The organism is Staphylococcus caeli (assembly GCF_900097965.1).
In the GTDB taxonomy this organism is placed as follows: Bacteria; Bacillota; Bacilli; order Staphylococcales; family Staphylococcaceae; genus Staphylococcus; species Staphylococcus caeli.
Genome location: NZ_FMPG01000004.1, coordinates 115,343 through 230,685 on the forward strand (window position 1 = coordinate 115,343; position 115,343 = coordinate 230,685).

Here is a 115,343-nt window from a genome sequence, read left to right on the forward strand (position 1 = left end):
TTTGTGAAATTTGATTGTGAGCCATTGTCAAAAATAAGAATAAAAATATATTTATTGATAGCGCCTTGAAGGCATAAAAATCAATATTGCAGGTTACTTATTTCTTTGCCTTATTTTTTGTTGTAAAGTTAAATTGTAGTATTTGAATATGCTATGGTGTACGAGTTTCAACGATAATAAAAAATTAGAATAAATATATAAATTTATTTTATGATAAAAAGATTAGGGGTGGCTGAATGGAACGAACTCATGAAAAAGTAAAAAAGATATTAGAGAAATATAATGTTAACGCTAAACATTTGGTATTAAACCAAACATGTCATTCTGTGAAAGAAGCAGCTGAAGTAACAAATGCACAGGTAACAGATTTTGTAAAAAATATTTGCATGATGGATTCAAACGATAATTTAATAGTTGCAATTGTGAAAGGAGAGCACAGGGATAGTACTTCACGTGTAGGTAAAGGCTTAGATATTAATAGACCAAGATTGGCTGATGAAGAAGAGGTGTTTGAGCAAACTGGATTCCCTCCTGGTGGGGTTCCTTCTTTTGGTTTCAAAGGGAAATTTTTGATTGATCTTAAAGTGATGGAAATGGATTTTATTTATACAGTTGGAGGTTCTGAGAAATCTTTAGTAAAAATAAATACTCAAGACCTAGTTAAGTTAAATCAAGGGGAGATAATAAGAGTGAGGAAGTAAGGTTTTGACCTTTAGAAATGAGTAACTTTTAGCGAGTTTCTTCTAGTATTGATACTTAATTTTATACTGCCATATTATTGAAATGAGAAATTGTCTCCGTTTCCGTAATTTAATTAATTACCATTAGGTTAGCGTAAGTAAGGCGTTAATTTAGCGGTTTTTTATTTTATAAAGGGTAACGGCGGTATTTAAATACTAATTTTCTACTATGTTATTGCTAGATAGACTAAATCTTTAATGTTTCAAATGTGGAAAATGCACGAATACACTTAAATGACAGTATTAAAATAAGGACTACACCAGAACGTGATCTGGAGTAGCCCTTTTTAAGTCTGTTGTCCACTTACTTAGGCACTGCAGCGATGATTGCTTTAATGATAGTGATAATTGTATTCACAATATCTGTAATCATAATAGTCACCCCTTTGGTTTTCTTAATGTTATTATACTGCAAAATAATTATTTTATTTGATTTTTTCCTAATTGATTATTATTCAAATGTAATTGTCATATAATTGGATGTTATAAGACACTAAGGCATTCCAAAGTGTTGATTGGTAGATAGACTTAAATAGAATTACGATTTTAGCTGTGTAATACAGTATTTTATTATCTAGCGGTTTAGACTGTAATACGAAATAATACGATATTAAAACTATAGTTTATTTTTTTTGTATTTTTTAAAATAGATGGTATCGTTGTTATTGAATAAAGTTTAATTTAATAATTAAAGAATACATTGAAAATAGGAGTGAATCATATGGTCAAACCTTTATACGAAACAACTGTCATTAGTAATGGTGGAAGAGATGGTAAAGTTTTCAGTGAAGATAATACTTTTTATCAAGACTTAGCTGTACCCAAAGAAATGGGAGGTAACGGCGTAACAGAGTCAAATCCTGAGCAATTATTTGCAGCGGGTTATAGCTCATGTTTTAATAATGCACTTATGCATATTTTAAAACAAAGCGGTAAAGGTGAAATTGAACCTGAAGTGAAAGTGACAGCGTATTTACTGCCGGATAAAAGCGATGGTGGTGTAAAATTATCAGCAAGTTTAGCTGTAACTTTAACAGATTTGAGTAAAGAAGAAGCTTAAGCATTGGCAGAATAAGCGCACAATTATTGCCCATATTCAAAGGATTTAAAACAAAAAATTGATATAGAAATTGAAGTTAATGTAGATTAATATAGAGCCATAATAAAAGCTGATAATTACCTCTAAAACAGGTGACTATCAGCTTTATTTATATATTATTGTGATTTTTTACTAATTAAATTTCTAATCGCCTTAACGATATAACCAACTGCTAATGCTCTAAATACACGCTTAATTATATTTTTCACTTTAATCCTCCTATATTATCAGTTAAATACTGAAATTTGTATTATAGGTTATTTACCCAATTTTGATAAAAGTTAAGTGTTAAATCGGAAAATAATGAAAAATGAAGCGTCGTTTATTTTGTGAAGCTTATTAAACCGTCCTCATCTGCTGGTTTGAAGAAAATTGTGATAATACCACTAATAATAGCAAGAATATAAGGTATACCAGTCCAAAAGAAAATGAGATGAATCACTCCTTGTAGAAGCTGGTTAGAATAAAACTTGTGTATACCACACCAACCTAAAATAAATGCGAGCACAACATAGATTACTTTGTTTACTTTCATACATTCATGTCCTTTCTTAATAGATCTTAATACATTAATTATCGCTTAAATTATAAAATACAACAATCGAAAACTACAAAAAACAAATGACTTCTTTTCATAGAATAGTCATTACTTCGAAATTTTAATTTAATCATTTATAATAAAGTTAAAGAATTAATTGAAAAGGGAGACTAACATGATTAGAAAAGCGAAACCTGCTGATATTCCTAAAATTGCAGAATTATGCTATATCATTTGGAAAGAATTAGATATAGATGTGGTAAGAGATATTGAACAATCGAGACTATTAAAAATAATAGAACAAAGTATGATTGATGTACCTTATAGAGGGCACTACAGTAACACGTGGGTATATGAATTAGAAGGGGAAGTAGCTGGATGTCTGATTGCATACCCAGGTGATAAAGAAGTTGCATTAGAACAGGCTTGGCTCGATATGGATTTAGATGATGATATACGTGCATATGGTTCGCCGATGCCGATGAAAGAAGCAAATGATGATGAATGGTATATCGAAACAGTGGCAACATTTCCTGAATTTCGTGGGCGTGGCATTGCAACGAAACTTGTTCAGTATGTATTAGATTCAAATAAAGATGAGAAGTGGAGCTTAAATTGCGATATTAATAATGATGGCGCACTTCGTGTTTATAAAAAGTTAGGCTTCAGTGTTGCTAGTGAGTTTGATCTTTACGGACATAATCATTATCACATGATTCATAATAAATAAAGAAGGCGTGGAACAGAAATACAATTTTCTAATAAAGATTTCGTAGTCCCACTCACTGACAAGGATGACTAGAGTTGAAAAGTTTACCTAAGTTGAAGCTCATGCATAAACTTCAATAATATAATAAATTAAGCTATGAGACTTTATTTTTTCAATTTAGTTAGTTATTACCTAATTAAAAAAGGATCTGAAACATTTTTATATGTCCCAGACCCTTAAGTTGATTATTGGTTTTGCATTTTAAATGCCGCCTAGTAAGGCACTGATATAAATACCTAATGCGTATAGAAAACCGAAAAACGTATTTGTTTTTCCAGTTGCTGCCATTGCAGGCATCATTGTTTGTGGTGTGTCATTTTTCTTAAATCTTCGAACAGCTTTGATAGGCATTGGGAAAGATAATAATGCTAATAAGAAAAAGAGTGATCCACCTGGAATAAAGAACGTAATAAATATAACTAACACATAGGCTACGATATACATGAGTGCTAAGAAACGTATTGAATTATTTTTACCTAATAAGATAGGAAGCGTCATGCGACCACTTTCCTTATCTTTTACATGGTCACGAATGTTATTCGCCATATTTATCATACCGATAGTGATTACGATTGGAATACTAATCCAAACAATAAGTACTTGTAAGTTGCCTGTTTGTATAAAGAAGGCAATTAAAATAATAATCATGCCCATAAATACACCTGAAAATAATTCTCCAAAAGGTGTCCATGAAATTGGGAATGGGCCACCAGTATAAAGATAGCCTACAGCCATACAAACCAAGCCAACAGGTAAAAGCCAAAATGAACTTTGTATTGCGATAAATAAACCTAGCAAACCAGCTATAATGTAAAAGGCGATTGCGATATTCATAACTAATTTTGGACTCATACCATTACGAACGATTGCGCCTCCGATACCTACAGAAGTGTGATCATCTAACCCTTTTTTGAAATCGTAATATTCATTAAACATGTTTGTAGCAGCTTGGATTAACAAGCAAGCAAGTAGCATTGCTAAGAATAAACTTAATTTTAAATGATCTTCACTTCCAAGCAGGAAAATTTTAGCAGAAGCAGTACCTACAAGTACAGGTACGACAGCAGCAGTCAATGTATGTGGTCTCATCAGGTGCCAGTATTTTCTGACAGTTGAATATTGTTGATATTGAGATGCCATAATAATTTACCTCGTATTCTTTTAATTTATAATATTTTTTATCAAATTTATTTTAATAGAAGAAGTTGTACAGGTCAAATAACGTAAAAATTGTATTAATGAAATAAGCTCGAAACCATACACACATTGTGAAAAGTGGTACAATATTATAATGAGTGCAAACTGATAAATGAAAGAAGTGAAATAGATGACTATAGACGTCAGAGAACGTGAAATTGTCGAAGCGGTATATGAAAATAATCATACTTGGGTTTCTGTTGAAGCAAAAATAGATGATGCGTTAGACCCTGCATTATTATTCCATTTAACAGAAGATTTTGCAGGAGACCGTTTTTATTATAAGAAAAATGACAACGAAACATCATTCTTTGGCTATCATGCTATTACGAGATTCAAAAATGATTTTGAAAGTAAACAGTCCATTTTTCGTGAATGGGAAAAATATCAAAGTGATATAACGTTAATTCATCCAAGTTCGGATAAACATCACTTGAAAATTTGTGGTGGCTTCCAATTCTCAACACATAAGTCCGGTGATGAGTGGCGTGAATTTGGTATTAATCATTTTATATTACCAGAAGTATTAGTGACGATGGAAAAGAATACAACTTATATTACGTATACGGTAAAAGCCAAAGAATTTAAAATAGATAATTTTAAAACAATCATAGATAATTTAACGCAAACAAATATATTACCAGATATAGAAATGGGAAATATTAAACGCATTGACGATATATACAAAGATGAGTGGCGTGATTTAGTTCAAGAAACGATTGATAAGTTAGATGAACATAAAAAAATTGTCCTCGCTCGTAAACGTTTGGTGATGTTTGATAAAGATATTAATCTGCCTTATATTTTGAAAAAGGCATTGCAAGGTGAGCATAATAGTTATTTATTTGTATTAGAATCACAAGATAGTGTCTTCTTTTCACAAACGCCAGAACAATTGATGGAAGTCAATAATGGTGTACTGTCAACGAAAGCTGTTGCGGGTACAATTAAACGTACACATCAAGATGGGATTGACAATGCAAATATTAAAGCTTTTTTAAATGATGATAAAAATTTAAATGAGCATCGCTTTGTTGTAGAAAGCATATTGAACGATATCGAAATCTATGTTGACGATATAACGTATAATGAAACGCCACAAATCTTAACTAATGACCATTTATATCATTTGATTACTAAAATCAATGCTGATTTGAAAAAAGATTCGTATATTGGTTTGCTTGATAATTTACATCCTACACCTGCTTTGGGTGGTTATCCTAAAGATGAGGCTATTAGTTATATTGAAGAGAAAGAATTTGGTACACGTGGACTTTATGGTGCGCCTGTGGGTTATATTGATATGTATGATAATTGTGAATTTATTGTGGCGATAAGATCGATGTTGATAAAACACAATCAAGCAACATTATTTGCTGGATGTGGAATCGTTAGCGATTCTGATGCAGATAGTGAAGTTGAAGAAACTGCAGTAAAATTTAACCCTATGATGAAAGCTTTAGGAGTCGAGGAATATGAATAATCATACAGATGCTTTAACGAAACAAGTCTTTATATTTGTTTCGGAATTATATGCCTATGGGATTAGAGAAGTCGTTATTAGTCCAGGATCACGGTCTACACCAATGGCCATAGCAATAGAAGCGCATCCTAAAATGAAATCTTGGATTCATCCAGATGAGCGAAGTGCAGCATTTTTTGCGATGGGCTTAATGAAAGGTAGCGAGAGACCTGTTGCTATCCTTTGTACATCAGGGAGTGCAGCGGCAAACTATACACCGGCAGTATCGGAAAGCAGCTTAAGCCACTTACCATTAGTTATAATGACTAGTGATCGCCCACATGAATTAAGAGGGATTGGTGCGCCACAAGCTATAAATCAAGCTAATATGTTTAATAACTATGTGAAGTATCAATTTGATTTTCCAATTGCCGATGAAAATGATACGCAAGACTTTATGGAGAGTACAGTTAAATTCCAATTACAGAAAGCAAGTCAATTTTTATATGGACCTCATCGGGGACCAATTCATTTCAACTTGCCGTTTAGAGAGCCATTAACACCAAATATTGAAAAAGTAGAATGGTTAACATCAGATAGAAAAGTATTGCCACATTACCAAAAAACAACAAGTCTTAATGAAATGAGTACCGTTGTCAAAAAACGTAAAGGCTTGATTATTGTAGGGGATATGCAACATCAAGACGTTGATCAAATTCTGACATGTGCTACGATACATGATTTGCCTATTCTGGCAGATCCACTTAGTCAATTACGACGAGAACATCATCCAAATGTGATTACAACTTATGATTTGCTATTTAGAGCAGGTTTAGATTTAGAAATAGATTTTGTTATTCGGGTCGGTAAACCGGTAATTTCTAAAAAATTAAATCAATGGTTAAAATCAACGCATGCCATTCAAATCCTAGTGCAAAATAGTGATCAACCCGATGCTTTTCCTGTGTGGCCGCATGTGTCATTTGAAATGTCAGCTAATGATTTCTTTAGACAATTGTCAGAAACACCAACTGTTGAACGTAAACAATGGTTAGAAAAATGGCAAACATTAGAAAAACAGGCGGTTGTAGAAATCAAAGATTATTTGAGAACTGCAACTGATGAGTCTGCATATGTTGCCAATGTATTGGACAAATTAACGTCCAAAGATACTTTGTTTGTTAGTAATAGTATGCCAATCAGAGATGTTGATAATTTGTTTATCGATTGCGATGCGGAGATTTATGCTAATCGTGGTGCTAACGGGATTGATGGCGTGGTTTCAACTGCATTAGGCATGGCAGTACACAAACGTGTAACATTATTAATTGGTGATTTAGCATTTTATCATGATATGAATGGTTTATTGATGTCTAAATTGAACGATATTCATCTCAATATTGTTTTACTCAATAATGATGGTGGTGGTATTTTCTCTTATTTACCACAAAAAGAAGCGGCTGATGCATACTTCGAAAGACTATTTGGTACACCTACGGGCTTGAATTTTGAACATACGGCATTACTATATGATTTTGCTTTTGAAAGATATGATACAATAGAGGCATTCAAATACGCTGATTTATCAAAGTTTGGGGCACATATTTATGAAATTTTAACGCATCGAGAAGAGAATAAACAACAACATCTAATACTCTATAAAAAGTTGAGTGATATTATCAATGTTACACTATAAATTTCATCAATCAAATGAACATAATCAGCAACTTCTAATTATGCTACATGGTTTTATCAGTGACCAACATAGCTTTGATCAACATGTTCAACAATTTACAAGCGATATGAACGTGTTGACAGTTGATTTACCAGGTCACGGTAAAGATCAGTCGAATGTTGAACAATTGTGGGATTTTGATTTTATTTGCAAACAATTAGGTTTTACATTAGAAAACTTTTCAGATTATCAACTTTTTTTACATGGTTACTCGATGGGTGGCAGAATTGCATTGTACTATGCGATGCATGGTCAAGTTAACTTAGCAGGTCTCATTCTTGAAAGTACCTCTCCAGGCATAGAAGAAGAGGAAGATAGAAATGAAAGACAACTTGTGGATCATGCCAGAGCCAAAGTGTTGGATATTGCAGGTTTAGAAATCTTTGTGAATGATTGGGAAAAATTACCGCTTTTTTATACTCAATACGATTTAGATAAGGTAAGTAAAAAAGAAATTCGAGAAATGCGATTACGTCAAAATCCAACGCGTTTAGCCAAAGCATTACGTGAATATGGTACAGGACAAATGCCTAACCTATGGCCATTTTTATCACAAATTCAAATACCTACTTGTATTATTGTAGGTCAATTAGATGGTAAATTTTGTAAAATAGCACAACGTATGATTGAAGCAATACCACACGTAGTTTTACATCAGGTTGAAAATAGTGGCCATACGGTTCATGTGGAAGAAATGACAGAATTTGATAGAATAGTATTAGGTTTTATTCATAAGGAGGAGCAAAATGACTAGACAATGGGAAACAATTAGAGAATATAAAGAAATTAAATATGAATTTTATGATGGAATAGCTAAAATAACAATTAATCGTCCAGAGGTGCGTAATGCATTTACACCAAACACCGTGCAAGAAATGATTGATGCATTTTCAAGAGCACGTGATGATCAGCGTATTTCAGTAATTATTTTAACAGGAGAAGGCGATAAAGCGTTCTGTTCTGGTGGAGACCAAAAAGTACGTGGTCATGGTGGCTATGTCGGTGACGACCAAATACCACGTCTAAATGTGTTAGATTTACAAAGACTAATTCGTGTAATACCAAAACCAGTAGTGGCTATGGTCAGAGGATATGCTGTCGGAGGTGGCAATGTATTAAACGTGGTATGTGACTTAACAATTGCTGCAGATAATGCAATCTTCGGACAAACTGGACCTAAAGTTGGTTCATTTGATGCTGGTTACGGTTCTGGCTATTTAGCTCGAATCGTTGGTCATAAGAAAGCACGTGAAATTTGGTACTTATGCCGTCAATATAATGCACAAGAAGCTTTAGACATGGGCTTAGTTAATACAGTTGTACCATTAGATCAAGTTGAAGATGAAACGGTACAATGGTGTCAAGAAATGAAACAACATTCACCAACTGCATTAAGATTCTTGAAAGCTGCGATGAATGCAGACACAGACGGTTTGGCAGGCTTGCAACAAATGGCAGGAGATGCTACTTTACTTTACTATACAACAGATGAAGCAAAAGAAGGCAGAGATGCGTTTAAAGAAAAACGTGATCCAGACTTTGATCAATTTCCAAAATTCCCATAAATCAACGATAATATACAATTGTATTTCACTACATTGAACAAAGAGTTAAATTAAACGTACAACGTTTGATTTGGCTCTTTTTATTATATGTTTAAATATATTGGTTTAGTAAGAAATATTGAATGCAATTATAAAAATTGATTTTAGTAGAGATTGATGTATTTAAATTAAAAAAATAAAAATAAAAATATTTTACATTAATTTCTATTGTTCAAACATTATTCAATTAATGGTAAAATACATTTTTTTATGAACGTTTTATTACATTTATTTATTTAATTTGACTATAATTAAAATATATACTAATATAATATGTAAGGACTAGGGGTGAGAATTATGACTTCAAACGATTTAAATCAAATGAGAAAAGAAATGTGTTACCTTTTTTATATAACTAGTAAAGAAGTGGTTAATATATTTAATAAGCATTTAAAAGAATTAGATATTAGTTTTCCAAACTACATTGTATTGCTATATATAGAAAATGAACGTCCAATTTTTATTAAAACACTATGTGACGAATTGTATTTGGATTCTGGCACGATTAGCCCAATCATTAAGCGTCTCGAGAAAAAAGAACTAATAGAGCGTATTAGAACGGCTGATGACGAACGTAGGGTTAAAGTAAGATTAACTGATAAAGGATTAGAATTAAAGAAAAAATTCGCACGTGTTTCCGAAGAGGTAATTCAGCAATTTAATATGAAAACCGAAGATTCAATAGAATATTTACAAATTTTAAGAACATTTGCTGAAAAAAATATTTATTCAAAGAATGATGAAGTGAAATCGTAGTATCAAAGATAATGTATTAAAAAATGAGTGAAAATCAAAACCACCCGTTCACACGGGTGGTTTTGATTTATAATAATTTGAAAGGTACTGTTCAAGTCTTCGCATTGCTTCTTTTAGGGCATCAAGCTCATAAGCATATGATATGCGGACATGTCCTTTACCGAAATCTGTAAAAGCAGATCCTGGCACAATAGCTACATGTGCATTTTCCAAGACATCTATACAAAATTGAAAATCATCGTCGGTAAAATGTTTAATACTTGGGAAAATATAAAATGCACCTTCTGGTTTAGCATCTAAATCAAAGCCAAGTGCTTCCAATCGTTCGATCAAGAAGTCACGTCGTTCAATATAGGCTTCATTCATATGTTGTGGTGCCTCGAGACCTTCGTTTAAAGCTGCAATACATGCAATTTGTGCAGGGACATTAGCGCAAATGCAATTGTAAGCGTGCATGAAGGTTAATTTTTCTATAAGATATTCTGGACCAATAAGAAAACCAATTCGAATACCTGTAGCTGAATGTGACTTGCTGAGTCCACCGATGAGCAATAGCTGATCACGAATAGCACTAAATTCTGCGAATGATGTATGAGACCCTGTAAACGTATTTTCTGCATAAATTTCATCGCTAATAATGAATAAAGAGTGATCCTTTAATTTATTTGCCAGTGCTTGTACTTCATCATAAGATAATATCACGCCTGTTGGATTAGTTGGATAGTTAAGTAAAATTGCCTTCGTATGTGAGGTAATGTGCGCCTCAATAGCCTCAGGCGTTACTTTATAATCAGACTTAGATGTATCTATATAAACGGGGGTTCCACCGAGTGTCTTAATTAATGGAATATACCCGGAATATACAGGGCCAGGTATTAATATTTCATCACCTGGATCAATGATACTTCTTAACGCTGTGTCTAAGGCTTCACTTGCGCCATTGGTTATAATAATTTCTTCCGAACTATATTTAAAATTGTAACGTTGTTCAAAATATTGACTTACTGCATTTCTAGTTTCAACTAAGCCCTTATTATGAGAGTAACTTGTTTGATCTTCGCGAATTGCATTTATGTAAGCCTCTTTAACGACTTGAGGCATGGGAAAATCAGGCTGTCCTATTGTTAAATTGATACAGTCTTGAATACCACTAATACGACTAGAAAATTGTCGTATACTTGGTGCACTTAAATGTTTAGAATTATTGTTTAATGAAAGTTTCATAGTTTATAGTTCACCTCAAAATAATATACCGAATCGTATTGATAATATGTATGATTTAATAAAAACACTGCTATTTTGAATAAATTCAGTGTATGTTGGTTTCATAGATTCATCATAACATATTTGAATGTAATACAATTCGGTTAGTAGTTCGTCTATTCTTTAAATTTAGAAGGAGACTGTAAGTTAATAATTGGATTTGTCCATTTTGATATAAAACGTGTAGATAATACATATACGATAAGCAGGGCAAATAATAGTAAATACAAGTATGTGAAGACTGATATAGTATCTTTGAATGGATAAATACCAAACCCACGTATAATGCCTATAACGAGGCCGTGAAGTAAATACACATGCATTGTTTTACGCCCTATATATGTAAAGTAATAGGATTTTTCAGATATTAAATTTAAGAATGAAAATAGAGTGAGTAAGATTATAAAATACAACAATAGTCTTTTTAATGGACTGTATAAATCTTGTTTACCCTCTAATGACATATATGGTGAATTCCCCAATAGCCAATCCGCATTAATCGGATGGAACGAATAAATGATATAAAAAGATACTAGTATTATGATAGCAACTGGGACAAATTTTTTGTTTTTCAAAATTTGAATATGCTTACTTGTAAATAAATATCCTAAGTAAAATATAGGAAAGAACATAATCGTTCTTGAAAAACTTAAGTAATTATCAATATTATTAGAATAGCCAGCAAGGAGAGAGACAATAATTGCAATTGGTAAAACAAAATAAGGTTTATAATCTTTCACAATGACTAAAATCACATGGAATAAAAATAAAGTAAGTAAAAACCATAATGCAAAAACTGGGTCGAATGGATCGATTTTCACACTATCTTCTTTGCCAGTAAAATAATAATATAAAGAGAAAAATCCAAAGAAAATCACATATGGAATTAATAATTTTTTAGAGACTTTTTCTAAATATCCGGCTTGGCCTGCTTTTTTGGCAAAATAACCTGAAATAAATAAAAATCCTGGCATATGGAAACTATATATTGTTAAATACAAAGCTGATAAATGCTGACTCGCTTCAGTATAGGGCTGTAATAAATGACCAAATACAACGAGAAAGATTAACATAGCTCTTGCATTATCAAAAAAGTAATCTCGCTCTTTTAATTGTGACATAGGGGAGCTCCTTTAATAAATTACGATAAACTTTAAATACACTACGTCTAATTTATTATAAATCGCATGAGAAATGCAACAATCTAGTACAATTTGTAGTTTAATATTGTATATTTTCATGAATACTATTATAATATTAGAAAATAAAATAGTGTATATAAATTATTGTGAAACTAATTTTAATGTAGTGGAGATGAAACAGCATGTATAAACAACTAGAGCAATTAATTACACTGACAAGTAATGACCTAAATTTAGTAAGTAGAAGATTTGGACAACGTACGGATTTAACTTCAGACCAACTTGAAATGTTGAGAATTTTATACAATTACAAGGTATTATCTCAATATGATTTGACTATGAAAATAAATAAAGAACAATCAATTGTTTCTCGATGGATTAAAAAGTTAAGTCAAATGGGTTATATTACTAGCAAACAATCAACTAAAGATATGAGATGTAAGGATTTGATGGTGACTGATAAAGCCAAAGCGTTAGTTGAACAAATCAATGAGATGAGAGTAGCCTTAATTGAAGCGCGTTGTCAACATCTTACTGCCAATGATATCGAAAGTTTGAATCATTTATTACATAAATTGAATGCGCATCATGCATATATTTAGTAGCACACAAAAAGCGTACATGGCTACAATCACATTTTGAGAGTGATTGTACCATGTACGCTTTTTTAGTATTTCTAATTACTATAAATATATTTTTTAAGAATTAAAGCAATACTATTTATAAGTATCAACGTCGAAGTATTTACCAATTTTGTTCATTGAATCATAGAAACCTTTAATGCGTGTTGCATTATGTGATGCCCAAGCCACATCTGTAGCATATTGGTGAACACCAGGATTTTCAGGGTTCCAACGCATTTTATAAAGTGTGTTTTGACCTTGGTGTATATATGATCCAGCGATAAATTTAGCGCCACCGACAATTGCTTTTTTAACAGTATTCCAACCATTATTTTTAGCAGTTGTAAAACCTTGTCTTACTGCATCGTTATCGACTGCACCAATACCGAACATATTATAGTATTTATTTTTACCATTTGTTACAACTTTGCCGTTTACAACATCGCCACCATTTGCAAGTTTTGAAGTACCATTGCCAGTTTCAAGTAGGGCATGTGAAATTAAGTAAACTTCATTGATGTTATAAGCTTTAGCTGCTTCACTAAATGCTTCACCTTGTCCTTCTAATATACCTTTACCAATAAGTAATTTATTTAAATCAGCAGTAGCGATATTCTGTGATTTGTCTAAACGTAAGAATTGGTATTTTTGAGTTGGGTCTTTCTCTAATTTGCTAGTATCCATAGCATTTTTAATTTCTGCTGAAGTAGCATTTTCCCATTTACCCGGTGTATGTTGAATTTGTGGTTTAAATGATAAACCTTTTTGAATCGCTACAGCTTGGTTTAAAGTAAGTCCAGTTTTATAATGTTTAACTAACTCTTTGCGTAAGTCGTTTTCTTTTACCCAAACAACTTTACCATTCGTTAATTTACCATGGTACCAAGTAACACCATTAATGACTTGTTTTTCATATACAGTGAAAATACCTTCATAAAAATCTTTTAAAGAACCTGATGCTTTACCAGATGTAGGATCAAGATAATAACTGCCATCTTTATTATAAATAATGTAGTCATATTTAATAGGTGACACGGCTGATTTAGTAATAGGTGTCTTCGTAGTACTACTTTGAGTTGCTTTTTGAACTTTGTTTAAATCTTTTGCCGCAATCCAACCAGTTTTATTATTTACGATACCGTAAAGATATTCATCTTTATCAACAAAGACTGATTTGGATGCATTAAATTGGCTGTTTTTAAGATTTTTAAGTGAATCTAATTGTTGAGATTTAGTACCCCAAGGCACTGCATATAAACCATTGTTCGTAGCTTTAACAGTATATTGACCTTTTTTAGCAGCTGTTTTACTTAAGCTACGTGTATTAATATCTTTAGTATTAACCCAGCCAATTGGCGTATTTTGTTTCGCATTTTGTATTAATACATAAGTATTATTACCTTGTGTACGTTGTTTCGTAACTGTATAAGTTTTACCAGCTAATTTAGAAGCATCTTTACCTTTTTCATCATAAACAGTTGATTTAACGCCTGAATTTTTCGTATTAAGTTGACCAATTTTACTTACAGTTTGAGTTTGGTTTGTAGTTGCTTTTTTAGCAGCTTCTTTAACTGTAATGTCACCAGTTAACATCCAACCCAAATTGACATTCGTTTTGTTATCTGTAATTAAGTAAAATGATTTACTACCTAATGTCGCTTTCTTACTCAGTTTGTATGTTTTGCCATTAACGTATGCTTTTTGAACGCCTGCTTTATCATATACAGATGTATATACACCATGATTTGATTTAGCAACTGTACCTTGTTGATTTGTAAGGTTTGAAACTACTAATTTAGATGTTGATGTTGATGGTTTGCTAGGTGTTGTACTTGTAGTTGAAAGCTTACTTAAGCTTACCCAACCGGAAATGTTGTTAACAGTACCATATAGATAATTTGCTTTACCAATTTGTTGCTGTTTAGTAGCTTTAAATGTTTGGTCAGATTTTCCTGTAACTGTACCAGCTTTTTGTGAACTAGTTCCCCAAGGTACTGTATAAATAACTTCACCAGGCTTAATCTTATATGATTTATTAATTGATGTTGCAGCTTTAGCAGCATTATAACTTACATCATTTTGATGAACCCAACCAAGTAAAGTACCTTTATTAAAGTCAGAGACTAAATAGAAGTTTTCTTTACCAATAGTTGCAGATTTAGTGACTTTCAACGTTTGATTTACGCGGTTTGTCTTTTTACCATTTTGATCGTAAACGGTAGTGTATAAGCCGTCGTTTTTGCTGTTAATGCGTCCAACACCGTTATTTGCAGTAACTTTAACTGTGCCAGTCTTAGGTGGGGTAGTTGTACCCGTACTTCCTAAACCTGTACTACCAGATGAAGTAGTTCCCCATGCAGCTGCTTTCCCAACTTTGATTAAATATTTTTCATAAATTAAATCATAAAGCTCATCATAGCTATAATTATGTGTTGCTAAGTAACCATGAGGGTCACTGTGATCAGAACCACCTAAGAAGTTACTTACTGCTCTGTGAGTCCAAACTGTACCATTACCATCATATTCTGCACTATCAGGTGCTAAAGCATAATATTGTAGGTTTGTTGCAGCATAATCAGCGTAGTTATTAATTGAGCGCGCAAATGAATCATAGTCATGTGTATGAACTAATTCTACATGAATGAAACGGTCGTTAGCTTGAGGACCAGCTCCCCAAGCAAGGTAATCTGTGTTCGCAGTTTCAATAATACGATTACCATCAACATATGCATGAACGAAAGCACTATTATAATTATTCTTCATATAGTTTACTTCACCATCAATTGTTGAATTGTCATTTGCTGTTTCGTGTAAAACTATACCTTCTGGTTTACCGTAACGGTAGCTATATTTTGGTAAATAACTTGCGATATCTTGTTCATAGTTAGGTACTTTGTAGTTTTTCTTACGAATATAGTCGTTAATAGAAGATTTCACTTTTGGTGAATATTTCGGTAATACGACTTTTGCTGTTGCAGCTCTTTCTGATACAGCACGAGTTGCCGTTGTTGTATTTGCTGTTGCAGATCTAAGTTCAGGTGTAGCTTCTGCACTAAATGTTGAAAATTGCGTTTTTGAAGCACTCTCTGTTGTTTGTGCTTTTTTAGCAACTAACGTAGAAGGTGTTACTTCTTTATCAGAAGTTGTTTCTTTTTTAGCTTTAGAAGCAACTGTATCTTGAGCCTTCACGTCAGAAGCGTCATTAGAAGTTTTATCTTCAGATTTAGCTGTATCTTGCTTTTGCTCAGCATTAGCAGCTGTTTTTCCAGAAGCTGAATCAGATTTTTCAACATCAGAAGCAACCGCATCTTGAGCTTTCACGTCAGAAGCGTTGTTAGAAGTTTTATCTTCAGATTTAGCTGTATCTTGTTTTTGTTCAGCGTTAGTAGCTGTTTTTTCAGAAATTGAATCAGATTTTTCAACGTCAGAAGCAACTGTATCTTGAGCCTTCACGTCAGAAGCGTCATTAGAAGTTTTATCTTCAGATTTAGCTGTATCTTGCTTTTGCTTAGCATTAATAGCTGTTTTTTCAGAAATTGAATCAGATTTTTCAACGTCAGAAGCAACTGCATCTTGAACCTTCACGTCAGAAGCATTGTTAGAATTTTTATCTTCAGACTGAGCAACATCTTGTGAATTGTCAGAAGCAGTAGCTGCTTGTTCAGAAGATGAATCAGATTTTTCAACATCAGAAGCAACTGCATCTTGAACCTTCACGTCAGAAGTGTCGTTAGAATTTTTATCTTCAGATTGAGCAACATCTTGTGAATTGTCAGAAACAGTAGTTGCTTGTTCAGAAGTTGCATCAGATTTTTCAACGTCAGAAGCAAATGTATCTTGAGCCTTCACGTCAGTTGAATTATTAGAACCACTATCGTCAACGTCATTTGCTACAGCTTCAGAAGTAGTGTCTTCATTAAATGTATTTTGTGCTTGTTTAGCACTGTCTGTTGTTTCTTGATTTTCTACTGTGCTATTTTCTTCAGTTGTTGGTGTAGTTTCTTCCTGAACGTGTTCTTCTTGATTATATGTATCTTGGTTTGTTGATTGTTCAGAAGTTTGTTCAGAAGTTTGTTCATTTAAACCATCCAAGTGAGCATCATAATTTGTATTATCGTCACTAGATACTTCTTTAACTTGTGTAGGGTCTTGGTATGTTTGTGTTCCTGAAATATTTGTAGTTGGATTACTTATTTCAGATTTAATCTCTTCACTTTGATTAAGTGCTTTCTCATCATTTAAAACATTCTTGTTTGACGTTTGGTCTTGAGTATTACTTGCTGCTTGAGCATGATGAGTAGTCAAAGCTGTACCTGCTAACGTAAGTGCTACAATTGAAGGTACCTTATAAGTGTTCTTTTTCTTAGCCATTAAACTGCCCCTTTACCTTTATATATTTAAATACATTATAATACGACTAAAGAATGAGTTAACTACTTTTTACTGATTTGTAATCTAATATTAATCTAAAATTCGTGTTAAATTTGACAAAAAATCCATTTTAAAGCGTTGTGACGCTTATTTAAAAAAATGATTAAATTTAATATATTTCGAAATGTTACAGAAAATAAATGAAGAATGACTGTAATAATTTAGATATTTGTTTTAAATGTTTTTTATCATCACAATATGCTCAATATTTTCTTCCATAAACACATCGCCTTCAGTAGTATAACCAAGACTTGCATAGAAAGCTTGTGCTTGACATTGTGCATTAAGTTTTAAATTTGTGTGTCCATGTGATTTTGCGACTTCTTCCAAATAATTCATGAGTAACTTGCCATACCCTAATTTTCTATGTGAAGCGATTATTGCAATACGTTCAATTTTAATGCCTTTATCAAGAGGGCGAAATCTCCCCGTTGCAAAAGGTGTATTGCTTTGATCATAGCCAATTACATGAGTAGCTATAGATTCAAATTGGTCTATTTCATTTTCTAAAGGCACTCCTTGTTCCTGAACAAATACGCTTTTACGAATTTGATATGCATCTTCTAGCATCGTCGGAGTAGTCACAATTTTAAACATAAAATTCCTCATTTCTGTTAATAGATATTAAAAATACCCTATCACAAATTATAGAGATAGGGCAGTCAATTATTTAAAATTATTGTGCTTCTTTTCTAACTATAGCCGTATATTGCCAAAAAATCCGCATTTGTGCAATATTCCAATTGTTCATACCCATTGTGTAACCAGAAGGCTTAAACAGATTGACATCTGTAACTTCTAAAGCTGCAGCAATGAGGTATTGAATTGGTACACTGATTTGTTTCATGGTGTCAGTGATACCGTTTTGATCATACACCCAAGTAAATGGCAATTCGGATTCAAAAACATCGACTTTTTCAAATATTTCTGGAAGTGCAACAATATAACATGCACCATCGACAACAGGGTTTATATCACTGTCTTTATAATAAATTCGTAATGCCTCATAGTTTTCACGATGTTCATGATTAACATAGAAAAATTCATTTCTGAATAGAGCCATATCTTTACTGTGTATTAATTGTTGTTCTAAAACATTAAACATGCTATTTACGTGAGCAAGTTTTTCGTATGTTTTACGTGACATATCATGCAGTCCTTTCAAATTTAATATAAATTAGTAGGTGCTTCTTGAGTGTTTTGTTGCTGAGTAGCATCATATTGATCATTTGGATAAGCATTTGAATTTTGTTGTTGATTATCATCATAATTTGCTGAGTCATTAGTTTGGTTGTCATTGTTATTATCTTCAGATGACGGTGTTTTATCAGATTTATTAGATGAGCTATCTTTTTGTTGTTTTCTCAGTAGACTGCTATCTAATTCAGTTTGTGGTACGAGTGTACCATAAAAATCAATCACACGTTGATTTAGGAAATCATCTTTATTTTTTATTTTAGGTAAATCTAAATCGCTTCTCAATAAATTTGAGGTTGCTTTAATATTTTTAATATCTGGATTGTAATAGTAGATACCATTTAAATAATCATCATCACCCTCAAGTTGTGATGTTTTAATTTCAATACCATTCTTTAAATACGAAGTAGCGAGTGATTTAACTTCTTTATAGCTTAAATTATGTTTAGCATTTTTACCAACAATTTCTATAACATCATCTAACTTACTAAATGAATCAGCGCTTTGTGCTTTAGTGAACAATTTCTTAATCAAATCCATTTGTCTTTGACCACGTTTTAAATCAGAATCGTGATGGCGGGTTCGTGCAACTGCTAATGCTTCGTCTCCGTTTAGTTTTTGATATCCTTTTTTAACTTTTATTTTACCAGTGTCATTAGTGTTCGGCTCACTAATATCATATGGAACATCATATTCAATACCACCAAGTTCATTGACGGCATCAACAAATGCTTCCATATTTATACGTACATAGTAATCTACTGGAACATTTAAAGTAGCTTCTACAGAATCCATGGAAGCAGTAGGCCCACCAAATGCATGAGCATGTGTGATTTTATCATAGTAACCAACTTTAGGTACGTAACTGATTGTATCACGAGGAATACTTAGCATTCTAATTTGTGATTTATCAGCGTTAAAAGTAGAAAGAATCATTGCATCTGATCTAGAGTGTTCAGCAGTTTGTCCGTTTTTTTCACGTCCACTATTGTCGTCAATTCCCAAAAACAATATAGAAATAGGATCTTTAGAAGGATCTACTTTTGATTCACGAATGTTAGATTTTCTTGATGAATCATTATTATTAAATGAATGTTCAAAAGCACCTTGAGACGATTTTAGTAAGATAACAGCAAAAATGACTGGAACAACGACTAGAACTAAAGAAAGCAATATTAAAAAATATTTTAAAAATTTATTCATAAGTGAAGCTCCCAATATATCAAATTTTGTACATGTGCCTATATTTTTAGTTATTTTTAACTTTGTAAATTTTTTGTAAAGGAGAAAATGTACTATAACTAATTATTTTATTACTATCAGTAAAAAATATCAACTGTGAATAAATAATTTTAAAACACAAACTTAAAAAACATATTTTAGTTAATATGTTATTTAATGTCTGTACCATTACTTAATAAATGTAGTGACTCTTCTAATTACTATATTGACTTAAGAATTGTTAAAGAAAAACTATCCTATGTATTACAATAATGTCATTTGGTAACAAATGATTTATCGATGGACATAGGATATAATAAGCAATGTAAATATCATGTTGCAGAGCGTTAATGTTATCCAATGTGTGAATTAAAATTGATTTTGGTGAAAGATGTTAAATAATAGGTAGCTATTGAAAGCTATAGATGCTATTCATCTTAGTTTTAATGATAGAAGGAGGATTTATTAGGTATGAAAACAGCATGGTTAGATAAGATAGATGAAAGTTTAGTGAAATCGTTTTATGAGCAACAAACAGAAGTAGAACAGAATGAAGGGTTTAAAAGTGATTTATCTTTTGGTACTGCAGGTATCAGAAGTACATTTGGATTAGGTCCAGGGAGATTGAATGCTTTTACAGTACGTAAAGTTGCGCTCGGATTAGCACAGCATTTGAATAATAAATATAATGAAGCCAAAGTTGTCATACATTTTGATACTAGATTTTTATCAAAAGCATTTTCTAAGGAAATGGCTAGTGTATTGGCAAATAATGGTGTAACAGCAATTCTGTCAAATGATTATAAATCAACACCGGAATTATCTTTTGCTGTCAGACATTTAAATGCACAAGCAGGAGTCATGATTACTGCAAGTCATAATCCGAAAAATTATAATGGTATCAAAATTTATAATCAAGAGGGTGGACAACTATTACCAGAGGCTTCTGATACATTAAGCAATTATATAAATACGATTGAGTCTCCTGTGAATATTGAAAATGGAGATTTTGAAACATTGGTAAAAGAGCAAAAAATACAATATATCTCAGACGAAGTTACTGAAAGTTATAAAAATGAAATTAAATCACTTGTAGGTTCTATTGAGGAGAAAGATGCTAAAGTTGTACTTACAAGCTTACATGGCACAAGTTTACCCTTGTTGTCACAAATACTTACAGAAATGCATTACCATAATTTCGTGATTGAAGAAGAACAATCTACTCCAGATGGAAACTTTCCAACTGTGGCAGTTGCTAATCCAGAAGATGAAGCAGTATTCCACCTTGGTAAAAAATTAGCAGATGAAACAGATGCGCAATTAATCATTGCTACTGATCCAGACGCTGATAGACTAGGATTTGTTGAACGTTATGACAATCAAACATTCAGATATTTTAATGGAAATGAAATTGGTCTATTATTAATGAAATTAAGATTTCAAGAATTAGCTGAAGATACGAAACATAAATATATCGTCAAATCTATAGTTACTAGTGAATTAGCAGAAAGATTAGCAGAATCTTTAAATGTAGAAGTAAATAATGTTCTAACTGGATTTAAATATATTTCCGATTTATTAGAGCAAAAACAACACCAGTCACAAGAACAGCTTTTACTAGCATTTGAGGAGAGTCATGGTTATTTAGCCAAACCTATCTCTAGAGATAAAGATGCGATTCAGATGGTACCGTTATTAATAAAATATAAAAATTTGTTAAATAAAAATGGTTTAACATTTAAAGATACGATCGAAGATATATATGAAAATATTGGTAATTTCAAAGACAAAACACTTGCACCTACATTCGAAGGGGCACAAGGCATACAGAAAATAGCAAAAATTATGTCACAATTTAGAAATCAAGAAATATTTTCTATTTGTGGTATGGATGTTTTAAGCATAGAAGACTACGAAACAGGTGAAGTCAGAAATATCAAAGATGGTACAACTAGTTCGTTGATATTACCAAAAGCAAATTTAATTAGATTTATCTTTGAAGAAGGCTTTATTGCGTTACGACCATCAGGAACGGAACCTAAAATCAAGTTATATTTTTCACTAAATGTAGAAAACATTGAAGCTATAACAACACAATTTGAAAAAAATTATATCCAGAATATAAATTAAATTATCTAGAGGCACCAAGATGACAAAACATACACATAAAAAAATATTAATTATTTTAAGTATTTGCTTTATTTTGCTCACACTTGTGATTATTTACAAACATTATCGACCATTTGAGCAAGATATAGCTACTTCACAAAATCATGAAACAAAACATAAAAATGACAATCATAGTAAACATTTGAAAACAATTGTTGATCAAAGTGACCCTAAAATGGAAGAGATTAACAATTATTTAAAGCAAGTTGAATTTAATGGTACCGCTGCTGTATATGTAAATGGAAAACTAAAATTGAATAAAGGCTATGGAATTCAAAATTTTGAAGAGAATAAAGAAAATCGTGCGGATACTTTATATTTAATTGGCTCTGCACAAAAATTTATGACTGGATTAATGTTAAAGCAATTAGTTAATGAGAACAAAATCAACATGGATGACCCAGTTGATAAGTATCTACCGTGGTTTAAAACGAAAAAACCAATTACACTAAATCAACTAATGTTGCATAAAAGTGGTCTATACAAATATAAGGCTTCACCCAGTTATAAGAATTTGACTGAAGCGGTACATGCAATACAACATAAAGGTATTGAAAATAAGTTTTATAATAAGAATAGATATAACGATGCGAACTATTTAGTATTATCATCTGTAATTGAAGCTGTAACACACCAATCATATGTTGAAAACTTTAAGAAGAGAATTGCACAACCACAACATCTCGACTTCACTGCATTTTTTGATAATGAAAATTTACAAAGCTACATGGCAAATGGATATAAAAAAGATAATGTGTTGGGTAACCCAGTTAAACAAATACCAAATGTTTTAGAACAGTATTATGGTGCAGGAAACCTTTATATGTCTCCAAGTGATATGGGGAAACTGATATTGAGTTTACAGCAGAATAAAATATTTAGTTCTCAAATCACTAATCCGCTGATACATGAAAGTTTAACTTCACAATACCCGCAACCATATCGATATGGATTCTATTCATTTGGAGATAAGAATAGAATAAATGGTGGTTTTTTTGGACAAGTATTCACATCATATTTTAAAGAAAATAAAACATATATATTATCAAATACTAAAGCAGGGCGGTTTATATAATAATGTAGGTCAAAAATATTAATATGTAACAATAAAAAACACGACTACTCCTATAATTATAAAAATACTTATGATGAACAGGATATAGTCGTGTTTTTTTATGAAAATAGATATTGGGCATGCATGCTTTAATCACAATACTGTAATGCATTTATAAACATTGTCTTGAATTCATTAGGATCTACTGACATGACAACAGTACAATTAGGATAACGCGTGTTAAAGTCTGTGACTGTAGCGCCTTTTGTTAACGTACCAGTTGTTTCAATCTGTACATCTGCTTCTTGTACATTGAATTTTTCTGGATGTAGTAAGTAAATGATTGTATAAGCATCATAAACGTTAATCCCTTTTTCAAAGTCATCACCCTTATAATGTTTGAAAATTTGATGTAACATGTCACCAGTTTTGTTTAAGGACTGTAGCGCATCAATTGAGTCATGACTAAGAGTGGAGCTTCTTGCAACATCTAGTCCAACCATAGTAATAGGTAAACCTGAATTGAAAACAATTTGAGCTGCTTCGGGATCACAATAGATATTGAATTCTGCTAAAGGCGTCACGTTACCACGACTAGCAGAACCACCCATTAATACAATTTCTTTTATATAGTCTTTAACTTCAGGATAAGTGGATAGTAATAGGGCGATATTAGTTAGAGGACCTATAGGGACAAGTGTAATAGGTTCATCACTAGTTTCTAATGCTTTACGCATAGCTTCAACTGCATGTGTAGACGCTAAGTCGCTTGTTTTCACATCTGGAAATGGATAACCATCCATACCTGATTCACCGTGTACAGCACTAGCATCTCGAATAGCATCAACAAGAGGCTGAGCAGCTCCTCTATGGACAGGTACATCACTATTGAAAAAACGCTTGAGTTTTAATGCATTTGCAGTTGTTTTCTCAATACCAACATTGCCATTTACAGTAGTAATCATACGTAAATCAAAATTAGGATGATAGAGCGCAATACTTATGGCAGCTGCATCATCTATACCAGGATCCGTATCTATAATAATAGGTTGTTTCATAAACTAAATAACCTCCTAGGAACTGATTTATTTATATTTATAGTGTAACTTTTTTTGTGGAAAAAATGTTGTATAAACAATAGGGGATATATTTTGAAAAAAAAAGACCTCTCCGAAGAGAAGTCTTTTTATAAGTTATAAGTGATGAGAATGTCCACCTTGCATTACCCAATAAGTACCGATAACAGTAATTAAAGTAATGATAATCGCAAATATAACTTTAAACCCTTGTACATTTCCGTCTTTACCTTCAGTTAAATGCATGAACATTAATAATTGAACTGCCGCTTGAATAAAAGCAAAACCGAAGATGATGGTAATCTTAGCATTAAGTGCCATTGATGTGTATAAGGTTACGAATACTGCTAATATTGTCAGAACGATTGAGGCAATAAAACCTACAGTATGTTTTACAATTGTATTCATCCGCTAAACACCATCCCTATCATATATACGGCAGTGAAGATGAAGATCCATACAACATCTAAAAAGTGCCAGTATAAACTTACTATAAATAATTTAGGAGCGTTATCTTTATTTAATCCACGCATTGCAATTTGAATTAATAAACAGATAATCCAAACAATACCAAGTGACACGTGGGCACCATGTGTTCCTAAAAGAATGAAGAAACTAGACCAATAAGAACCGATAGTAAGATTAACACCTTCGTGTACATAGTGTGTAAACTCATAAATTTCAAAGCCTACGAACACCATACCAAGTAATACAGTGATAATCATCCAAATCATCATTAATTTTTCTTTTTCTTTTCTCATGTAGTAAATTGCAATCCCACATGTGTAAGAACTAATTAATAATGCAAATGTCATAATTAAAATAAGTGGTAATTCAAATAATTCAGTAGTCATTTTACCAGCATAATCGCCACCGTGTTGTAGCGTTAATAGGGTAGCAAATAACGTACCAAATAATGAGAATTCTGCTGTAAGGAATATCCAAAAGCCAAGCTTATTTAACTCACCTTCATGCGAACGTTGATCAATTGTGTTTGCATCATGACTCATGACTTACAGCCTCCCTTTCTTTTATACGTGCATCACGTAAACGTTTTTCAGTTTCAGCAACTTCAGACGCTGGTATATGATAACCGTGGTCAACTTGGAAACTGCGATAAATCATTGTGATAAAGATACCAACTAAACATAATACAGCAGGTATAATTGATTCGAAGATGATGAAGAATCCACCGATAGTGAATAGAATTCCCATCCAGAATCCGACTGGTGTATTGTTTGGCATATGAATATCACTATAATTATGATTATCTAAATAGTGACGACCATGTTCTTTCATGTTGACGAATGTATCATAGTCGTTCCAGTCTGGTGTAATTGCAAAGTTGTACTTAGGTGGCATTGCTGAAGCAGTTGCCCATTCTAAAGTACGTCCTAAGCCATCCCAGTTGTCTCCAGTAGCTTCGCGTGGTGCTTTGAAGAAACTGTAAACGATACTAGCCACTAAGAACATGAAACCTAATGCCATCATTAAAGCACCGATAGTAGAGATTACATTTAGTAACCACCAACCATCTTCTGGCATATAAGTGTATAAACGACGAGGCATACCATCTAAACCAAGTACGAATTGTGGTAAGAAACAAACGTTAAATCCGATCATGAAGAACCAGAAACACCATTTGTTTAATGTCTCATTTAATTTGAAGCCAGTCATCTTAGGCCACCAGTAAATTAAACCTCCAAGACAGGCAAACACAACACCAGTTACTAATGTGTAGTGGAAATGTGCCACTAAGAAGTAAGTGTTATGGTACTGATAATCTGCTGCTGCCATTGCAAGCATTACACCAGTAACCCCACCTAATAAGAAGTTAGGAATAAAGGCTAATGAAAATAGCATTGGCGATTCAAAAGAAATTCTACCTTGGTATAAAGTGAATAACCAGTTGAATAATTTAACACCGGTTGGAATACCAATCAGCATTGTTGTAATTGAGAAGAATGAGTTAATTAATGCACCATTACCCATTGTGAAGAAATGGTGAACCCAAACTAAGAAACTTAAGAATGCGATACCTGCAGTTGCCCAGACCATACTTTGATGACCGAATAGGCGTTTACGTGCAAATGTCGGAATAATTTCAGAATAAATACCAAATGCTGGCAAGATAACGATATACACTTCAGGGTGCCCCCATACCCAGAAGAAGTTAGCCCAAAGCATTGGCATACCACCATTTGCAACTGTGAAGAATGCAGTGTCAAAGATTCTGTCAGTTGTAAATAGTGCTAATGCAACTGTTAGTACTGGGAAAGCCAAGATAACGATTAACGTAGTAATAAATGTCGTAACCGTAAACATTGGCATTTCCATAAATTTCATTGTAGGTGTTTTACATCTAAGTATAGTTACAAAGAAGTTAATACCAGTCATTAATGTACCAATACCGGAAATCTGTATGGCAATTAAGTAGTAGTTTACACCTGGTCCTGGACTGAATTCACCTGCAAGTGGCGCATAGTTTGTCCAACCAGCAGCTGGTGAACCTCCGACGATAAATGACAGGTTGAATAAAATCATACCTGCAAAGAATAACCAGAAACTCACGTTATTTAATACAGGGAATGCAACGTCACGCGCACCAATTTGTAATGGTACAACGATGTTCCACAGACCAAATATAAATGGCATTGCCATAAAGATGATCATGATAACACCATGCGTACTAAATACTTCATTGTAGTGATTTGATTCTAAGAATGTATTATCTGGAATCGTCAATTGTGTACGAATCATTAATGCATCTATACCACCACGAACGAACATTAATACAGCACAGATAAGGTACATTGCACCGATTTTTTTATGGTCAATAGATGTGAACCATTCTCTGTATAGATATTTCCACAATTTAAAGTAGCTAATTACTGCAATTACACCGATAACTAAGAATGGGGCACCAATTTGTGCCATTGTAATCATCCAGTTACCTTGTACGAGTAATTGATCCCATGGAAAATTCATTAATGTCCACCTCCATTTTCATGGTCTTTTTTCTCGATTTTAGATGCTTTTTCGTCTTTCGCACCTTCAGAGATTTTTTCCATTTCATCCATATTATGTGATTCATCTTTCTTGAATTCATTATCATATGGCTTGTCATTACCTAGTATCATGGCTTTCATACCATGACGTTTATAGTTAGCATTTGTGATTTGTGGCTTACGAGCAGGTTTATCCGGTTTATCTAACACGTCTTTAGTAAGTTCTTCTTTCGAGTTAAAGTTTGGATCTTTTTGCACGTAATTGAAGCGATCATAAGCATAGAAGATATACTCAGGATCTGCTGCAGGATCAACAAATGCTAAATGCGTACCACTGAAAGTTAAGTTTTTATTTTCAGTAGTTGGTAAAAGTTGCTTGTCAAAAGTATCTTGATCTAATACTTTTTTACTTTTCGCATCTTTCACCCAATCTTCAAATTTACTTTGGCTTACAGAATTTACATCAAATGTTTGACGATAGAAGCCTTCACCATTGAAGTTAGAGTTACGTCCTCTAAATGTTCCTTCTTCATTAGCTGTTAATGTCCAGTCCATTGTCATACCTGTCATCGCATATTTCTGACCACCTAATTGTGGAATCCAGAAACTTGTCATCATATCCATAGATTGGAGTTTGAAGACGACTGGGCGATCTTTCGGAATAGTTAAATGATTAACTGTTTCGATTTTTTCTTCAGGATAACTAAAGAACCACTTATAACCAGCGCTTGTAGCATAAACTACAAGTGGATCGTCTTCTTTCTGTGGTTTTTCCTCATAATGGTAAAGTGAATTAACCGTTGGAATGGCTAATGCAATTACGATTATTACAGGAATAATAAACCAAATTGTTTCCATTAAAGAATTGTGATGCATCTTACCTGATTCTTCAGTATTTTTTATTCTATATTTAAATAGGAAAACAGAGAATAAGATAAGCACAACGGCAATAATAACAAGCATGAAGATGATTGAATAAATAATCAAAAACTTCGAATCACTTGCCATCGGCCCTTTTGGGTTTAAAACTTCTACATTAGAACAACCACTAAGCAAAATTAGTGAGCCAAAGAGTAGAAGCAAAGACTTAAATTTTGACACTTTTTTGACCTCCTAATACTACAAATGTAGGGCTTATCATTAATTTTAAGATATTACGCAATATTTACAAGTGTTTGTGCGAAAAAAATTATTACAAAAATAAAAGAAACCCAACAAACTCAAGGTCTGGTGGGCATTCAAAGATTTGTTAAAATTATGTGTACATTTTGTGAAAAGTGTCATATTTAAGGCAAAAGCGTAAATTTGACTATTTTAATAGCTAGAATGCTTATCAATTAAAGTCATTTTCAACATATGTATTAATTGATGGTGTTACTTTACTTCTATATAGCGAATCGATTTATTGGACGCACCATCTGAATCTTCAACAGTATACTCAATTTTATATTTTCCTGCTGTTTGAGTATCGATTTTGCCATCAACAGTGATTTTATGTGTTAAATCACCATCTTCTTTATCATATGCGCGCACGCCATTTAAAAGATTATAATCATTGCCTTTTTTAATCACAGTATCATTAATACCTTTTAGTTCTGGAATTGAATTATCAGTTGCTTCTGCACTTAGGTTAGGTGAAACGAGCGTTGCAGAAACACCAATTGCTGATAATGATTGGATTAATTTGTTCATTAATGTAACCTCCGCATAGAGACTTAAATTTATTTAATTTTACTATACTTTATTCTAGTCAAGATTTCATCATACTATAGTCTTAATATAACGTATTACTTTAAACTTAATTGTAAATTTCAGTTAAAATTTAGTAAAATGAACATTTTGTGAAATGTATCACAAAACACTTTTGCAATACATTAAATTGTAATAAACTGAAATCAGAGAAAGCATTTGATTTATAAATGGGAGTGTATACTATGTTGAATGAACAAGAAAAGGCAATTATTAAAGAAACTGTACCTGTACTACAGGAAAGAGGTATAGAAATTACATCATTTTTCTATAATAGAATGTTTACACAGCATCCAGAATTAAGAAATATGTTTAATCAAACGAATCAGAAAAAAGGATTACAATCAACGGCTCTTGCACAAAGTGTACTGGCAGCAGCAATGAATATTGAAGATTTGACTAAAATATTACCGGTAGTTAAAGAAATAGCGTATAAACACTGTGCATTACAAGTACCAGCATCTGGATATGATATTGTTGGTGAGAATTTATTAGCGGCAATCCAAAGTGTTTTAGGATTAGAAGAAGACGATGTCATTGTACAAACATGGGGAAAAGCATACGGCGAAATTGCATCAGTATTTATTAATATTGAAAAAGAGATTTACAGTGAAATGGCATGGGATGGTTTTAAATCATTTGAAATTATCAATATAGAGAACATTGCCGATGATATCAAAGCATATACAGTTAAATCGGATGTATGTGATTTAAGCAAATTTAAATCAGGACAATATATAACTGTAGATATAGAGAGTGAACGACTACCTTATCGCGCGAAAAGACACTATTCTATTGTAGAAGGTGACAAAGATACGCTCACATTTGCTGTTAAAAGAGATGTTACAACAACTCATGAAGGTGAAGTTTCAACAATTATGCACGATGAACTTCAAATAGGGGATCACATTGATTTGTCTGCACCTGTAGGAGAATTTACAGTTACTAATGTGTCATCACCACAATTATTTATTGGATCGGGTATTGGTGTGACGCCACTTATACCAATGTTTAATGAGGTTGCAATGGCAGGTTCAGAAGCGCATTTCATTCAAAATATCAATGATAACTCAGGAATACCTTTTAAAGAGAAATTAGCTACAATAGACAATGCGCATTCAAATGTTAAATATGTTCTTCATAATAAAGATACAGAAGGGTATATTACAAGTGACTATCTAAAACAATATATTACTCCTGATACTGAAGTATATGTATGTGGTGGCGTTAATTTCTTGAAATCTATTATGACTTTATTTAAAGAAATGGAAATCGATGCTAGTCAAATTCATTTTGAATCATTTATTCCTAAGTTAAGTGTTGGTGTTTAAATGAGACTATAAAAGTAAACAGGCTGGGACATAAATCCCAATCTCAAAAAAGAGGGCTAATCCTTATATGGATTGGTCCTCTTTATATTTAAAATCTTACGATTTTGTCCGTGCATGCTTGCTTGGGGTATGGCTCGAGCCAGTAGTCTCTTACTCATACTATTCCCCTAGGCGCCAGCACGTTACAAAATCGGTATAATATATATTTTGCTATTCAAAAAAATAAGGCCCTTTCGTATAATTTAATAAACACTACTAAACTAAATTAACGAGATGCCTTATGTATAAAAATTATAACATGACTCAACTTACACTACCAATGGAAACTTCAATTCTTATTCCCGCAAATGACATGTCACAATATGTAAATGAAATCGGTGAAACAATCCCTGAAAGTGAATTCGATGAATTCAAACATCATCGAGGTGCTACGTCATATCATCCTAAAATGATGTTAAAAGTTATTCTATATGCCTATACGCAATCCGTATTTTCTGGGCGTAAAATAGAAAAAATGCTCAATGATAGTATTAGAATGATGTGGTTATCACAAAATCAAACACCGTCATATAAAACACAAAAAGAGATACTCCAAGATAGAAATAGTTATTCTAAGACAGACTATGATGCGACTTTCATGAGAATGAAAGATGATCATATGAAAAATTGACAGCTTAAACCAGGGTATAACTTACAAATAGCGACAAATTCTCAATTTGTTTTACCATATAATGTGTATCAAAATCCAACAGATACAATAACAATAATCCCTTTTTTAACTATGATTAAAGAAACCTACGGTCGTTTACCTGAATATATTGTAGCTGACGCTGGTTATGGTAGTGAATCCAATTATATGGCTATTATAGATGATTTTAACAGAACACCACTTATTACCTATGGCATGTTTATTAAAGATAAGACTAAAAAATTTAAAAGTGACATTTTTAATACTCAGAATTGGAAATGCGATGAAACCAACGATGAATTTATTTGTCCAAATCATAAACGATTGGGTTTTAATAGATATGCTTACCGACATGACAAATATGGATTCAAACAAGATTTTAAATTATATGAATGTTATGATTGTTCAGGTTGTCCACTGAAAAATCAATATATAAAGTCAAATTCAAAATCAAATAAGAAAATAATGAAGAATTATAACTGGGAATACTTTAAATATCAAATTAATCAAATGCTTTCTGAACCAAAAACGAAAAGAATCTACAATCAAAGAAAAATTGATGTAGAGCCAGTTTTCGGATTTATGAAGGCTATTTTGGGTTTCACTCGAATGTCAGTTCGAGGGATAGACAAAGTCAAAAGAGAATTAGGATTTCTCCTAATGGCATTGAATGTAAGGAAAATAGTAGCTCAACGAGCTACACTATTTGATAAAAATAAAGAAAACGATAACTTCTATATTATTTCAATAGAAATTATCGTTTTCTGTTTAGTCAGAGACATTTATGTCCCAGCCTGTTTTATATTAAAAGCTATAAGTTATATGACGAACAATAACTACAATTCAGTGTGTACTATTCGATACCTCTACGCATTTTTTCAGCTAATAATGTATTGTTTAATACCATTGTGATTGTCATTGGGCCAACGCCGCCAGGAACAGGTGTTATGGCACCAGCTATTTCTTTAACTTCATCATATGCAATATCACCTTTTAACTTGCCGTTCTCATCTGGTGTATTACCAACATCTATAACCACTGCGCCTTCTTTAACATCGTCTTTTGTGACAAGTCCAGGACGACCAACAGCACTTACAATGACGTCAGCATTTTTCAAATGACTGTGCATGTCTTTCGTTTTTGAGTGAAGAATTGTTACAGATGCATTTTTTTGAAGTAATAATTTTGAAACAGGCTGTCCTACAATGTGACTACGTCCGATTACAACTGCATCTTTACCTTCTAAATCTATATCAGCATGATTAAGAATTTCCATAATGCCAAGTGGTGTACATGGTACAAAAGTTTGCTTATCGATATAAAGTTTACCGATGTTTTCAGGGTGGAATCCATCGACATCCTTTTCTGGGTTGATGGATTCTAATACTTTCTGTTCGCTCACTTGTTTAGGTAATGGTACTTGAACTAAGATACCACTCACACTATCATCTTCGTTTAAGCGTTGAAGTTCATTGAGTACTTCTTCTTCAGAAGTTGACTCGTCTAAGTGTACTATTTCTGAAATCATTCCAATTTTTTCAGCAGCTTTCTTTTTAGAATTCACATAGCTCTGGCTGGCACCATCATTACCTACTAATATAACTGATAATTTAGGCGTATACCCCTTAGATTGTAAAGCTTCGACCTGATCCTTAAGACCTTGTCTGTAGTCCTTAGCAATTTGTTTTCCATCTAAAATCTTTGCAACCATGAAAAATCCTCCTTAAATGTTTGTACTTTACTTAACATTAGCACAAATAATAGGGTGATTAACAATCAAAAGACGTAGATTATAACGGTAAATTATAATAAAGTTCGATTTTTGATTGAAAAAGACCTGTTTAGTTGTTATGCTATACCTGTAATATACATTGAAAAGTAGTAACATTTCAAATTTTTGAAAGGGTGTTCATTTTGAAAGTAGTAGTCATCATGGGTAGTTCCTCTGATTGGGAAACAATGAAGGAAAGTTGTGTTATGTTAGAACAATTTGAAATTCCATATGATAAAAAAGTAGTTTCTGCACATCGTACGCCTCAATTAATGTTTGAATTTTCAAAGCAAGCTATCACAGATGGTTATGACGTTATTATTGCAGGTGCAGGTGGTGCAGCACATTTACCTGGTATGGTAGCATCGATGACCACATTACCTGTTATAGGTGTACCTATTGAATCCAAAAGTTTAAAAGGACTAGATTCACTTTTATCTATTGTTCAAATGCCTGGAGGTATACCAGTTGCTACAACTGCAATTGGCAAAGCTGGTGCTAAAAATGCAGGGGTGTTAGCTGCTAGAATATTAGGTATCAGCCATTCATCAGTAAGAAAAAATTTGGAGAATTATGAAAAATCATTAGTGGAGAAAGTGAGTGAAATGCAACATGAGCTTCAATAAGTTAAAATTCGGCTCGACAATTGGCATTATTGGTGGCGGTCAACTAGGTAAAATGATGGCGCAATCAGCACAAAGCATGGGCTATAAAGTAATTGTACTAGATCCTGATGAAGCATGCCCTTGTCAATATGTTGCACATGAGTTTATTCATGCAAATTATGATGATCAAGCAGCTTTAAATCAACTTGCTTCACTATCAGATGTAATCACATATGAATTTGAAAATATTTCTGCGAGTCAATTAGAATACCTTGTCTCGCATTATAATGTCCCTCAAGGTTATCAAGCTATTCAAATACTCCAAGATCGCTTATCTGAAAAGCAAATCTTAAAAGAATCCAACTGTAACATTGCACCATTCGTACAGCTCACAAATACCGAAGACTTAAATGATGCGATATCATCAATCGGTTATCCATTTATCGTTAAAACAAGATTTGGTGGATACGACGGTAAAGGACAAGTGCTTGTTGAAAAAGCCGCAGATTTAAAAGATGCGAAAGCACTCATCGAAGTTGAAGAATGCGTAGCAGAACAATATCTCAAACTAAATAAAGAAGTTTCCTTAACGGTGACCATTGGTGCAAATAACCAAATAACTTACTTTCCATTACAAGAAAATGAACATAGACAACAGGTGCTATTTAAGACTGTAGTACCAGCACGTACTGACGAAAGTATTGAGCATTCTGCTCGGAATGAAGTTCAAAAGTTAATAAATAATGTCCATTTTGTAGGTACATTTACGGTGGAATTCTTTATAGATAAGTCAAATGCTTTATACGTTAATGAGATTGCACCAAGACCACATAATTCCGGACATTATTCTATAGAAGCATGTGATTATTCACAATTTGATACTCACATTTTAGCGATAACGGGACAACAATTACCACAAGAAATTGAACTTTTAAAACCGGCAATTATGATGAATTTATTAGGCAAAGACCTTGATTTATTGGAAAATCAATTTTCAGAAAATCCAGAATGGCATGTTCACATTTATGGTAAAGAAATGCGCAAAGCAAATCGTAAAATGGGGCACTTAACAGTTCTCACTGAAGATATTAATCAAACGGAACAAGCATTACTAAAGGCATTCGAAGGGAGAGCAATCTAATGACATTGTTGTATGAAGGAAAAGCGAAACGAATTTTTTCAACAGAAGTTGAAGATGTACTTCGAGTTGAATATAAGGACGAAGTGACTGCAGGCAATGGTGCTAAGAAAGACTATATAGAAGGCAAAGGTCGCTTAAATAACCAAATCACTTCACATATATTCAATTATTTAAAAGAAAATGGTGTGAAAAGTCATTTTATCGAGCAAATTTCTGAAACTGAGCAATTGGTTGAATCGGTAAAAATCATTCCATTAGAGGTAGTCGTTAGAAATATTGCTGCGGGTTCGATTACAAAACGACTAGGCTTCGATAAAGGACACGTATTTGATGAGCCACTCGTTGAATTTTTCTATAAAAATGATGATTTAAATGATCCGTTGATTACAGATGATCATATTAAATTATTGCATTTAGCAAGTGAAACGGAGATACAAGAACTTAAAGCGTCGGCGTTGGCAGTGAATCAACAATTATTAAATCTTATGACAGACATGGAACTAAGGTTAGTAGATTTCAAGATTGAATTTGGCCTTACGAAAGATGGACAAATCTTATTAGCAGATGAAATTTCACCTGACACATGTCGGATTTGGGACGCGCATAGTGATACGAATTTTGACAAAGACGTATATAGAGAAGACACAGGATCAATTATTGAAGTATATCAAACATTTTTAAATAAATTGGAGGCACATAAATAATGAAAACAATTGAATTGCACATCACATTACAACCACAGGTATTAGATACACAAGGTCAAGCATTAAATCGCGCCGTACACGATTTGGGCTATACGCAAGTGAATGATATTAGAGTAGGTAAATTATTATATATGACCGTAGAAGAAGCAACAGATGAAGCAGTTCATAATGTTATTACAACATTGAGTGAAAAACTATTTGCAAATACTGTAATTGAAACTTATAGCTATAAAGTCTTGGAAGAAGGAGAGAAAGCAGAATGAAATTTGCAGTGCTAAAATTTCCAGGATCAAATTGTGACAGAGATATGTATAATGCAGCGGTAAAATCAGGTGTGGAAGCAGAATATGTTGATTATAGGAATACAACATTAGATGGGTATGATGGCGTGTTGATTCCTGGTGGCTTCTCATTTGGCGATTATTTACGTTCTGGTGCGATGGCCAGTGTTGCACCTATAACTCATGCCGTGAAACAGTTCGCAGAAGAAGGTAAACCAGTCCTTGGTGTATGTAATGGGTTCCAAATATTAACGGAAATCGGCTTGTTGCCGGGTGCATTACTACATAATGATTCACATTTATTTGTAAGTCGAAATGAATCATTACAGGTAGTTAATAATCAAACAGCTTTTACAAATTTATATTCTGAAAATGAGCGTGTAGTGTTTCCTGTGGCACATGGTGAAGGTCATTATTACTGTACACCAGAAATGTATCAAACTTTGGAACAAAACAACCAAATTATTTTAAAGTATGTTGATAATCCTAATGGTTCGTTTAACGACATTGCTGGAATCGTCAATGAACAAGGTAATGTATGTGGTATGATGCCACACCCTGAACGTGCAATTGAAACAATACTCGGTACGGATAGCGGCGTAAAATTATTTCAAGCAATGGTAAATAGTTGGAGGGAACAAAATGTCTAAATTTATTGAGCCAAGTAATGAAGATATTAAAATCGAAAAACTCTATAAAGATATGGGATTAAGCGATAAAGAATATGAAAAGGTATGTGAAATTTTGGGTAGAGAACCTAATTTCACTGAAATTGGTATTTTTTCAGTAATGTGGAGTGAGCATTGTTCTTATAAACACTCTAAACCATTTTTAACGCAATTCCCTACCTCTGGAGAACATGTATTAATGGGGCCAGGTGAAGGCGCTGGCGTAGTTGATATTGGTGATAATCAAGCAGTGGTATTCAAAGTTGAATCTCATAATCACCCTTCAGCTGTAGAACCTTATCAAGGTGCCGCAACAGGTGTTGGCGGTATTATAAGAGATATTGTTTCAATAGGGGCACGCCCAATTAATTTATTAAATAGCTTACGCTTCGGTGAACTAACTGAAAAACAAAATCGTCGTCTACTACGCGGTGTTGTTGCAGGTATTGGCGGTTATGGTAACTGTATAGGTATTCCTACAACAGCTGGTGAAATAGAATTTGATGATAGATATGATGGTAATCCGCTTGTGAATGCAATGTGCGTTGGTATTATTGACCATGACATGGTTCAAAAAGGTACTGCAAAAGGTGTAGGTAATTCTGTAATTTACGTTGGCTTGAAAACTGGTCGTGACGGGATTCATGGTGCCACATTTGCTTCTGAAGAATTAAGTGAAGATAGTGAAAGTAAACGTCCATCTGTACAAATTGGTGATCCATTTGTTGGTAAAAAATTGATGGAGGCTACTCTTGAAGCAATCACTTTTGATGAACTTGTAGGTATACAAGACATGGGTGCTGCGGGATTAACATCTTCATCATCAGAAATGGCGGCTAAAGGTGGAAGTGGTCTACATTTACGTTTAGAACAGGTTCCGACGAGAGAAGAAGGCATCTCGCCATATGAAATGATGTTGTCTGAAACACAAGAACGTATGTTACTCGTTGTTGAAAAAGGTACAGAACAAAAATTCTTAGATTTATTTGATAAACATGAATTAGACAGTGCGATTATCGGTGAGGTTACAGATACGGATCGCTTTGTATTAACTTATGAAGACGAAGTCTTTGCTGACATTCCCGTACAACCATTATCTGACGAAGCGCCAGTCTATGTGCTAGAAGGTGAGTCACCAAAATATAACGAAACCAAAAATGATTACAGTGATATTGATGTAGAATCAGTATTTGATCAATTATTACAACATCCTACCATTGCATCTAAACGCTATTTATATGAGCAATATGATCAACAAGTAGGTGCAAATACTATTGTGAAACCAGGCTTGCAAGCATCTGTAGTACGTGTAGAAGGTACAAATAAAGCAATTGCTTCAACAATTGATGGTGAAGCGCGCTATGTATTTAACAATCCTTACGAAGGTGGAAAAATGGTAGTTGCAGAAGCATATAGAAACCTGATTGCAATAGGAGCAACCCCATTAGCGATGACAGACTGCTTAAATTATGGTTCACCAGAGAAAAAAGAAATTTATCAACAATTAGCAGACTCAACGAAAGGTATGGCAGAAGCTTGTGAAGTATTGAATACGCCAGTCGTATCAGGCAATGTTTCGCTGTACAATGAAATAAGAGAGACATCGATATTCCCTACCCCAGTTGTTGGAATGGTGGGCTTAATTGAAGATATTTCATATTTGAATGATTTCCATTTAACTAGTGGTGATAAATTATACCTTGTTGGTGCAACAAAAGATGATTTTGGTGGCAGTCAAATTGAAAAATTACTTTATAGCCAAGTTAATCATGAATTTGAAGCGATTGACTTGTCAGATGAAGTAAGCAAGGGTGAAGCAATTAAACAAGCTATTCGTAGTGGCGTAGCATCACATGTACAAACTGTTGGTAAAGGTGGTTTATTATTGGCTTTAGCACGAATTAGTGCACATTACCAACTTGGATTGCATGCAGAAATTGATGTGACAAATGCTCAATTATTTAGCGAAACTCAAGGACGTTATATCGTCTCAGTCAAAGCCGGACAAGCTTTACACATAGATGATGCAGTCGAAATCGGTGAGATGACAAACGATGGTCAATTTAAAGTGTTTAACCAAGATACGACAATTGCACGAAATGTTAAGACATTAACTGATTTATGGGAAGGAGCAATACCTAAATGTATGACAGCAACGGATTAAATGAAGAATGTGGTGTATTTGGTATTTGGAATCATCCAGAATCAGCACAATTAACATATATGGGATTGCACAGTCTGCAACATCGAGGTCAAGAAGGTGCGGGAATTGTATGTTCGAATGGTGACGCGCTAATTGGTGAGCGTGGATTAGGTTTATTAACAGAAGCTATTTCAGATATTCAAATGGAAACATTCAAATCATATCAACATGCAATCGGTCACGTACGTTATGCCACTTCAGGTAATAAAGGTATTGAGAACATTCAGCCGTTTCTTTATCACTTCTACGATATGAGTGTAGCAATTTGTCATAACGGCAATCTAATTAACGCACAAAGTTTAAGAAAATCATTAGAGCAACAAGGCTCTATTTTCCATTCTTCTTCAGATACAGAAGTCATCATGCATCTTATTCGCAGGAGTAAAGCACCAACATTCGAAGATGCTTTTCAAGAAAGTTTAAGAAAAATCAAAGGTGGATTTACATTTGCAGTATTAACAAAAGATGCACTCTATGGAGCAGTAGACCCAAATGCTATCCGACCATTAGTTGTTGGTAAAATGAAAAATGGTTCCTATATTATTGCAAGTGAAACATGTGCAATCGATGTACTGGGTGCAGAATTTGTACGTGATATACATGCTGGAGAATATGTCGTTATTAATGATGAAGGTATCAGAGTAGAATCTTATACACGACAAACGACGACAGCCATTTCAGCTATGGAATATATTTACTTTGCGAGACCAGATTCTACAATAGCTGGAAAAAATGTACATGCTGTAAGAAAACAATCAGGAAAACTATTAGCAAAAGAAAGTCCTACGGAAAATGCTGACATGGTCATCGGTGTACCTAACTCATCATTATCAGCAGCAACTGGTTATGCGGAAGAAAGTGGGTTGCCTTATGAAATGGGACTTGTTAAAAACCAATATGTCGCAAGAACATTTATTCAACCTACTCAAGAATTAAGAGAACAAGGTGTTCGTGTGAAATTATCAGCAGTGAAAGATATTGTTTATGGAAAAAACATTGTTCTCGTGGATGATTCTATCGTCAGAGGGACAACAAGTAAACGTATTGTTCAAATGTTAAAAGACTCTGGCGCGAATGAAGTACACGTGCGTATTGCGTCACCAGAATTTATGTTTCCAAGTTTTTACGGTATAGACGTTTCAACTACAGCAGAACTGATATCATCCAGTAAATCACCAGAAGAAATTAGTGATTATATTGGTGCAGATTCATTGTCATATTTAACAGTAGACGGACTAATTGAAGCTATTGGACTTGATATGGATGCACCATATAGTGGACTATGTGTAGAAAGTTTTACTGGTGATTATCCTGCAGGTTTATTTGATTATGAAGCAGATTATGTAGCACATCTAAGTGAACGTCAAAAAGCATATCTTAAGCAACACAAACAATACTTTGATAGAGAGGGTAATTTAAATGTCTAAAGCATACCAACAAGCAGGGGTAGATATTAATGCGGGCTATGAAGCCGTTGAACGTATGTCCAGCCATGTTCAAAGAACAATGCGCAAAGAAGTTTTAGGTGGATTAGGTGGATTTGGCGCTACATTCGATTTATCACAGCTCAATATGAAAGCTCCATTACTTGTTTCTGGAACAGATGGCGTAGGCACAAAATTAAAATTAGCGATTGATCATCAAAAACATGACACGATTGGTGTAGATGCAGTAGCAATGTGTGTAAATGATATTTTAACTACGGGTGCAGAACCGCTTTACTTTTTAGATTATATTGCAACTAACAAGGTTGTACCAGAAGTCATCGAACAAATCGTTAAAGGGGTAAGTGATGGCTGTGAAGCGACAAATACTGCATTAATCGGTGGAGAGACTGCAGAAATGGGTGAAATGTATCATGAAGGTGAATATGATCTAGCTGGGTTTGCAGTTGGTGCCGTGGAAAAAAGTGAATATATAGATGGTTCAACGGTTAAACCGGGACAAGTTATTATCGGACTTGAATCTAGTGGTATCCATTCAAATGGGTATAGCCTAGTGAGGAAATTAATTGAGCAATCAGGTATTGATTTAGACGATAAATTTAATCAAGAACAAAGCTATCTTGAAGCATTTTTAGAACCTACGCGTCTATATGTAAAACCTGTCTTAGCCGTAAAATCAGCACTAAAGATACATGCAATGACTCATATAACTGGTGGCGGTTTTTATGAAAATATTCCAAGAGCTTTGCCAGAAGGTGTGACTGCTAAAATTGATGTGACTCAATTCCCAACGCCAGCAATATTTGATTGGTTACAAACTCAAGGTAATATTACAACGAATGAAATGTACAATGTCTTTAACATGGGTATTGGCTTCACATTAGTTGTTGATCGTGACCAAGTTGAAACAGCAATAAACGTGCTTAAATCTCACGAGGTTAATGCATATGAAATTGGTGAAATAGTTGAAGGCGAAACGCCAATTGAATTGTTGGGGGTATAACAATGACTAAAGTAGCAATTTTTGCATCTGGTTCAGGAAGTAATTTTGACAGTATTATGTCGAAAATCGAACAAGGATTATTACCTCAAATTGAAGTAACTGCTTTATACACGGATCAAGTGAATGCCTATTGTATTGAACGTGCTAGAAAATACAACTTAGATGTACATATTAATGAATTGAAGAATTTTGATTCAAAGGCAGATTATGAACGCAAAATTATAGAATGGTTAACTGCTGAAAAGGTAGAGTGGATTATTTTAGCAGGATATATGAAACTCATTGGTGAAAATATCCTTAATGCATATCAAAGACGTATATTAAATATTCACCCTTCATTATTACCAAAGTACAAAGGGAAAGATGCCATTGGTCAAGCATTAGCCAGTGGTGATACTCAAACAGGCACAACTGTACACTATGTAGATAGTGGGATGGATACGGGAGAAATTATTGAACAAAGAACTTGTGATATATATCCGGACGACAGCAAAGCATTGCTTGAAGCACGTATCAAAGCAATCGAACATGAATTTTACCCAGAAGTTATTTCAAAAATCATTCAATAAGAGGTGCTAATAGATAATGAAGAAAGCAATATTAAGTGTATCTAATAAAACAGGAATTGTTGCATTTGCGCAATCATTAATTGAACTGGATTATGAGTTATATTCAACTGGAGGAACAATGCGTGAATTAACGAACGCAGGTGTTCCAGTTAAATCAATATCAGAATTGACACAGTTTGAAGAAATAATGGATGGTAGAGTCAAAACATTACATCCATCTGTGCATGGTGGTATCTTAGCAGATAGAGATAAACCAGAACATTTAGCACAATTAAAAGCGCAACATATTGATTTAATTGATATGGTCATAGTCAATTTATATCCATTTAAAGAAACGGTAGCTAAACCGGATGTAACGGAAATAGATGCTATTGAAAATATCGATATTGGTGGACCAACGATGCTTCGCGCAGCAGCTAAAAATTTCAAACATGTTATTACAGTCGTACATCCAGCTGATTATAATGAAGTTATTCGCAGATTAAAGCAAGGCGTATTGGATGAATCATACCGTAAATCATTGATGGTCAAAGTATTCGAGCATACCAATCAATATGATGCAGCTATTGTTGATTTCTTTAAAGGCAATAAAGAAAGCTTACGCTACGGTGAAAACCCACAACAAGCAGCGTATTTTATTCGAACATCTGATGCGAAGCATACACTTGCAGGTGCAAAACAATTACATGGTAAACAATTAAGCTACAATAATATTAAAGACGCAGATGCAGCTTTGTCATTAGTTAAACAATTTGAAGAACCAGCGGCAGTTGCTGTCAAACATATGAATCCTTGCGGTGTAGGTATTGGCGAAACTATTGAAATAGCATATAAACATGCTTTTGAAGCGGATAGTCAGTCAATTTTTGGTGGTATCGTAGCATTAAATAGAACAGTGGATCAATCGTTGGCTGAAACGCTACACAGTATTTTTCTTGAGGTAGTCATTGCACCGAAATTTACGGATGAAGCTTTGGAAGTGCTAAGTCAAAAGAAAAACATTCGACTTTTAGAAATTGATATGACAATTGATAATAGCGAACAAGAATTTGTATCAGTATCAGGTGGTTACCTAGTACAAGATAAGGACAATGTGAAATTATCACGTGAAGATATGACGGTTGTAACCGAAGTTGAACCAACTGATGAACAATGGGAAGCAATGTTACTTGGTTGGAAAGTCGTTGCTTCAGTGAAAAGTAATGCAGTCATTTTAAGTAATGAGAAGCAAACAGTTGGTATCGGTGCTGGTCAAATGAATCGTGTGGGTTCGGCACAAATAGCAATAGATAGAGCGATTGAAATTACTGACAATGTAGCTATGATTTCTGACGGCTTCTTCCCAATGGATGATACTGTTGAATTAGCTGCAAAATCTGGTATTAAAGCTATTATTCAACCAGGTGGTTCAATCAAAGACCAAGATTCAATTGATATGGCCAATAAGCATGGTATTGCAATGGTAACTACAGGTGTAAGGCATTTTAAACATTAATAAATCTTGGAGGTAGTACATTTATGAAAGTACTTGTTATAGGCGCTGGTGGTAGAGAACACGCGTTGGCACATAAGCTGGTACAATCACCATTAGTTAATGAAATACATGTAATTCCTGGAAATGATGCAATGGAAAGTATAGCTACAATTCATACTGATATAGCTGAAGCTGATCATGAATCAATCGTAGATTTTGCACAAAAACATCAAATTGCATGGGTAGTTATTGGACCAGAGCAACCACTTACGGAAGGTTTGGCTGACAAATTACAGGCAGCACAAATCAAAGTATTTGGCCCTAACCAAGCAGCAGCCCAAATTGAAGGTTCAAAGCGCTTCGCAAAAGAATTAATGGCAAAATATGATATTCCAACTGCTACATATCGAGAATTCAATCGGAAACAACAGGCGATTGAATATGTACAATCATGCGAATATCCAGTCGTATTAAAGAAAGATGGTTTAGCTGCAGGCAAAGGTGTTATCATTGCCAATAACTTGAATGAAGCATATGAAGCCATCGATACACTATTTACAAATGATGGAGAAACAGTGATTTTCGAACAATTTTTAGAGGGTGAAGAATTTTCACTTATGACATTTGTAAATGGTGAGTATGCCGTGCCATTTGATTGTATTGCACAAGATCATAAGCGCGCTTTTGATAATGACAAAGGTCCAAATACTGGCGGCATGGGGGCGTACTGTCCAGTACCACATATTAAAGATGAAATACTAGAACGTACCAATAAAGAAATTGCACAGCCAATAGCTCAAGCGTTGACGAAAGAAGGTTATACATTTTTCGGAGTGCTCTATATTGGGGCAATCATTACTAAAGAAGGACCAAAAGTGATTGAGTTTAATGCACGATTTGGCGATCCAGAAGCGCAAGTATTATTAACTCGAATGGAAAGCGATTTGATGCAGCATATACTTGATTTAGAGTCGAAACAACCGATACATTTTGAATGGAAAGAAGATGCGGTTGTGGGTGTAATGTTAGCTTCTAAAGGTTATCCAAGTACCTACGAAAAAGGTGGCAACGTCTCAGGATTCGAGTTGAATGGTGATTATTTTGTAAGTGGATTGAAAAAAATAAATCAACATTATGTTACTTCAGGTGGACGTGTGATACTAGCTATAGGTAAAGGTAATGATATACGTAGTGCTAAGGTAAAAGCATATGAAGCAGTTGAACGTATCGAAAGTGACGCTTTGTTTTACCGTAATGATATCAGCGATAAAGCAATTCATAACAATTTATAAAACAATTACAAATACTAAAATAAGAAAAGCGCGCAAACAAAGTGGTTTAAGTTTTGTTTGCGCGCTTTTTGGATTGGTTAAAATGATTTTTTGAATTTCTAATATATACGGTTTATACGAACGTCTTCGATGCCGGTAATTGGTAAGTGTTGTGATAAGAAATAAGCACTTATTAAAATAATTACAACTAGGGCAACGAATAGAATGTCTTTGTACGAGAAAGGTGCATGATAATAATAAGTTCTAGGGCCATCTTTAAACCCTTTTTTCTCCATTGCAACTGAAAGTTGATGTGCTTTTCTGATATTTTGACTTAGCAATGGGATGATTAAATGTTTAATTCTATTAAAGCCACGATAATTCTGTGCGCTAATTAATTGATAACGGATTTTTAATGATTTTCTTAATTGAAGTAAAGAAATGAACATTAAAGGCACCATACGAATGGCAGCCATAAACGCATACGCTACTTTGGGCTTCACCTTAAGATGTTGCATTAAGCTGTAAAATACTAATACGATTTGAGATGTAAATGCAATCAGGATACCAAAAAAGGATACTGTTGTTGTACGCATTGCCAAATGTAGCCCTCGGTATAGACTTTCCATAGTAATATGGATAAATCCCAATTGAAACAAGGTATGTGTGCCATCGCCATAAAAAATCATAAATAGGGCTGATATTAGACTGAAAATAACTGTGAAGATAATAAAAGCGCCTGTGATTTTAAACTGTAAGCCATTAAAGATCAATAAGCATATAAGTATGAGCAAAGTAATATATAGCATATAGTCAAATTGATGCACAAAGATTACAAAGAAAAACAGTACAATCGCAAGCGCGAGTTTGGTAATTATATTTACATCATCAACAAAGGTGTGATGCTTTTTCCAAATATCAAACATTCGAATCACCTACCAATGCTTCTAAGTGGTGATCAACTAAACGTAATTTACGCGTAGGGTAACGTGAGATGATTTCTGGATCATGTGTCACCATAATAATCGTTTGCCCATTTTGTACACGCTGTTGGAATAATTTAATAAGGTTAAAAGTATTATGACTATCGAGTCCAAAAGTAGGCTCATCCAACAAGATAAAATTTGCCGTTGAGCTTAATGCAATTGCCACACTCAAACGTCTTTTTTGTCCTACTGATAATTCATAAGGATGTTGTGATTGTACAGATTCTAAATTTAAAGTTTTAAGCATATTTTGAGTTTGCGCTTCAGCTTCTTGAGATGAACGCAATTGGTATTTGTATTGTATATGAATTTCTTCATATACTGAGTGAGTAATGAATTGTAATTCTGGATTTTGATAGACCAAATACATGTATTTAGCAGCATGCTTAATCTTTGTAAGTGTTTGTCCAGCTATAAACATTTGACCATCATATTTAATGAGCTGCATCATTGATTCAAGTAATGATGTCTTCCCAGAGCCATTTGGACCTGTTATTGTTATCCATTCACCTTGGCCAATTTTTAGACTAGGAATATCAGCAAGTGCTTGCTTACCACGTTTAATTAAAAGATTTCGTCCATTAAAAGCATCACTTTCATCAACGTCTGTCGCAGTGTAGCTCATTGGTGTAGGTGCTGATTGCCAAGCATTAGGATGCCATACACCATATTCAGTCAGTAAATGTTCATATTCATTTAAAATAGTAGTCGGTGCAGCATCAGCAATAATGGCACCATCATAATTCATTAGTATGACACGATCAACATGTTCCCAAATATGCTCAACTTTATGTTCTACAATAAGGACAGTTTGATCTTGCCATAGGGCTTTGATTTTGTACCATAAATCGGCGGTAGATTCAACATCAAGCATAGCGGTTGGTTCATCTAGAAACAGCGTGTTTGCCTGTTGCAAAATCGTTTCAGCGATGGCTAATTTTTGTTTCATACCACCACTGAGTTGATTGATGTATTGATGCTCATCCACATCTAAATCAACGGCTGCAAGTGCTTCAACGATTCGGGTATGCATTGCTTCTTTTGGAACTTGTAGGTTTTCTAATACAAAAGCAAGTTCTTCATAAACTTTAGGCATACAAAATTGACTATCGGGATCTTGGAAAATGACGCCACATGAAGTATCAATTTCCAACTGATCATACTTGATTGGAAGGTCAATGAGGTTTGGAACAATACCACTAAGCACATTTAATAATGTACTTTTTCCAGATCCTGAAGGTCCTAATAGTAAAACTTTTTCTTTATCTTCTATTTGAAGAGAAAGGTCATTAAATATTTTTTTCTGACCATTAGGATATTTTAAGCGTAAATTTTTTGTAGCTATCAAAGTGATTGCTCCTTATAAATTGTCATAATCATTTTGTGTTGCTGGGCGGAACAATTTAGTTACACCAGTTTGATCAAGCGCCTTAACAATATAATAAGAGAGCAATCCAGCGACGATAATGCCACTAATTAATCTGAAACCAATGTATAATGCTAAGTTCCAACCAGCGATTTCTCCTAAATAGCCATACGCAAAATCTAGTGGCAATGTAGCCACAGCTGCTAAAAATCCAGCCATCATTGCGAGCATGGCAGAACGAGATTTATATCTAAAGATTGCGAATATAATTTCACAAGCTAGACCTTGTAATAGTGCATAGACCATTGTTGCAATATCGAATCTTCCCATGACAATTGTTTCACCAGCCCCTGCAGCAAATTCTGCTAAAATAGCAATACCTGCTTTAGGTATGATTAGGTATGCAACTACTGCAGCCATAAACCATGCGCCATACGTTAGTTCCTCAAAATGCAACCCAGTCACTTGTACGGCTTTATACACGAAATTCCAAATATTATAAATGACTGCGAATACCACGGCAATAAGTACCGTTACTAAAATCTCAGAAAGCTTTAAACCTTTTGACATAATTTTCCCTCCTAAAAATAAAAAACGCACAACCTTCTAGTTAAGGTGCGCGTAAATAGGCATACGGATACCTATGACATAGGTATCGCAGTACACTTTCCTACGCTAGTTTCATCTAGATCAGGTTCAAAGGGTTTGAGGGTATACCTCATCTCAGTTTCAAAACACCCCTAGTGCGAATGATTTATTTAAATTTAACTATAATGTATGATTTTTAAATGATAATGTCAAGGACCTCTATAGAAATTCTCACTAAATATAACTATATATTGCGAAAAGTTTTAAGTACATAAAAAGTTGATGGCTAGAGCCATCAACTTTAATTATTCTTAATAAAAAAGCATGGAATTAATCTAAAGTATCTTGAATATTTTTCTTCGTTTCTTCAGTGCTTTCTTCTGCAGATTCTTTTTGATCTTTTAATTTATCTTCAGCTTCTTTTGCTTTTTCAGCTGCTTGTTTGTTTAATTCTTCTTTATTCATAATAAAGCGCTCCTTTATCAATAAATTGATTTGTAATTTAAACATACCACGTTTTTCAAAAAATCAAACATTGTAATTCAATATAATGAGTTAGTACCCAATCAGCAATCCTGGTTGGGACCGCAATTATTTTTTAGAGATTCGGAAAAGATTATCGATTGATAAATGCAAAAAAGTGTTTGAGTATGACTTGTAAGTGGAAAGTTGACTATACAACATTTTGTATCATACTATGGACTTATTTCTTAGATAAATAAAGACAAGAACTAAATGTTAATATATAATAACTTTTGAGGTGAATGGTATGTCTTTTATAAAGAAACACGCTGAAATATTATATAGTTATATTATAGGCATCGTTTCGCTTTTTACAGGTCTCATTATATTGATTAATTTACCTTTAATAAACAAATTAAACGGTAAAGGTAAAATTGAATTACATATTCATAATGTATGGGATTTTATTAATGCATTCTTTAGCGAAATTATAAGAGTAATGAGTAATTACATAGGAAACTTTCCAATAATCAGTGCTATTATTATCATTTTATTTGGTATTGGTGTAATTATGCTCGGACTCACATTGTTTAGAACAACAAGATATGACTATGATATTTCAGTATTCTTTCTAGTTATAGGTATTCTGTTCTTTATCATCACACTGATATTAATGACTCAAGTATATAGCTTTTTTGCTATTATTTTCGTAATACCATTTGCAATTCATATTGGTTATATCGTTTATAAAGACGAGTTAAATACAGATCATAGAAAAAATCATTATTTATGGATTATTTTCAGTTATGGCATTAGCTATCTAATAACGCAAATCGTGTTGTTTGGTAGAATTGACAGTGACGAAATTATTCCAATCGACATTCTAAGTGTAAACACATTCTTCATTATTATGTGGTTGCTAGGTCAAATGTCAATTTGGAATTTCTTATTCTTAAGAAGAGCACTGCCTTTAACGAAGCAAGAGTTGGGTGAGGAAGAACCAGAATTATCAAGAACAAGTAAAGGAACAGTAACGAATCAAACAAAAGAAAGATGGAAACATCTGCAAGACAAAACGACTGAATTTACAAGAAAAACACGAAGAAGTGTAGATCTCCAAAAAATGAGAGATAAAAAAGATAAGTTCATAGCAAAATGGAAAGAAATTATTGATATTCAAGAAGATGACGTTCCAAATTGGATGAAAAAGCCAAAATGGATTAAGCCGGCGTATGTAGAGTTATTCTGCGGAGCAGTGTTATTATTCTTTACGTTAATAGAATTTAATAATAGAAATGCGTTATTTGTTTCAGGTAATTGGGAAATATCACAAACGCAATATGTAATTGAATGGGTTACATTATTCTTCTTGATGATTATTATCATTATTTATATTTTAACGACGTTAACGAATTTCTTGAAAGATAGATTTTATTATTTACAATTGTTTATGGTAAGTTTATTATTTTTCAAGTTGATTACAGAATTTATGAATATCATGGTTCATGGCTTATTGTTATCTATTTTTATCACGCCAATATTATTAATTATGATAGTTGCCGTAATAGTTGCATTTGTTATGAAGTTGCGTGAACCATCTAAATACTAGATTTAAGAAAACCTATTTTCCTGAAAAATGGAAGATAGGTTTTTAAGTTGTAGTTAATTGTAGTTATTTCAACAAATTTAATGTTTCATTGTAGTTGAGATGATAAAATGAATAAGAAAATAATAATAATAAATTTTAAAAATAGAAAGGCTGACATAATTTTATGAAAATCGCCACTTTAAATAAAGGTAAAGAAACAAAGTATTTAAATGAATATCCATTAATCGACGAAGAAGATTTATATTCACACGATCATTTGAAAGAGGGAGATTTATTCAATTTAGTAAATGATAGTGAACAGTACATTGCGACAGCATATGTAGGAAAACAACATAAAGGTGTAGGTTGGGTATTAAGTTACGATAAAGATGAAGTGATAAACACTCAATTTTTTGAAAAGTTATTTGAAAAAGCTAAGGAAGAACGTCAATATTTTTATAATATAGATGGTACAAATGCATTTAGAGTATTTAATGGTGAAGGTGACGGGGTAGGCGGACTTACAATTGATAACTATGATGGTCATTTCTTGATTCAATGGTATTCTAAGGGGATTTATAAATTCCGCTACAATGTCTTATCTGCGTTAAAGCAAGTATTTAATTACACATCAGTTTTTGAAAAAATGCGTTTTAAAGATGCTGAAATCAAAGGTGGCTTTGTCGATGGCGAAGCACCAGAATTTCCAATTGTCATTGAAGAAAACTTTACTTTCTATAATGTAGATTTAAATGATGGTCCAATGACGGGTATCTTCTTAGACCAAAAGGAGGTACGTAAAAAATTAAAAGAGCGTTATGCAGAAAATAAAGAAATATTAAATGTCTTTAGTTATACGGGTGCATTTTCAGTGGTTGCAGCTGAACCAGCAACGATGACAACGAGTGTTGACTTAGCAAATCGTTCTCGAGCACTTACAGAAGAGAATTTTGGTTTGAATGGTATTGATCCTAAATCACAATATATTTATGTTATGGACACATTTGATTACTTTAATTATGCGCGTCGCCATGACTTATTTTATGACACTATTGTTATTGATCCGCCAAGTTTTGCTAGAAATAAGAAAAAAACATTTACGGTTCAAAAAGATTACGACAAATTAATCAAAGGTGCCTTAGAGATATTAGGGCCAAACGGTACACTCCTTTTATGTACGAATAATAGTTCATTTTCTTTAAAAGCGTTTAAAAACGTAATCAATAATACACTTCAAGAAGCAAATGTTGAGTATGAAATACAAGATGTTATGGGATTACCTAAAGATTTTAAAACACATGCACATTACAAGCCATCTAAATATTTAAAAGCAATTTTTGTAAATATACAGTAAAATTTTGAAAAAAGGGTATTTAACTTAATATGTATTTAATATTTAAGGAGTGAAATTATGGGTTTTAAAAATAAATTAACAAATAATGTTACACAAAAAGTTGGTAATAAAGTATTAAACATCGAAGATATTAAGCAAAAAAGTAACCTTCCAACTTCAAATATTGAAATTGAAGAACGCCGTAAACGTGCAGAAGCACTTGTAAGAAAAAAATCAGTATTATCATCAAGTATAAGTATAGTGCCTATTCCAGGTTTAGACTTTGGTGTTGATATCAAACTTATGCGCGATATCATAGAGGATGTCAATAAGATCTATGGTTTAGACCATAAGCAAGTAAATAAAATGGGCGACGATGTTAAAGAACGTGTTTTCGCAGCTGCAGCGATTCAAGGTAGTCAGTTCATCGGTAAAAAAATATCTAACGCGATTTTAAAAGTTGTTGTTCGAGATGTTGCTAAACGTGTTGCAGCTAAGCAGACGAAATGGTTTCCAATTGTTGGACAAGCGATATCAGCTTCAATTAGTTATTACTTTATGAAAAAAATTGGTGATGACCACATTCAAAAATGTGAAAAAGTAGTTAAATCATTAGTCTAAAACTATAGCGTTTTCACAAAATAGTTAAATTTCGCTGAATATTGTCATATCATGGGTGCAACGAATTGAATTTAAATAAATAATTTGGTAATGTTATTATATAAAACTATGCTAGGTTTTATAATAAACTAACGATTCTAACTATACGAAGGAGAAATCTATTATGGAACAAAAATCATATGTAATTATCGACGAAACAGGTATTCACGCTCGTCCAGCAACAATGCTTGTTCAAACTGCCTCAAAATTTGATTCAGATATTCAATTAGAATATAACGGTAAAAAAGTTAACTTGAAATCAATCATGGGTGTTATGAGTTTAGGTGTAGGTAAAGATGCAGAAATCACTATCTATGCAGATGGTAGCGATGAAGCGGATGCAATTCAAGCAATCACTGATATTTTATCAAAAGAAGGTTTAACTAAATAATTATGTCAAACTATATTAACGGAATAGCTGCATCTGATGGTGTAGCTATTGCAAAAGCATATTTATTAGTCGAACCAGATCTATCATTTGATAGTGAGAAAATCACAGACGTTGATGCTGAAATTGCTAAGTTCAATCACGCTATCGAAACATCTAAAGTTGAATTAACTAAAATTAGAAACAATGCTGAAAAGAACTTAGGTGCTGACAAAGCAGCTATTTTTGATGCGCATTTACTTGTTTTAGATGACCCTGAATTAATTCAACCGATTGAAGAAAAAATTAAAAATGAACAAGTTAACGCACCAACTGCATTATCTGATGTTACTGGACAATTCATTACTATTTTCGAATCAATGGATAATGAATATATGAAAGAACGTGCTGCTGATATTCGCGACGTTTCGAAACGTGTGTTAGCACACATTTTAGGTGTTGATTTACCAAATCCTAGTATGATCGATGAAAGCGTTGTTATAATCGGAAACGATTTAACACCTTCAGACACTGCTCAGTTGAATAAAGAATTTGTACAAGGATTTGTAACTAACATTGGTGGTAGAACATCACATTCAGCAATCATGAGTCGTTCATTAGAAATTGCTGCAGTAGTTGGTACGAAATCAATTACACAAGAAGTTAAACAAGGTGATATGATTATTGTTGATGGATTAACTGGAGAAGTAATCATTGACCCTACAGAAGATGAAGTTATCGCTTACCAAAATAAGCGCGAGCGCTTCTTTGAAGATAAACAAGAGCTACAAAAATTACGCGATGAAGAAACAACAACAGTAGACGGTAGACATGCTGAGCTTGCTGCAAACATTGGTACACCTAATGACTTAAAAGGTGTTATTGAAAATGGTGCGGAAGGTATCGGATTATACCGTACAGAGTTTTTATATATGGGTAGAGATGAAATGCCTACTGAAGATGAGCAATTCGAAGCCTACAAAAAAGTATTAGAAACGATGGAAGACAAACGCGTTGTCGTACGTACTTTAGATATCGGTGGGGATAAAGAATTACCTTATCTCAACTTACCTGAAGAAATGAACCCTTTCTTAGGTTATCGTGCGATTCGTTTATGCTTAGATCAACCTGATATTTTCAGACCACAATTACGTGCATTACTACGTGCATCAGCTTATGGTAAATTAAATATCATGTTCCCAATGGTTGCAACCATTCAAGAGTTTAGAGATGCTAAAGCATTACTACTTGAAGAAAAAGAAAACTTGAAAAATGATGGAGTTGAGGTTTCAGATGATATCGAGTTAGGTATCATGGTAGAAATTCCTTCTACTGCTGCTTTAGCAGATGTATTTGCTAAAGAAGTTGACTTTTTCAGTATTGGAACGAACGATTTGATTCAATACACAATGGCTGCTGACCGTATGTCTGAACGTGTTTCATACTTGTATCAACCATACAATCCTTCAATTTTACGATTAGTAAAACAAGTTATTGAAGCTTCACACAAAGAAGGTAAATGGACTGGTATGTGTGGCGAAATGGCTGGAGATGAAATTGCTATTCCATTATTATTAGGTTTAGGTCTAGATGAATTCTCTATGAGTGCGACTTCAGTGCTAAAAGCACGTCGCCAAATTAAGGACCTTAGTCAGAATGAAATGGAAGAGTTAGCACAAAGAGCAATCGATTGTGCAACATCTGAGGAAGTACAAGAATTAGTAAATCAATATGCTAAGTAATTTGTTGGCATCGTAATAGAACAATAAGAGAGCTACACACAAATTTGATTACTTTGTGTGTAGCTCATTTTTGTTTGTCTTGTTTAATTGATTAGAAAGATTTGATATTTGAATGGTCTACTTTTGTAATGTGGCGTTAAATAAGTTACGTTAAAGGTAGATTATCGATTTTATGGTTAATATCGAAATTACAAGCTATCTTTCTTCAAAAAGGGTTATTTAATGTTTAAGGTATCATTGAGCTTATCCATATCAATTTGATACATAGGTTCATCATTTAATAATATAAATGGTGTTGCAAAGGCATCGTAGTCAATCATTTCATTTCTATATTGCGTATGGCTAATGTTTTTTTCAGTAAATGCAATGCCTTTATCTTTTAGATAATTTTTTATAAACGTGCAAGGAGGGCAATCATTTTGAGTATAAATAATAATTTGATTCATATTTAGGAGTCCTTTCTGTATTCAATATACTTAAATATAAGAGACATTTGCATATTTTTCAAGTGTGTAAATTGCATGAAATTGGTCATTAATTTGTCACTTTATTTTAAGCGAAATTAATTTCAAATTTATGTAAAGCAGTTTATAATAAATGGACGTTGTGATTTTTGTCACAAATAAATAAAAAAGGTGATATTATGGATTCGGTTGAATTAGCTCGTTTTTTAACTGCGATGACACTCGCAGTACATATAATTTTTGCAACAATCGGTGTGGGCATGCCGGTCATGTTTGCTATTGCTGAATTTATAGGGATTAAAAAGAATAATCCAATCTATACAACATTAGCGAAAAGATGGTCTAAAGGATATACAATTACGGTTGCAGTTGGTGTTGTAACAGGTACGATTATAGGTCTACAACTTTCATTACTATGGCCGACATTTATGCAAATGGGTGGACATGTAATAGCATTACCATTATTTATGGAAACTTTTGCATTCTTTTTCGAAGCAATATTCTTGAGTATTTATTTATATACTTGGGATAGATTTAAAGGTAAATGGACACATTTCTTAATTAGTATACCTGTAATAATTGGTGGTTCGTTTTCTGCATTTTTCATTACAGCAGTTAACTCATTTATGAATACACCTGCAGGGTTTGAAATGAAACATGGCAAAATGGTTAACGTAGAACCTTTAGCGGCAATGTTCAACGATTCGTTCTTAATACGTTCATTTCATGTAGTTGCAACAGCATTTATGACAATGGCCTTTGTATTAGCAGCGATTGCGGCATTTAAGCTATTAAAAAATAAATTTAAAAAAGACACTGAGTATCATATGAAAGCATTAAAACTAACAATGATCTTAGGTGTTATATTTACATTAGGTTCTATGCTTGCCGGGGATTTATCAGCAAAATTTTTACATCAAGAACAACCAGAAAAATTGGCAGCATACGAATGGCATTTTGAAAGTGAATCAAACGCAGATTTAGTATTATTTGGGTCGCTTGATGAAAAAACACAAGAAGTATCCGGAGCAATTAAAATTCCAGGATTACTTAGTTTCTTAGCTGATAATAGTACTAAGACTGAGGTAAAAGGTTTAAATGAATTCCCTAAAGAATTACATCCACCAATGATCGTACATTATTATTTTGATCTTATGGTATCGATGGGTGTGTTCTGTTTAGTTATTTCTGGTCTATTTATATTAACACTTATTTTCAAAAAATTACGCAAGCTCACATTTTCAAAACCAATGCTCTATGGTGCATTATTAACAGGACCTGCAGCTATGCTAGCAATTGAATTTGGTTGGTTCCTCACTGAACAAGGCCGTCAACCATGGATGGTACGTGGATACCTGAAAGTTGCGGATGCAGCTACACAGGCTGGCGGTTTAACATTAGTAACAATATTGTTTGGTTTATTATACTTTGTACTGTTATTTACTTCTGCATACGTGCTGATACGTATGTTTAAAGAAAAACCAGCATATAAAGATGTAGAGTCAATTGCCAAAGAAAGAGGTGATACTTAATGTTATTTGCTTATATTGGCATTTCAGTACTTTGGATTTTCTTATTTTGTTATATCATTATTGCATCAATTGACTTTGGTGCAGGCTTCTTTACATTACATGCTAAAATAACGAAACAAGATAAAAAAATTAATCACCTTATAGCACGTTATTTAAATCCAGTATGGGAAGTTACTAATGTATTCTTTGTGTTTTTCTTTGTAGGAATGGTAGGTTTTTTTCCAGATACAGCAATGTATTTTGGTACAGTATTACTCTTACCAGCTTCAATCGCATTGATATTATTGACAATTAGAGGGGCATTTTATGCATTTGAAAACTATGGTCCAGATACGAAATTACCTTGGTTAGCAATGTATGGGATTGCCGGATTATTAATTCCAGCTTCTCTTGCAACTACGTTAACAATTTCAGAAGGTGGTTATATTACCGGTACTGAAAATAATTTAGATTTAAATTGGACAGAATTATTATTGAGTCCATATTCATGGTCAGTTGTTTTCTTAGCAATTATTTCAGTATTGTATATATCTTCAGGCTTCTTAACGTATTATGCTTCAAAAGCAAAAGATAAGCCTGCGTATAACTTATTGAGATATTGGTTCTTAATTTGGGGACCGCCAATGATAGCTATTTCATTATTTGTATTTTTATCATTACGTTTACAGAATGAAGCGCATTTCATAAATGCAGTTTCAAATTATTGGTGGATGTTCTTATTAAGCTTTGTATGTTTTGTAGGTGCAATGGTCTTAACGCTTATGAAAAAAGGGCATGGTTATGCTTTTATTCTAGTCATATTGCAAATGGGCTTTGCCTTTTTCGGATACGGTGCAAGTAAATTACCGTATTTACTGTATCCATTTATTCGAATTGATGAGCATGTTGTAAATAGTAGTATGGCAATTGCGTTAATAATTGTCTTTATTTTAGGTTTACTTTTACTCATTCCATCGTTAATATTATTATTGAGATTATTCGTTTTCGATAAAAAATATGTTGAAGGCAAAAAATAATACAAATTTTCAAATGTGGTTATGGTTATATATTGATGCTGTAAGGTATTGATATGGTAGCCATGCCACGATTTTTAAATTGGAGGACACACATGGATAAAGAATATGTGGTAATTGGTTTAGGTCGATTTGGCGGTAGTATTGTCAGAGAATTAAACGCATTAGATATGGATGTTATGGCGATTGATATGAATGAGGCGCGTGTTAATGAATATAGTGACATTGCGACACATGCCGTCGTTGCTGATACGACTGATGAGGCAGTGATGAAAAGTTTAGGTATTAGAAATTTTGATCATGTCATCGTTGCTATTGGAGAAAATATCCAGTCTAGTACATTGACAACATTAATTTTAAAAGAATTAGGTGTAAAAAAAGTAACAGCTAAAGCGCAAAATGATTATCATGCAAAAATTTTGAATAAAATTGGTGCAGATACTGTCGTACATCCAGAAAGAGATATGGGTAGAAGGATAGCTCATAATGTTGCTAGTGCGAGTGTCTTAGACTATTTAGAACTTGCTGATGAACACTCTATTGTTGAAATTAAAGCAAGTGAGAAGATGGCAGGACAAACTATTATTCAATTAGATATTCGTGCGCAATTCGGAATAAGTATTATCGCTATTAAGCGCGGTAGAGAGATACTTGTGTCTCCAGATCCTAATATCAGCATTGAAATAGGCGATATATTGATTATGATTGGTCATGACAATGACTTGAATCGCTTTGAGAAAAAGGTAGTGCGTTAATAGGCATTACTTATTGAAGTGAAATAAATTGCCAAAGAACACGGTTAGAAAGCAAATTTTCTAATAAAAATTTCGTAAACAGACCCAACATGGATGACTTGGGTTGATAAAACTTCAAATGAAGATACGCAAAAATAAAAAGCTATGAAGTAACATTCTATTTAAACATAGAATGTAAGCGTCATAGCTTTTTTGTATATATTAAGATTCAGATTGATCTGTACTTTTTTGATTCGTTTGTTGATTTTGCGAATCGTTTGCAGATTTTTAATTTGATTGCTGTTTGTTTGATGGTTTTGAGTGATTTTTACCAGGCTTACTATTTGGCTTTTTCGTAGGTGATGGATTACTATCTTCATTAACTTTCATAATGACAGGAAGAATCATCGGTTTACGGGCTGTTTTTTCATATAAATATGGTTGTAATGTTTCAATAATTGATGATTTTATTTGATGCCATTGGATATCTTGATTTTGATTTAATTTACCAATGACGTCTGTTTTAATTCTGCGTTGTGCATCATAAATTAATTGACCTGATTCACGCATATAAACAAAGCCTCTAGAAATAATATCAGGGCCCGATAATAATTTGTTCGTCTTGAAGTCGATACTTACAACAACGATAACTAAGCCTTCTTCAGAAAGTAATTTTCTATCGCGAATAACGACATTACCAATATCACCGATACCGCTACCATCAACTAGGACATTACCAGATGGAATTCTGCCTGCTTTACGGGCGGAATCATGTGTTAGAGCTAATACATCACCAATATCAAAGATGAAGACATTATCAGGATCAACCCCACATTCAACACCGGATTGACCGTGTGCTTTTAACATACGGTACTCACCATGAATAGGTAAGAAGAATTTTGGACGTAAGAGACGTAACATTAATTGTTGATCGCCTTTAGAACCATGTCCTGACGTATGGATATTTGACACTTTATTATGAATAACTTCAGCACCCGCACGATAAAGTGCATTGATTGTGCGGTTAATACTTTTCGTGTTACCCGGAATTGGTGATGAACTAAATACTACTGTGTCTTCAGGTATTATCTTGATTTGTTTGTGAGTACCATTTGCAATTCTTGAAAGAGCTGCCATTGGTTCACCTTGAGAACCCGTACAGAGAATTAATAATTCATGTTTAGGTACTGTATTAATCTTGTTAGGTTCTACAAAAGTTTCCGGTGGTGCTTTGATATAACCTAATTCCATGCCAATTTTAATATTGTTTTCCATCGAACGTCCGAAAGTAACAATTTTACGATTGTGCTTAATTGCAGCTTCTACTGCTTGTTGTACACGGTAAATATTTGATGCAAATGTTGCGAAAATGATACGTCCGCTACAATTACGGAATATTTTTTCAACATTTTGACCCACTTCACGTTCACTTAAAGTGAAATCAGGTACAAGTGAGTTCGTAGAGTCAGAAAGCAAACATAATACGCCTTCTTCACCTAACTTAGCCATTTTCGCCATATTTGCAGGTTCACCGACAGGGGTAAAATCGAATTTGAAGTCCCCAGTATGAACAATATTACCTTCTGGTGTATTTACAATTACGCCATACGCTTCCGGAATACTATGTGTTGTTAAATAGAAAGAAACTTCAAAGTGTTTTGATTTAATTACGCTACTCTCATCAATTTCTATCATTTCAGTCGTTCTCAATAAGTGATGTTCTTCTAATTTATTTCTAATTAATCCCAAAGCTAATGGTCCGCCATAAATAGGTACATTAATTTGTTTTAATAGGTAGGGCACACCACCTATATGGTCTTCGTGTCCATGTGTGATAAATAATCCGACGATTTTATCTTGATTTTGTACGAGATAAGTAATATCAGGAATAACATAATCAATACCTAATAAGTTATCGTCTGGAAATTTAATACCGGCGTCGATAATTACAATTTCATCTTGATACTCAACAGCATATGTGTTTTTACCTATTTCGCCTAGGCCACCAAGAGCATAAACTGCAACTTCGTTTTTATGAATTTGTTTCATTATTCAGCCTGCTCCACGTTAAAGTGATCAGATTGTTTTTCATATTCTAAATGTGCGCCCTCTAATTTAGTAATAAATTCAATGTTGAAATTACGATCTTTTAAATATCTTCTTACTTGTTCTTCTGTTTGAGCTTCAACATAAATTGTTTGTGTATTTTCACGTACAATTACTTCTTCTTTATTATGTTGATAAAATACTTTAAATACTGCCATTTATTTATTTCCTCCTAAAAATCATGTGTTGATTTTTTTTATTTATTTTTATTGTTTGTCCCTAGATTTTAAATTGACGGTAAGTTGAAAAGTAAATAATTCAAACATTAGTATTTCGAAATACCATGTGAAGTCAATATATAAAATAGAACATACTAGCTTGCCCAGTATGTTTCTAGAGAATTTTCGTGCTTAGTTCGTTCGATTAGAAAAACACAAATAACATCATTTGCATGTTTTCAGTTATTTCTTATTTTACATGATGTACTAGAATAAATAAAGCAGTTTTATCTTGTCTATGCGATTAACCTGCATAACGACTTATTCTTTAAAATGAAAATTATGGATTAACTACTTGAAACAAAGAAAATCAATAAAAAGAGAAGATATAACTTGAGTAGCTTGCTAAATTTATTTAAGATGAAGAGACAAACAGTTTAATAGAATTTGTAATAGTTTGGAAAGTATCGTTGAGGGTGATAATTATGGACCGAGTCAAAAAAATTATTGAAGATGTAAGGCAAGAGAAGAAACGTACGGATAAAATCTTTCAAGATATTACATTTGAAGTACGTGCTGAGCAAGTATTAATGTTTTTTAATTATAACGAAATTATCGATAACGTGAATGGTGATCAAAATTATGTTAAACATAATCATGACCCTGAATTTATCGATATACAGCAACTGAACCAACTTAAGTCTGAGCTAAAAGAACTCGATGTACCATTTCACGAACGTAGAGATGACTTCATGTAAAAAATACCGTTAGCAAAAGAGTATATTGCTAACGGTATTTTCATATTACTGATTAAACTTCCACTGCGTCGGCATGAGGCTGGAGTGGGTTGTCACTATCTATATGATCATAAAACATAATACCATTAATATGATCAATTTCATGTTGTACAACAATCGCAGGATAGCCTGACAAGCGTAATTTCACTTCTTTGCCATCAACATCAGTAGCTTTTACAGTAATTCTGTTTTTACGATGCACTAAGCCAGGGATGTTCTCATCAACACTTAAGCATCCTTCACCAGTTGGTAAATAAGCTTCTTGAATACTATGACTCATAATTTTAGGATTAACTAACATGAGATCATACGATTTGCCATTACCATCATCTGGTAAATAAACAGCAATCATTTTTTTTGAAACATTGATTTGTGGTGCTGCAAGTCCTACACCGGAACGTAAACCATATTTGTTAGCAGTTTCTTCGTCTTGACTATTAATCAAGAATTCGCGCATTGCTAATAATGTCATACGATCTTCTTCTGAAAGTGGCAAAGTTACGTCTTGTGCTTTTTCACGAAGTGTAGGATGACCATCTCTTATAATATCTTTCATTGTTAACATTTGTTCATACACCTTCCTTATTATAAAATATACCAAAGTTAGATAGGAAAAATACAGTAATAGATTTGATTTATTATAAAATATTATATAACATAACACACACATTTAAAGGAGGATTTCTAAAAAATGAAATTAAAATATGGCATTGGTGCAGTCATCGCTTCTACTTTACTGGTTGCAGGTTGTACAACAGATAAAGGTGAAATCAAAGATTATAACGCACAAGTACAAAAAGCATTTGATGAAGAAAAAACAGTATCTTCTGTTGGAAAAAAATTAAATAAACTTGAACAAGATAAGCAAAAATTAGTTAAGAAAATAAATGGTAAAAATCAACAAAAGGTTAAAGAAACATCGGGAAAAGTTGTTGATAATGTTGAAGAGAGAGAAAAAGAATTTAAAAAAGAAGAAAAAGCAATAGATGAATCTGAAAAGCAGTTCAAAAAAGCAGGGAAACATCTAGATAACATTAACAACAAGCAGAAGAAAAAAGAAGTCAAAGATTTGGATGACGCTTTAAAAGCGAAATATAAAGCACATGATGAATACGCTAAAGCATACAAAAATATTATGAGTAAAGAAAAAGCAATGTTTGAATATACAGCTGGTGATCAAGTTGAACAGGCACAAATTGATAAAAAATCAGAAGCTGTTTCAAAAGCGTATAAAGATATGAATAAAGCATTCAAAAAATATTCCAAAGCTATGAATAAAGTTAATAAAGAAAAAGAAGAAGTAGATAGCATATCTTAATTAGATAAGCGTGCTGTTTGAATTTTGCAAAATTTAAATATAATATGTTAGTTGAGTACGCTTTCATTTTTAGGGAAAAGAAAAATTAGAGCTAGTACATTTTGAGTAGTACAGTATTCGGAAAAACAGTAGTACAGTCTCGAAACTGTACTGGTTTTATGTATTACAGAACTTTTTTAAATTGTTTAACAGTGTAACAGTTTTGTGGTACAATGTGAAAGGATAAAATGAATTTCTATTATACGGGAAAGGTTTGGTGAATTGAATGGCTCAGAAATTGAAAGCCCAATTCGATGCAGAGAAAGTATTGAAAGATACTGAATCGCAATTTGAAATGATTCAAATTTTGAATGAAGATGGCAATGTTGTTAATGAAGATTTATTACCAGATTTGTCAGATGAGCAGTTAGTTGAATTAATGGAGAGAATGGTTTGGACACGTATTCTTGACCAACGTTCTATTTCATTAAATAGACAAGGAAGATTAGGTTTCTACGCGCCAACTGCTGGACAAGAAGCTTCACAATTGGCATCACAATATGCTTTAGAACAAGAAGACTTTATTTTACCGGGTTATCGTGATGTACCACAATTAATCTGGCAAGGTTTACCGTTGACTGAAGCTTTCTTATTCTCAAGAGGACACTTCAAAGGTAACAGAATGCCTGAAGGCGTAAACGCATTAAGCCCACAAATTATTATTGGTGCACAGTATGTTCAAACAGCTGGTGTTGCACTTGGTATTAAAAAACGTGGTAAGCAAGCTGTAGCAATCACATACACTGGTGATGGTGGTTCGTCACAAGGTGATTTCTATGAAGGTATCAACTTTGCTTCAGCTTACAAAGCGCCGGCAATTTTCGTAATTCAAAACAACAACTATGCAATTTCTACACCACGTAGTAAACAAACTGCTGCAACAACTTTAGCGCAAAAAGCTATCGCTTGTGGTATCCCAGGTCTACAAGTAGACGGTATGGATGCATTAGCAGTATATCAAGCTACTAAAGAAGCGCGTGATCGTGCTGTAAATGGTGAAGGCCCAACATTAATTGAAACTATTACTTACCGTTATGGTCCACATACAATGGCTGGTGACGATCCAACGAAATACAGAACTTCTGATGAAGATTCTGAGTGGGAGAAAAAGGATCCATTAGTTCGTTATAGAAAATTCCTTGAAGCAAAAGGTTTATGGACTGAAGAAAAAGAAAATGAAGTTATTGAGCGTGCAAAAGCTGATATTAAAGCTGCTATCAAAGAAGCAGACAATACAGAAAAACAAACTGTTATTGATTTAATGGATAATATGTACGAAGATATGCCTCAAAACTTAGCAGAACAATATGAAATCTATAAAGAGAAGGAGTCGAAGTAACCGATGGCACAAATGACAATGGTACAAGCGATTAACAACGCGCTTAAAACCGAATTACAAAACGACGAAAATGTTTTACTTTTCGGTGAAGACGTCGGTGTTAACGGTGGTGTTTTCCGTGTAACTGAAGGTTTACAAAAAGAATTCGGAGAAGATCGTGTATTTGATACACCATTAGCTGAATCTGGTATTGGTGGTTTAGCATTAGGTTTAACTACACAAGGATACCGTCCAGTAATGGAAATACAATTCTTAGGATTCGTATTTGAAGTATTCGACTCTGTAGCAGGACAAATCGCACGTACACGTTTCCGTTCAGGTAACTCTAAACAAGCACCTGTTACAATCCGTGCTCCATTTGGTGGTGGCGTTCATACACCAGAATTACACGCCGACAACTTAGAAGGTATTTTAGCTCAATCACCAGGTTTACATGTTGTAATTCCATCTAATCCATATGACGCTAAAGGTTTATTAATTTCTGCAATCAGAAGTAATGACCCAGTCGTATATTTAGAACATATGAAATTATATCGTTCATTCCGTGATGAAGTACCTGAAGAAGAGTACACAATTGAAATTGGTAAAGCGAATGTAAAACAAGAAGGTAACGACATTACACTTATTGCTTACGGTGCAATGGTTCAAGAATCAATGAAAGCAGCAGAAGAATTAGAAAAAGAAGGTTATTCAGTTGAAGTTATTGACTTACGTACTGTTCAACCAATCGATATCGAAACACTTGTTGCTTCAGTAGAAAAAACAGGCCGTGCTGTTGTTGTTCAAGAAGCACAACGTCAAGCTGGTGTAGGTGCTGCAGTTGCATCTGAATTAGCAGAGCGTGCAATTCTTTCATTAGAAGCACCAATCGCACGTGTTGCAGCAGCTGATACGGTTTATCCGTTTACACAAGCTGAAAACATTTGGTTACCAAACAAAAACGATATTATTGAAAAAGCAAAAGCAACTTTAGAATTTTAATATTTCCTTAAATGAGGTAGCATAAAACGATTCTTCGTTGATAGCTACTTCATTCAAGTTTATATATATAATATGAAGACTCGAGTAGACTTGCTCTGTCGTATTTCTAATTTTGACTTAATATGAATTTTTAGGAGGATAATAACGTGGCATTTGAATTTAAATTACCCGATATTGGTGAAGGTATCCACGAAGGTGAAATTGTAAAGTGGTTTGTTAAAGCTGGAGATACAATTGAAGAAGATGATGTATTAGCAGAAGTACAAAATGATAAATCTGTTGTTGAAATTCCATCACCTGTTTCTGGTACAGTTGAAGAAGTATTAGTAGAAGAAGGTACTGTCGCAGTTGTTGGTGACACTATCGTTAAAATTGATGCACCAGATGCAGAAGATATGCAATTCAAAGGTAGTGAAAGTGATGACTCTGCAAGTGAGTCAACAGAAGCGCCTGCAGAAGAAAGTGCTAAAGAAGAAGCAGCCCCAGCACAATCATCAAATGAAGAAGTTGATGAAAGTAAACGTGTTAAAGCTATGCCTTCAGTGCGTAAATATGCACGTGAAAAAGGTGTTAACATTAAAGCTGTTTCAGGTTCAGGTAAAAATGGACGTACAACAAAAGAAGATGTTGATGCATACTTAAATGGTGGACAAGCAACACCTTCAAACGAAAGTGCAGCAGTAGCTAGCGAAGAAACTTCAGCACCTGCACAACCAGCAGCTGTTTCTACAGAAGGCGAATTCCCAGAAACAACTGAAAAAATTCCTGCAATGCGTAAAGCAATTGCTAAAGCAATGGTTAACTCAAAACACACTGCACCTCACGTAACATTAATGGATGAAATTGATGTTCAAGAATTATGGGATCACCGTAAAAAATTCAAAGAAGTTGCAGCTGAGCAAGGTACTAAACTTACGTTTTTACCTTACGTTGTTAAAGCACTTGTTTCTGCACTTAAGAAATACCCAGCGCTTAACACTTCATTTAATGAAGAAGCAGGCGAAATTGTGCATAAACATTACTGGAACATTGGTATCGCAGCAGACACTGACAGAGGTTTATTAGTACCAGTTGTGAAAAATGCTGATCGTAAATCTATGTTTGCAATTTCAGATGAAATTAATGAACTTGCTGTTAAAGCACGTGATGGTAAATTAGCAGCAGATGAAATGAAAGGTGCTACTTGTACAATTAGTAACATCGGTTCAGCTGGTGGACAATGGTTCACACCAGTTATCAACCACCCAGAAGTAGCTATCTTAGGTATAGGCCGTATTGCACAAAAACCTATCGTTAAAGATGGGGAAATCGTAGCTGCGCCAGTCTTATCATTATCATTAAGCTTTGACCACAGACAAATTGATGGTGCTACTGGACAAAATGCTATGAATCATATTAAACGTTTATTAAATAATCCAGAATTATTATTAATGGAGGGGTAAAACATGGTAGTTGGAGATTTCCCAATTGAAACAGATACTATTGTAATCGGAGCAGGACCTGGTGGTTATGTTGCAGCAATTCGTGCAGCACAATTAGGTCAAAAAGTAACAATCGTAGAAAAAGGCGAACTTGGTGGTGTATGTCTGAACGTTGGATGTATTCCTTCAAAAGCGTTATTACACGCTTCGCATCGTTATGATGAAACTAAAAACTCTGAGAATTTAGGTGTAATTGCTGAAAGTGTTTCACTTAAATTTGATAAAGTTCAAGAATTCAAACAATCAGTTGTTAAAAAATTAACTGGCGGTGTTGAAGGACTATTAAAAGGTAACAAAGTTGAAATCGTAAAAGGTGAAGCTTACTTTGTAGATAATAATAGCCTACGTGTTATGGATGAGAAAAGTGCACAAACTTATAACTTCAAACACGCGATTATTGCAACTGGTTCTAGACCAATTGAAATCCCTAACTTCAAGTTTGGTAATCGTGTAATTGATTCAACTGGCGCTTTAAATTTACAAGAAGTTCCTGGTAAATTAGTAGTCGTTGGTGGCGGTTATATCGGTTCTGAATTAGGAACTGCTTTTGCTAACTTCGGTTCAGAAGTTACTATCTTAGAAGGGGCTAAAGATATCTTAGGCGGTTTCGAAAAACAAATGACGCAACCTGTTAAAAAAGGTATGAAAGAAAAAGGCGTTGAAATTGTAACTGAAGCAATGGCAAAATCTGCTGAAGAAACAGACAATGGTGTGAAAGTAACATACGAAGTAAAAGGTGAAGAACAAACAATCGACGCTGACTACGTATTAGTTACTGTAGGACGTCGTCCAAACACTGATGAATTAGGTTTAGAAGAATTAGGACTTAAATTTGCTGATCGTGGATTATTAGAAGTAGATAAACAAAGCCGTACTTCTGCTGATAATATCTATGCAATTGGTGATATCGTTCCTGGTTTACCACTTGCTCATAAAGCAAGCTATGAAGCTAAAGTTGCTGCAGAAGCAATTGCTGGTGAAGCATCTGAAGTTGACTACATTGGTATGCCTGCAGTATGTTTCACAGAACCAGAATTAGCTACAGTAGGTTACACAGAAGCACAAGCTAAAGAAGAAGGTTTAGCAGTAACAGCTTCTAAATTCCCATACGCAGCTAATGGTCGTGCATTATCATTAGATGATACAACTGGTTTTGTTAAATTGTTAACACTTAAAGAAGATAATACTTTAGTAGGTGCACAAGTTGTAGGAACTGGCGCTTCTGATATTATTTCTGAATTAGGTTTAGCAATTGAGTCAGGTATGAATGCTGAAGACTTAGCGTTAACAATTCATGCTCACCCAACATTAGGTGAAATGTCTATGGAAGCAGCTGAAAAAGCATTAGGATTACCTATCCACACAATGTAATAGAAACCTAAACTTATAAAATCTAGGTTACGTTTATGAAGATACGTATAAGCACAATAAAACAGTATATTTCGTCTGAATTTGTGTCCTAGTATAAAGTTTCTTTTGAGAGCGAGAAAATGAAATCAAAATGATGTTTTGATTTCTATCTCGCTCTTTTTTATTTGCTTTTGATAAAAATTACGGTTATTTTCATATAAAATAGAGAAATTAATATTACAATCTAGAAAGGTGGCAGCAATATATGGAGTATCAATATCCAATTGATTTGGACTGGTCTAATGAAGAAATGATGCAAGTAGTCTCATTTTTTAATGTAATTGAAGCATATTATGAATCAAGTACTGAAGGAGAGCAATTGTTAAAGCGCTATAAGCAATTTAAACAAATTGTTCCTGGTAAAGCTGAAGAAAAGCAAATTTTCAATGAATTTGAAAAAAGTAGTGGTTATAGTAGTTACCATGCAGTTAAAGCTGTGCAAAAATCACCAGATCAAAAATATTTTTCTGCAAAAAGCAAATAACTATTGTCTTTATAGCTATATTCTGATATTTTTATTAAGCATTAAACTTAATGTTTGATAATTGTAAACAGGATATAGCTATTTATTTTGAGCGTATTTGAATAATTAGTGATTACCCATATCTGTCAAACTTTGAGTTCAAATTATTTCATAAAAGGTGAATACATGGAGATTGGTAAGAAATTAAAAAATTTAAGGAATATTAAAAATTTAACGCAAGAAGAACTTGCTGAGCGTACAGATTTATCTAAGGGTTATATTTCACAGATTGAAAGTCAACATGCTTCGCCAAGCATGGAAACATTTTTAAATATATTAGAGGTATTGGGTACAACACCTAGTGATTTTTTTAAAGCACCAACTGAAGAAAAAGTATTATATAAGAAAGCTTCTCAAATAGAATATGATGAGTATGATAAAGGCTATGTATTGAATTGGCCAGTAACACAATCAAATGAATTTGAGATGGAGCCACTATTGTTAACATTACGTCCTAATGCTTCTTATAAAAATTTTGAACCTTCTGCATCTGATACGTTCATTTACTGTTTAAAGGGAAGTGTGACATTAGAATTAGGAGAGAATACATATAATGCAGACTCAGGCGATGCGTTGTATTTTAAGGCGGATCAAATACATCGATTAGTGAATCGCACAAATAAAGAAGCACGTGTGATGATTGTTGTGACTGCATCATATTTATAGGAGGATTTATATGAAACCATTATTATCGTTCAAATCTGTGAGTAAGCACTATGACGACCTACAGATATTAGATCAAATAGACATAGACATTGAATCAGGTCACTTTTATACATTACTAGGTCCATCTGGGTGTGGTAAGACGACGATTTTAAAATTAATTGCAGGATTTGAAGCAGTTGATGGTGGAGAAATTATTTATCAAGGAAAGGCAATTAATCACATGCCTGCAAATAAACGCAAGGTTAATACGGTTTTCCAAGATTATGCATTGTTTCCACATCTAAACGTCTATGATAATATAGCATTCGGTTTAAAATTAAAAAAATTGACTAAGAATGAAATCGATAAAAAAGTAAAAGAAGCACTAACACTCGTAAAATTAAATGGATATGAGTCGCGAACGATAGATGGCATGAGTGGTGGACAAAAGCAACGTATTGCAATTGCACGTGCGATAGTTAATGAACCGGAAATTTTATTATTAGACGAATCGTTATCTGCATTGGATTTAAAACTGAGAACAGAAATGCAATATGAATTAAGAGAAATCCAAGCGCGACTAGGTATCACTTTTATTTTTGTTACCCATGATCAAGAAGAAGCACTAGCACTTAGTGACTACATCTTTGTAATGAAAGATGGCAAAATTCAACAGTTTGGCACGCCAACTGATATTTACGATGAACCTGTCAATCGATTCGTTGCTGATTTTATTGGTGAATCGAATATCGTTGAAGGGAAAATGATTGAAGACTACGTTGTTAATATATATGGCCAGAATTTTGAATGCGTAGATATGGGTATTCCGTCACAGAAAAAAGTTGAAATTGTCATTCGACCAGAGGATATTTCATTGGTAGATGCACAGAATGGATTGTTTGAAGTTACAGTAGATTCTATGCTATTTAGAGGTGTACATTATGAAATCAATTGCATTGATCGTAAAGGATATGAATGGATGATTCATTCAACGAAAAAAGCGGAAGTAGGCAGCAAAGTAGGTTTATATTTTGATCCTGAAGCGATTCACATTATGGTGCCGGGAGAGACAGAAGCAGAGTTTGATAAGCGTATTGAAAGTTATGAGGAGCAAGAAAATGCGAAAAATTAATAACTTTTTATTTATACCTTATGTATTATGGATGATTTTATTTATTATTGTCCCTGTACTGTTACTAGTCTATTTTTCTTTATTCGATATAAATGGACATTTTAGTTTTGCAAATTATAAGCAAATACTGTCATGGAAATACTTTTTTATGATTTGGGACTCTGTACTATTTGCTGCAATTATTACAATCATAACGTTGGTAATAAGTTACCCAGCAGCTTATTTCATACGTTCATCTAAGCATCAAGGATTGTGGTTAATGATCCTTATAATCCCGACATGGATTAATTTACTACTGAAGACCTATGCATTTATTGGGTTATTAAGTCATGATGGTATTATCAATCAAATATTGAGTTTGCTACATTTACCAAAAATGGATTTACTTTTTACTGTACCTGCATTTTTACTTGTTGCGAGCTATATTTATATTCCATTTATGATTTTACCTATTTTCAATAGTATGAAAGATATTCCCAATAATATTTTGCAAGCATCTAGTGACTTAGGGGCAAGCCCATTTACAACATTTAGAAAAGTCATTCTACCTCTAACTAAGCAAGGTGTGTTAACAGGCATTCAAGTGACATTTATTCCTGCTTTATCTCTATTTATGGTTACGCGACTTATAGCAGGTAATAAGGTGATTAATATTGGGACAGCTATTGAAGAGCAATTTTTAGTTATCCAAAATTATGGCATGGGTTCAACCATAGCATTATGCTTAATCGTCTTTATGGCGTTTGTCTTAATTATTACTAATACAAAATCTACAAATGGAAGAGGGTGATTGGGATGAAGTGGTACGGTAAATTATATATTGGCATATTAATTGCAGTTCTATACATCCCAATTCTCTTTTTAATGATTTATTCATTTAATTCTGCAGGTAATATGGTTCACTTTGAAGGGTTTACACTTGAGCATTACCAATCATTATTTAATAATGAACGACTGATGTCTGTCATTTTTAATACGATAGCTGTTGCGCTTTTAGCCGCAGCGTTTGCGACAGTGATTGGAACAATGGGTGCTATCGGTTTGTATCATTTAAGAAATAAAAAACTTAAGGTGTCATTACTAACATTAAATAATGTATTGATGGTGTCTTCGGATGTCGTTATCGGTGCATCATTTTTAATTATGTTCACAGCAATTGGACATATTACTGGGTTAGGATTAGGCTTCTTTACAGTTTTGATTTCACATATCGCGTTTTGTATTCCTATTGTTGTCATCATTGTATTACCTAAATTGTATGAAATGAATGATCATACATTGAATGCTGCACGTGATTTAGGTGCAACGGAACTACAAGTTTTAAATAAAGTCATGTTGCCTCATTTAATGCCGGCAGTGATCGGTGGCTTTTTTATGGCCCTTACATATTCACTTGATGACTTTACAGTAAGTTTCTTTGTTACTGGTAATGGATTTAGCGTGTTATCTGTTGAAGTATATGCAATGGCGAGAAAAGGAATAAGTATGGAAATCAATGCTATTTCTACAATATTATTTGTTGTTATTATGCTAGGCATACTCGGATATTACTTGATTCAGTACTTGATAAAACAGAATAAACAAAGTAGACGAGGGGTGCGACAATAATGAAGCGATTTTTACAACTAATAATAATTTCAATTGTTGTTGGTATCATTTGTTTACTAATTAGCCAAAAATTTGTTTCGAAAGATCATTCTGCAAATGGTGAAAAGATATATGTTTATAATTGGGGAGAATATATTGATCCGAGTCTTATCAAAAAATTTCAAAAAGAAACCGGCATTGAGGTAGTTTATGAAACTTTTGATTCAAACGAGGCGATGGAAGCAAAGATTCGTAATGGTGGTACTAACTACGATGTTGCTTTTCCAAGTGAATATACGGTACAAAAATTAAAACGTGAACAGTTGTTATTGCCATTGAATCATGAGAAAATTCCGAATATGAAAAATTTAGATCAAGATTATATGAATATGTCTTATGATCGTGATAACAAGTATTCAATACCCTACTTTTTTGGCACTGTCGGCATTTTATATAATAAAAAGGCATATCCAAACGATAAATTTGATTCTTGGCAACAACTCTTTAGTAAAAAGTATGAAAATGACGTATTACTGGTTGATGGTGCAAGAGAAATTATAGGTTTAGCATTGAATAAATTAGGTTACAGTTTAAATGATGTAAACAAACAACATTTAGATAAAGCAGAAAAAGACTTAAATCAATTAAGCCCAAATGTAAAAGGTGTTGTTGGTGATGAAATCACTATGATGCTAGAACAACATGAGGCAAATATTGCTGTTGTTTGGAGCGGCGTTGCAGCGCCACTCGTACAAGAGAATGATGATTTTGATTATGTTGTACCCAAAGAGGGATCAAATTTATGGTTCGACAATATGGTTATTCCAAAAACTGCGCAAAATAAAGATGGCGCCTATAAATTTATAAATTTCTTATTAGATGAACAAAATAGTAAGCAAAATACTGAATGGGTAGGGTATGCAACACCAAATAAAGCAGCACGTGAGAAACTGCCTGATGAAGTGAAAAATGACAAACGTTTTTACCCATCTCAAAAAGAACAAGAACGATTAGAAGTATATAAAGATTTAGGAAAAGAAACTTTAGGCGAATATAATGAAAGATTTTTAAACTTTAAAATGTCCTTGAAATAAGACAGAGTTAGTAGTTATTTTGACATTTATTCGATATAATAGTTTGACAAGCAATATAAGGAGTTGTAAAGACATGTCAGGAGAGCAATATACTCAAGTTAGGCGTCCAGTGAGTCGACTAGCAGAAAAAGTATTAGGTTGGTTAAGTTGGGTATTTTTATTATTACTAACCGTTATTACGATGTTTATTGCACTAGTATCATTTAGTAGTGAGACATCTATACAAAATTTAGAAACGACTTTGAACGGTAATGACTTCGTTCAACAAATATTAGCAAGCAACAGTTTAAATACGACACAATTCGTGATTTGGTTACAGAATGGGGTATGGGCAGTTATTGTATACTTCATCGTATGCTTACTGTTATCATTCTTAGCATTGATTTCAATGAATATTAGAATTTTATCTGGCTTTTTATTTTTAATTGCGACAGTCGTTACATTGCCGTTGGTATTATTATTTGTTCCATTAATCATTCCAATTCTATTCTTCATCGTAGCAATCATGATGTTTGCACGTAAAGATAAAATTGAAACGGTACCTATGTACTATAACGAGGGGTATCAAGGGCGTTATGCTGATTATGAACAACCATCACAACCATCACCTCAATATTATGAAAGAGAACAATCTTCTGGCACTGAACAACAAGTTTCTCATGATAATCAACTTAGAAGAGGTGGATATACTTCAGAGGTTGCTGAAAAAGTAAATGGAGATAATCATGCTTCGGAGGAAGAACCTCAAGTACTCTCCAGACAAGCAAAATATAATTATAAACAAAAGCAACAAGATGAATCACAAAGTACCAATGATGAGTTTGGTAACGTGAGTAATGTTTATGATGAGCAGGGTTATTCTGAAGCGGATTACAATCAACAACAACAAGATGCTGAAGATAAGAAACGACGTCAACAAGCTGAAGCTGAAGAAGCAGCCAGATTAAAACAAGAAAAAGCTGAAGAAAAAGCACGTATTAAACAAGAGAAAAAAGAACGAAGACAACGTGAAAAAGAAAGACGTAAACAACAACCAAGTGCAGTAAATCAACGTAGACAAAATTTTGAAGAACGAAAAAAAATGACTTCTCATGAAGCACAATCAGAAGAAACCAAAGCACAATCAAAAGAGACTGAACAGCAAAATAGTGATAAATCTTAATATGAAGAAAACCGATTGCTACACCGCATATAGTGAGTAGCAATCGGTTTTTATTTTTATAATTCTTGGAATGTTTGTACGATTAAGTAGATATTTAAAATACTCAAAATTATAATTAGGAACCATGAAATGATGTTGACCCATGTTCTATTTTTAAACTGCCCCATAAGATCTTTATCATTTGTAGATAATTGCAATGGTATCAATGAAAACGGTAAGGCTAAACTTAAAAATACTTGTGAGAAAACTAATAATTGTTCCATTTTTGCTTCATTACCGTTAAAAATTATCAAGCAAATAATAATTGGTAATATTGCAATTAAACGTGTAATTAATCGACGTAACCAGTTGGGTATTTTTAAATTTATAAATCCTTCCATTACGATTTGACCTGCCATAGTACCAGTAATAGTTGAATTCTGACCTGATGCAAGTAATGCAATCGCAAATAATGTACTCATAATCGCACCCATAGAAGCACCGAGCAGTGGTTGTGATTTTAATGCTTGATATAAATCATAGAATCCACCGAGTTGCTCTGTATTTACACCAAAAAAGAGTGCTGCACCTAAAACCAATAATAAACAGTTTACGACAAAAGCGATAGATAATTGAATATTGGAATCCATCGTTGCATATTTGATTGCATGAGCTTTAGATGACGTGCTGTTACGATCGTACATACGTGATTGAACGATAGAAGAATGTAAGTATAAATTATGTGGCATTATCGTTGCACCAATAATGCCTAATGCTATAAATAGTGCACCGTTATCTGTAATTATAGTCTTGCTTGGAACAAATCCATTTAACACATCAGTAACATGAGGCGAAGCAACAAACACTTCGAATATAAAAATTACAAGTACAGTGAAGATCAAAGTACCTACAATAGCTTCAATTTTTCTAAAACCAAAACGCATGATAAATAACAGTAAGAATACGTCAAATACTGTAATAAGCGCACCTATGAGTAATGGAATCCCAAATAATAAATCTAGTGCAATTGCACTACCTATAACTTCAGCAATATCTGTTGCAATAATTGCAAGTTCGGCAATAATCCAAAAAATAAATGCGATTGGTTTACTTAAATAATGCCTTGTGGCTTGTGCTAAATCCATACCTGTTGCTATTCCTAACCTCACTGTCATACTTTGTAATAACATTGCTGACAGACTTGAAAGTAAAATTACGAATAGCAAAATGTATCCAAATTGGGCACCGCCTTGCATTGAAGTGATCCAATTTCCAGGATCCATGTAGCCAACTGCGACTAATAAACCAGGTCCCAGATAGGAAAATAATTTTTGGCTAAATTTACCTTGTGTATTAATTGAAACCGTATTATTGATTTCATCTAAACTTTTATTATGGGTTTGAATTTGTTTAGACAATACCCCCACCTCCATATTGATTTATTAACATTCTATAGATTACCCCAAAACTTTTGTTAGGTCAACCTAAAAATTAATATTGGAACACTAAATATATATCTAAATTAAATTTACATTTTAAAATTATCGTTTCAGAATATTATGGATTGTATTTTTGAGAGTGAATAAATGTGTTTGATTGTTGTTTTAATTTGTATGATTGGATATAAATTGAAAAATGGAACAGCAATCTTTATTGAATAAAGAAATACTGCCCCATAAGTCACGACTATTTATAGAATTTTATTAAGTACTCAAAAGTATCTTCCAAATAATTTAAAAATGCTTTATCGGTTTTAAGTTGATCAGCGCCGGGCGTTAAGGTACGTGCTACAAAAAATTCGCCTTTTTTGACTTCTTTTACGCGTTTAAATGCTTTGGCTAAGTCATCGTCTGTCATGTCATGAATATATGTTTTAACTTGGCTCATGTGGTCTTGACTGATGCTGAAATCATTTGGTAATTGTTTTAATGTTTCAACATTTTCTTCGAATACTTTAACTTGCTGTGCTTTATTTTTATCTTCGTGCATCACACCATACATGACAAATAATTGATCTTCGAATAGTCCGATTTGGAAGTGGGGTTGCATTTTATAGCCACGATTGTTGGTAGCAAATGCCACCCAAGTATCTTTTGGTGGATTAACGCTTCTGCGTGCGTGTTTCGCAACGTGAGGATAGAATACCTCACCAGTAGCAGTTTCTAAGTATTGGGCAAAATAATCGCCTAAAGCATTGAGTTGTGGTCGCACACGTTCATTTAACGCTTCCATTCTGGCATCTAATCCATCAACAGTGAATGCTTTGAAATCTTTAGGTTTGAATGTATATTTTGTCATTGAATCCTCCTATGTCAGTCCTTTTTAAATATTGTAGCATAATCTAATACGTTAAACATTTGCTTTGTTTGGATAATTCAAGGAATGCTGGTAAGTGTTTATTGTCATTTTGTTTGGTGTGAAAATGATAAGTTAATTAAGGTGAGAATTTTAAGTAATTTTAAAAAATGATAAATGTTGTGGTAAATAAATGTTGACGAATATCTTTTTGTGTATCAATTCATGTATAATGAACATTGAATAAGGAGCTGATACAATGACTGTTTACGAATTTGCCAAAGGACTTATATTAGAAGCGGGAATCAATGTAAAAAAAATAATGAAACAAGATATAGAAATTGAAACAAAATCAAATCCTAATGATCTAGTGACAAATGTTGATAAATCTACTGAAAAATATTTATTTGATAACATAAAAAAAACTTATCCAAATCATTTTGTAATTGGTGAGGAGGGGCACGGCCATGATTTAAAAGATGAACATGGTGTAGTATGGGTGATTGATCCGATTGATGGGACATTAAACTTTGTGCATCAACAAGAGAATTTTGCGATTTCTATCGGCATTTATCATAATGGAGAACCATATGCGGGCTTTGTATACGATGTAATGAATGATGTATTGTATCATGCTAAAGTAGGAGAAGGTGCATTTGAAAACGGTACTCGGTTACCAGAAATTAAAGATACACCTTTAAAAACAAGCATTATTGGTATTAATCCAAACTGGTTAACCAAACCTCGTTTAGGCGACATGTTTAAACCAATTGTAGATGAAGCGAGGAGTGCGCGTGCATATGGCTCAGCAGCGTTAGAAATTGTACATGTAGCGACAGGTAAACTGGGTGGATATATTACGCCAAGGTTGCAACCATGGGATTTTGCCGGCGGGTTGATTATTTTGAGTGAAGTTGGTGGAAGAGGTACAAATTTATTAGGTGAGTCGCTTTCTATTTATGAACCTAGTCCTATAGTAATGGCAAATCAGAAATTACATGCTGAACTAATAGAAAATCATTTTGAAAAACATATTGAAACAGTACGGTTATTACAAAATCGGCTGAAAAAATAACTTATTTCTGGCAGAACTACTTATTTTAACTGCAAGAAAAACAGCATCATCATCCTAATTATTAGGACAATGATGCTGTTTGTATTATATATTAAAATTCATTTTATTATAGCCAGTCATTTTCACGATATTTCTTTTTTAACGTGAAACCGCAACCAAATGTTGCAATGAATAATATAAATGTTAAAATCATGAATGGAACATTTGTAGCAGCTAAACTGAAGCTAAATAATAGTAAAAATACTATTGCAACAACAGCGAGTACCCAGAATATTGCTTTTGATTTTTTTTGTTGCATGCCTACCACACCTTTATAGTTTTTTTAACCAATTATATGATATAATAAAAAAGTTGCAAAGAAAAGTGGGAATTTACTCGAGAAAGGAAATTATATAAAATGACTAAATTTAGAGAAGATGTTCGTAATATAGCTATCATCGCTCACGTTGACCATGGTAAAACAACACTTGTAGATGAGCTATTGAAACAATCAGGAATTTTCCGTGAGAATGAGCATGTAGATGAAAGAGCTATGGATTCAAATGATATTGAAAGAGAACGTGGTATCACAATCCTTGCGAAAAATACTGCAGTTAATTACAAAGATAATCGTATTAATATATTAGATACACCAGGACACGCCGACTTCGGTGGAGAAGTTGAACGTATCATGAAAATGGTTGATGGTGTTGTATTAGTTGTAGATGCTTATGAAGGTACAATGCCTCAAACACGTTTTGTATTGAAAAAAGCATTGGAACAAAACTTAAAACCAGTTGTTGTAGTAAATAAAATTGACAAACCAGAAGCGAGACCAGAAGGTGTAGTTGACGAAGTATTAGACTTATTCATCGAGTTAGAAGCTAATGATGAACAACTAGATTTCCCAGTTGTATACGCATCTGCAGTTAATGGTACTGCTAGTTTAGACCCAGAAAAACAAGATGAAAATATGCAATCACTATATGAAACAATTATAGATTACGTTCCTGCTCCAGTAGATAATAGAGACGAGCCATTACAATTTCAAACAGCATTATTAGATTATAGTGACTATTTAGGACGTATAGGTGTAGGTCGTGTGTTTAGAGGAACAATGCGTGTAGGCGATAACGTATCACTCATTAAATTAGATGGTACTATTAAAAACTTCCGCGTAACAAAAATCTTTGGTTTCTTTGGTTTAAAACGTGAAGAAGTTAATGAAGCATACGCTGGTGATCTAATTGCTGTATCAGGAATGGAAGACATTAACGTTGGTGAAACAGTAACGCCAACAGATAACCAAGAAGCGTTACCAGTATTAAGAATTGATGAACCAACATTAGAAATGACTTTCAGAGTGAATAATTCACCATTTGCAGGCCGCGAAGGTGATTATGTTACTTCTCGTCAAATTCAAGAACGTCTTGATCAACAATTAGAAACAGATGTGTCATTAAAAGTTACACAAACTGAATCTCCAGATAAATGGATTGTTGCAGGTCGTGGTGAACTACATTTATCAATTCTAATTGAAAACATGAGACGTGAAGGCTTCGAATTACAAGTTTCTAAACCTCAGGTTATTTTAAGAGAAATTGATGGCGTAAAATGTGAACCATTTGAACGTGTACAATGTGAGGTGCCTCAAGAGTATACGGGTGCTGTTATTGAATCACTAGGCCAACGTAAAGGTGAAATGGTTGATATGGTTACTACAGATAATGGTTTAACACGTATTATCTTCATGGTACCAGCACGTGGTTTAATTGGTTACACTACTGAATTTATGTCACAAACACGTGGTTATGGTATTATCAACCATACATTCGAAGAGTTTAGACCTCGTGTTAAAGGACGCATCGGTGGTAGAAGAAATGGTGCATTAGTATCGTTAGACCAAGGTAAAGCAAGTTCATATGCAATCATGGGCTTAGAGGACCGTGGTACAAACTTCATGGAACCAGGTACAGAAGTATATGAAGGTATGGTTGTTGGTGAACATAACCGTGAAAATGACTTAACAGTCAACGTTACAAAAGAGAAAAACCAAACAAACGTACGTTCAGCTAATAAAGACCAAACAGTAACGATGAAACGTCCTAGAGTGATGACGTTAGAAGAAGCTTTACAATTTATCAATGATGATGAGCTTGTAGAAGCAACGCCTGAAAATATCCGTATTAGAAAAACAGTATTAGAGAAAAATGCGCGTGAAAAAGAAGCGAAACGTATTAAACAACTAATGCAAGAAGAAGAATAAATAGTAATTGTATGAATTAAAAGCGCTCATCCACAACAAAATGGATGAGCGCTTTTTTAAGTTTGAAGTACGAGACGATTAAATAAAATTGTGTTTTGGCTTCACATCAACGGTGATTATATGTTGTATCTTGATGACGCTGTTTTGGCGTATCTAGTCTACTCTTACATTCATCACACATGAACGTATGCATAGGATCATTTCTTAATCGTTTTGCTATTACTGTGTTTTCATCTATAAAGACTTCTGTATCACAAATGATACATTGCACTTTTTTCATATTAAATCACCTCGATACCAGTGATATATTCAAATTGATATGAATAACCTTCTTCTGGAATATAAACGAAACTATCAACAGCATAGTCGTCATAAAGTTTTTTACCGTCTCTAGCGAATTGGAAAAAGAGATAAGGCAGCAAATCAATTGGAACTTCAATAGATGCTTTATCATTATATAAGCGAATTGTAGTTGCATCATCCTGTGGTTCTGCATTTTTGAAAAATGGAGATACATTGATCACAAATGATTGTTCTAAAACAGCTCTTTTTTTATATTTAATTTCGGAATTTAATGTAGGGGGATTTGTTTGCCCTTCTAAAATAGCTCTATTCCATTCACGATTATCATCAAAATTGATTGGTTTTGTACCGTCAAAAACACCTTGTTCTAAATCTTCAATTTGAACTTTTCTATCATCAAAAATCCAAGTTGTACTGTCTAACGTTATTGGAAATTTAACTGCGCCTTTAATTTGAATCATATTCCCACTCCTATTGGTTTCTTACTTATATTAATAATTGCTATGAATCATAACCATTTTCAAAAAGTTAAAAATGACTTTTTTGTGAATAAAATACATTTTTATTTATATCATCTAATTTAAAACTATAGATAAATATTGGTATAAAATAATGAAAACCCTTTATTCAATGGCTTGATTAACATATTTTCATTATAAATCGTAGTAATATAAGTTGTCGTTATTATAATTTTATCACAAATAAAGGCTGTACGTATATTCTTGAATTCGCTTGCTTTTTGCGATTTAGTAAGATACACTCTTGATATAAAGTTACAATTGATAGGGGGAGTATGTCTTGGTAAAATCTCAGAATATTAATAATGCGGCATATGACCAGTTGAATAAAGATGCTGATAGGATTCTCCAACTTATTAAAGTTCAAATGGATAATCTTACATTACCTCAATGCCCATTGTATGAAGAAGTTCTTGATACGCAAATGTTTGGATTACAAAAAGAAGTAGACTTTGCAGTTCAACTAGGTTTAGTTGAGAGTGAAGTGGGCAAAGACTTAATGTTACGCTTAGAAAAAGAACTTTCTAAATTACATGAAGCATTTGTAAATGTTTAATTGGTTGCAATTGATTTACTTTACTGTTTAAATGATAAATACCAATATTAACAATAGATACGACTTATATGGTGATTAATCAAACTACATAAGTATTTTAAAAGTGGCTAAGAAGTCAATCGATTATGGATTGAATCTTAGCCGCTTTTGTTGTGTCATCTAGCATCTAAAACATTAGAAATCAAAATAATAAATAATAGTGTTATATTTGCTCGAGAAATTGTTACAATGTTTGATATAATGTTTAAAGCGCAAATCATTTTATAAATCAATGTGTTATTCCGAAATGATAAAAAATTGAGGATCAAAATATTGAACATATTTATAAATAGAATATTAAAAATTAGAATTGGATGATATGTCAAATGAATAACATAAAACAATTTTTTCGATATATTAGTAAGAATGCAAAGTATATCGATTATCCGTTAGTAGTTACATATTTATTATTATGTCTAATTGGATTGGTTATGGTATATAGTGCGAGTATGGTTGCTGCTACAAAGGGTACATTGACAGGTGGCATATCAGTTGCTGGTACATATTTTTATACGAGACAATTAATGTACGTCATAATGAGTCTATGTATCGTCTTTTTTATGGCGTTTTTCATGAATGTGAAATTTTTAGAAACAACACGTTTTCAAAAATGGATGATGATGGGGATTGTCATACTACTAGTAGCGACATTAGCAATTGGTAGTAATATTAATGGATCTAAGAGTTGGATTAATCTCGGATTTATGAATCTGCAAGCATCAGAATTATTGAAAATTGGTATAATCCTATATCTACCATATATGATTGAGAAGAAAAGACCAAAAGTGTTTAAACAACCTAAGTTACTTACTTCACCAATTATATTGGCAGGGTTCTGTATTGGGCTTGTATTATTACAGCGAGATGTAGGACAAACGCTATTAATCATGATTATCTTCTTTTCAATTATTTTCTATGCCGGTATAGGTGTGGAAAAATCAATTAAATTTGGTGCAATCATAGTTGTTGCAGTGATTATTATTGCTTCATTATTCTTGCTTTTAGGGTTGGTACCGGATTATTTAACGGCTAGATTTAGTACGTTGACGAACCCTTTTAGTCAAGAATCTGGCACAGGTTACCATATTTCAAACTCACTAATTGCAATAGGTAATGGTGGATTATTTGGTAGAGGATTAGGTAACAGTATTATGAAATTGGGTTACCTACCTGAACCACATACAGATTTTATTTTTTCAATTATCTGTGAAGAACTTGGTTTACTCGGTGGCCTTGTAGTTATTTGCTTGCTCTTCTTCATCGTCTTTAGAGCATTTGAATTAGCTAATAAAACTAATTCATATTTCTATAAATTAGTTTGTGTTGGTGTAGCAAGTTATATAGGTAGTCAAACATTTGTAAACCTAGGTGGTATTTCAGGTACAATTCCATTAACGGGGGTACCATTACCATTTATTAGTTTTGGTGGTTCTTCGATGATAAGTTTGAGTATTGCATTAGGTTTATTATTAATAACTGGTAAGCAAATTAGAATTGAAGCTTATAGAAAAAAACAAGCGGAAAAACAAAATTCAAAAGTTAGAATTGCGAAAAGATAGTAATCATTCTACGATAAACGAAAAGGCAAACGTTTCAACATTAATGTGTTGAAAACGTTTGCTTATTTTTATATGGTCTCATTTAAATTTTGAAAAAGTTTTAATAAATCACTGTAGTGATAATAAAAAATTATCGATTATAATAACTTTTTATTATGAATGAAACATGATATAATTTCATTCTAACCTGATGATATAAGGCTTTTATTAGGTTTCTATTATAAATTGATTTTATTTGTAAGTTGAATTGCAATTGATTTTAGATGAACATTTAACTTTCATCATAATTATTTATTGCTGTATAGATTGTTCGTATTTTGCTATAATAAAGTTTATATTCAATTTTTTAGAAAATTCAAAAATTTAAGGGGGACCATGATGTGAAACAAATAAACAAGCTTTTGGTAGCCAATCGTGGTGAAATTGCAATTAGAATTTTTAGAGCAGCCACAGAATTAGATGTTAAAACAGTTGCTATATACTCAAACGAAGATAAAGGCTCTTTACATAGATATAAAGCAGATGAATCCTATTTAGTTGGAGAGGATCTTGGTCCAGCAGAATCTTATTTAGATATTGAAAGCATAATTGATGTCGCAAAGCGTGCTGGTGCAGATGCGATACATCCAGGGTATGGGTTTTTAAGTGAAAATGAAACATTTGCTCGAAGATGTCATGAAGAAGGTATAAAATTTATCGGACCGCGTGTAGAACATTTAGATATGTTTGGTGATAAAGTAAAAGCGAGAACAACTGCGATTAATGCTAATTTGACAGTTATCCCTGGTACAGATGGTCCGATTGACAATCAGCAAGATGCTGTTGCATTTGCTAATGAAGCAGGATATCCATTGATGATAAAAGCGACAAGTGGTGGCGGAGGCAAAGGCATGCGTATTGTACGCTCAGAAGAAGAACTTGAAGATGCCTTCCATCGTGCTAAATCAGAAGCAGAGAAATCATTTGGTAACAGTGAAGTTTATATTGAAAAGTACATTGATAATCCAAAGCATATAGAAGTACAAGTAATGGGTGATGAGCATGGTAATATTGTGCATCTATATGAGCGTGATTGTTCTGTACAAAGACGTCACCAAAAAGTCGTAGAAGTTGCACCATCAGTTGCATTATCTGATGACTTAAGAGAACGTATTTGTGATGCTGCGATACAATTGATGGAGAATATTCAATATGTTAATGCCGGTACAGTTGAATTTTTAGTTTCAGGGGAAGAATTTTACTTTATTGAAGTTAACCCTCGTGTACAAGTAGAACATACCATAACGGAAATGGTGACAGGCGTTGACATAGTGAAGACACAAATACTTGTTGCTGATGGTGAACGTTTATTCGATGATGAAATAAGTATGCCTCAACAACAAGATATCCAAACATTAGGATATGCGATTCAATGTAGAATTACGACCGAAGATCCAACGAATGATTTCATGCCTGATACAGGTCGTATTATTGCCTATCGCTCTAGTGGTGGATTTGGTGTCAGATTAGATGCTGGTGATGGATTCCAAGGTGCTGAAATCTCACCATATTACGATTCGTTATTGGTTAAGTTATCTACACATGCATTATCATTTAAACAAGCAAATGAAAAAATGGATCGTTCATTACAAGAAATGAGAATCCGTGGTGTTAAAACCAATATTCCATTTTTAATTAACGTGATGAGACATCCACAATTTAAAACTGGAGATTACACAACTAAATTTATTGAAAAAACACCTGAATTATTTGATATTGCACCAACTCTAGATAGAGGTACAAAAACATTAGAATATATTGGGAACGTGACAATAAATGGTTTTCCTAATGTAGAAAAGCGCCCTAAACCAATTTATGAAACTTCGCCGATACCACAAGTTTCAAACAAAGAAATTGCACAGTTACAAGGTACGAAACAATTATTAGATGCTAAAGGGCCCAAAGCTGTTGCTGAATGGTTAAAACAACAAGATGACGTGTTAATCACTGACACAACATTCAGAGACGCACATCAATCTTTACTTGCTACGCGTGTAAGAACGAAGGATATGATGAATATTGCTTCTAAGACTGCACAAGTGATGAAAGATAGTTTCTCCCTCGAAATGTGGGGTGGCGCAACATTTGATGTTGCATATAACTTCTTGAAAGAAAATCCTTGGCAACGTTTAGAACGTCTAAGAAAAGCAATTCCAAATATCTTATTCCAAATGTTGTTACGTGCGTCAAATGCAGTAGGTTATAAAAATTATCCTGATAATGTAATCCAAAAATTTGTTCAAGAAAGTGCGGATGCTGGAATTGATGTGTTTAGAATCTTTGACTCATTAAATTGGATAGATCAAATGAAAATTGCAAATGAAGCAGTACAAAAAGCTGGTAAAATATCTGAAGGTACAATTTGTTATACTGGTGATATTTTAAATCCAAATCGTTCAGAAATATATACATTAGAATATTATGTGAAAATGGCTAAAACATTAGAACGTGAAGGGTTCCATATCCTAGCTATAAAAGATATGGCTGGTTTATTAAAACCGAAAGCTGCTAATGAATTGATTGGTGAATTGAAATCAGCAGTAGATTTACCTATTCATTTACACACACATGACACGAGTGGTAATGGCTTACTTGTATACAAACAGGCAATAGATGCGGGCGTGGATGTAATAGATACGGCTGTGGCTTCTATGAGTGGGTTAACGAGTCAACCGAGTGGTAATTCACTGTACTATGCTTTAAATGGTTTTGATAGAAATATGCGTGCAGACGTGGATGGTATGGAAGAATTATCTCATTATTGGGGAACAGTGAGACAATATTATAGTGATTTTGAAAGTGATATTAAGTCTCCGAATACAGAGATATATAAACATGAAATGCCAGGTGGACAATATTCTAATTTAAGCCAACAAGCCAAAAGTTTAGGATTGGGTAATAGATTTAATGAAGTGAAAGAAATGTATAAACGCGTGAATTTCCTGTTTGGTGATATTGTAAAAGTAACACCGTCTTCAAAAGTTGTTGGAGATATGGCACTTTATATGGTTCAAAATGACCTAGATGAAGAAACGGTTATGAATGATGGCTATAAATTAGATTTTCCAGAATCTGTTGTGTCGTTCTTTAAAGGTGACATCGGACAACCAGTTAATGGCTTTAATAAAGCATTACAAAAAGTAATTCTTAAAGGACAAAAGGCAATATCAGATCGTCCAGGTGAACATTTAGAACCTGTTGATTTTGAAGCGGTACGACAAGAATTAGAAGATAAACAAAAAAGTGTTGTCACAGAACAGGATATTATTAGTTACGTGCTATATCCTAAAGTTTATGAGCAATTTATTGTCACACAAGAACAATTTGGCAATGTATCATTGCTAGATACACCGACGTTCTTCTTTGGTATGCGTCCAAATGAAACTGTAGAAATTGAAATTGATACAGGAAAACGTCTGATTATCACACTTAAAACGATTACCGAACCGGATGAAAAAGGTGTTCGCACAATTTTCTATGATATGAATGGTCAAGCAAGACGTATTTATATTCAAGATGAAAATGTTAAAGCGAACGAAAGCGTGAAACCAAAAGCAGATAAGTTAAATCCAAATCATATTGGTGCGCAGATGCCAGGCTCCGTAACTGAGGTGAAAATATCAGAAGGTGAGACAGTGGTAAGTGGTCAAGCATTATTGATTACTGAAGCTATGAAGATGGAAACGACGATCCAAGCACCGTTTGATGGTGTGGTTAAGAAAGTAACAGTTCAAAATGGTGAAGCCATTGAAACGGGAGATTTATTGATTGAAATTGAAAAAGAACCCGTAGATTAATGATAATGAAGTGCACCCCAAAAGTTGGACTAAAAATCTAACTTTTAGGGGTGTATTTTTTATGGGTAAACATTATAAATTTGAATTTAAATTAAAGGTAGTCCAAGAATATTTAGAAGGTAGCTTAGGGTACAAACGCTTAACAGAAAAATATAAAATACCAAATAAGTCTATCGTTCAAAGATGGGTCAATCAATATTTAGAGTTTGGACGAGAAGGATTAGATAAAAAATCACAATATCAATCGTATACTAGAGTTTTTAAAGTATCTGTTTTAAAATTTAGGTATGAGAATAGATTATCTTATCGAGAAACAGCGAATCATTTCAACATTTCAAACCCTTCGATGATAGCTAATTGGCAGCGTACATTTGATGAAGAAGGCGTTCTCGGTTTAGATAATAAACAGAGAGGACGTCCTTCTAAAATGAAAAGAAAACAATCAAAACAAAAATCTAATAATCAATCATTAAATGATAGTGAACGCGAGGAGTTAGAAAGACTAAGAACTGAAAATGAAATGTTGAAAGCAGGTATTGCTTATCAAAAAAAGTTACAAGCCTTGACTCAACGCTACGAAACAAAACATCCGAGAAAGTAAAAATTATACAAGAATTACATGAAACATTAAAATTTGAGCTAAATCACCTATTTAAAATATCAGAAATAGCGAAATCTGTTTATTACTATTGGCTCGATCGTTTTAAGCGACCTAATAAAGATGATGAAGTGATAGAAGCTATTAAAACTATATGCGAAAAATGTAAATATACTTATGGTTATCGAAGAGTTACTCAAGCCTTGTTAAATGAAGGGTATAAAGTAAATCATAAAAAAGTAAGGAAATTAATGAAGTCACTAAAACTTACATGTACAAAATTTACACATAGAGGACGTAAATATAAGTCTTTCAAAGGAAAAGTAGGTAAGGTCGCAAATAATTTATTAAAACGTCGTTTTAATACGAATCGTCCTTATCAAAAAGTAGTTACTGATATCACAGAATTTAAGTTGAACAATGGTCAAAAATTATATTTATCCGTATTCATGGATTTATATAGTTCAGAAATACTAAGCTATGGTATTTCAAGCCGTCCCACACTAGATATAGTACTTAATCCATTAAAAGACTTTTTAAATATGCGTCCCAATGTCAATTATCGACTAACTATACATTCAGACCAAGGTTGGCATTATCAAAACAAAAAATACGTTAGTATTTTAAAAGAAAATAATGTTTTTCAAAGTATGTCAAGAAAAGGTAATTGTCTTGATAATTCAGTTATGGAAAACTTTTTTGGACTATTGAAACAAGAAATGTTTTATGGAGAAAGTTTTGATAATATTCAACAACTAGTAGAAGCTATTCAAGAACATATAACTTTTTATAATAATGAAAGAATTAAAACAAAATTAAAAGGCTTGTCTCCTAAGGAATTCAGGAAACAAACCTTTGAAATAATATACTAAACCAAAGTACAACTTTTGGGGTTCAGTACATAAAGTGTAAATAAAAGGGCGCATGCAGTTTAAAAACTGTGTGCGCCCTTTACGTTCAAAATAAAAATGCGTTGACTTTAATCAAGATAAACAAAGCACAATGGCTTTACATCTTAATTGTGACAACACATTTATAAATGAGTAAAATATGAAATTTAATTATCCACCACTTCGTATTGTACGTAACATCAAAATGATAAAGTAGGCGATTAAACCGAAGAGCAGTGTGATAAATAAAGCGTGTAATAACGCTATAAATAAATTTACTTCTGTAATAATAGATAATGCTCCAGTAGTTACTTGCAATATAACTAAAATAAATGCGGCAGTATAGCCATAACGAATGGTACGATTATCTTGATAATTATTAATAGCGTGAATAAATGTGATCATAATCCAAATAAAGGCAATAAATGCCATCCCTCTATGCGTAAAGTTTACCCAGTCTTGTACGTTATGAGGAACAAGGTCATGGAATGGTAATGGCCATTGACCATATGCCAAACTTGCTTCTTTATGTCTAACTAATGCGCCAGTATAAATTGTTAGATAGACTATTATAGCCATTATCCAAGTATAAACTCTTAATGGTTTTCTAATAAATAATTCGTCAGCTTCATATTTACGGTCAACATCAAAAATGATTAAAGTAAGTACAAAAACTGAGGAGAATGAAATTAGAGAAATTCCAAAATGTAATGCTAAAACATATGCATTTTGTTGCCACATAACGGCTGCAGCACCAACTAATGCCTGAATTAATAAGAAACCAACACTAATACAGCACAATGGTTTCACTTCTTTAATATAACCAATGTGTTTCCAAGCAACGATGACTAACCATAGAACTACGATTAATGATAAACCAGAAACTGCTCTATGACTTAGCTCAATAATAGTTTGTATCGGTAGATTCTGAGGTAAGAATGCACCGTGACAAAGTGGCCAATCTGAACCACAACCGTCCTCTGAGCCAGTCTTTGTTACCAAAGCACCGCCCAATTGAACAAATGTCATAATTATCGTCGCTAATACGGATAACCATTTCAGGTTCTTTTTGCTAAACAAGAATTAACCCCCCATTTAAAAATAAAACTATTGAGACATTAAAACAAAATTGTTATATATATAGCAGTTGCCATACTCATCTATCTCACTAATATATTTTCTGATAATAAAGCTTAAATACAATTATAACAAGAAATATACTATTAATTGTGTCACAAAGATGACTTTTTGTGAATGTCGTTAAAGTGTCACAAATAATGCTACAATAATGTAGTCAATGACACAAATTTAATATATCATTGTATTATATGAAAAAAATAGGAGGGAAATTATGAACAAAGAACATACTTTGTCGCATAATTCTAGTCGTGTGACTTTTAAAGAGTTACAGCAGATTATAAAGATGGGATTAGTACAAGGCAATTTAATCCCAGCATTTGCTGGATCATGGTTAGCAATTGTGTTGGCAAATCATTCCTTCCTCTCGTCAATACCACAAATCTTAATGATGTTGGTGGGCTCTACGTTAATTATGGGGGGCGCATGTGCTTTAAATAATTACTATGATCAAGATATTGACAGTATCATGCCAAGTAAACAACAGAGACCAACAGTTAATGACAGAATTTCAAATAGAAATTTATTAATGCTTAGTTTTGGGATGATGCTAATAGGAGAAGCGTTACTTTTCGCATTGAATATACCATCAGGTGTAATTGGTTTATTAGGTATTGTTGGATATGTATCGTTTTATTCTATTTGGTCAAAACGCCATACAGTTTGGAATACTGTTATTGGAAGCTTTCCAGGAGCAGTACCGCCACTTATTGGATGGACAGCAATTGAAGGCAATTTAAGTCTAGTGGCAGTTGCATTGTTCTTAGTAGTATTCTGTTGGCAGCCTGTTCATTTCTATGCGTTAGCAATCAAACGTAAAGATGAATATGCGTTAGCACATATTCCAATGCTACCATCAGTCAAAGGATTCAGTCGTACGAGAGTAAGCATGTTTATTTGGTTAGTATTCTTACTACCGTTACCATTCTTATTAAGTAGTTTAGGTACAACATTTATAGTGTTAGCTACGCTATTAAATTTAGGATGGATTTATTTAGGTTTAACTAGTTTCAAAAAGGATTCAGACCAAACAAAATGGGCAACAAAAATGTTTGTATATTCATTAAACTATTTAGTAGTATTTTTTGTACTCGTTGTTGTCGTTTCGTTAATTCAAATGTTCTAATAATTAAGAATGAGGATGTTATTATATGAATTTACCAATTTTACCTACAATTAGTACGAGCTTTATTGTTATTAGTGCTATTCTAGTTGCAATAGGTTGGCGCCAAATATGGAAAAAGAATATAGAAAGTCATAAAAAAGTAATGTTATGTGCGGCATTTTTTGCTCTTGCGTTCTTTATCATTTATGCTTCAAGAACGATTTTTATTGGTAATACTGCTTTTGGTGGTCCAGACTCAATTAAAATTTATTATACAATTTTCTTAGTATTCCATATTAATTTAGCAACAATCGGTGGCGTTTTAGGCATTTTACAAATAATAACTGCTTTTAAAAACAAATTTAAAGTACACAGATTTGTTGGACCAATTGCTTCAATCATTTGGTTCTTTACCGCAATTACTGGTGTAGCTGTCTATGTGTTATTGTATGTGCTTTATCCCGGTGGAGAGACGACTTCACTTATTAAAGCAACTTTCGGATTATAATACGATACTTTAAATAAATGTGAGTAGTTAGCTTTTATGGCATATATGTAGGGGATAATTCGTGTGTTAACTAGTTTAATAAAATAGTTTACCCCAACATAATAAATTAATAATAAGCAATGTAATTAAAAAGAGGGATGACTGTCATTACGACGGTTATCCCTCTTTTTATAGTTAATCTTGCACTTAGTCACTCATAAAAAAACAATCATTTATTTAGATAGTTTCTTAAATGCTTTGCGGTTACAGATCGTTCTACATCTAAGAGGCCATGTGCTTCGCCTTGATAAAGCAATTGTCCACCTTGTTCTCCAGCATATGGACCGATATCGATAAACCAATCAGCATGAGTCATCATAGTTAAATTGTGTTCTATAATAATGACTGTATTTGAAGCTTTGATTAATTGATCAAAACATTCCAATAGTATTGGGATATCATCTTCATGTAATCCAGTTGTTGGTTCATCGAATATGAATATATGTTGATGTACCGTTTTAGTTAAATATTTACTTAATTTCACACGTTGTATTTCGCCACCAGATAAGGTATCAAGCGACTGTCCTAAAGTCATATAGTTGAGGCCGGTTGATTTTAAAGCTTCTAAAGGCTGTGAAATTTCAGGTTTTTTGTTGAAAAATGAAATCGCTTCGTCGACTGTAAGTGCTAGAATATCTGCAATATTATAATCATTAACTTTTGCATTTAATACTTCAGGTTTATATCGTTTGCCATGACAAACATCACAAATCTGCGTGAAATCAGGCATAAAAGCGAGTTCAGTTTTGATTATACCTTTACCATGACATTCAACACATGCACCTTCAGAATTATAACTGAACATAGATTTTTTAATTCCAGTTTCTTCACTAAAATATGAACGTACATCGTCAAAAATATTAAGATAAGTCAATAAATTAGAACGGTTAGAAGCATGTGCTGGTTTTTGGTCTATAAAAATTGTATCAGGCATTTTTTCCAAACCAGCATGGATTAAGGAACTTTTTCCAGAGCCTGCGACGCCAGTAATAACAGTCATCGCTTCTTTAGGTATTTTTACGGATACATTTTTTAAATTGTTACGTGAGATATTTGAAATAGATAAGAAATCATTATTGCTTAGTTGTGACGGTTTTAATCGATGTTGTCGGCGTAATGCTTGACCAGTATGCGTTTGAGAATGAAGTAAATTGTGATAACTACCTGTAAACGTAATTTCACCACCATTTTTACCTGCTAATGGTCCTAAATCTACAATATGATCAGCAATTTTAATGACATCAGGATCATGTTCAACGACTAATACAGTATTCCCTTTATCTTTGAGAGATTGAATGATTTCATTAATGCGCTGTATGTCTTCAGGATGTAGACCGATACTCGGCTCATCGATGATATATACAAGATCACTTAACGCACTATTTAGATGGCGGATTAGTTTTATACGTTGAGATTCGCCACCAGAAAGTGTTGTGGTTTCTCTAGATAAAGTAAGGTAGTTTAGACCAATATAACTTAATGATTCTAATTGTTGTTGCAGTGGGTCGATGATGACACTCGCTTTGGCAGAATCAATTGTTTTAATAAATTTTAATGCTTCATCAATAGATAAATTTGTAAAATCAGCTATATCGTAATCGTTAATTTTACATTCCAAGACTTTGGGACTCAAACGTTTTCCGTTACAAGTGGGACATTCTTTGGATGTCACAACACGTTCTATATCATTTTTAAATTTTTGCTTTTCGAAATTATCATTTAATAAGAATGAGCGTCTGAATCTATGTATAAGACCTTCGAATTTTGCAGTTCGTGGCCAATTTGATGGTGGATTTTTCAGCTTCGTTGGTTTTGTATATAAAAATATATCTAATTCTTCCTTTGAATAATCTTTTAATTTTTTATCATTATCAAACAAACCTGTATATAAATAGCGTTTGCCTCTCCAACTATCCGGTCTAAACGAAGGGAAGCGAATGGCATCTTCATTTAAAGATTTATCAAAATCTAATAATTCGTTTAAATCGATATCCTCAACGTAACCTAAACCGGAACAAGTTTCGCACATTCCTTTTGGATTGTTGAAAGAAAAAATATCTGAATATCCAACAAAGGGTTCACCTATTCGCGACCATAATAATCTGACTGATGCATAAATATCTGAAATTGTACCTACAGTTGACCGAGAATTACCGCCTAATCGGTTTTGATTGATTATCATTGCAACAGGTAGGTGTTCAATTAAATCTACATTCGGTTTGGAAAATTGACTCAATTGGTGTTGAATATAGGTAGAGTAAGTTTCATTTAAAAGGCGTTCTGATTCAGCGGCTATTGTATTAAAGACTAAAGAAGATTTGCCAGAACCAGAGCGACCTGTGAATACAGTGATTTGATGCTTAGGAATATCTACAGAAATGTTTTTTAAATTGTTTTGTTTTGCGCCATGTATACGTATCATTGACATAAAATTTCACCTCTATTGCATACTATACCCAAAATCATATGGTGTATGACGACAATATGCAATGAATTGAAATATGATTGCACATAGGCAATATATTAAACGAAAAGGAAATTTCAGATAACATGCCTTGCTTGTGATATATTGAAACATGTACAATAAATGAAAGAGAACTATAGGTGGGTGAGCGATGAGGAAGCTAATAATTAAAGTTATTGGTGTGTTATTATTGATTTGTTTTTTAATTTATTTATTTTACTCGCCACGTTTAAAATTTGATGTTTTGGAAAATCCTAACAAAAATACAACTAAAACAACGCAAAACAAAGATTTTAAAACTACTGATAAATCTGTAGAAAACCCTATGCCTAAAGATGGTGTTGGTACATGGATAGGTAAAAATTTTAATAAACTAACCGATACATACGGTCAAGCGGACAGAGTATACGCGTATAAAGGCAATTTTAAAAATTATGTATTTAAAACACGTAATCAATATTATTTAGTTACAACTAAACATAATATCATTAAATCAGTATATGCAACCGGAAAAGACGCAAATGTTAACCCAGTAAAAATTTCAGATAGTGCATCTGAAGTTTATGAAAAATACAGTATAAACCCAGAACCGACAATTAAAGTAAAGGGTAAACAGTATGATTTAGAATTATCAGACTCAGACATTAAGACACAAACACTTATAAAATTCAAAAATATCTATGCACAAATATATATTGATCAACAATCGAATAAAATTGTAGCAGTGAGATATTTAGATAGTGAAGCGTTGGCAGCTTTTAAACCTTATCAAATGCTTAGTGCTGAAAAGGATGAAGAAGTTAAGAGCCAATACAATGATGTACCGTATGAACAAAATGCCAATCAATTGATGACCTTATATGAAATTACTAATGAAATGAGAAAATTAAAAGATGCGAAGCCGTTAAAAATAAACAACGACATTGCACATATTGCAGCATTTAACTTGTATGAAGCAACAGGTACAGATAGTGTAGAATTTACAGAAGATGCATTAACACAACAACTTAATGAACAAAAAATACCATTCGTAGCGACAAGTCAAAATGTTGGTTATGATTTTAATGAAGTACCTACCTTAATTCATAGTTGGTTGAATTCGGATATTCATAGGTCTAGAATGTTAAACTCAAAATATGACGAAATGGGTGGAGAAGTAACGAATGGTTATTATACACTCATATTTGTAGAGAACTAGTAGAAGGGAGGAGCAACATGATTACTGAAGAAACGCTGTCCGTTCTTGATGATATTGAACTGTTAAGCGATAAAATCCTAAATTCACGCTTATATCATGATTACAAGCAAGCTGAACTTGCACTTGAACAAAATGACGAAGCCCACTTGTTATATCAAGCATTTTTAAAAGCTAAAGCACAATATGATGATATTATGCGATTTGGTAAATACCATCCTGATTATCAAAAAGTAATGTTAGATACACGCAAACGCAAACGTGCTTACGAAATGTTACCAGTTGTGATGGATTTTAAACAAAAGGAAGTTGCGCTCCAAGGACTTATTGACCAGGTTATAGTTAAAATTGCATATTCAGTATCTGAAAATGTGAAAATTGAAGCGGGTAATCCATTTTTCCAAAAAGACACAGGTGGTTGTGCTACTGGTGGCTCTTGTAGTTGTTCGTTATAGCACTATATCACTTTGAATCTAGAGTATAATAAATTTAAAAAGCTCCTTTAAAAGTACGCAAACTAACATGCTAACTTTCGAAGGAGCTTTTTAGTTAAACAATATACTAATTTAAAGATGTATAAATGCAATTGGCATTGAATATTTTTAAAATGATGTATTGTGATAAGTGTTTTTGAAACGTTCGGCTAAATCGGGTCTGTCTGTAACAATTGTATGCACCCCGTAGGATGTTAAATCGTGCATTAAATCTAAGTTGTTAACACCGTAATAACCTGGAACGATGTTTCGAGTAATCAACCATTGTATAAATTTGGGTGACGTTAATCGGATACCTTTATATACTACGGGCATTTGAAACGTATGTGCACGTGGCTGGAACGTATTGCCGAGGCCGGTGTGAAATTTCAATACACCTTCAGCGACTTCTTTCTGACTTGCACCAATGGCGACGGTACCATTGCTAATATTGTTAAATCGTTCAATTTGTTGATTGTGGAAACTTGTAACTAATACACGCTTTTGTGCATGGTGTTTGACGATGATTTCGTAGATGATTTCTGGTGCCAATTGTCCTTCGACTGTATCGGGATCATCTTTTAAATCTACATTGATGAGTTGATTTGGGTATTGAGATAATAACTCGTCAAAAGTTAAAATACATGCGTCTGTATGACCTCTGTATGGTGTTGCGCCATTGATGTCTGTAAATCGGTAGCCTGCATCTAATGTTTTAAGTTCGGATAAAGTATGATCAGCCACTTTACCGGATCCATTTGTAGTACGATCGACAGATGCATCATGAAAAACGATGAGCTGATGATCTTTTGATAGTCTAACATCTGTTTCAAAGCCATCTACATTGTGTAAAATTGCATTATCGAATGCTAATTTAGTTTGTTCAGGTCTAACCGCCATACCACCTCTATGAGCGAATATATATGGTGCAGCTTTTGAGAAAAATGGCGGAATAGTTTGATTATGAGGTTGGGTTTTGTATTTTGTAATAAAAAATAAACTTCCCACTAAGCCAACAGTACCTAAAAAGCTGGTTTTCATAATTTTATTAAATTTTGACATGAGCAATCCTCCTCAAATTTGATGTATATATTGTAATATAGCAAAAGTTTAGGTTACTTCAAAATAATTATTATTTATAAAAAGTAAGAGTCATGATATTATAAAGTGGCTAATAAATGGAGTGATTATACAATGAATATTGTTGCAAGAACAAGTTTAATTATATATTTAAAACATATGAAACACGAAAGGCAAGTCCGTAAGTTTGGACATATAGTCAGTGTTAATAGACAAGAACGATATGTTGTCATGTACATCAATGAAGATGAGGCTGACCAAATTGTAGACAAACTAATGAGATTGAAATACGTGAAACAAGTGGAGGGCTCTCCGTATAAATATTTGAAGAAGACCTATGAAAAAGAACAACACGAAATGTTATAGCACGCTTATTTCAAACTTATTTGAAATCGGAACAAGCCACATTAGTACATGTTAGGACTACGGTGGCTTGTTTGATTATTGTAATGGTGGAATCCATCTTTGTAATCTTAGGACACTAATCAAGTAATTGAAGTAGAGTTCATTATCGTGAAAAGTATGAGGTGGCTGTACATCTACTTCTTTTACGTCAACGTGAAATTGTGCTGCTTGATTTTGAATTAGGTCGAATTTTTTATTTGTTGTAGGATAAGGGTATTGAATCGCATTGACCATGATATACATGGCTTGAAAATGTTGTTCGCTTGTTGGTTGCATGATAATTGCAACGGATGAACGTTGATTTTCAAATTTTGGAGAATGAAAAAATACTATATGTTGTATACGCTGGTGATTGTATTCTATGAGTGTATTGAATTCGAATAAGTCGGTGAGTCCTTCACCTAGTTTAATAAATGATTGTTTCATGAATAATTTGCCTCCTTGTCATGCAGTTTGCATTATATATAATTTATTTTGAGAATGGAAGTGTTAATCTGATGAGAGTGATTTCAGGAATACATAAAAGTAAGGCCCTTGAAAGTATGGATGGACGAACAACGAGACCAACCATGGATAAGGTCAAAGAAGGTATCTTTAATAGTTTACATGAAGTTTCAGGTATTGGTTTGGACTTATTTGCAGGAAGCGGAGCATTAGGTATTGAGGCATTATCGCGTGGAATGGATAAGGCGATTTTTGTTGATCAAAATTTTAAGGCAGTGAAAGTCATTAAATCAAATTTGTCCAATCTTGATATAGAAGAACAAGCAGAAGTGTATAAAAATAATGCGAGTCGTGCATTAAAAGCATTGTCAAAAAGAGAAATTCAATTCGACGTTATTTTTTTAGATCCACCATATGAAAAAGGATTAATTGATGAAGCACTCGAAGGAATTGCAAAGTTTAATTTATTAAAAGAAAGTGGTATTATCGTTTGTGAGTTCAAACAACATGAAAAAATTAATACTGAGCCATTCCAAGTGATAAAACGTTATCATTATGGAATAACAGATACTTTGTTATTAGAAAAAGGAGATTAACATGTCTACAACTAAAGCAGTCATTCCAGGGAGTTTCGATCCAATTACATATGGACATATCGACATTATTGATAGAAGTGCGGACCGTTTTGATGAATTACACATTTGCGTGTTGAGAAACAGTAGCAAATCTGGAACATTTTCAATAGAAGAACGCATTGCATTAATTGAAGAATCAGTAAAGCATTTAAATAATGTAACTGTACACCATTTCAATGGACTACTTGTAGATTTCTGCGATGAAATTGGTGCCGAAACAATTATTCGAGGGTTACGTGCCGTCAGCGACTTTGAATATGAGTTAAGACTTACTTCTATGAACAAAAAATTAAACAGTAATGTTGAAACGATGTATATGATGACAAGTACAAATTATTCGTTTATAAGTTCAAGTGTTGTCAAAGAAGTGGCGGCCTACAAAGCGAACGTGTCTGATTTTGTACCAGTGCATGTTGAAAAAGCATTAAATGAAAAATTTAAAAAATGATAAAAGTGTGAGTCAAAGTGCAATTTTAACAACACTTAAGTCGTACAAGTGTGTTATTTTGTAACGAAGACAGGAGAGAACAAAATTTTTGTTCTCTCCTGTCTTCGTTTTATTATTATCAGATTTCAATAAACAAAGTAGGTAACATTGTGGTTAAATTAAATGATGGCAGATAATTTTAATCCATTAGACAAAATTTGAGCCAATCATCACCTTATTTAAGGATGCAGTGATTATTGATTTTGACTTAGTGTGCCTATAATTCTTTAAACACGTATGACGGGAGTATTGAAATCTGTTGCCGTTTGTTTAGAAATAAAATTATAAATTTTAGTTGCGTGAATTTCATCTTTAAATAAGTGAGCATTTTGTTTATTCACTTGAGTGATATATGATCTGTTAGGATAAGTTTTTTTTATTTGCTTTAAGTATTGTTGGCCGTTGCTTGTCATTCCCAAAATACGAACACCTTGGATATCGTTAATGATGTCTTGTTGTTTAAAATTCAATAAGATGTTCATTAATATTCTTTGAATATGTGTATAGGTATAGCGCTTTGTTTTCAATAATGTCATCAATTGACTAAAGTTAGTTGCTTGCTCAATTTTTTGTAGTATACGATGTTCTAAACCTTCGTTCATTGTATAAATGTTAGCTAATGACTTTGCATCATTACTTAAAATTGCATACTTGAGAAAGTTGAATGTATCTTCAAGTGAGATGTGTGGTTGCCCATAATGCTTGAGTATGGATTGTGGTACAACATTTTGCCATGCATTGTTTCCATGTTCTAATGATTTTCTAATTGAAGAACCACTTGCAAATGCGTCATGTGAAATTTCAGCATCGTGATGCTTGCTATTTTTACGTGATATTGTCCAAGGTTGGATGGTCGGTGCATGTTGCTTTATTGCACGTACGTAGGATAACCCTAGTGTATTATTGGGTGATGCTAATAAATCATTATCAGGTATCAGCTCACTTAAAATTCTTGGGTAACTTTTACCTTCTTTACTTTTTTCAAGGAAAGTAGGTGAATTTTCTAAACTTTGAAGCTTATCTGCAAGATTTAAGAATTCATTTATCTCACCCGACTCACTTCCAAAACAAAGATGAGATACACCTAAATAATTCGCGACTTTCACGGCTGTTTCAGCAAAATATGGCCCAGCAGATAGGGATGTTAGGGCTGGTAATTCAACAACAAGGTCTACAGCACTCAAGGCCATGTGCGTACGTGTAAATTTATTATAAATTGCGGGTTGTCCTCTCATTACGAAGTTTCCGCTCATAATTGCGATAGAAACATCAGCATCAGTTATTGACTTTGATTGCTGGGCATGGTATAAGTGACCATTGTGGAAGGGATTATATTCTGTGACTAGTGCAACACTTTTCATTTGCAATTCTTCCTTTCAGAATTCATTATAGATATTGTAACAGATGTAATAGTGTTAAGAAAAAATCTTGACAACTTATGTCTATAAAGTTAAAATAAATTTTGTGCTTGTTAGAGGTGAAGCCATATGAAATGGTCAATAACACAATTAAGAAAATTCCAAGATAAACCATTTGAATTTCATCAAACGGTTAATTTTGATCATTTAGTAAAATCATTAGATTTAATAGATCTATCTGATATTGATGTTGACGGTGAACTCACTGTTAGATCAAATGAAGTCATTGCAGATATGCATTTGACTGGAACTTATACAATGGCGTGTGCACGCACATTGATTCCGGTTGAAGTCCCAATAAATATCAAGTCTCAAGAGATTTTTGATCTAGAGGGATATGAGCAATATAGCAATGAGGTAGAAGACGATGAGCATTATCATGATGCTACAGATGGTATGATAAATCTTAAAGATATTGCTGAAGAACTTGTTATTATTGAAAAGCCAATGCGCGTTTTTTCAAATGAAAGCGATCAGATGTTACGAGAAGGTAATGGTTGGGAAGTTATTGACGAGGAACAAGCGATTGAGCTTGCTAAAGAGAAGGAAACACCTGAATCTAAGCAAATCGATCCAAGGCTTCAAAAACTACAACAATTATATGACGAAGAGCAATAGCGGATTCACATAATCTGTAGTATAATGGATTATTGAATTTGAAAATATCTATTTAGTGTTTGAATATAAGGAGGATTATCATGGCAGTACCAAAAAGAAGAACGTCTAAAACAAGAAAAAATAAACGTCGTACGCATTTTAAAATTTCAGTACCTGGTATGACTGAATGCCCAAACTGTGGAGAATACAAATTATCTCACCGTGTATGTAAGAACTGTGGTTCATACAAAGGCGAAGACGTAGTATCAAAATAATTTATTTAATGAGAGGCTGAGACATATACAATGTTTCAGCCTCTATCTTTTTATAGGTGCCATCTTTACCTTGAGTTTGTTGGTTGAACAACAAAATTTTTAGGAAATAATTAAAATTCTGATACATAGCTAAATTATAAAGTTGATAAAAACTTAGCAAAATGAAATAATAACGAATAATTTATCTAAATAACTAAATCATTAGAATTATGTTCAATAATAATTCACTTGATAATTGGTAAATGATTTTTTATTTTAGAAGTAGCGATTATATACTTCCAACTGATAGGTTGTGTGAAAAATGGAATCAATAAATGCCCAAAAAATTATTGATAAAATAGAACAAGGGGATGCAACATGGATTTATGAGCACTTTAGTGAAGCATTTCAAGAGATAACTTCTTTTGAACAGCTTGAGTACTTGTTAGAGAATTATAATGCTATTCGAGGCGTAAATGATTTGTATCGACATCTTCATATTAACCGCCATGACGAGTACATTTGGTTTGATCGTCAAATGTTTACAGGTGCAAGTATAACTTTAAATAAATATCAAGAGATTGTAGGTATGGCATTATTACCTATTAAATATAGTAAAAATCCCAAAGTTTCAAAACAGTCGTATACGATACCTATTAAAACCAGTTGCCTTGTGTACGGTGGTGGAGATAATGAATTGATTAATTATCATTATCGTTATAAACAACAACGTCATGCGATAGACTTAGTACAAGTCAAAGAGGGATGTACTTACTCAGGAGATCCAAACCATTGTGAAAATTATTATAGTTATAATAAAGAAATTGTGGCACCAGCTAATGGCGTTGTTGAGGAAATTGTTGATGGTATCCCGGACTGTGTGCCAGGTGAACTAGATACCGTTCATCCGGAAGGAAATTATATTATAATTAAACATGGGCGTCATGAATATAGTATGATTGCACATATAAAGCCTGCTTCATTTAAAATAGAGCAGGGAGATACAGTATTTCGTGGCCAACATATTGCAAATGTGGGTAATTCAGGTAATACGCCAGAACCACATATACATTTTCAGGTGATGAATGATAAATATTCACAATCCACACAGACGCTTAAGATTAAGTTTCAAAATAAAATTGCACCAGTTAAAGGTGATATTGTAAATTATACCGGTGATCAAATTTTCATAAAGGAACATGCAATCGCTAGTTTCATAAAAAGTTTGCGTTCAGATTTTACTCACTTATTTAAAGGGTGAGAATAAATAGATAAAGAGGATAAGCTATGGAATCAATAACTTCGGCACAAAACAATAAAATTAAAATTGCTAATAAATTAAAGAAAAAACGTGAAAGAGATAAAACTGGACTTGCATTAATTGAAGGTTATCATCTTATAGAAGAAGCATTTAAAAGTCAGTTAAAAATCAAACAATTATATATTGTGGATGTTGAAAGAATTGACGCGACTTTAATAGATTATGCAGAAGAAGCATTTGAAATTAATTTGAAAGTTGCAGAAGTATTGTCGGGTACAGTTACACCCCAAGGTTTTTTTGCAGTTATAGAAAAGCCAACCTATGAATCAAAGCATGCACAACAAGTATTATTAATTGATCGAATACAAGATCCAGGTAATTTAGGTACGTTAATCCGTACTGCTGATGCAGCTGGTCTAGATTTAATCGTACTTGAAAAAGGGACTGCTGATCCTTACCAAGATAAAGTTATGCGTGCAAGTCAGGGAAGTGTGTTCCATATACCAATTATAACTACAGAATTGAGCGATTTTATTAATACGTTTGAAGGCAATGTATACGGTACAGCATTAGATAACGCTGTTGTATATCATCAAGTGCCGAGTCAAACTTCATTTGCATTATTATTGGGCAACGAAGGTGAGGGCGTTAATTCAGACTTATTAAGTCAAACGACTCAGAATTTGACTATACCGATTTATGGTAAGGCTGAAAGTCTTAATGTAGCAATTGCGGGTAGTATAGTAATCTATCATTTGAAAGGTTGACCCTTTTGTAAAAAATCGTATATAATAAAGTTAATTACATGATAAATATTAACCTATAAAAAGACGTAAACTAAAGCGCTATAGTTGTAAAAGGGAGATTGTCCTTGACTGAAAGATAATCCACTATATTTAGTTTTTTTCACCTTTTTGGTTACTTAAAGCAATTTAAGTCGGAAATCATTACCGTTATCAATGACAACAAGTGTATGCGATAGCATAAATTTGGGTGGTACCACGGAAGGCTTTCGTCCCAGTTTCAAGGGATGAAAGTCTTTTTTGTTTGTTTATTAAGCATTTTAATCATTAGTTTTATAAAATAGAAATGGATATGAGGAGGACTAAGAATGTCACAAACAGAAGCGATGGCAGAGATAAAGCAGCAAGCATTAGTCGATATTAATGAAGCACAAGATGAAAAATCATTACAAGAAGTAAAAGTTAAATACTTAGGTAAAAAAGGTTCTGTAACTGGTTTGATGAAACACATGAAAGATTTACCAAATGAAGAAAAACCAGCCTATGGTCAACAAGTAAACGAAGTGAGACAAACAATCGAAAAAGAAATCGATGCACGTCGTGAATTGTTAGCAAATGTACAATTAGAGCAACAATTGAAAGAAGAACAAATTGATGTTACCTTACCGAGTCGTAAAATAGCTATTGGAGCAAAACATCCATTAACGCGAACAATCGAAGAAATTGAAGATTTATTTTTAGGACTAGGTTACGAGATTGTAGATGGTTTTGAAGTTGAACAAGATTATTATAATTTTGAAGCTTTAAATCTTCCTAAATCGCATCCAGCTCGAGATATGCAAGACAGCTTTTACATTACTGATGAAATTTTAATGCGTACACATACGTCACCTGTTCAAGCAAGAACGATGGAGCAACGTAATGGTGAAGGTCCTGTCAAAATTTTATGTCCAGGTAAAGTGTATCGTCGTGATTCTGATGATGCAACACACAGCCACCAATTTACTCAAATAGAAGGCTTAGTGGTTGATGAAAATATCAAAATGAGTGACCTCAAAGGTACGTTAGAGCTATTAGCAAAACAATTATTTGGTGAAGATAGAGAAATCCGTTTGCGTCCTAGTTATTTTCCATTTACAGAACCATCTGTAGAGGTAGATGTGTCATGCTTTAAATGTAAAGGAGAAGGATGTAATGTTTGTAAACATACAGGATGGATTGAAATTTTAGGTGCTGGAATGGTACATCCTAATGTACTAGAAATGGCAGGTTTCGATTCGAACAAATACACTGGTTTTGCATTTGGTATGGGACCAGATAGAATTGCAATGCTGAAATATGGCATTGAAGATATCCGTCATTTCTATACAAATGATGTGCGTTTCTTAAATCAATTTAAAGCTGTAGAAGATAGAGGTGAAAAATAATGTTTATATCTAAAGAATGGTTAGAATCATATGTAGAAATCAATCAACCAGTAAATGTACTAGCAGAACGTATTACACGTACGGGTATTGAAGTTGATGATATTATTGATTATACGAAGGATATTAAGAACTTAGTTGTAGGTCATGTTGAATCTATAGCTTCACATCCTGATGCAGATAAACTTAATATTTGTAAAGTGAATATTGGTGAATCTGAGCCAGTCCAAATTGTTTGTGGTGCGCCAAATGTTGATGCAGGACAAACCGTTATTGTAGCAACAGTAGGTGGAAGATTACCTGGTGGAGTTAAGATTAAACGTGCTAAGTTACGTGGAGAAGTTTCAGAAGGTATGATTTGTTCACTTCAAGAGATTGGTATTCCAAGTACGTTAGTACCAAAGCAATTTGAAGAGGGTATCTATGTATTCTCAACAGAAGTTACACCTGGTACTGATGCATTACAAGCACTGTATTTAAATGACCAAGTCATGGAATTCGATTTAACACCTAATAGAGCAGATGCTTTAAGTATGATTGGTACTGCCTATGAAACTGCTGCATTATATAATGTACCAATGAATAAGCCAGATACACAAAGTAAGGAATTGGCTAGCAGTGCCAGCGATGAAATTTCTGTAGATATTGAAAATGAAGATAAAGTCCCTTATTATAGCGCACGTGTCGTGAAGGATGTCACGATTGCACCATCTCCTGAATGGATGCAAATGCGTTTGATTAAAGCAGGTATACGACCAATTAATAATGTAGTGGATATTTCAAATTATGTATTAATTGAGTATGGTCAACCGTTACATATGTTTGATCAGGACCAAATCGGTTCGAAACATATTGCAGTTAGACATGCGAAAACTGATGAAATCATGACGACATTGGATGATCAAGAACGTAAATTAGTTGATTCTGATATTGTCATTACCAATGGCACAACACCTATTGCTATTGCAGGCGTCATGGGTGGAGATTTTTCTGAAGTAACAGAAGATACGAAGAATGTTGTCATTGAGGGTGCAATTTTTGATCCTGTATCAATCCGCCATACGTCACGCCGTTTAAACTTGAGAAGTGAAGCTTCTAGTCGATTTGAAAAAGGCATTGCAACTGAATTTGTAGATGAAGCGGTAGATAGAGCATGTTATTTATTACAAATGTATGCAGGTGGTTCCGTAACACAAGGTCGTGTTTCACAAGGGCACTTAGGAGACTTTGTAACACCTATCGATATTTCTGTTGAAAAAGTAAATCAAACAGTAGGGTTTGAACTTTCAGCAGATGATATAGAAGCAATCTTTGTACAACTAGGCTTCGAAACAACGAATCAAGATAATATATTAACGGTAATGGTGCCTTCACGCCGTAAAGATATTACAATTAAAGAAGATTTGATAGAAGAAATTGCACGCATTTATGGTTACGACGAAATTCCATCCACATTACCAGTTTTTGATAATGTGACTCATGGCGCATTGACAGATCGACAATCCAAGTCAAGAATCATTAAGGCGACATTAGAGGGCGCAGGCTTGAACCAAGCTATCAACTATTCACTTGTAGATAAAGCACGTGCGCGTGATTTCGCATTACAAGATCGTTCAACAATTGATTTATTGATGCCAATGAGTGAGGCGCATTCGACGTTGCGTCAAAGTTTAATACCTCATTTAATCGATGCGGTAGCTTATAACGTTGCTCGTAGAAACAATGATGTACGCCTATATGAACTAGGTCGCGTATTCTTTGGTAATGGTCAAGGTGAATTGCCAGATGAAGTAGAATATTTAAGTGGTATTCTAACAGGTGACTATACTGTGAATACATGGCAAGGTAAAAAAGAAGAAATAGATTTCTTTGTTGCCAAAGGTATTGTAGATAGAATTGCTGAAAAATTAGATATTCAGTTTGAATATGAAGCTGGAGAGATTAGTGGTTTACATCCAGGCAGAACGGCACTTGTTAAATTGAATGATGTAGTGGTAGGATTCGTTGGAGAATTACATCCACAACTTGAAAAAGATAATGATTTGAAACGTACTTATGTATTTGAATTAAATTATGATCAATTAATGTCTGTATCTGTTGGATATATTAACTATCAACCAATTCCTCGATTCCCTGGTGTTTCAAGAGATATCGCGTTGGTTGTTAATCGCGATATGCCATCAGCAAAACTAGTAGATGTGATACATCAACATGGTGGTCATATATTACAAGAAGCGGAAGTGTTCGATGTATATGAAGGTGAACACATGGCGGAAGATGAAAAATCAATCGCAATCCGCTTAGCTTACTTGGATACAGAACAAACGTTGACTGACGATAAAGTTAATGCAGTACATGAGGCGATTTTGACTGCATTGCAATCTGAAGGTGCAACGATTCGTTAGATTGTTTGTCTCGTTATTGATAAAGATGAATATGATAAAAAGCCAGTTATTTTGCATCGTAGTGATGTGAAATAGCTGGCTTTACTTGTTACTGATATTTTTTCTTAACTAATTTTTCTGCTTTCGCACGATTTGCAAAATGTTTTTTCGAAATGGAATCAAGAAAATCTATGCCACGACGCTCGATAATTTTAGCTGCTACTAGATCCACTTTATTACTTGCGCCTTTAGGAATTTGCATTTTTGCAGAATGAGATAAATGATCCATATGTTTTACAAAAGCGTATCGAGAAATGATGCTTGCTGCCGCAATAGCGATAGATTTAGATTCACCTTTTGTTTCAAATTTAGTTTTGTTGCTAAAAGGGAGCTCACTTAAAGCGTAACGTTTATAGACCCCAGCTACTGCAAACTGATCAATGACGATATAATCTAATTCAGCAGTATCAATTTTTTGAGTGACATTTTTGATTGCCTCGTTATGTAAGACAGCTTTCATTTTGACTTGTGACCATCCAGCTTTTTGTTTTTCATTATATTTCACATTATCCATAGTTAATAATGAGTGAGGAATAAATGTGACAAGCTGTTCAGCGAGCTCAATAATTTTTGCATCAGTTAATTTTTTGGAATCATCGACACCGAGTGCCTTTAGCACTTGAACATTTTTTTTGGATACATAAGCAGCACATACTGTTAAAGGTCCAAAGTAATCACCACTACCAGCTTCATCACTACCTATACATTGAAATTGATTATAAAAAATCGTCTGAGGTGTTGAAATTGACTTTGATGCTGGCTTAGTTTGAGCCGTTATATTAGGTAATAGTTGAGCAGCGATATTTTCAGCATCTTTGCCTTGGAACATTACTTTATTTGAATTATAGATTGAGATGGATATCCCTTTATATTTTGTTTTAGCTTTCATTCCTTGCGATAAACCAGTCGTACTAAAGGGGATGCTAGACATCAACTGTTGAATTTCTTGATTGGTTAATTTGTGAACCACATTTGCCATGTGAATGACCTCGCTTTATATAGATTACAATTTTTCGACATTCAACATCATATCACATGTGGAAAATAAGGTGCTAGAAGTTAGATGGCTTAGATGAAATATTGCACTGCAAATTTTAGGAATATAAATAAAAATATATGAATTCATAATTATTTCTAACATAACATTCCTGACCACTTACATAATAATATTATGTCGTGTATAATGGTTCGTGATAAATATTCTAAAAACCTAAAATGCATACTTAATTGAAATAATGAGTATATAAGTTCGGAAATATAGATTAAAGGTCAGGAGTTATGAATATGGGTGAATTTAAAAATCGAATAAATGTAACGATTAATGATCAGCATTATACAATTGTTGGAGAGGATAATCCTGAGCACATCCGATATGTAGCACATTTGGTAGATGAGAGACTCAGAATGCTAGCGAGTAAAAGTGCAGGCTTAGATACAACTAGAAAGGCAATTTTGACTGCAGTTAATATTATGCATGAAAAAGTCCAACTAGAAGAAGAAAATGACCGTTTAAAAGCAGAACTACAACAATTGAAACATAGTGAAGATATATGATTCTAGATTTACTTATCGTCATCATGTTTTTGTATATAGGCATGATTGGATTTAGAAGGGGCGCATGGTTGAGTACATTGCATCTATCTGCAACGCTTTTCTCTATATGGGTAGCGTTTAAACTTTATTTGGAAATATCACAACGATTAATGTTGTTTGTACCGTTTCCTAAAACGCATGCATACGATTTGAACTACGCGATTCATTTTGATAATATACAGCAACGCTTTGATCATATTATTGCATTTTTAATCATTGCTATAATTACTAAGCTTATTTGTTACGGTGTTATAGTGATTTTTGATAATATAATAAAAGCTAATGGACCTAAAACGATAAGCCGACTAAGTGGTGTAATTATGAGTGTGGTATCATCAACGATTATTTGTGCTACTTTATTGTATGCTGTTGCATTATATCCTCATGAAATCGTGCAACAGCAATTGGCAGATGGACGCATTGCAGCAAATTTATTGCTACATGTTCCTTATATATCAACATTTATTTTGCAATTATAGTGATTTTATAAAATATTGGAGGTCAGGACATCATTCATTTACTGATATTTTTTAACAGTAATCTGTCTTGACCTCTTTTTATGGAGTGTAAACAATGACTAAAAAAGATATTATCCAATTATTAGAAAAAATAGCGATATACATGGAATTAAAAGGTGAAAATACTTTTAAAGTTTCTGCATATAGAAAGGCAGCACAAAGTCTAGAAACTGATGAACGCCCTATAGAAGACATAGCAGATGTTACAGAGTTAAAAGGTATTGGTAAGGGCGTTGGAGAGGTTATTGATGAATATCGTCAAACAGGACAATCATCAACTTTAGAGTCATTACAACAAGAAGTGCCTGAAGGGTTAATTCCATTACTGAAGATTCAAGGGTTAGGCAGCAAAAAAATCGCAAAATTATATAAAGAACTCAATATAGATAGTAAAGAAGCATTACAAAGCGCTTGTGAGCAAGGCAGAGTAAGTGAATTAAGCGGGTTTGCTAAAAAGACAGAACAGAATATTCTTGAAGCTGTTAAAGCCTTAGGTGCCAAAAAAGAAAAATATCCAATCGACCAAATGCGTGGACTTAGCAAAGATATAGATGCTTATTTAGAAACAATAGGGCACATCGATAAATTTGAAGTTGCAGGTAGTTTTAGAAGATTTAAAGAAATGAGTAAAGATTTGGACTATATTATTAGTACGGATGAACCAGATCATGTGCAACGAGCGCTTTTAGATATGCCTCATAAAGTTAAAGAAGTAGCAGTTGGTCATACGAAGGTCTCACTAGAGCTAGCATATGATGATGAAACGATAGGTGTTGATTTTAGATTAATTGCACCTGCTGCGTTTTATCATACATTGCAGCACTTTACAGGTTCTAAAGATCATAATATTAGAATTCGTCAGCTTGCCAAAGCGAAAGGTGAGAAGGTAAGTGAATATGGCATTGAACAATCAAATGGGGAGTTATTACAATATCAGAGTGAAGCTGAAATTTATGAACATTTTGGTGTGAATTGGATCGCACCACCATTTAGAGAAGATGGCATAGAATTTGATAAAGATTTATCGAATATTATCCAACTAGATGATATTCAAGGTGATATTCATATGCATACAACATACAGTGATGGTGCCTTTAGTATAGAAGAAATGGTAAAGGCAAATATTGCTAAAGGATATCAATTTATGGTTATAACTGATCATTCACAAAGCTTGAAAGTAGCAAATGGTTTATCTGTTGATCAGTTGTTACGTCAAAATGAAGAAATTAAAAAATTAAATGAAAAATATACCGAAATAGATATTTATTCTGGTATTGAAATGGACATATTACCAGACGGTCAGCTAGATTATGATAATAAAATCCTTGCACAATTAGACTATGTGATTGCTGCGATTCACCAAAGTTTTAATCAATCGCAAGAGACGATTATGCAACGATTGGAAAATGCATGTCGTAATCCATATGTGCGTCACATTGCGCATCCAACAGGAAGAATTATTGGTAAACGTCCTGGTTATGAACCTGATATTGAAAAATTATGTCAACTTGCAGAAGAAACGAATACAATTTTAGAAATAAATGCAAATCCTAAACGTTTAGATTTAAATGCTGAAACGGTTAAAAAATATCCGAACGTAAAACTAACAATCAATACAGATGCACATCATGTAGATCATTTAGAATTTATGAAATATGGCGTTGCAACCGCGCAAAAAGGCTTTGTTTCCAAAGATAGAGTCATTAATACTATGTCTCGAGATGAATTCAAAGAACTCATAGAAAATAATATCAAATTGAAGAAATAGAGGGGTTATATGAGACAGAAATCATTAAATGTCTTAGAATTCGATAAAATAAAATCATTAATAGAACAAGAAACGATTAGTGATTTAGGTAAAGAAAAAGTTGTGGAAATGACACCGGCAACAGATTTAAATACTGTTGAATTTCAAATGAATGAAACGGATGAAATTTCACAAATATATAATAAACACCGTATGCCAAGTTTAAGTGGACTTGCCAAAATAGCAACATATGTTCATAGAGCAACGATTGGTGGCGTACTGAGTGTTAATGAATTGAATGTCATTAAACGATTGATTCAAATTCAAAATCAGTATAAAACTTTTTATAGTAATCTTATTAATGAAGAAGAGGCTATTAATTATCCAATTCTAAACGATAGAATGGAACAATTACCAATTTTGACTGAATTGTATCAAAGTATTCATCAAAAATGTGATGCATTTGATTTGTACGACAATGCAAGTTATGAATTACAAGGCATTAGAAGTAAAATTTCTAGCACTAACCAAAGAATCAAACAAAATTTAGACAAAATTGTGAAAAGTCAAGGTAACCAAAAAAAATTATCAGATGCGATTGTTACAGTCCGAAATGAACGTAATGTAATTCCAGTTAAAGCTGAGTATCGTCAAGATTTTAATGGAATTGTTCATGATCAGTCAGCTTCGGGCCAGACATTATATATTGAGCCGTCATCCATAGTCGAAATGAGTAACCAAATTAGTCGTTTACGTAACGATGAAGCAATTGAAAAGGAACGTATTTTATCCGAATTAACTGGTTATGTAGCCGAAGAAGCGGAGTCATGTTTACTTTCAGAAACGATTATGGGACAAATTGATTTTTTAACAGCAAAAGCACGCTATGCAAGAACGATTAAAGGGACGAAACCTGAATTTACAACGGATAGAACGGTGTATTTGCCTAAAGCGTTTCACCCATTATTAGATAAGAATACCGTCGTTGCGAATACAATCGAATTTGCTGATGATATCGAAACAGTTATTATTACTGGACCAAATACAGGTGGTAAAACTGTGACACTTAAAACATTAGGACTAATCATTGTGATGGCACAATCAGGTATTCTAATACCAACACTAGATGGTAGTAAACTAAGCATTTTTGAAAATGTATATTGTGATATTGGAGACGAACAATCCATCGAACAATCACTGTCTACATTTTCATCACATATGAAAAATATAGTTGAAATTTTACATCATACGACTAAAAATAGTTTGATACTCTTTGATGAACTAGGTGCTGGTACTGATCCGAGTGAAGGTGCGGCACTAGCTATGAGTATCTTGGATCATGTTCATGAAATCGGATCATTGGTCATGGCAACAACGCATTATCCAGAGTTAAAAGCATATAGTTATAATCGTGAGGGTGTCATGAATGCCAGTGTTGAATTTGATGTGAATACGCTAAGTCCTACTTATAAATTATTGATGGGTGTACCTGGTCGTTCTAATGCATTTGACATTTCAAAAAAACTTGGTTTGAATTTAAAAGTTATTCAAAAAGCGAAATCAATGATCGGTCAAGATGAACAAGAAATTAATGAAATGATTGCTTCATTAGAGACGAATTCAAAACGAGTTGATGAACAACGAATAGAACTAGATCGTTTATTGAAAGAGGCACAGGAAACACATGATGCATTGGCAAAACAATACGCACAGTATCAACACCATGAGAAGCAATTGCTTGATGAGGCGAAAGAAAAGGCAAATCAACGCGTGAAATCAGCTACTAAAGAAGCTGACGATATTTTAAAAGAGTTACGAGAATTAAGAGACAAAAAAGGTGCAGATGTTAAAGAACATGAATTGATTGATAAGAAAAAACAACTGGACGACCAATATGAAGCGAAGTCACTTAAACAAAATGTTCAAAAGAAAAAATGGGATGAAATCAAAGCTGGCGATGAAGTGAAAGTGCTTACCTATGGTCAAAAAGGTGAGGTTTTAGAGTTAATTGATAACAACGAAGCAGTCGTACAAATGGGTATTATCAAGATGAAATTACCTTTAGAAGATTTAGAGAAAACTAAAAAGACTAAATCTGAACCAACAAAAATGATTAAACGCGAGAATCGTCAGAGCATAAAAATGGAGTTAGATTTACGTGGTTATCGTTATGATGAAGCGATGGTGGCGGTTGATCAATATTTAGACCAAGCCGTGCTCAGTAATTATGAGCAAGTTTATATTATTCACGGCAAGGGCACAGGTGCTTTACAAAAAGGTGTGCAAAATCATTTGAAAAGACATAAAAGTGTGGCATCATATAGAAACGGAATGCCAAGTGAAGGTGGATTTGGTGTTACCGTTGTAGAATTAAAATAAACGTGAGCAAGAGGTATGCAGATTTATATAAAGTCTGTTATAATTTCTTCATCATTTGAAAATTAAGGAGGATTGGCAGTTATGGCAATCGTAAAAGTAACAGATTCAAACTTTGATGAAAATATTCAATCAGGGGTAAATTTAGTAGATTTTTGGGCAACTTGGTGTGGTCCTTGTAAGATGATTGCTCCAGTATTAGAAGAATTAGCTGGCGATTTTGAAGGTAAAGCTAATATTTTAAAACTTGATGTAGATGAAAATCCATCAACAGCTGCTAAATTTGAAGTTATGAGTATCCCAACTTTAATCGTATTTAAAGATGGCGAACCAGTTGACAAAGTTGTAGGTTTCCAACCTAAAGAAAACTTAGCTGAAGTAATCGAAAAGCACTTATAATAAATTTGTAATACCGAGGCTGGGACATCAATGTATGTCTCAGCCTCAAATATTTTTACGAAATGACTAAAAAATGATAATTGATTTTGCCAATTTCTCATAAACATTATAAATTAAAATAAATAGTAGTTAGCACTGCTAAAAAATATAGAATCCAATAGCATTATGAAATGAGATACATAACTTTATGCAAAAGACCAAGGAGGGAGGTAATAGATTATGGAAGATTATCAATTACAAATTAAACAAAAACTTACCGTGGCACCGATGGAGCCTGGTTGTTATTTAATGAAAGATCGTAATGATCAAATCATATACGTTGGAAAAGCAAAAAAACTAAGAAATAGATTGAGATCGTATTTTACTGGAGCGCATGATGCAAAAACGACACGTTTAGTAAGCGAAATTAGAAATTTTGAGTTTATCGTGACATCGAGCGAAACGGAATCACTATTACTTGAATTGAATTTAATTAAACAATATCAACCAAGATATAATATTCTCTTAAAAGATGACAAAAGCTATCCGTTTATCAAAATTACAAAAGAGAAATATCCTAGACTTATTGTGACACGTACAGTAAAAAAAGGTAGTGGCAAATATTTTGGACCATATCCTAATGCTTATTCTGCGCAAGAAACTAAGAAATTATTAGATCGAATTTATCCATTTAGAAAATGTGATAAAATGCCGGACAAACTGTGTCTTTATTATCATATCGGTCAATGCTTAGGTCCCTGTGTCTATCCAGTTGATTTAAATAAGTATGCTGAAATGACAAAAGAAATCACGGACTTCTTAAATGGCGAAGATAAAACAATTTTGCACAATTTAGAGCAGAAGATGCAACAAGCGAGCGAAACCTTAGATTTTGAACGTGCGAAAGAGTATAGAGATTTAATCCAGCACATCCATAACCTTAATAAAAAACAAAAAATTACGTCTTCAGATAATACAATTAGAGACGTATTTGGTTATAGTGTTTCTAAAGGATGGATGTGTATTCAAGTATTCTTCATCAGGCAAGGAAATATGATTAAGCGAGACGCTACAATGATTCCGTTACAACAAACTGAAGAAGAAGAGTTTTATACATTTATCGGTCAGTTTTATGATTTAAATCAACACATTTTACCAAAAGAAGTACATGTGCCTAAGCATTTAGATAAAGCAATTATCCAATCTGTAGTTGATACCAAAATCGTTCAACCACTCAAAGGTAAAAAGAAAGATATGATTGATTTAGCTAACCACAATGCTGAAGTCACACTTGAAAATAAATTTGAATTAATAGCTAAAGACGAATCACGAACTGTCAAAGCAATTGAAGAACTTGGTGCTGTCATGGGCATTCAAACACCCATTCGTATTGAAGCATTTGATAATTCTAATATTCAAGGTGTTAATCCTGTTTCAGCGATGGTTTCATTTATTGATGGTAAACCCAATAAAAAAGGGTACCGTAAATACAAAATTAAGACCGTTGATGGCCCAGATGACTACAAATCTATGAGAGAAGTGGTTCGAAGACGTTATACACGTGTATTAAATGAAGGTAGCCCATTGCCAGATCTAATCATAGTGGATGGTGGTAAAGGTCATATGAGTGGTGTCATTGATGTTCTGGAAAATGAGCTCGGACTGGATATTCCTGTTGCAGGATTAAGAAAAAATGACAAACACCAAACTTCTGAAATTTTATATGGAGAGCAAGCAGAGATAGTGCCGATGAAAAAGAATAGTCAACCTTTCTATTTATTGCAAAGAATTCAAGACGAAGTGCATAGATTTGCAATAATTTTCCATAGACAAACACGCCAGAAAACAGGTCTGCAATCTGTATTGGATACAGTAGATGGTATTGGTGCAAAACGTAAGACCAAATTGCTACGGACTTTTGGTTCGATTAAAAGGATGAAAGAGGCAAGTGTTGATGAATTAAAAGACTCAGGACTACCTCAAAATGTTGCTGAGAATCTCCATCAAGCCTTATACAGTAAAAAGGAATAAAAGTTTGGCGCATGAGAATCATTCTCATGCCCAATTTTTATTTAATTAGTGTTACAATAGCAAATAACAGGAATTCTTTTTTTATGCATATGTGGAAGCGTTTTCTAAATGAGAATATTCTCATTCACTGATTTTTAAACTGAATGCATAGTTACAGCGTGGATGAACTGCGATGTTTAAAAATGATGCAATGCTTTTATGTTGTATTAAACATACACCACAAAAAGACATATTATGAATTAGTGTAGAAAAAGGCAAATCATATGCAGAAGAGATTGGATTCTAAAAAAATTAACTGTTTCACAGGGGGGACTTCCTTTTGGCATATTCGAAAAATCAATTTTATTTAAGACGCTTACATTCTTTGCTAGGCGTAATCCCAATAGGTGGATTCTTATTAGTTCATTTACTTGTTAACCATCAAGCGACGCAAGGTGAGGCCGCGTTTAACAAGGCAGCTGGATTTATGGAATCTATACCTTTTTTAATTGCAGTGGAATTTATCGTGATTTATATTCCGATTTTATACCATGCAGTTTATGGTGTACATATTGCTTTCACAGCAAAAGAGAATGTAGGACACTATTCAGCATTTAGAAACTGGATGTTCTTGTTACAACGTGTTACTGGCGTATTAACGTTTATCTTTGTAGCAGTACATTTATGGCAGACACGTATTCAACGTGCACTAGGACATGAAGTGAATTTTGATATGGTTCATGACATTGTATCAAATCCAGCAAACCTAATTTTTTACATTGTCTGTTTATTAGCTGTAACATTCCACTTTGCGAATGGTCTTTGGTCATTCTTAGTAACATGGGGTGTTTTACAATCTAGAAAATCTCAACAAGTTTTCACATGGGTTTCACTTATTGTATTCTTAGTTGTTTCTTATATCGGTATTAGTGCAATATTAGCGTTTTTATAAAAATTTAAAAATAAGTTTCAGATATATTTGAGGGAGTGACAATATATGGCAGAGAAGAAAATTATTGTTGTCGGTGGAGGACTTGCCGGTCTGATGTCAACAATTAAAGCGGCAGAACAAGGTGCACACGTAGACTTGTTCTCACTTGTTCCTGTTAAAAGATCACACTCTGTTTGTGCACAAGGCGGCATTAACGGAGCAGTAAATACAAAAGGGGAAGGAGACTCACCCGCAGTGCATTTAGATGACACTGTATACGGAGGTGACTTTCTAGCAAATCAACCACCAGTGCAAGCAATGACAGAAGCTGCACCAAAAATCATACATTTACTTGACCGTATGGGCGTTATGTTTAATAGAACTAAAGAAGGTTTATTAGACTTCAGACGTTTCGGTGGAACAATGTATCATAGAACAGCTTATGCAGGTGCAACAACTGGTCAACAATTACTATACGCTTTAGATGAGCAAGTACGTAGCTATGAAGTTGATGGTCTAGTAACGAAATATGAAGGTTGGGAATTCCTAGGTATAGTTAAAGATGATGACAATATGGCTAGAGGTATTGTCGCTCAAAATATGACAACTTCTGAAATTGAATCGTTTGGTTCAGACGCAGTTATCATGGCAACAGGTGGCCCAGGTATTATCTTTGGTAAGACTACCAACTCAATGATCAATACAGGTTCAGCTGCATCAATCGTTTATCAACAAGGTGCAATGTATGCAAATGGTGAATTTATCCAAATCCATCCAACTGCAATTCCTGGTGATGATAAATTAAGATTAATGAGTGAGTCAGCACGTGGTGAAGGTGGTCGTATCTGGACATATAAAGATGGTAAGCCTTGGTATTTTTTAGAAGAAAAATATCCTGACTACGGTAATCTAGTACCTCGTGATATTGCGACACGTGAAATCTTTGACGTCTGTGTGAATCAAAAGTTAGGTATCAATGGTGAAAACATGGTTTACCTTGATTTATCTCATAAAGATCCACATGAATTGGATATTAAATTAGGTGGTATCATCGAAATTTATGAAAAATTCACAGGTGATGATCCACGTAAAGTCCCAATGAAAATCTTCCCAGCAGTCCATTACTCAATGGGTGGTTTATATGTTGATTATGATCAAATGACGAATGTTAAAGGATTATTTGCAGCAGG

Annotated in this window: 106 protein-coding genes, 2 pseudogenes and 1 riboswitch (1 of these 109 cut by a window edge); of the genes and pseudogenes, 73 read left to right on the top strand and 35 right to left on the bottom strand. The window is 33.4% G+C overall.

Annotation, left to right across the window (positions count from 1 at the left end):
* Positions 1–236: 236 nt before the first annotated feature.
* The gene (locus BJS11_RS06640; protein WP_069994892.1) at positions 237–701 is read left to right on the top strand and encodes an aminoacyl-tRNA deacylase; all 465 of its coding nucleotides are present in this window, start codon (positions 237–239) and stop codon (positions 699–701) included.
* A 760-nt stretch (positions 702–1,461) separates the two neighbouring features.
* Positions 1,462–1,890, top strand: a pseudogene (locus BJS11_RS06645) (Ohr family peroxiredoxin).
* Positions 1,891–1,955: 65 nt separating this feature from the next.
* On the opposite strand, the gene BJS11_RS13990 reads toward BJS11_RS06645, so the two are convergent.
* Positions 1,956–2,048 carry an SAR1012 family small protein gene (locus BJS11_RS13990; RefSeq protein WP_258953780.1) on the bottom strand — a complete coding sequence of 31 codons (93 nt, stop codon included), beginning with the start codon at positions 2,046–2,048 and terminating at the stop codon, positions 1,956–1,958.
* 113 nt (positions 2,049–2,161) lie between these two features.
* Entirely contained in the window at positions 2,162–2,374 is a 213-nt protein-coding gene (locus BJS11_RS06650) for a TM2 domain-containing protein (RefSeq protein ID WP_069994891.1), read from the bottom strand.
* A 178-nt stretch (positions 2,375–2,552) separates the two neighbouring features.
* On the opposite strand from BJS11_RS06650, the gene BJS11_RS06655 reads away from it, so the two are divergent.
* On the top strand, positions 2,553–3,107 hold the full coding sequence (locus BJS11_RS06655; RefSeq protein ID WP_069994890.1) for a GNAT family N-acetyltransferase: 555 nt from the start codon (positions 2,553–2,555) through the stop codon (positions 3,105–3,107).
* Between the two features lie 240 nt (positions 3,108–3,347).
* Here the strand turns inward: BJS11_RS06655 and BJS11_RS06660 are convergent, their stop codons facing one another.
* Positions 3,348–4,286 (bottom strand): 1,4-dihydroxy-2-naphthoate polyprenyltransferase, encoded by a 939-nt coding sequence (locus tag BJS11_RS06660; protein WP_069994889.1) that lies wholly within the window; start codon positions 4,284–4,286, stop codon positions 3,348–3,350.
* A gap of 187 nt (positions 4,287–4,473) precedes the next feature.
* On the opposite strand from BJS11_RS06660, the gene BJS11_RS06665 reads away from it, so the two are divergent.
* The 5 genes from BJS11_RS06665 to BJS11_RS06685 all read left to right on the top strand — a co-directional run bounded on the left by BJS11_RS06665 (position 4,474) and on the right by BJS11_RS06685 (position 9,900).
* The gene (locus tag BJS11_RS06665; RefSeq protein WP_069994888.1) at positions 4,474–5,826 is read left to right on the top strand and encodes an isochorismate synthase; all 1,353 of its coding nucleotides are present in this window, start codon (positions 4,474–4,476) and stop codon (positions 5,824–5,826) included.
* Positions 5,819–7,501 carry a 2-succinyl-5-enolpyruvyl-6-hydroxy-3-cyclohexene-1-carboxylic-acid synthase gene (gene menD, locus BJS11_RS06670; RefSeq protein ID WP_069994887.1) on the top strand — a complete coding sequence of 561 codons (1,683 nt, stop codon included), beginning with the start codon at positions 5,819–5,821 and terminating at the stop codon, positions 7,499–7,501. Before BJS11_RS06665 ends, menD begins: the two co-directional genes overlap by 8 nt.
* Positions 7,488–8,294 carry a 2-succinyl-6-hydroxy-2,4-cyclohexadiene-1-carboxylate synthase gene (gene menH, locus BJS11_RS06675; protein ID WP_069994886.1) on the top strand — a complete coding sequence of 269 codons (807 nt, stop codon included), beginning with the start codon at positions 7,488–7,490 and terminating at the stop codon, positions 8,292–8,294. Before menD ends, menH begins: the two co-directional genes overlap by 14 nt.
* Positions 8,287–9,105 (top strand): 1,4-dihydroxy-2-naphthoyl-CoA synthase, encoded by an 819-nt coding sequence (gene menB, locus BJS11_RS06680; protein WP_069994885.1) that lies wholly within the window; start codon positions 8,287–8,289, stop codon positions 9,103–9,105. Before menH ends, menB begins: the two co-directional genes overlap by 8 nt.
* A 336-nt stretch (positions 9,106–9,441) precedes the next feature.
* Complete coding sequence (locus BJS11_RS06685) at positions 9,442–9,900, top strand: MarR family winged helix-turn-helix transcriptional regulator (protein WP_069994884.1); 459 nt, start codon at positions 9,442–9,444, stop codon at positions 9,898–9,900.
* Between the two features lie 48 nt (positions 9,901–9,948).
* On the opposite strand, the gene BJS11_RS06690 is transcribed toward BJS11_RS06685, so the two are convergent.
* Both BJS11_RS06690 and BJS11_RS06695 read right to left on the bottom strand, forming a co-directional pair.
* Positions 9,949–11,124, bottom strand: coding sequence for an aminotransferase class I/II-fold pyridoxal phosphate-dependent enzyme (locus BJS11_RS06690; RefSeq protein ID WP_069994883.1), 1,176 nt, complete (start codon positions 11,122–11,124; stop codon positions 9,949–9,951).
* A gap of 155 nt (positions 11,125–11,279) precedes the next feature.
* Complete coding sequence (locus BJS11_RS06695; RefSeq protein ID WP_069994882.1) at positions 11,280–12,284, bottom strand: acyltransferase family protein; 1,005 nt, start codon at positions 12,282–12,284, stop codon at positions 11,280–11,282.
* 203 nt (positions 12,285–12,487) lie between these two features.
* On the opposite strand from BJS11_RS06695, the gene BJS11_RS06700 reads away from it, so the two are divergent.
* Positions 12,488–12,907 carry a MarR family transcriptional regulator gene (locus BJS11_RS06700; protein WP_069994881.1) on the top strand — a complete coding sequence of 140 codons (420 nt, stop codon included), beginning with the start codon at positions 12,488–12,490 and terminating at the stop codon, positions 12,905–12,907.
* Between the two features lie 114 nt (positions 12,908–13,021).
* Here the strand turns inward: BJS11_RS06700 and BJS11_RS06705 are convergent, their stop codons facing one another.
* The 4 genes from BJS11_RS06705 to BJS11_RS06720 all read right to left on the bottom strand — a co-directional run bounded on the left by BJS11_RS06705 (position 13,022) and on the right by BJS11_RS06720 (position 19,759).
* The gene (locus BJS11_RS06705) at positions 13,022–17,299 is read right to left on the bottom strand and encodes a GW dipeptide domain-containing protein (RefSeq protein ID WP_069994880.1); all 4,278 of its coding nucleotides are present in this window, start codon (positions 17,297–17,299) and stop codon (positions 13,022–13,024) included.
* Between the two features lie 234 nt (positions 17,300–17,533).
* Complete coding sequence (locus BJS11_RS06710; protein ID WP_069994879.1) at positions 17,534–17,956, bottom strand: GNAT family N-acetyltransferase; 423 nt, start codon at positions 17,954–17,956, stop codon at positions 17,534–17,536.
* A 79-nt stretch (positions 17,957–18,035) separates the two neighbouring features.
* Positions 18,036–18,506 (bottom strand): DUF2538 family protein, encoded by a 471-nt coding sequence (locus BJS11_RS06715; RefSeq protein WP_069994878.1) that lies wholly within the window; start codon positions 18,504–18,506, stop codon positions 18,036–18,038.
* Between the two features lie 20 nt (positions 18,507–18,526).
* A complete protein-coding gene (locus BJS11_RS06720; RefSeq protein WP_069994876.1) occupies positions 18,527–19,759 on the bottom strand; it encodes an LCP family protein in 1,233 nt (410 codons plus the stop codon).
* 489 nt (positions 19,760–20,248) lie between these two features.
* Between BJS11_RS06720 and BJS11_RS06725 the strand changes: the two genes are divergently transcribed.
* Together BJS11_RS06725 and BJS11_RS06730 are read left to right on the top strand one after the other, a co-directional pair.
* Positions 20,249–21,907, top strand: a complete 1,659-nt coding sequence (locus BJS11_RS06725) for a phospho-sugar mutase (RefSeq protein WP_069994875.1) — start codon at positions 20,249–20,251, stop codon at positions 21,905–21,907.
* 19 nt (positions 21,908–21,926) lie between these two features.
* Entirely contained in the window at positions 21,927–23,021 is a 1,095-nt protein-coding gene (locus BJS11_RS06730; protein WP_245167086.1) for a serine hydrolase domain-containing protein, read from the top strand.
* A 128-nt stretch (positions 23,022–23,149) separates the two neighbouring features.
* On the opposite strand, the gene rihC is transcribed toward BJS11_RS06730, so the two are convergent.
* The 6 genes from rihC to BJS11_RS06760 form a co-directional block, all read right to left on the bottom strand.
* Positions 23,150–24,058 carry a ribonucleoside hydrolase RihC gene (gene rihC, locus BJS11_RS06735; RefSeq protein WP_069994873.1) on the bottom strand — a complete coding sequence of 303 codons (909 nt, stop codon included), beginning with the start codon at positions 24,056–24,058 and terminating at the stop codon, positions 23,150–23,152.
* A 135-nt stretch (positions 24,059–24,193) separates the two neighbouring features.
* Positions 24,194–24,484 (bottom strand): cytochrome aa3 quinol oxidase subunit IV, encoded by a 291-nt coding sequence (gene qoxD, locus BJS11_RS06740; protein WP_069994871.1) that lies wholly within the window; start codon positions 24,482–24,484, stop codon positions 24,194–24,196.
* Positions 24,481–25,086 (bottom strand): cytochrome aa3 quinol oxidase subunit III, encoded by a 606-nt coding sequence (gene qoxC, locus BJS11_RS06745; RefSeq protein ID WP_069994868.1) that lies wholly within the window; start codon positions 25,084–25,086, stop codon positions 24,481–24,483. The genes qoxD and qoxC overlap by 4 nt, the downstream gene beginning before the upstream one ends.
* On the bottom strand, positions 25,076–27,064 hold the full coding sequence (qoxB, locus tag BJS11_RS06750; protein WP_069994866.1) for a cytochrome aa3 quinol oxidase subunit I: 1,989 nt from the start codon (positions 27,062–27,064) through the stop codon (positions 25,076–25,078). Before qoxB ends, qoxC begins: the two co-directional genes overlap by 11 nt.
* The gene (qoxA, locus tag BJS11_RS06755; RefSeq protein WP_069994865.1) at positions 27,064–28,185 is read right to left on the bottom strand and encodes a cytochrome aa3 quinol oxidase subunit II; all 1,122 of its coding nucleotides are present in this window, start codon (positions 28,183–28,185) and stop codon (positions 27,064–27,066) included. The genes qoxB and qoxA overlap by 1 nt, the downstream gene beginning before the upstream one ends.
* Positions 28,186–28,458: 273 nt before the next feature.
* Positions 28,459–28,776, bottom strand: coding sequence for a DUF5011 domain-containing protein (locus BJS11_RS06760; protein WP_069994864.1), 318 nt, complete (start codon positions 28,774–28,776; stop codon positions 28,459–28,461).
* A 242-nt stretch (positions 28,777–29,018) separates the two neighbouring features.
* Between BJS11_RS06760 and BJS11_RS06765 the strand changes: the two genes are divergently transcribed.
* Together BJS11_RS06765 and BJS11_RS13290 are read left to right on the top strand one after the other, a co-directional pair.
* Positions 29,019–30,164, top strand: a complete 1,146-nt coding sequence (locus BJS11_RS06765; RefSeq protein WP_069994863.1) for a globin domain-containing protein — start codon at positions 29,019–29,021, stop codon at positions 30,162–30,164.
* 280 nt (positions 30,165–30,444) lie between these two features.
* Positions 30,445–31,632, top strand: a pseudogene (locus BJS11_RS13290) (transposase); the annotation flags it as partial.
* A 73-nt stretch (positions 31,633–31,705) separates the two neighbouring features.
* Here BJS11_RS13290 and folD read toward each other — a convergent pair.
* Positions 31,706–32,563, bottom strand: coding sequence for a bifunctional methylenetetrahydrofolate dehydrogenase/methenyltetrahydrofolate cyclohydrolase FolD (gene folD / locus BJS11_RS06780; RefSeq protein ID WP_069994859.1), 858 nt, complete (start codon positions 32,561–32,563; stop codon positions 31,706–31,708).
* Positions 32,564–32,766: 203 nt separating this feature from the next.
* Here folD and purE point away from each other — a divergent pair, with 203 nt between their 5' ends.
* From purE to purD, 11 genes are read left to right on the top strand one after another with little or no spacing between them, the layout of a single operon-like run.
* The gene (purE, locus tag BJS11_RS06785) at positions 32,767–33,249 is read left to right on the top strand and encodes a 5-(carboxyamino)imidazole ribonucleotide mutase (protein WP_069994857.1); all 483 of its coding nucleotides are present in this window, start codon (positions 32,767–32,769) and stop codon (positions 33,247–33,249) included.
* A complete protein-coding gene (gene purK, locus BJS11_RS06790; RefSeq protein WP_069994855.1) occupies positions 33,236–34,369 on the top strand; it encodes a 5-(carboxyamino)imidazole ribonucleotide synthase in 1,134 nt (377 codons plus the stop codon). The genes purE and purK overlap by 14 nt, the downstream gene beginning before the upstream one ends.
* Positions 34,369–35,073 carry a phosphoribosylaminoimidazolesuccinocarboxamide synthase gene (gene purC / locus BJS11_RS06795; RefSeq protein WP_069994852.1) on the top strand — a complete coding sequence of 235 codons (705 nt, stop codon included), beginning with the start codon at positions 34,369–34,371 and terminating at the stop codon, positions 35,071–35,073. The genes purK and purC overlap by 1 nt, the downstream gene beginning before the upstream one ends.
* Entirely contained in the window at positions 35,073–35,336 is a 264-nt protein-coding gene (gene purS, locus BJS11_RS06800; RefSeq protein ID WP_069994851.1) for a phosphoribosylformylglycinamidine synthase subunit PurS, read from the top strand. Before purC ends, purS begins: the two co-directional genes overlap by 1 nt.
* Entirely contained in the window at positions 35,333–36,004 is a 672-nt protein-coding gene (gene purQ / locus BJS11_RS06805) for a phosphoribosylformylglycinamidine synthase I (RefSeq protein WP_069994850.1), read from the top strand. Before purS ends, purQ begins: the two co-directional genes overlap by 4 nt.
* Entirely contained in the window at positions 35,997–38,186 is a 2,190-nt protein-coding gene (gene purL, locus BJS11_RS06810; protein ID WP_070014067.1) for a phosphoribosylformylglycinamidine synthase subunit PurL, read from the top strand. Before purQ ends, purL begins: the two co-directional genes overlap by 8 nt.
* Entirely contained in the window at positions 38,165–39,652 is a 1,488-nt protein-coding gene (gene purF, locus BJS11_RS06815) for an amidophosphoribosyltransferase (protein ID WP_069994848.1), read from the top strand. The genes purL and purF overlap by 22 nt, the downstream gene beginning before the upstream one ends.
* Complete coding sequence (gene purM, locus BJS11_RS06820; protein WP_069994847.1) at positions 39,645–40,673, top strand: phosphoribosylformylglycinamidine cyclo-ligase; 1,029 nt, start codon at positions 39,645–39,647, stop codon at positions 40,671–40,673. Before purF ends, purM begins: the two co-directional genes overlap by 8 nt.
* 2 nt (positions 40,674–40,675) lie before the next feature.
* On the top strand, positions 40,676–41,242 hold the full coding sequence (purN, locus tag BJS11_RS06825; protein ID WP_069994846.1) for a phosphoribosylglycinamide formyltransferase: 567 nt from the start codon (positions 40,676–40,678) through the stop codon (positions 41,240–41,242).
* A 16-nt stretch (positions 41,243–41,258) separates the two neighbouring features.
* Positions 41,259–42,737, top strand: coding sequence for a bifunctional phosphoribosylaminoimidazolecarboxamide formyltransferase/IMP cyclohydrolase (gene purH / locus BJS11_RS06830; RefSeq protein WP_069994845.1), 1,479 nt, complete (start codon positions 41,259–41,261; stop codon positions 42,735–42,737).
* 23 nt (positions 42,738–42,760) lie between these two features.
* Positions 42,761–44,008 carry a phosphoribosylamine--glycine ligase gene (gene purD, locus BJS11_RS06835; RefSeq protein WP_069994840.1) on the top strand — a complete coding sequence of 416 codons (1,248 nt, stop codon included), beginning with the start codon at positions 42,761–42,763 and terminating at the stop codon, positions 44,006–44,008.
* 98 nt (positions 44,009–44,106) lie between these two features.
* On the opposite strand, the gene BJS11_RS06840 is transcribed toward purD, so the two are convergent.
* From BJS11_RS06840 to graF, 4 genes are all read right to left on the bottom strand, one after another.
* Positions 44,107–44,913 carry an energy-coupling factor transporter transmembrane component T family protein gene (locus BJS11_RS06840; RefSeq protein ID WP_069994839.1) on the bottom strand — a complete coding sequence of 269 codons (807 nt, stop codon included), beginning with the start codon at positions 44,911–44,913 and terminating at the stop codon, positions 44,107–44,109.
* A complete protein-coding gene (locus BJS11_RS06845; protein ID WP_069994838.1) occupies positions 44,906–46,321 on the bottom strand; it encodes an ABC transporter ATP-binding protein in 1,416 nt (471 codons plus the stop codon). Before BJS11_RS06845 ends, BJS11_RS06840 begins: the two co-directional genes overlap by 8 nt.
* A 12-nt stretch (positions 46,322–46,333) precedes the next feature.
* On the bottom strand, positions 46,334–46,909 hold the full coding sequence (locus BJS11_RS06850) for an ECF transporter S component (protein WP_069994837.1): 576 nt from the start codon (positions 46,907–46,909) through the stop codon (positions 46,334–46,336).
* Between the two features lie 80 nt (positions 46,910–46,989).
* Positions 46,990–47,091, bottom strand: a riboswitch (TPP riboswitch).
* Positions 47,092–47,257: 166 nt separating this feature from the next.
* Entirely contained in the window at positions 47,258–47,392 is a 135-nt protein-coding gene (gene graF / locus BJS11_RS13845) for a glycopeptide resistance-associated protein GraF (RefSeq protein ID WP_209436227.1), read from the bottom strand.
* 304 nt (positions 47,393–47,696) lie between these two features.
* On the opposite strand from graF, the gene auxA reads away from it, so the two are divergent.
* The 5 genes from auxA to ptsP all read left to right on the top strand — a co-directional run bounded on the left by auxA (position 47,697) and on the right by ptsP (position 53,079).
* Complete coding sequence (gene auxA, locus BJS11_RS06855; RefSeq protein WP_069994836.1) at positions 47,697–48,998, top strand: lipoteichoic acid stability factor AuxA; 1,302 nt, start codon at positions 47,697–47,699, stop codon at positions 48,996–48,998.
* Between the two features lie 163 nt (positions 48,999–49,161).
* Positions 49,162–50,331, top strand: coding sequence for a class I SAM-dependent rRNA methyltransferase (locus tag BJS11_RS06860; RefSeq protein WP_069994835.1), 1,170 nt, complete (start codon positions 49,162–49,164; stop codon positions 50,329–50,331).
* A 57-nt stretch (positions 50,332–50,388) separates the two neighbouring features.
* Positions 50,389–50,931 carry a DUF697 domain-containing protein gene (locus BJS11_RS06865; protein ID WP_069994834.1) on the top strand — a complete coding sequence of 181 codons (543 nt, stop codon included), beginning with the start codon at positions 50,389–50,391 and terminating at the stop codon, positions 50,929–50,931.
* A gap of 163 nt (positions 50,932–51,094) precedes the next feature.
* A complete protein-coding gene (locus BJS11_RS06870) occupies positions 51,095–51,361 on the top strand; it encodes a phosphocarrier protein HPr (RefSeq protein ID WP_069994833.1) in 267 nt (88 codons plus the stop codon).
* A gap of 2 nt (positions 51,362–51,363) precedes the next feature.
* The gene (gene ptsP / locus BJS11_RS06875; RefSeq protein ID WP_069994831.1) at positions 51,364–53,079 is read left to right on the top strand and encodes a phosphoenolpyruvate--protein phosphotransferase; all 1,716 of its coding nucleotides are present in this window, start codon (positions 51,364–51,366) and stop codon (positions 53,077–53,079) included.
* Between the two features lie 215 nt (positions 53,080–53,294).
* Here the strand turns inward: ptsP and BJS11_RS06880 are convergent, their stop codons facing one another.
* Positions 53,295–53,525 carry a glutaredoxin family protein gene (locus BJS11_RS06880; protein ID WP_069994829.1) on the bottom strand — a complete coding sequence of 77 codons (231 nt, stop codon included), beginning with the start codon at positions 53,523–53,525 and terminating at the stop codon, positions 53,295–53,297.
* 197 nt (positions 53,526–53,722) lie between these two features.
* Here BJS11_RS06880 and BJS11_RS06885 point away from each other — a divergent pair, with 197 nt between their 5' ends.
* The 3 genes from BJS11_RS06885 to BJS11_RS06895 all read left to right on the top strand — a co-directional run bounded on the left by BJS11_RS06885 (position 53,723) and on the right by BJS11_RS06895 (position 56,843).
* On the top strand, positions 53,723–55,075 hold the full coding sequence (locus tag BJS11_RS06885) for a cytochrome ubiquinol oxidase subunit I (protein WP_069994827.1): 1,353 nt from the start codon (positions 53,723–53,725) through the stop codon (positions 55,073–55,075).
* Positions 55,075–56,091 (top strand): cytochrome d ubiquinol oxidase subunit II, encoded by a 1,017-nt coding sequence (locus tag BJS11_RS06890; protein ID WP_069994826.1) that lies wholly within the window; start codon positions 55,075–55,077, stop codon positions 56,089–56,091. The genes BJS11_RS06885 and BJS11_RS06890 overlap by 1 nt, the downstream gene beginning before the upstream one ends.
* A gap of 92 nt (positions 56,092–56,183) precedes the next feature.
* Positions 56,184–56,843 carry a potassium channel family protein gene (locus BJS11_RS06895; RefSeq protein WP_069994825.1) on the top strand — a complete coding sequence of 220 codons (660 nt, stop codon included), beginning with the start codon at positions 56,184–56,186 and terminating at the stop codon, positions 56,841–56,843.
* Between the two features lie 267 nt (positions 56,844–57,110).
* Here the strand turns inward: BJS11_RS06895 and rnjA are convergent, their stop codons facing one another.
* Positions 57,111–58,871, bottom strand: coding sequence for a ribonuclease J1 (gene rnjA, locus BJS11_RS06900; RefSeq protein WP_069994823.1), 1,761 nt, complete (start codon positions 58,869–58,871; stop codon positions 57,111–57,113).
* Positions 58,871–59,086, bottom strand: a complete 216-nt coding sequence (locus BJS11_RS06905) for a DNA-dependent RNA polymerase subunit epsilon (protein ID WP_069994822.1) — start codon at positions 59,084–59,086, stop codon at positions 58,871–58,873. The genes rnjA and BJS11_RS06905 overlap by 1 nt, the downstream gene beginning before the upstream one ends.
* 485 nt (positions 59,087–59,571) lie before the next feature.
* Here BJS11_RS06905 and BJS11_RS06910 point away from each other — a divergent pair, with 485 nt between their 5' ends.
* A complete protein-coding gene (locus tag BJS11_RS06910) occupies positions 59,572–59,844 on the top strand; it encodes a hypothetical protein (protein ID WP_069994820.1) in 273 nt (90 codons plus the stop codon).
* A gap of 52 nt (positions 59,845–59,896) precedes the next feature.
* On the opposite strand, the gene def is transcribed toward BJS11_RS06910, so the two are convergent.
* A complete protein-coding gene (gene def / locus BJS11_RS06915) occupies positions 59,897–60,448 on the bottom strand; it encodes a peptide deformylase (RefSeq protein ID WP_069994818.1) in 552 nt (183 codons plus the stop codon).
* A gap of 126 nt (positions 60,449–60,574) precedes the next feature.
* On the opposite strand from def, the gene BJS11_RS06920 reads away from it, so the two are divergent.
* The 12 genes from BJS11_RS06920 to auxB all read left to right on the top strand — a co-directional run bounded on the left by BJS11_RS06920 (position 60,575) and on the right by auxB (position 72,594).
* Complete coding sequence (locus BJS11_RS06920; protein ID WP_069994816.1) at positions 60,575–61,201, top strand: YkyA family protein; 627 nt, start codon at positions 60,575–60,577, stop codon at positions 61,199–61,201.
* A 265-nt stretch (positions 61,202–61,466) separates the two neighbouring features.
* Positions 61,467–62,579 (top strand): pyruvate dehydrogenase (acetyl-transferring) E1 component subunit alpha, encoded by a 1,113-nt coding sequence (gene pdhA / locus BJS11_RS06925; RefSeq protein ID WP_069994814.1) that lies wholly within the window; start codon positions 61,467–61,469, stop codon positions 62,577–62,579.
* 3 nt (positions 62,580–62,582) lie between these two features.
* Positions 62,583–63,560: an alpha-ketoacid dehydrogenase subunit beta gene (locus BJS11_RS06930; RefSeq protein ID WP_069994812.1), complete on the top strand. Its 978-nt coding sequence runs from the start codon at positions 62,583–62,585 to the stop codon at positions 63,558–63,560.
* Between the two features lie 146 nt (positions 63,561–63,706).
* Positions 63,707–65,002: a dihydrolipoamide acetyltransferase family protein gene (locus BJS11_RS06935; protein ID WP_069994809.1), complete on the top strand. Its 1,296-nt coding sequence runs from the start codon at positions 63,707–63,709 to the stop codon at positions 65,000–65,002.
* 3 nt (positions 65,003–65,005) lie between these two features.
* On the top strand, positions 65,006–66,412 hold the full coding sequence (gene lpdA, locus BJS11_RS06940) for a dihydrolipoyl dehydrogenase (protein WP_069994798.1): 1,407 nt from the start codon (positions 65,006–65,008) through the stop codon (positions 66,410–66,412).
* 244 nt (positions 66,413–66,656) lie between these two features.
* Positions 66,657–66,935: a UPF0223 family protein gene (locus BJS11_RS06945; protein WP_069994797.1), complete on the top strand. Its 279-nt coding sequence runs from the start codon at positions 66,657–66,659 to the stop codon at positions 66,933–66,935.
* A gap of 165 nt (positions 66,936–67,100) precedes the next feature.
* Positions 67,101–67,640, top strand: a complete 540-nt coding sequence (locus BJS11_RS06950; protein WP_069994796.1) for a helix-turn-helix domain-containing protein — start codon at positions 67,101–67,103, stop codon at positions 67,638–67,640.
* A gap of 10 nt (positions 67,641–67,650) precedes the next feature.
* Positions 67,651–68,751 carry an ABC transporter ATP-binding protein gene (locus tag BJS11_RS06955; protein ID WP_069994795.1) on the top strand — a complete coding sequence of 367 codons (1,101 nt, stop codon included), beginning with the start codon at positions 67,651–67,653 and terminating at the stop codon, positions 68,749–68,751.
* Positions 68,738–69,541 (top strand): ABC transporter permease, encoded by an 804-nt coding sequence (locus BJS11_RS06960; RefSeq protein ID WP_069994793.1) that lies wholly within the window; start codon positions 68,738–68,740, stop codon positions 69,539–69,541. Before BJS11_RS06955 ends, BJS11_RS06960 begins: the two co-directional genes overlap by 14 nt.
* A 5-nt stretch (positions 69,542–69,546) precedes the next feature.
* Positions 69,547–70,359, top strand: a complete 813-nt coding sequence (locus BJS11_RS06965) for an ABC transporter permease (protein WP_069994791.1) — start codon at positions 69,547–69,549, stop codon at positions 70,357–70,359.
* Complete coding sequence (locus BJS11_RS06970; protein WP_069994790.1) at positions 70,359–71,432, top strand: ABC transporter substrate-binding protein; 1,074 nt, start codon at positions 70,359–70,361, stop codon at positions 71,430–71,432. The genes BJS11_RS06965 and BJS11_RS06970 overlap by 1 nt, the downstream gene beginning before the upstream one ends.
* 73 nt (positions 71,433–71,505) lie before the next feature.
* Entirely contained in the window at positions 71,506–72,594 is a 1,089-nt protein-coding gene (auxB, locus tag BJS11_RS06975) for a lipoteichoic acid stability factor AuxB (RefSeq protein WP_069994788.1), read from the top strand.
* 56 nt (positions 72,595–72,650) lie between these two features.
* On the opposite strand, the gene BJS11_RS06980 is transcribed toward auxB, so the two are convergent.
* Together BJS11_RS06980 and BJS11_RS06985 are read right to left on the bottom strand one after the other, a co-directional pair.
* Positions 72,651–74,006: an Nramp family divalent metal transporter gene (locus BJS11_RS06980; protein WP_081333063.1), complete on the bottom strand. Its 1,356-nt coding sequence runs from the start codon at positions 74,004–74,006 to the stop codon at positions 72,651–72,653.
* Between the two features lie 253 nt (positions 74,007–74,259).
* Positions 74,260–74,871 (bottom strand): YktB family protein, encoded by a 612-nt coding sequence (locus BJS11_RS06985; RefSeq protein ID WP_069994784.1) that lies wholly within the window; start codon positions 74,869–74,871, stop codon positions 74,260–74,262.
* Between the two features lie 256 nt (positions 74,872–75,127).
* Here BJS11_RS06985 and BJS11_RS06990 point away from each other — a divergent pair, with 256 nt between their 5' ends.
* Entirely contained in the window at positions 75,128–75,943 is an 816-nt protein-coding gene (locus BJS11_RS06990) for an inositol monophosphatase family protein (protein WP_069994776.1), read from the top strand.
* Positions 75,944–76,049: 106 nt separating this feature from the next.
* Here the strand turns inward: BJS11_RS06990 and BJS11_RS06995 are convergent, their stop codons facing one another.
* Positions 76,050–76,241 carry a DUF5325 family protein gene (locus BJS11_RS06995; protein ID WP_069994774.1) on the bottom strand — a complete coding sequence of 64 codons (192 nt, stop codon included), beginning with the start codon at positions 76,239–76,241 and terminating at the stop codon, positions 76,050–76,052.
* A 99-nt stretch (positions 76,242–76,340) separates the two neighbouring features.
* Here BJS11_RS06995 and typA point away from each other — a divergent pair, with 99 nt between their 5' ends.
* Positions 76,341–78,188: a translational GTPase TypA gene (gene typA, locus BJS11_RS07000; RefSeq protein WP_069994772.1), complete on the top strand. Its 1,848-nt coding sequence runs from the start codon at positions 76,341–76,343 to the stop codon at positions 78,186–78,188.
* Positions 78,189–78,294: 106 nt separating this feature from the next.
* Here the strand turns inward: typA and BJS11_RS13295 are convergent, their stop codons facing one another.
* Positions 78,295–78,468, bottom strand: coding sequence for a DUF2197 domain-containing protein (locus BJS11_RS13295; protein ID WP_081333061.1), 174 nt, complete (start codon positions 78,466–78,468; stop codon positions 78,295–78,297).
* A 1-nt stretch (position 78,469) separates the two neighbouring features.
* A complete protein-coding gene (locus BJS11_RS07005; RefSeq protein WP_069994770.1) occupies positions 78,470–78,952 on the bottom strand; it encodes a hypothetical protein in 483 nt (160 codons plus the stop codon).
* A gap of 337 nt (positions 78,953–79,289) precedes the next feature.
* Between BJS11_RS07005 and BJS11_RS07010 the strand changes: the two genes are divergently transcribed.
* The 5 genes from BJS11_RS07010 to BJS11_RS07030 all read left to right on the top strand — a co-directional run bounded on the left by BJS11_RS07010 (position 79,290) and on the right by BJS11_RS07030 (position 86,469).
* Positions 79,290–79,565 carry an Fpa/YlaN family protein gene (locus BJS11_RS07010; RefSeq protein WP_069994767.1) on the top strand — a complete coding sequence of 92 codons (276 nt, stop codon included), beginning with the start codon at positions 79,290–79,292 and terminating at the stop codon, positions 79,563–79,565.
* Between the two features lie 365 nt (positions 79,566–79,930).
* On the top strand, positions 79,931–81,163 hold the full coding sequence (gene ftsW, locus BJS11_RS07015; RefSeq protein ID WP_069994765.1) for a cell division peptidoglycan polymerase FtsW: 1,233 nt from the start codon (positions 79,931–79,933) through the stop codon (positions 81,161–81,163).
* Positions 81,164–81,543: 380 nt separating this feature from the next.
* Positions 81,544–84,999: a pyruvate carboxylase gene (locus BJS11_RS07020; protein ID WP_069994763.1), complete on the top strand. Its 3,456-nt coding sequence runs from the start codon at positions 81,544–81,546 to the stop codon at positions 84,997–84,999.
* 61 nt (positions 85,000–85,060) lie between these two features.
* A complete protein-coding gene (locus tag BJS11_RS07025; RefSeq protein WP_069994761.1) occupies positions 85,061–85,600 on the top strand; it encodes a helix-turn-helix domain-containing protein in 540 nt (179 codons plus the stop codon).
* Between the two features lie 5 nt (positions 85,601–85,605).
* A complete protein-coding gene (locus tag BJS11_RS07030) occupies positions 85,606–86,469 on the top strand; it encodes an IS3 family transposase (protein ID WP_245167090.1) in 864 nt (287 codons plus the stop codon).
* A gap of 189 nt (positions 86,470–86,658) precedes the next feature.
* Here BJS11_RS07030 and BJS11_RS07035 read toward each other — a convergent pair whose 3' ends face one another.
* The gene (locus tag BJS11_RS07035; RefSeq protein WP_069994757.1) at positions 86,659–87,567 is read right to left on the bottom strand and encodes a COX15/CtaA family protein; all 909 of its coding nucleotides are present in this window, start codon (positions 87,565–87,567) and stop codon (positions 86,659–86,661) included.
* A gap of 271 nt (positions 87,568–87,838) precedes the next feature.
* Between BJS11_RS07035 and cyoE the strand changes: the two genes are divergently transcribed.
* A complete protein-coding gene (gene cyoE, locus BJS11_RS07040) occupies positions 87,839–88,750 on the top strand; it encodes a heme o synthase (protein ID WP_069994755.1) in 912 nt (303 codons plus the stop codon).
* Positions 88,751–88,775: 25 nt separating this feature from the next.
* Positions 88,776–89,237: a DUF420 domain-containing protein gene (locus BJS11_RS07045; RefSeq protein ID WP_069994753.1), complete on the top strand. Its 462-nt coding sequence runs from the start codon at positions 88,776–88,778 to the stop codon at positions 89,235–89,237.
* Positions 89,238–89,445: 208 nt separating this feature from the next.
* On the opposite strand, the gene BJS11_RS07050 is transcribed toward BJS11_RS07045, so the two are convergent.
* On the bottom strand, positions 89,446–91,704 hold the full coding sequence (locus BJS11_RS07050) for an ATP-binding cassette domain-containing protein (protein WP_069994751.1): 2,259 nt from the start codon (positions 91,702–91,704) through the stop codon (positions 89,446–89,448).
* A gap of 187 nt (positions 91,705–91,891) precedes the next feature.
* On the opposite strand from BJS11_RS07050, the gene BJS11_RS07055 reads away from it, so the two are divergent.
* Both BJS11_RS07055 and BJS11_RS07060 read left to right on the top strand, forming a co-directional pair.
* Positions 91,892–92,938 (top strand): CAP-associated domain-containing protein, encoded by a 1,047-nt coding sequence (locus tag BJS11_RS07055; RefSeq protein WP_069994749.1) that lies wholly within the window; start codon positions 91,892–91,894, stop codon positions 92,936–92,938.
* Positions 92,939–92,955: 17 nt separating this feature from the next.
* Complete coding sequence (locus tag BJS11_RS07060; RefSeq protein ID WP_069994747.1) at positions 92,956–93,390, top strand: YlbF/YmcA family competence regulator; 435 nt, start codon at positions 92,956–92,958, stop codon at positions 93,388–93,390.
* A gap of 147 nt (positions 93,391–93,537) precedes the next feature.
* On the opposite strand, the gene BJS11_RS07065 is transcribed toward BJS11_RS07060, so the two are convergent.
* Complete coding sequence (locus BJS11_RS07065; protein WP_069994745.1) at positions 93,538–94,470, bottom strand: lysophosphatidylglycerol phospholipase D; 933 nt, start codon at positions 94,468–94,470, stop codon at positions 93,538–93,540.
* Between the two features lie 132 nt (positions 94,471–94,602).
* On the opposite strand from BJS11_RS07065, the gene BJS11_RS07070 reads away from it, so the two are divergent.
* Positions 94,603–94,854, top strand: coding sequence for a YlbG family protein (locus tag BJS11_RS07070; protein WP_069994743.1), 252 nt, complete (start codon positions 94,603–94,605; stop codon positions 94,852–94,854).
* Positions 94,855–94,929: 75 nt separating this feature from the next.
* Here the strand turns inward: BJS11_RS07070 and BJS11_RS07075 are convergent, their stop codons facing one another.
* Positions 94,930–95,319 (bottom strand): DUF7147 family protein, encoded by a 390-nt coding sequence (locus BJS11_RS07075; RefSeq protein ID WP_069994741.1) that lies wholly within the window; start codon positions 95,317–95,319, stop codon positions 94,930–94,932.
* A 71-nt stretch (positions 95,320–95,390) separates the two neighbouring features.
* On the opposite strand from BJS11_RS07075, the gene rsmD reads away from it, so the two are divergent.
* Entirely contained in the window at positions 95,391–95,933 is a 543-nt protein-coding gene (gene rsmD, locus BJS11_RS07080) for a 16S rRNA (guanine(966)-N(2))-methyltransferase RsmD (RefSeq protein WP_069994739.1), read from the top strand.
* A 1-nt stretch (position 95,934) separates the two neighbouring features.
* Positions 95,935–96,420, top strand: coding sequence for a pantetheine-phosphate adenylyltransferase (gene coaD / locus BJS11_RS07085; RefSeq protein WP_069994737.1), 486 nt, complete (start codon positions 95,935–95,937; stop codon positions 96,418–96,420).
* Between the two features lie 266 nt (positions 96,421–96,686).
* Here coaD and BJS11_RS07090 read toward each other — a convergent pair whose 3' ends face one another.
* Complete coding sequence (locus BJS11_RS07090) at positions 96,687–97,820, bottom strand: nucleotidyltransferase (RefSeq protein WP_069994735.1); 1,134 nt, start codon at positions 97,818–97,820, stop codon at positions 96,687–96,689.
* A gap of 126 nt (positions 97,821–97,946) precedes the next feature.
* Between BJS11_RS07090 and BJS11_RS07095 the strand changes: the two genes are divergently transcribed.
* From BJS11_RS07095 to pheT, 6 genes are all read left to right on the top strand, one after another.
* Positions 97,947–98,495 carry a YceD family protein gene (locus BJS11_RS07095; protein ID WP_069994733.1) on the top strand — a complete coding sequence of 183 codons (549 nt, stop codon included), beginning with the start codon at positions 97,947–97,949 and terminating at the stop codon, positions 98,493–98,495.
* Positions 98,496–98,575: 80 nt separating this feature from the next.
* Positions 98,576–98,749 carry a 50S ribosomal protein L32 gene (gene rpmF / locus BJS11_RS07100; RefSeq protein WP_011303391.1) on the top strand — a complete coding sequence of 58 codons (174 nt, stop codon included), beginning with the start codon at positions 98,576–98,578 and terminating at the stop codon, positions 98,747–98,749.
* A gap of 301 nt (positions 98,750–99,050) precedes the next feature.
* Complete coding sequence (locus tag BJS11_RS07105; protein ID WP_069994732.1) at positions 99,051–99,989, top strand: M23 family metallopeptidase; 939 nt, start codon at positions 99,051–99,053, stop codon at positions 99,987–99,989.
* Between the two features lie 26 nt (positions 99,990–100,015).
* A complete protein-coding gene (locus BJS11_RS07110) occupies positions 100,016–100,756 on the top strand; it encodes a TrmH family RNA methyltransferase (protein ID WP_069994731.1) in 741 nt (246 codons plus the stop codon).
* 344 nt (positions 100,757–101,100) lie between these two features.
* Positions 101,101–102,159 (top strand): phenylalanine--tRNA ligase subunit alpha, encoded by a 1,059-nt coding sequence (pheS, locus tag BJS11_RS07115; RefSeq protein WP_069994729.1) that lies wholly within the window; start codon positions 101,101–101,103, stop codon positions 102,157–102,159.
* Positions 102,159–104,561: a phenylalanine--tRNA ligase subunit beta gene (gene pheT, locus BJS11_RS07120; protein ID WP_069994727.1), complete on the top strand. Its 2,403-nt coding sequence runs from the start codon at positions 102,159–102,161 to the stop codon at positions 104,559–104,561. The genes pheS and pheT overlap by 1 nt, the downstream gene beginning before the upstream one ends.
* Before the next feature lie 88 nt (positions 104,562–104,649).
* Here the strand turns inward: pheT and rnhC are convergent, their stop codons facing one another.
* Positions 104,650–105,579 carry a ribonuclease HIII gene (gene rnhC, locus BJS11_RS07125; RefSeq protein WP_069994725.1) on the bottom strand — a complete coding sequence of 310 codons (930 nt, stop codon included), beginning with the start codon at positions 105,577–105,579 and terminating at the stop codon, positions 104,650–104,652.
* Between the two features lie 305 nt (positions 105,580–105,884).
* On the opposite strand from rnhC, the gene zapA reads away from it, so the two are divergent.
* The 8 genes from zapA to sdhA all read left to right on the top strand — a co-directional run.
* Entirely contained in the window at positions 105,885–106,154 is a 270-nt protein-coding gene (gene zapA, locus BJS11_RS07130) for a cell division protein ZapA (RefSeq protein WP_069994722.1), read from the top strand.
* Positions 106,151–106,672: a CvpA family protein gene (locus tag BJS11_RS07135; RefSeq protein ID WP_069994720.1), complete on the top strand. Its 522-nt coding sequence runs from the start codon at positions 106,151–106,153 to the stop codon at positions 106,670–106,672. Before zapA ends, BJS11_RS07135 begins: the two co-directional genes overlap by 4 nt.
* Before the next feature lie 94 nt (positions 106,673–106,766).
* The gene (gene polX, locus BJS11_RS07140) at positions 106,767–108,479 is read left to right on the top strand and encodes a DNA polymerase/3'-5' exonuclease PolX (protein WP_069994718.1); all 1,713 of its coding nucleotides are present in this window, start codon (positions 106,767–106,769) and stop codon (positions 108,477–108,479) included.
* A gap of 9 nt (positions 108,480–108,488) precedes the next feature.
* A complete protein-coding gene (locus BJS11_RS07145) occupies positions 108,489–110,837 on the top strand; it encodes an endonuclease MutS2 (RefSeq protein ID WP_069994716.1) in 2,349 nt (782 codons plus the stop codon).
* 81 nt (positions 110,838–110,918) lie between these two features.
* The gene (trxA, locus tag BJS11_RS07150; RefSeq protein ID WP_069994715.1) at positions 110,919–111,233 is read left to right on the top strand and encodes a thioredoxin; all 315 of its coding nucleotides are present in this window, start codon (positions 110,919–110,921) and stop codon (positions 111,231–111,233) included.
* A gap of 219 nt (positions 111,234–111,452) precedes the next feature.
* Positions 111,453–113,243 (top strand): excinuclease ABC subunit UvrC, encoded by a 1,791-nt coding sequence (uvrC, locus tag BJS11_RS07155; RefSeq protein ID WP_069994714.1) that lies wholly within the window; start codon positions 111,453–111,455, stop codon positions 113,241–113,243.
* 319 nt (positions 113,244–113,562) lie between these two features.
* Positions 113,563–114,174, top strand: a complete 612-nt coding sequence (locus BJS11_RS07160; protein WP_069994712.1) for a succinate dehydrogenase cytochrome b558 subunit — start codon at positions 113,563–113,565, stop codon at positions 114,172–114,174.
* Between the two features lie 45 nt (positions 114,175–114,219).
* Positions 114,220–115,343 carry the 5' portion of a succinate dehydrogenase flavoprotein subunit gene (sdhA, locus tag BJS11_RS07165; RefSeq protein WP_069994711.1) on the top strand. It continues 640 nt past the right edge of the window, so only the first 1,124 of its 1,764 coding nucleotides appear in the window; its start codon is at positions 114,220–114,222; the stop codon falls past the right edge of the window.

Excerpts from the sequence above, each read along its gene's own strand:
- purN (WP_069994846.1), top strand. The coding sequence starts at position 40,676 with ATGACTAAAGTAGCAATTTTTGCATCTGGTTCAGGAAGTAATTTTGAC.
- pheT (WP_069994727.1), top strand. The coding sequence starts at position 102,159 with ATGTTTATATCTAAAGAATGGTTAGAATCATATGTAGAAATCAATCAA.
- BJS11_RS07005 (WP_069994770.1), bottom strand. The coding sequence starts at position 78,952 with ATGATTCAAATTAAAGGCGCAGTTAAATTTCCAATAACGTTAGACAGT.
- BJS11_RS07045 (WP_069994753.1), top strand. The coding sequence starts at position 88,776 with ATGAATTTACCAATTTTACCTACAATTAGTACGAGCTTTATTGTTATT.
- polX (WP_069994718.1), top strand. The coding sequence starts at position 106,767 with ATGACTAAAAAAGATATTATCCAATTATTAGAAAAAATAGCGATATAC.
- trxA (WP_069994715.1), top strand. The coding sequence starts at position 110,919 with ATGGCAATCGTAAAAGTAACAGATTCAAACTTTGATGAAAATATTCAA.
- BJS11_RS06955 (WP_069994795.1), top strand. The coding sequence starts at position 67,651 with ATGAAACCATTATTATCGTTCAAATCTGTGAGTAAGCACTATGACGAC.
- menH (WP_069994886.1), top strand. The coding sequence starts at position 7,488 with ATGTTACACTATAAATTTCATCAATCAAATGAACATAATCAGCAACTT.
- BJS11_RS06985 (WP_069994784.1), bottom strand. The coding sequence starts at position 74,871 with ATGACAAAATATACATTCAAACCTAAAGATTTCAAAGCATTCACTGTT.
- qoxC (WP_069994868.1), bottom strand. The coding sequence starts at position 25,086 with ATGAGTCATGATGCAAACACAATTGATCAACGTTCGCATGAAGGTGAG.
- BJS11_RS07025 (WP_069994761.1), top strand. The coding sequence starts at position 85,061 with ATGGGTAAACATTATAAATTTGAATTTAAATTAAAGGTAGTCCAAGAA.
- BJS11_RS06905 (WP_069994822.1), bottom strand. The coding sequence starts at position 59,086 with ATGGCAGTATTTAAAGTATTTTATCAACATAATAAAGAAGAAGTAATT.
- BJS11_RS06885 (WP_069994827.1), top strand. The coding sequence starts at position 53,723 with ATGGATTCGGTTGAATTAGCTCGTTTTTTAACTGCGATGACACTCGCA.
- BJS11_RS06920 (WP_069994816.1), top strand. The coding sequence starts at position 60,575 with ATGAAATTAAAATATGGCATTGGTGCAGTCATCGCTTCTACTTTACTG.
- purD (WP_069994840.1), top strand. The coding sequence starts at position 42,761 with ATGAAAGTACTTGTTATAGGCGCTGGTGGTAGAGAACACGCGTTGGCA.
- BJS11_RS06760 (WP_069994864.1), bottom strand. The coding sequence starts at position 28,776 with ATGAACAAATTAATCCAATCATTATCAGCAATTGGTGTTTCTGCAACG.
- pheS (WP_069994729.1), top strand. The coding sequence starts at position 101,101 with ATGTCACAAACAGAAGCGATGGCAGAGATAAAGCAGCAAGCATTAGTC.
- BJS11_RS06715 (WP_069994878.1), bottom strand. The coding sequence starts at position 18,506 with ATGTCACGTAAAACATACGAAAAACTTGCTCACGTAAATAGCATGTTT.
- purC (WP_069994852.1), top strand. The coding sequence starts at position 34,369 with ATGACATTGTTGTATGAAGGAAAAGCGAAACGAATTTTTTCAACAGAA.
- BJS11_RS06965 (WP_069994791.1), top strand. The coding sequence starts at position 69,547 with ATGAAGTGGTACGGTAAATTATATATTGGCATATTAATTGCAGTTCTA.
- BJS11_RS06710 (WP_069994879.1), bottom strand. The coding sequence starts at position 17,956 with ATGTTTAAAATTGTGACTACTCCGACGATGCTAGAAGATGCATATCAA.
- auxB (WP_069994788.1), top strand. The coding sequence starts at position 71,506 with ATGTCAGGAGAGCAATATACTCAAGTTAGGCGTCCAGTGAGTCGACTA.
- BJS11_RS06660 (WP_069994889.1), bottom strand. The coding sequence starts at position 4,286 with ATGGCATCTCAATATCAACAATATTCAACTGTCAGAAAATACTGGCAC.
- BJS11_RS07050 (WP_069994751.1), bottom strand. The coding sequence starts at position 91,704 with ATGTCAATGATACGTATACATGGCGCAAAACAAAACAATTTAAAAAAC.
- cyoE (WP_069994755.1), top strand. The coding sequence starts at position 87,839 with ATGAACAAAGAACATACTTTGTCGCATAATTCTAGTCGTGTGACTTTT.
- typA (WP_069994772.1), top strand. The coding sequence starts at position 76,341 with ATGACTAAATTTAGAGAAGATGTTCGTAATATAGCTATCATCGCTCAC.
- BJS11_RS06725 (WP_069994875.1), top strand. The coding sequence starts at position 20,249 with ATGAAAACAGCATGGTTAGATAAGATAGATGAAAGTTTAGTGAAATCG.
- BJS11_RS06700 (WP_069994881.1), top strand. The coding sequence starts at position 12,488 with ATGTATAAACAACTAGAGCAATTAATTACACTGACAAGTAATGACCTA.
- coaD (WP_069994737.1), top strand. The coding sequence starts at position 95,935 with ATGTCTACAACTAAAGCAGTCATTCCAGGGAGTTTCGATCCAATTACA.
- BJS11_RS07065 (WP_069994745.1), bottom strand. The coding sequence starts at position 94,470 with ATGTCAAAATTTAATAAAATTATGAAAACCAGCTTTTTAGGTACTGTT.
- BJS11_RS06720 (WP_069994876.1), bottom strand. The coding sequence starts at position 19,759 with ATGAATAAATTTTTAAAATATTTTTTAATATTGCTTTCTTTAGTTCTA.
- purM (WP_069994847.1), top strand. The coding sequence starts at position 39,645 with ATGTCTAAAGCATACCAACAAGCAGGGGTAGATATTAATGCGGGCTAT.
- BJS11_RS06990 (WP_069994776.1), top strand. The coding sequence starts at position 75,128 with ATGACTGTTTACGAATTTGCCAAAGGACTTATATTAGAAGCGGGAATC.
- ptsP (WP_069994831.1), top strand. The coding sequence starts at position 51,364 with ATGTCAAACTATATTAACGGAATAGCTGCATCTGATGGTGTAGCTATT.
- BJS11_RS13295 (WP_081333061.1), bottom strand. The coding sequence starts at position 78,468 with ATGAAAAAAGTGCAATGTATCATTTGTGATACAGAAGTCTTTATAGAT.
- BJS11_RS06860 (WP_069994835.1), top strand. The coding sequence starts at position 49,162 with ATGAAAATCGCCACTTTAAATAAAGGTAAAGAAACAAAGTATTTAAAT.
- rpmF (WP_011303391.1), top strand. The coding sequence starts at position 98,576 with ATGGCAGTACCAAAAAGAAGAACGTCTAAAACAAGAAAAAATAAACGT.
- BJS11_RS06730 (WP_245167086.1), top strand. The coding sequence starts at position 21,927 with ATGACAAAACATACACATAAAAAAATATTAATTATTTTAAGTATTTGC.
- purL (WP_070014067.1), top strand. The coding sequence starts at position 35,997 with ATGTCTAAATTTATTGAGCCAAGTAATGAAGATATTAAAATCGAAAAA.
- zapA (WP_069994722.1), top strand. The coding sequence starts at position 105,885 with ATGGGTGAATTTAAAAATCGAATAAATGTAACGATTAATGATCAGCAT.
- auxA (WP_069994836.1), top strand. The coding sequence starts at position 47,697 with ATGTCTTTTATAAAGAAACACGCTGAAATATTATATAGTTATATTATA.
- BJS11_RS06695 (WP_069994882.1), bottom strand. The coding sequence starts at position 12,284 with ATGTCACAATTAAAAGAGCGAGATTACTTTTTTGATAATGCAAGAGCT.
- BJS11_RS06640 (WP_069994892.1), top strand. The coding sequence starts at position 237 with ATGGAACGAACTCATGAAAAAGTAAAAAAGATATTAGAGAAATATAAT.
- BJS11_RS06665 (WP_069994888.1), top strand. The coding sequence starts at position 4,474 with ATGACTATAGACGTCAGAGAACGTGAAATTGTCGAAGCGGTATATGAA.
- purK (WP_069994855.1), top strand. The coding sequence starts at position 33,236 with ATGAGCTTCAATAAGTTAAAATTCGGCTCGACAATTGGCATTATTGGT.
- BJS11_RS06840 (WP_069994839.1), bottom strand. The coding sequence starts at position 44,913 with ATGTTTGATATTTGGAAAAAGCATCACACCTTTGTTGATGATGTAAAT.
- ftsW (WP_069994765.1), top strand. The coding sequence starts at position 79,931 with ATGAATAACATAAAACAATTTTTTCGATATATTAGTAAGAATGCAAAG.
- BJS11_RS06655 (WP_069994890.1), top strand. The coding sequence starts at position 2,553 with ATGATTAGAAAAGCGAAACCTGCTGATATTCCTAAAATTGCAGAATTA.
- BJS11_RS06870 (WP_069994833.1), top strand. The coding sequence starts at position 51,095 with ATGGAACAAAAATCATATGTAATTATCGACGAAACAGGTATTCACGCT.
- rnjA (WP_069994823.1), bottom strand. The coding sequence starts at position 58,871 with ATGAAACAAATTCATAAAAACGAAGTTGCAGTTTATGCTCTTGGTGGC.
- qoxD (WP_069994871.1), bottom strand. The coding sequence starts at position 24,484 with ATGAATACAATTGTAAAACATACTGTAGGTTTTATTGCCTCAATCGTT.
- folD (WP_069994859.1), bottom strand. The coding sequence starts at position 32,563 with ATGGTTGCAAAGATTTTAGATGGAAAACAAATTGCTAAGGACTACAGA.
- purS (WP_069994851.1), top strand. The coding sequence starts at position 35,073 with ATGAAAACAATTGAATTGCACATCACATTACAACCACAGGTATTAGAT.
- BJS11_RS06980 (WP_081333063.1), bottom strand. The coding sequence starts at position 74,006 with ATGGAGGTGGGGGTATTGTCTAAACAAATTCAAACCCATAATAAAAGT.
- BJS11_RS07110 (WP_069994731.1), top strand. The coding sequence starts at position 100,016 with ATGGAATCAATAACTTCGGCACAAAACAATAAAATTAAAATTGCTAAT.
- BJS11_RS06850 (WP_069994837.1), bottom strand. The coding sequence starts at position 46,909 with ATGTCAAAAGGTTTAAAGCTTTCTGAGATTTTAGTAACGGTACTTATT.
- uvrC (WP_069994714.1), top strand. The coding sequence starts at position 111,453 with ATGGAAGATTATCAATTACAAATTAAACAAAAACTTACCGTGGCACCG.
- rnhC (WP_069994725.1), bottom strand. The coding sequence starts at position 105,579 with ATGGCAAATGTGGTTCACAAATTAACCAATCAAGAAATTCAACAGTTG.
- BJS11_RS06690 (WP_069994883.1), bottom strand. The coding sequence starts at position 11,124 with ATGAAACTTTCATTAAACAATAATTCTAAACATTTAAGTGCACCAAGT.
- BJS11_RS06765 (WP_069994863.1), top strand. The coding sequence starts at position 29,019 with ATGTTGAATGAACAAGAAAAGGCAATTATTAAAGAAACTGTACCTGTA.
- rsmD (WP_069994739.1), top strand. The coding sequence starts at position 95,391 with ATGAGAGTGATTTCAGGAATACATAAAAGTAAGGCCCTTGAAAGTATG.
- def (WP_069994818.1), bottom strand. The coding sequence starts at position 60,448 with ATGTTAACAATGAAAGATATTATAAGAGATGGTCATCCTACACTTCGT.
- BJS11_RS07055 (WP_069994749.1), top strand. The coding sequence starts at position 91,892 with ATGAGGAAGCTAATAATTAAAGTTATTGGTGTGTTATTATTGATTTGT.
- BJS11_RS07060 (WP_069994747.1), top strand. The coding sequence starts at position 92,956 with ATGATTACTGAAGAAACGCTGTCCGTTCTTGATGATATTGAACTGTTA.
- pdhA (WP_069994814.1), top strand. The coding sequence starts at position 61,467 with ATGGCTCAGAAATTGAAAGCCCAATTCGATGCAGAGAAAGTATTGAAA.
- BJS11_RS06970 (WP_069994790.1), top strand. The coding sequence starts at position 70,359 with ATGAAGCGATTTTTACAACTAATAATAATTTCAATTGTTGTTGGTATC.
- BJS11_RS06960 (WP_069994793.1), top strand. The coding sequence starts at position 68,738 with ATGCGAAAAATTAATAACTTTTTATTTATACCTTATGTATTATGGATG.
- BJS11_RS06685 (WP_069994884.1), top strand. The coding sequence starts at position 9,442 with ATGACTTCAAACGATTTAAATCAAATGAGAAAAGAAATGTGTTACCTT.
- BJS11_RS06945 (WP_069994797.1), top strand. The coding sequence starts at position 66,657 with ATGGAGTATCAATATCCAATTGATTTGGACTGGTCTAATGAAGAAATG.
- graF (WP_209436227.1), bottom strand. The coding sequence starts at position 47,392 with ATGAATAAAGAAGAATTAAACAAACAAGCAGCTGAAAAAGCAAAAGAA.
- rihC (WP_069994873.1), bottom strand. The coding sequence starts at position 24,058 with ATGAAACAACCTATTATTATAGATACGGATCCTGGTATAGATGATGCA.
- BJS11_RS06950 (WP_069994796.1), top strand. The coding sequence starts at position 67,101 with ATGGAGATTGGTAAGAAATTAAAAAATTTAAGGAATATTAAAAATTTA.
- purQ (WP_069994850.1), top strand. The coding sequence starts at position 35,333 with ATGAAATTTGCAGTGCTAAAATTTCCAGGATCAAATTGTGACAGAGAT.
- BJS11_RS07135 (WP_069994720.1), top strand. The coding sequence starts at position 106,151 with ATGATTCTAGATTTACTTATCGTCATCATGTTTTTGTATATAGGCATG.
- purH (WP_069994845.1), top strand. The coding sequence starts at position 41,259 with ATGAAGAAAGCAATATTAAGTGTATCTAATAAAACAGGAATTGTTGCA.
- BJS11_RS07075 (WP_069994741.1), bottom strand. The coding sequence starts at position 95,319 with ATGAAACAATCATTTATTAAACTAGGTGAAGGACTCACCGACTTATTC.
- BJS11_RS06895 (WP_069994825.1), top strand. The coding sequence starts at position 56,184 with ATGGATAAAGAATATGTGGTAATTGGTTTAGGTCGATTTGGCGGTAGT.
- BJS11_RS06910 (WP_069994820.1), top strand. The coding sequence starts at position 59,572 with ATGGACCGAGTCAAAAAAATTATTGAAGATGTAAGGCAAGAGAAGAAA.
- BJS11_RS07070 (WP_069994743.1), top strand. The coding sequence starts at position 94,603 with ATGAATATTGTTGCAAGAACAAGTTTAATTATATATTTAAAACATATG.
- BJS11_RS07095 (WP_069994733.1), top strand. The coding sequence starts at position 97,947 with ATGAAATGGTCAATAACACAATTAAGAAAATTCCAAGATAAACCATTT.
- lpdA (WP_069994798.1), top strand. The coding sequence starts at position 65,006 with ATGGTAGTTGGAGATTTCCCAATTGAAACAGATACTATTGTAATCGGA.
- BJS11_RS06930 (WP_069994812.1), top strand. The coding sequence starts at position 62,583 with ATGGCACAAATGACAATGGTACAAGCGATTAACAACGCGCTTAAAACC.
- BJS11_RS07105 (WP_069994732.1), top strand. The coding sequence starts at position 99,051 with ATGGAATCAATAAATGCCCAAAAAATTATTGATAAAATAGAACAAGGG.
- menD (WP_069994887.1), top strand. The coding sequence starts at position 5,819 with ATGAATAATCATACAGATGCTTTAACGAAACAAGTCTTTATATTTGTT.
- menB (WP_069994885.1), top strand. The coding sequence starts at position 8,287 with ATGACTAGACAATGGGAAACAATTAGAGAATATAAAGAAATTAAATAT.
- BJS11_RS07145 (WP_069994716.1), top strand. The coding sequence starts at position 108,489 with ATGAGACAGAAATCATTAAATGTCTTAGAATTCGATAAAATAAAATCA.
- BJS11_RS07090 (WP_069994735.1), bottom strand. The coding sequence starts at position 97,820 with ATGAAAAGTGTTGCACTAGTCACAGAATATAATCCCTTCCACAATGGT.
- BJS11_RS06890 (WP_069994826.1), top strand. The coding sequence starts at position 55,075 with ATGTTATTTGCTTATATTGGCATTTCAGTACTTTGGATTTTCTTATTT.
- BJS11_RS06705 (WP_069994880.1), bottom strand. The coding sequence starts at position 17,299 with ATGGCTAAGAAAAAGAACACTTATAAGGTACCTTCAATTGTAGCACTT.
- BJS11_RS06880 (WP_069994829.1), bottom strand. The coding sequence starts at position 53,525 with ATGAATCAAATTATTATTTATACTCAAAATGATTGCCCTCCTTGCACG.
- BJS11_RS06865 (WP_069994834.1), top strand. The coding sequence starts at position 50,389 with ATGGGTTTTAAAAATAAATTAACAAATAATGTTACACAAAAAGTTGGT.
- qoxB (WP_069994866.1), bottom strand. The coding sequence starts at position 27,064 with ATGAATTTTCCATGGGATCAATTACTCGTACAAGGTAACTGGATGATT.
- BJS11_RS06650 (WP_069994891.1), bottom strand. The coding sequence starts at position 2,374 with ATGAAAGTAAACAAAGTAATCTATGTTGTGCTCGCATTTATTTTAGGT.
- purF (WP_069994848.1), top strand. The coding sequence starts at position 38,165 with ATGTATGACAGCAACGGATTAAATGAAGAATGTGGTGTATTTGGTATT.
- BJS11_RS06995 (WP_069994774.1), bottom strand. The coding sequence starts at position 76,241 with ATGCAACAAAAAAAATCAAAAGCAATATTCTGGGTACTCGCTGTTGTT.